Source organism: Enterobacter sp. ECC-219 (assembly GCF_043966805.1).
Taxonomy (GTDB): Bacteria; Pseudomonadota; Gammaproteobacteria; order Enterobacterales; family Enterobacteriaceae; genus Enterobacter; species Enterobacter cloacae_N.
In genome coordinates this window covers 2,464,353-2,577,212 of sequence record NZ_CP143680.1, presented here as the reverse complement: position 1 = coordinate 2,577,212, position 112,860 = coordinate 2,464,353, and the positions used below count along the sequence as shown (strand labels likewise).

The window sequence follows — 112,860 nt, the reverse complement described above, 5'->3', positions numbered from 1 at the left end:
TCCCTTCGGCTTGCCAGTAAGCGATGAAACTGCTCAGCTCGGCTTCGATATTTATGCCTGCCTTGAGCGGCATGCCCCACAGGTTTGCCTGTCGTGCAAAGTCGGCTGTTGGCTTCCAGTCTTCAAACATCCGGAATTTGCCGAATGGCTGCTGTTGCCCAATTCCGATACCTGGCTGATCCGGATAATCAGGAATAACAGGTTCGACCAGTTCTGTATGTGTGGGGTTTAGATCTTTATGGTTCCTTGGTAGATTCCGTGTCCCGTTTTTGGGACTGTTTAAAGGGAAAAACGGTACTCTTTGGTTAAAATATGACCTGTTAACAATCCCGTTTTTGGTACCCTTATTACCTGAAACAGTCCCGTTAATGGCACTGTTTGTATTAACAGTTCCGTTTTCGGTACGGTTCAAATCAACCGTACCGTTTTTGGGATCCTTTAAAGAGTTCCGGTTTTGGGTCTGTTCGGCATCGGGGATGCTTTCCTCAACACCGACCAGCTTGTACACAGGAATTTGCTTGGTCCTGCCGCGCCGTTCACCTGTGTCGACAACCAGGCCGATTTCCTGCAGATGCTGCAAGCCTGCAAGCACCGTCTTTCTGTCCATCTCAGTAGCCTCTGCAAGCGCAGCGACGGATGGGTAAGCGCACAAGTCAGCGCCGCACATATCAGCCAGCCAGGTCAGGAGCGCCTTACTGGAGGATTTTCCGGTCTTAACTTTCTTGGCCCACCGCATTGCATCAATGCTCATGAAGCCTCCGGGTTGAATTCATTGGTCAAAACTCGATTAAAAAAATTGCGGCGCTACGGCGCTAATACTCGCCAGTAGTGGTCCCGCCGCGTCAGCAGGTAACATGTTGAATAATGCGATTGCCGCCTCGCGGATTTCTTTTTCAAGCTTTTGCAGCGGTGCGCCCAGCAACTTCGCCTGATGCGCCTCACTGCATTCTTTGATAGCGCTCGCCACCAGCTCGGCTTCCGTTCTGGCGTTACTGAGTCCATGCTTTCTGGCGATCTCAATGGGCATAGCGGCGACGATTGCCCCCGACAGTTGCATGATGTATGCGGTGTATTTTTCCGAACCACCTTCGTTTTTCAGATACCGGAATAAATTCTGCTTGTTGACCGCGATACCGCGGCCCCCTTCCTTCGCCCACTGCTCAGCCACCATCTGAGCGATTTTCTCCTGCGCCTGGCCGGGCAAAGTGGATTCCCACTCCCGAACGGCAACCTGTATTGAACGGTGCTTAAAGCTATCTCGCCGATGCGCCATAAATTGATTTTGAGTTTTCAGCGGTCCGGCCAGGCGTTGGTTATGATGTTGATATGTAGCTGACTGCATGATTAAGCCTCCTTCTGAGGTAATCCATCTGTTGCGTTGGGATAGAGGTCTGGACGTAATTCATGCGGGGTGACTTCCCAATCCAAAGCTCTGCATGCGTTTAAAACTTCTGTGCTTGCTACCTGAGTACGGAACCAGACAGATACAGTCTGCGAGTTTTTACCTAAGCGGCGAGCCAGTTCTGTTTGGCTGCCACACAGTGAAATAATTTTTTGTTGAATGTGTTCTTTCATGCTTCCTCCCAATTTATGAATCACATGATTGATAAATAATTTATCAATGTCAAGAAACTTAATCAATCACATCTGATAAGAAAGTTTGTATGCTTGCTTATGGGTTTGATTTGGATACGAACATGAACTTCGAAGAAAGACTGTTACGAGCTCTTGATGAAGCCGGGATATCTCAATCTGAGCTGGGCCGCAGAGTGGGGGTAAACTCACAAACGGTTAGTAACTGGTGCAATACAGGTAATTTTCCTCGCAAGGAAAAGTTGGCTTTATTCCCGGAAGCATTAGGTAAACCACTGTATTGGTTCTTTTTATCTGATGAAGAAGAGGCGCATCTTAAGGCAACCAGCGAAAGCAAAACGGTACTGAACGAGAAACAAGCTGCGTTGTTGGAAGTTTTTGATCAGTTACCTGAAGTTGAACAAACCAGGTTCATACAGCTGGCCAGCGACCGCCTCGAAGAGCTCGATAAATTTATGGCTGAATTTCTCAGCAAAAGGAAGATTGAGCCCGCTCCAACCAAAGACTGATAAAGAACACTCTAAGGGCCGCATTTAGCGGCCTTTTTTTGACCCTGGCATCTCCTCTACCCCCTTCAAAAATCATCATTGCAATTATATATATCAATCCAATGTTGACCTTTGACATATTTATTTGTAGTCTGAATTTAGAAAATCAGTCATCAAGGCAGGACGCCCATGAAGTAGCTGCCGGCGGCATACGAAACACCGGATGAGATGGCAAGACAATCGCGCAGCAGGTTTAACGTTCCGCTAGCCGGCGATAAGGCGAAATTAGTGAGCCCCCTTGGGACAAACGACACAGGGGTTAAATATCAAGGTAGGAAATAATGCATATCGAAATTTTCAGAATTGAAGGGCGAGCTTGTTTACTCATATCCCCCATCAGAATCTCTGTAGCGGAGCGACTGGCTTCCGCCATGGAAAACAGCGAAGTCGTTGCAGCTCTTGGTGCTTATTTCACACCCGTTGGCGAGGCACCAGTTGGTGAACTCGTTGGGCTCTATTTCTACTTTGATAACCTCGATACCGCTGCGTTCATAACGATCAATCATCTGATTGAAACGGATAAGCCAATCCCGGTAATCGTCAGGTAGAACCCACGAATCTGTCAGTAACTCTATGCAGGAATCATATTGGTCGCGGTTTTTGAACCAATAAACACTTATTGGACGGGTTGCCATTTTTATGTCCTTGCAGGCTGATTTCAGATTTCAGGATAGCACTGAGACTGAGGTGGTTAAAAGGCAGGCATTAACAGGAGAAGATCAACTATGACCGATTTCGCTAGAAAACCAGCACGGTGCCAGGCCGTACATCTACCCTATTTTTGGGTGGTAGTCCGCCGCATTTGCTACGCCCTCGCTCAAAAAGGCGATCCCAGCGCTTCATAAAGCACAAAACCCGCGCAAGGCGGGTTAAGTACCCGGTCAGCCGACCAAAGCTTTCCGGAATCGAGTTTTGACCAATGACCACTACCCAAGGCGGCAATCACTAGCTGCGGGTATCTTACAACCAAAATTAAGGCCCCGATATGGAATTCTTTCATTTAATCAAGGCAACACAGAAATCCGGCAAAGAAGATGCCGTTATCTGGTTCACTGCTAAATCAGAAGCGCGAGCCAATTTGCAGCTGGATGTTGAGCTGGAAGATGCTGGTATTGAAACTGGCCGGGGCAAGGATTATAGCAAGCCTGTCCGTACCGATTTTCCTGTTTACGACGACCTGCCGGAAGAAAGCACAGTAGATTACACCTGGTGCAAACGCTACGAACTGCAGGACGATGGACGCACTTGGCTGCCAAAGGCTGGAGCTGAGTCTACTGGAGCCGTGGACAACAACACTGCCGCTCAGGAAGCGACCACTACAGTTGAAACCACCGTCGAGAGTGTCCCACTTGAAAACCGCACTTCAGCAGTACGTTTTGCCGTTCACCTGACCAGCGACAAGTATCAATCACACATCACAAAAGAGCAGCAGCTGGCTGCCAGCGAAATGTCACTGGATGAAGGCAACACCTATCTTCAGAACCTGCTGCTGGCGAAGAGCAACATCCCTGAAGTTGCCGAACTTAGCCTGAACGCTGAGTGGAAACTCGTTCAGGCGATTAAGCAGGTATTCGCGCCAGATGAAGTCCACGAAACTGAAAATATCGCTGCATTCATGGCTGACTGGGCTACAGCAGATGACAGCGATCGCAACCAATTAGTGGAAGCCTGGCGCAGCGGCAAATTAACCCATGTGAAATCTGAAAGCACCAGCGACACCGGAGTTATAGCAGGTCAGGGTCTTGAACCTGATAACGGTATCCAGATTGACGAGAATGATGACGAGACCACACGTTATCCAGTCGTTAGCATGCCCTTTCGCAAGCAGCTACTCGCCCAGTTCACCTCCGACGAACTGCGCCACCACATTACACGCGATGAATACGAAGGTATCAGCGCGCTGGAGATGGACACTGACAATAGCTATGTCCAGAACCTGCTGCTGGCGGCAGAAAACTGCGAACAGGTTAAGGGTTACGACACCAAAGACCTGTGGCGCTATACCGACGCCATTCGCAAAGTGTTCAGCCAGGAAAAGCGTCACGAACTCGCTTTGGTTCTCCGATTCACCAGAATCTGGGCGGCGACTGATTACATAGACCGCGGCCTGCTGGTAAAAGAATGGGCCAAAGGCAATCGCATTGCAGAAATACAGCGTACTGAAAGCGGTACGAATGCTGGCGGAGGCAACAAGACCGACAGAAACCCTGACCTTAAACATGATCTCGACACTCTCGATTTAGAGATTGCGCTGGCCACGTTACCAATGGATTTCAACATTTATGATATCCCTGGTGGTGTTTTCCGTCGGGCAAAAGAGATCGTTAGTAAAAAAGAAAGTCCATTCAAAGAATGGTCTAGAGCTCTTCGCGCAACTCCGGGGATTTTGGACTACTCGCGTGCAGCTATCTTTGCACTTATCCGCAGCGCTCACCCAGAGCATTACCTGTATCCGGCACTTCTCAGCGGATTCATTAACGCGAACCTGACTGAAAGCGATCATTCTGCTCAATCAGACGAAACTCTTGCGGCTGCGCGACATAACCCTGAGGTGAGCTGGACAAACGAGATAGTGACTGATTCTGCTTTTGAAACTCGCGGCCAGAATGAAGGGGCACAAGTCGACGGCGGCACGCTGCCGGTTTTCGAAAAAGTTGGTAATGGTCTTTTTTCTATTGAAGGGCTGGCCACCAGCAAAGCTGTAATCGACCAACAAAATACCGCGGCGGAGTACGTTGATAATGTGCAGATGGAAGAAACTGGCAATGATGAAACACCGGACGGTGCTGCGTTATCAGAAGGCACTGAAGAAACTATCTCAAGCGCAAGCGCTACGGAAACTTATAGCAGCACAACTGCCATAAATAATGATTCCGGTCATCATAATCATATCGAGCCTGAAATGCTCTATAAACACCTTATGATCGACATTGAAGCTTTTGGTAAAAAAGCTGATTCACCAGTCGTATCTATCGGGGCCGTGTTCTTTGATCCATCAACAGGTAATACCGGTTCGGATTTTTACAAAGTGATTAGCCTGGAATCTGCCATGGCCAGCGGCGGAGTTCCGGATGCATCTACCATAATCTTCTGGCTCAAAGCTTCACCTGAAGCTCGTTCAGAGTTAGTGATGGATGATGCTATTCCGCTCGATGATGCATTACTGCAGCTAAATGAGTTTATAGGCGAGAATGCGGTTAACGGCCCTGATTCTGTTCAGGTCTGGGGTAATGGTGCCACTTATGACAATGTCCTGCTTGAGGCATCTTATGACCGGACGGGGATCCCCTGCCCATGGAAGTTCTGGAATAACCGGGATGTAAGAACTGTTGTCGAGTTGGGTAAAGCCGTTGGCTGCGAGCCTCGCTATGAGATCCCATTTGAGGGTGAACCTCACAAGGCTATTTCGGATGCTCTTCACCAGGTCAAATACGTGTCAGCAATCTGGCAGCGTCTGACAGAACACTGATTTTTTAATTTCAGAAAATGGCCCTGATATGGGCCATTATGAGGTAAATCACATGCTTCAAATGCTGACTTTAGAAGAATGGGCTGCGGAAAAATACCGGAGTAATCCTCCAAGTCTGAATACTTTACGTCGATATGCTAAAGAGAGCATGTTCACTCCCCCGGCCACCAAAGAAGGAAGATATTGGCGGGTAAGAGAAGATGCCGAGATTACAGGTAATTTAACCCAACCCGTTATTAAAAAATCTGATTCTCCTATGCTTCAAAGGATACTGTCTGATGGCTGCCCGACCACGTAAAAACAACGTTAAGATACCTAATCTTTATCCGCTCTACAGTCGTAAGGTAAATAAAATCTACTGGCGTTATAAGCATCCTGTTACTGGTAAATTTCACAGCCTCGGAACTAACGAGGCTGAAGCAACAGCAATAGCAATCGAAGCTAATGAGCGACTAGCTGAACAGCGCACCAGGCAGGTTTTGGCTCTCAGTGACAAGATCGCCACCAGCAAAGGAAAGGCGATAACAACAAATACGTGGTTAGATCGTTATTGGAAAATTCAGGATGAAAGACTGGAGAATGGTGATATCAAGCCGAACACTCATAAGCAAAAGGCTAAACCCGTCGCCCTACTTCGCGAGAGCGTAGGAATGAAATTGATATCAGCCGTCGATGTTCGGGATGTTGCCCAGATACTGGAGTCCTATGTTGCAGAGGGCCAGCCGCGAATGGCTCAGGTCATACGCTCAGTGTTAATAGATGTGTTCAAAGAAGCACAGCATTATGGCGAGGTACCGCCGGGTTATAACCCGGCTCTTGCTACAAAACAACCACGCCGGCGGATTACCCGACAACGTCTTAACCTCGACGAATGGCAAAAGATTTTCGAGATAGCTGATGCCCGCCATCAATACATGGGTAATGCAATGCTATTAGCCCTCGTTACTGGTCAGCGCCTCGGAGATATTTCTAACATGAAGTTTAGCGACATTTGGGATGACCATCTTCATGTCGTTCAGGAGAAGACGGGAAGTAAGCTAGCGATCCCTCTATCCCTGAGACTTAATGCGATTGACTGGAGTTTGAGGGATGTAGTTGCGCGTTGTCGTGACTATGCCGTGAGTCCATACCTTATACATTTCTTCCGGGCGACCTCAATGGCCGAACGAGGTGCACAGGTGAAGTCGAACACTATAACAATGAATTTCAGTAAGGCCCGTGATAAAGCGGAAATAAATTGGGGGGACGGTACGCCAGCAACGTTCCACGAACAACGATCTTTAGCAGAGCGCCTTTATGAAGCCCAGGGCATCGATACCCAAAAACTACTGGGACATAAATCGCCCAATCAGACAGCTAGGTATCATGATGACCGAGGTAAAGATTGGGTAAAGATATTATGACAAAGAATACAATATCAATGTAACTTACTCCCAGTTAAAAGGATGTAAGTTACATTTAGATAAACATAAATTACTATTATCGTTTCGACCTTGGTGGATAAAAGTCATGATTATTGTCTAAGAACACCACATAAAAGGTATTTTTATCATATAACATTCCTGTTGATTCATGCTTAACTCCATGATATTCGTCTGGCACCACAAACCCTACAAGTCTTTTGTTCTGGTCTAATCTGAAACGTCCCCAACGAGCTTGATGGGGGACGCTCTTAGGCATTGTAAATAGACTATGAGGAGGAAATGCATCATAAAAAGATAACAAGCCGTTTCTATTTTTTCCAATCCCAATTTGTTGCAACTGACCTAAAGAGCGCGAAGAATAATCAATAAGTTTATCAATGAACTCGCAAATATTCTCTAAAGACCAATCCGAGAATCGCCCAGAATGCTCTTGGTTGCTGTCGAAATAGGAGAAATTAAACTTACACCTTAATGAAAGATTACATTCACCAGAATCAAGGCTTGCAATATCTATGAAAGACTTTAAAAAGCGCTCTGCCCGAGCATTACCAAATTTCTTGGTCATATTTTCGGTACTCCGCCAATTTTACCCTGATTGTAAGCTGGTGAAATCAGTCTATCATTCCTAAGTATATCGCTTGGGATCTCATCGAGTCTATAGCAATAACTTTCTGTGTTTTCCTTGTTCACCAAATAGGTTCTATGTTTTCCTAAAAAATCAAGAATCTCAGTATTATGTGTGGTGAATATTAATTGTGCATTTTCTGCATTTGTATCTTCGTTTAAGAAAAACTCTAACAAGTGAGGTAGAATATGAGGGTGTAGATTTATATCAAACTCATCTAAAACTAAAAAACCACCCAAAACAAGTACAGCTTTATAACTTCCAAGTTGTTTGTAAAGCGACTTTGTGCCACTTGATTGCTGATTCAAGCTAAGAATATCTTTTTCATTATCAAATTCAAACAAGAACCAGGGCCGATATACGTCCTTTCCTTCTTCATCTGTCTTTTTAGTTATATAAATATCTTTAATAGAAGGATCAAACCTCTTAATTATTTCTTTAGCAAAAGAGAAAGCTTCGTCATTTTCGTAGTAGAATTTATTTACAAACTCTAACTCATGAGTATGAGGAAGCAAACCAGTATAAGACACATTAGAAATAACATTATTAAATTTTGCGTGAATATTCTTGATGCTTTTTACATCATATTGCATTGCCATGCTGAATAATGAAACATTTTTCCTCATTTTTATAGTTTTAAGTTCATCGAACTCTTTAATTGCATATGTCACAACATCATTAATTCTTTCAATCGCTTTTACTTCTCTCTTATTTTTTTTAAAAAGCGTTTCGCGCTTAACCTCCGTTTCCGTCAAATCAGCTTCGTAGCGATAAATAGTACCACCTAAAATAAAAGTCACATAAAACTCAGTAACTTCTTTGCTTGTAAAATAGGGATCAAACATTAAATAACCATCGACCTTGTTATTAAAAGATGAGCTAACAAAGTTAGATATGAAATTGATGGCTTTCAATATATTTGTCTTACCAGAACCATTTGCTCCTTTGACACACAGGATATTAGATACACTTTTCCCTTTGGATATTTTGGAGGGACAAGTTTTGCCTAATTCGAATGAAATATCAAACCCTTCTTTAAAACTAAAAAAATTTTTTGCTCCAAAATTTATAATCATAAACCCACCTCATTTTTTCTAGATTACAAGATACCACACAATCCTTACAATGGGAAGATAATGCCAGAATTGACATAATATTGAGCTAAGCGATCAGAGATGGGAAGGGTGTGCGAAACAGGTATCTTTAATTTCAGTACTTTTACGTAACCAATTGGCTGAGAATCACCGGAATTTTGATAATTTTTTTTGATAAACTTTTGATAAATGTTCGAAAACTAATAATAAAAACGGGAACCAAGTGGTTCCCGTTCTTTACTAACCCAGCGAGTGGATTACATGTTCGCGATAATCGCGTCGCCAAACTCTGAGCATTTCAACAGCTTAGCGCCTTCCATCAGACGTTCGAAGTCATAGGTGACGGTTTTCGCGTTGATCGCGCCTTCCATACCTTTAACGATCAGGTCTGCGGCTTCGAACCATTCCATATGACGCAGCATCATCTCTGCGGACAGGATGATAGAGCCTGGGTTCACTTTGTCCTGCCCGGCATATTTAGGCGCAGTACCGTGGGTCGCTTCGAACAGGGCGCACTCGTCACCGATGTTCGCACCAGGGGCGATACCGATACCGCCAACCTGCGCTGCCAGGGCGTCAGAAATGTAGTCACCGTTCAGGTTCATACAGGCAATGACGTCGTATTCTGCAGGACGCAGCAGGATCTGCTGCAGGAACGCATCGGCGATCACATCTTTAATGATGATCTCTTTGCCGGTGTTCGGGTTCTTAATCTTCTGCCACGGGCCGCCGTCGATCAACTCACCGCCGAACTCTTCGGTCGCCAGCTGGTAGCCCCAGTCTTTGAACGCGCCTTCGGTGAACTTCATGATGTTGCCCTTGTGAACCAGGGTCACAGAGTCACGGTCGTTGGTGATCGCATATTCGATGGCCGCACGCACCAGACGTTTGGTCCCTTCTTCGGAGCACGGCTTGATGCCGATACCGCAATGCTCAGGGAAGCGAATTTTCTTCACGCCCATCTCTTCGCGCAGGAATTTAATCACTTTTTCTGCGTCAGCAGAGTCCGCTTTCCATTCGATACCCGCGTAGATGTCTTCTGAGTTTTCGCGGAAGATAACCATGTCGGTCAGTTCAGGGTGCTTAACCGGGCTTGGGGTGCCCTGATAGTAACGAACCGGACGCAGACACACGTACAGGTCAAGCTCCTGACGCAGTGCCACGTTCAGGGAACGGATGCCGCCACCAACTGGGGTAGTCAGTGGGCCTTTAATAGCAACGCGGTATTCGCGGATCAGGTCCAGCGTTTCCGCTGGCAGCCAGACGTCCTGGCCATAAACTTGAGTCGATTTCTCACCGGTGTAAATTTCCATCCAGGAAATTTTACGCTCGCCTTTGTAGGCTTTCTCAACAGCGGCATCAACCACTTTCAGCATTGCCGGGGTAACGTCTACGCCGATACCATCACCTTCGATGAACGGGATAATCGGATTGTCAGGAACGTTAATCTTGCCGTTTTGCAGGGTGATCTTTTTACCTTCCGCCGGAACAACTACTTTGCTTTCCATTAACCTCTCCTTCGAGCGCTTCTGGTTGTTACTGATCTTATGTTAATAAATTGTAATGAGCCCTTCGATAGTACCTGATTGTCCTGCGCCATGAAAGGTCTTCGTTATTAGGCTATAATGCGGCAATTGATAACGCCTGAAAATACCATGAAGAAAACTTCTTTTACAAAACACCGGGTTGAGCGATTCAGCTCGCGACAAGCCACCAGACGACCCCAGCAAACCCAGCCGAAGCGGGTGATTTTGTTCAATAAACCCTACGATGTTTTGCCGCAGTTCACCGATGAGGCCGGGCGCAGCACGTTGAAGGATTACATCCCTGTTCAGGGTGTTTACGCCGCCGGGCGTCTGGACCGGGACAGCGAAGGACTTTTGGTCTTAACCAATGACGGCGCTCTGCAGGCGAAGCTCACGCAGCCGGGCAAACGCACCGGAAAAATTTACTTCGTGCAGGTCGAGGGCGAGCCGGACGAAGAGACGCTGGCGAAATTACGCAGCGGCGTGACGCTGAACGACGGCCCCACCCTGCCCGCCGGTATTGAACGCGTGAATGAGCCGGAGTGGCTGTGGCCGCGTAACCCACCCATTCGCGAGCGCAAATCCATCCCGACAAGCTGGCTCAAAATCACCCTGTATGAAGGCCGCAACCGTCAGGTGAGGCGCATGACCGCACACGTCGGCTTCCCTACCCTGCGTCTGATTCGCTACGCCATGGGCAGCTATACGCTGGATACGCTGGCAAACGGCGAATGGCGCGACGTTGCCCCTTAAGGAGAAACGATGTTTAAACCTCATGTTACGGTCGCCTGCGTGGTGCATGCGCAGGGAAAATTCCTCGTTGTGGAAGAGAGCATCAACGGCAAGGCGCTGTGGAATCAGCCTGCCGGGCATCTTGAAGCCAATGAAACGTTGCTGCAGGCCGCGAAGCGCGAGCTCTGGGAAGAGACGGGCATTCACGCTGAACCGCAGCACTTCATCCGCATGCACCAGTGGATTGCTCCCGACAGCACCCCATTCCTGCGCTTTTTATTTGCCGTTGAGCTTAGCGAAACGTGCGCCACTGAACCGCACGATGACGATATCGATCGCTGCCTGTGGGTCACCGCCGAGGAGATCCTGAACGCGCCAAACCTGCGCTCACCGCTGGTTGCGGAAAGCATCCGCTGCTGGCAGTCAGATGCGCGCTTGCCGCTGGGTGTCATCGGAGAATTTAACTGGCCGTTTACAGAGGGTGTCAACGGTGGGGGGGCGTGATAGAATACGCCGCCTTGAAGTTCAATGTCGTGAGTATTCCATGTCAGATAACAGCCAGAAAAAAGTGATCGTCGGCATGTCCGGCGGTGTCGATTCCTCCGTTTCCGCCTACCTGTTACAGCAACAGGGCTATAAGGTGGAGGGCCTGTTCATGAAGAACTGGGAGGAAGACGATGGCGAGGAATACTGCACTGCCGCTGCGGATCTCGCCGATGCGCAGGCCGTATGCGATAAGCTCGGCATTGAACTGCACACCGTTAACTTTGCCGCAGAATACTGGGATAACGTCTTTGAACTGTTCCTTGAAGAGTACAAAGCGGGCCGTACGCCGAACCCGGATATTCTGTGCAACAAAGAGATCAAATTTAAAGCCTTCCTGGAATTCGCCGCGGAAGATCTGGGCGCTGACTACATTGCGACCGGTCACTACGTGCGTCGTGCAGACGTGAATGGCAAAAGCCAGCTGCTGCGCGGCCTGGACGGCAACAAAGATCAGAGCTACTTCCTTTATACGCTGAGCCACGAACAGATTGCGCAAAGCCTGTTCCCGGTTGGCGAACTGGAAAAACCGGAAGTGCGTAAAATCGCTGAAGAGCTGGACCTGATCACCGCCAAGAAAAAAGACTCTACCGGTATCTGCTTTATCGGCGAGCGAAAGTTCCGTGATTTCCTTGGCCGCTACCTCCCTGCGCAGCCGGGTAAAATTGTCACCGTTGATGGCGACGAGATTGGTCAGCATCAGGGGCTGATGTACCACACGTTAGGCCAGCGTAAAGGTCTGGGTATTGGCGGGACCAAAGAAGGCAGCGAAGATCCGTGGTACGTGGTCGATAAAGACGTCGAAAATAATATTCTGGTTGTCGCCCAGGGCCATGACCATCCTCGTCTGATGTCCGTTGGCCTTATCGCGCAGCAACTGCACTGGGTCGATCGCGAGCCGCTGAAAGGCACGCTGCGCTGCACGGTGAAAACGCGCTACCGTCAGACCGATATTCCTTGCACCATTACCGCGCTAGATGACGACCGCATTGACGTGCGTTTCGACGAGCCGGTCGCCGCCGTTACTCCAGGTCAGTCCGCTGTCTTCTACAGCGGTGAGATCTGCCTGGGCGGCGGGATCATTGAACAGCGCCTGCCGCTGCCCGCTGTTTAACCGATTGCACACATAAAGGAGACCGTGTGGCGAAGAATTACTATGACATCACCCTGGCGCTGGCGGGAATTTGCCAGTCAGCTCGTCTGGTGCAACAGCTGGCGCATCAGGGTCACTGCGACGCTGACGCCCTGCACGTTTCGCTCAACAGCGTTATCGACCTCAACCCCGGTTCAACCCTAGGTGTGTTCGGCGGCAGTGAAACCAATCTTCGTCTCGGTCTTGAAACCCTGCTTGGCGTACTTAACGCCAGCAGCCGTCAGGGGTTAAACGCGGAGCTGACCCGCTACACCTTAAGCCTGATGGTGCTGGAGCGTAAGCTGAGCGCCGCGAAAGGCGCGCTTAATACCCTGGGCGATCGCATCGCCGGGTTACAGCGTCAGCTCGACCATTTCGACCTGCAGTCCGAAACGCTGCTGAGCGCCATGGCGGGCATTTACGTTGACGTCATCAGCCCGCTGGGCCCGCGTATTCAGGTCACCGGATCCCCTGCCGTGCTGCAAAGCCCGCAGGTACAGGCAAAAGTGCGCGCGTCCCTGCTGGCAGGGATCCGCGCTGCCGTGCTGTGGCACCAGGTTGGCGGTGGCCGCCTGCAGTTAATGTTTTCTCGTAATCGCCTGACCACTCAGGCAAAACAAATTCTTGCTCATTGTTAACCTTCCGGAGTTGCGAATTATGGAATTATCCTCACTGACCGCCGTATCCCCTGTCGATGGACGCTACGGCGATAAAGTCAGCGCGCTGCGCGGGATCTTCAGCGAATATGGTTTGCTGAAGTTCCGTGTTCAGGTTGAAGTACGCTGGCTGCAGAAGCTGGCCGCCCAGGCAGCAATCAAGGAAGTTCCTGCTTTTGATGAAAAGGCAAACGATTACCTTGATAAAATCGTTGCTGAATTTAGCGAAGAAGACGCCGCGCGCATTAAGACCATTGAACGCACCACCAACCACGACGTGAAAGCGGTTGAGTACTTTCTGAAAGAGAAAGTGGAAAGCGTCCCTGCCCTGCACGCGGTATCCGAATTCATTCACTTCGCCTGTACTTCCGAAGATATCAACAACCTGTCTCACGCGCTGATGCTCTCCACCGCGCGTAAAGAGGTTGTGCTGCCTTACTGGCGTAAAATCATCGACGCGGTTAAAGCACTCTCCGTGGAATACCGCGATATTCCACTGCTTTCCCGTACCCACGGCCAGCCGGCCACCCCATCCACCATGGGTAAAGAGATGGCGAACGTGGCGTACCGCATGGAGCGCCAGTATCGTCAGCTGGAACAGGTTGAAATTCTGGGCAAAATCAACGGCGCGGTCGGTAACTATAACGCCCACATCGCCGCTTACCCGGAAGTGGACTGGCATCAGTTCAGCGAAGAGTTCGTGACCTCTCTGGGCATTCAGTGGAACCCGTACACCACCCAGATTGAGCCGCACGACTACATCGCCGAGCTGTTTGACTGCATCGCGCGCTTCAACACCATCCTGATCGACTTCGATCGTGACGTTTGGGGCTACATCGCGCTGAACCACTTCAAGCAGAAAACCATCGCCGGTGAAATCGGCTCCTCCACCATGCCGCACAAAGTGAACCCCATCGACTTCGAAAACTCTGAAGGCAACCTGGGCCTGGCGAATGCCGTGCTGCAGCATATGGCGAGCAAACTGCCGGTTTCCCGCTGGCAGCGCGACCTGACCGACTCCACCGTACTGCGTAACCTGGGCGTGGGCATCGGCTACGCGCTGATCGCGTATCAGTCCACCCTGAAAGGCGTGAGCAAACTGGAAGTGAACCGCGATCGTCTGCTGGACGAACTGGATCACAACTGGGAAGTGCTGGCAGAGCCGATTCAGACCGTGATGCGCCGTTACGGTATCGAAAAGCCGTACGAGAAGCTGAAAGAGCTGACCCGCGGTAAACGCGTTGACGCCGAAGGCATGAAGCAGTTTATCGACGGTCTGGCACTGCCGGAAGAAGAGAAAACCCGCCTGAAAGCCATGACCCCGGCGAATTACATTGGCCGCGCCATCACCATGGTTGACGAGCTGAAATAACGTCCTTCCTCCCCTTTCCGCCCGGAAAGGGGGTTGCTTTTCCCCGGTTTACTGAATGTTTATCCCCACAGCAACATAATCAGCGTTAAACTATTCATACTATTTATTCCCGGAGAAAAGATGATGCGCGTACTGGTTGTTGAGGATAACGCATTGCTACGCCACCACCTGAAGGTTCAGCTTCAGGAGATGGGACATCAGGTGGACGATGCTGAAGATGCAAAAGAAGCCGATTATTATCTCAATGAACACCTGCCGGACATCGCCATTGTCGATTTAGGCCTGCCTGATGAAGACGGCCTGTCGTTAATTCGTCGCTGGCGCAGCCATGATGTTTCTCTGCCGGTTCTGGTTCTGACGGCACGCGAAGGCTGGCAGGACAAAGTTGAAGTGCTCAGCGCCGGTGCGGATGATTACGTCACCAAACCGTTCCATATTGAAGAAGTGGCGGCGCGCATGCAGGCGCTGTTACGCCGCAACAGCGGGCTGGCTTCACAGGTTATCTCCATTCCGCCTTTCCAGGTGGATCTCTCCCGGCGCGAGCTCTCAATTAACGATGAAGCGATCAAGCTGACCGCATTCGAATACACCATTATGGAAACGCTGATCCGTAACAGCGGCAAGGTAGTGAGCAAAGACTCCTTAATGCTCCAGCTCTACCCTGACGCTGAGCTGCGCGAGAGTCACACCATCGACGTGCTGATGGGGCGTTTGCGTAAGAAAATTCAGGCGCAGTATCCGCAGGATGTGATTACCACCGTCCGCGGTCAGGGCTACCTGTTTGAATTACGCTAAATGAGACGGATTTTGCGCCATATTCTGCCCCTCTCGCTGCGGGTTCGCTTTTTACTGGCTACGGCCGCGGTGGTGTTGGTGCTGTCGCTCTCCTACGGTATGGTCGCCCTCGTAGGGTACAGCGTCAGCTTCGATAAAACGACCTTTCGTCTGTTACGCGGCGAAAGCAATCTGTTTTATACCCTGGCGAAATGGGAAGACAACCACATCACTGTTGAAATGCCGGAAAATCTGAATCAGCAGAGCCCAACCCTGGCAATGATTTATAACGAAAAGGGAAAGTTGCTTTGGGCGCAGCGCGATATTCCGTGGCTGGTGAATAGCATTCGTCCTGAATGGCTCAAAACCAACGGATTTCATGAGATTGAAGCCGATCTCAACACCACCAGCACCCTGATCCGCGAAGATCGCTCAATGCAGCAAAAGCTCAATGAAATCCGCGCTGACGATGCCGAGACGGAGATGACGCACTCGGTGGCGATCAATATCTACCCGGCGACCATGAACATGCCGCAGTTGACCATTGTGGTGATTGACACCATCCCGGTTGAGCTAAAACGTTCCTATAAGGTCTGGGGCTGGTTCGTTTATGTTCTCGCCGCAAACCTGCTGCTGGTGATCCCGCTGCTTTGGGTGGCGGCGTGGTGGAGCTTGCGTCCTATTGAGTCCCTGGCGCGAGAGGTGCGCGAGCTTGAGGAACATCATCGTGAAAAGCTCAACCCGGAAACCACCCGTGAGCTGACCAGCCTGGTGCGTAACCTCAATCGCCTGCTGAAAAGCGAGCGTGAACGCTATGATAAGTACCGTACGACCCTGACCGACCTCACGCACAGCCTGAAAACACCGCTGGCCGTGATGCAAAGCACCCTGCGTTCAATGCGCAGCTCAAAGCTGAGCGTCGACGATGCCGAGCCGGTGATGCTGGAACAGATCAGCCGAATCTCGCAGCAAATTGGCTATTATCTGCACCGCGCCAGCATGCGTTCCGGCAGCGCGCTCCTGAGCCGCGAGCTGCACCCGGTAGCCCCGCTGCTGGATAATCTCACGTCCGCACTCAACAAGGTGTATCAGCGTAAAGGGGTGAATATCAGCCTCGATATTTCGCCTGAGATTAGCTTTGTCGGCGAAAAAAATGACTTTATGGAAGTGATGGGCAACCTGTTGGATAACGCCTGCAAGTACTGCCTGGAGTTTGTGGAAGTGTCGGCGCGCCAGACGGATAACGAATTACATATTATCGTCGAGGATGATGGCCCGGGGATCCCGCGCAATAAACGTGATGTGGTGTTCGATCGCGGTCAGCGAGCGGATACGCTGCGTCCCGGTCAGGGGGTGGGATTAGCCGTGGCCCGCGAGATTGTCGACCAGTACGATGGCAAAATCGAAACCAGCGAAAGCTTGCTGGGTGGGGCCAGAATGGAAGTGATTTTTGGTCGACAGCAGCCCACTTCGGATGATAGTTAACCCGTTATGTGAAAAATGCGAGGATCTCGCAGCCGGGGGCCTGAGCTTCCGTTATAATCCGAGTCAGTAAGAGCCTGCGGAATAAAAAAATATGGATTATCACTTAACACTTAACTGGCCCGAGTTTATCGAACGTTACTGGCAAAAGCGCCCGGTGGTTCTGAAACGCGGGTTCAGCAACTTTGTCGACCCTATCTCGCCTGACGAGCTGGCCGGTCTGGCCATGGAAAACGAAGTCGACAGTCGCCTGGTCAGCCACCAGGACGGGAAATGGCAGGTCAGCCACGGTCCTTTCGAAAGCTACGATCACCTCGGCGAAAGCAACTGGTCGCTGCTGGTACAGGCGGTCAACCACTGGCACGAGCCAACTGCCGCGCTAATGCGCCCGTTCCGCGCCCTGCCCGACTGGCGAATGGACGATCTGATGATCTCCTTCTCTGTACCGGGCGGCGGCGTGGGTCCGCATCTGGACCAGTACGACGTGTTTATCATTCAGGGTACGGGCCGCCGCCGCTGGCGCGTGGGCGAAAAAGTGCCAATGAAACAGCACTGCCCGCACCCGGATCTGCTTCAGGTGGATCCGTTCGAAGGAATTATCGACGAAGAGCTGGAGCCGGGCGATATCCTCTACATTCCGCCGGGATTCCCTCACGAAGGTTACTCCCTGGAGAACTCGCTGAACTACTCCGTTGGATTCCGCGCGCCGAGCGGCCGCGAGATGATCAGCGGCTTTGCCGACTATGTTCTGCAGCGCGAGCTGGGCAGCTATCGCTACAGCGATCCGGATGTACCTGCGCGAGAGCATCCGGCAGATATCGTGCCAGAAGAGCTGGATAAACTGCGCGGCATGATGCTGGATCTGATCAACGAGCCGGAACACTTTAAACAATGGTTTGGCGAGTTTATCAGCCAGTCCCGCCACGAGCTGGACGTTGCGCCACCGGAGCCGCCGTATCAGGCGGACGAGATTTACGATGCGCTCCAGCAAGGCGACAAGCTGGTACGTCTGGGCGGATTGCGCGTGCTGCGCATTGGTGAAGAGGTGTTCGTCAACGGCGAGAAGCTGGACTCTCCGCACCGACCGGCGCTGGAAGCCATTGCCAGCCATCTGGTGTTGACTGCCGACACCTTTGGCGATGCGCTGGAAGACCCGTCCTTCCTCGCGATGCTGGCCGCGCTGGTCAACAGCGGGTACTGGTTCTTTGAGGACTGAGTTATGATATGTGCCGGGTGGCGGCTACGCCACCGGGCTTTTTCTTAACGCTTCGCGGTCAACTCCGCTATCCGCACTATCACCTTCACTGCTTTTTCCATCCCTTCCAGCGTCACAAACTCATGCTTGCCGTGGTAGTTATAACCACCGGTAAACAAGTTCGGGCACGGCAGTCCCATAAACGACAGTTGAGAACCGTCGGTGCCGCCGCGAATCGGCTTCAGCTGCGGTTCAATATCACAGTCGCGCATCGCCTGCTGGGCGATATCAAGAATGTGCGGATGGGCCATCACCTTCTCGCGCATATTGTAATAGCTATCTTCGATAATGAGCTCAATATAGCAATCAGGGTGTAATCCTTTACCAACCTTCTTAGCGATCTCCATCATCTTGCGCTTGCGGGCCTCAAAGGCTTTGCGGTCGAAATCGCGGATGATGTAGTGCATCTGCGCGCTGTCCACGGTGCCTTTGATGCTGGTGAGGTGATAAAAGCCCTCGTAACCTTCGGTCTGTTCAGGGCTCTCTTCCGCCGGGACTTCCGCATGAATACGCGACGCCAGCGACAAGGCGTTCACCATGACGCCTTTCGCCGAACCGGGGTGAACGTTGTTACCGACAATTTTGATCGTGACGGACGCGGCATTGAAGTTTTCATACTCCAGTTCACCGACGCCGCCGCCGTCAACGGTATAGGCCCACTGCGCGTTAAAGGCTTCCACGTCGAAGTGCTTCGCGCCTTTGCCGACCTCTTCGTCCGGCGTAAAGGCCACGCGGATATCTCCGTGCGGGATATTTTTCTCTTTCAGCACCGCCAGCGCGGTCATGATCTCCGCGATGCCCGCCTTGTCATCCGCCCCCAGCAGCGTTTTACCGTCGGTGGTGATCAGCGTCTGGCCGAGCAACTGGTGCAGCACCGGGAACATCACCGGAGACAGCACTTCGTCGCCAATACCCAGCGCAATATCGCCGCCGCGGTAGTTTTCCACGATCTGCGGGTTAACATGCTTACCGCTAAAATCCGGAGAGGTGTCGACATGGGAGATAAAGCCAATCGCCGGAATATCACCCGGCACATTCGCCGGCAGCGTTCCCATCACAGTGCCTTTTTCGCTTAACGTGACGTTGACCAGCCCCATGGCGTCAAGCTGCTCTTTAAGCAGGTTTAACAACTTCCACTGGCCTTCGGTGCTTGGCACCTGGCGGACACCCGGCTTAGATTGGGTATCCAGCGAAACATACTGTAAAAAACGCTCAAGTAATTTATCCATGCAGTCACCCTCACTTTTCGTGACAACATTATCAGTAAGCATCAAAACGCAAATATTGCGTCAGGTCACTTTTATCCCGCAAACGAGAACTTTTTACGTTTATATCTTTATGCGTTAATAAATGTAGCTTATGAATCAGTGACAAGGATTGGCGATTACGGGGGATTGCCGTAGAATGTCCGCCCTCATTACGAGTCACCAAGGTGGTTACACACAAACCCCGCTTCAGTCTGCTGCCTGAGGCGTCTATATGGGACAGCGCAAAAATTGAATACACAATCCCGTTCTCGTTCACCGCTGGTGCAACTGGAACGAATTCGTAAAAGCTTTGATGGCAAAGACGTCATTTCCGACCTCAACCTGACCATCAATGATGGTGAGTTTCTTACGCTGCTTGGTCCTTCCGGCTGCGGCAAAACCACCGTACTGCGCCTTATCGCCGGGCTGGAAAGCGTTGATAATGGCCGCATCCATCTTGAGAACCAGGACATAACCCAGGTTCCTGCCGAAGATCGCCACGTCAATACCGTCTTTCAGAGCTATGCCCTGTTCCCGCACATGACCGTGTTTGAGAACGTGGCGTTTGGCCTGCGGATGCAAAAGACCCCGGCTAATGAGATTGAACCGCGCGTCACCGACGCCCTGCGCATGGTACAGCTGGAAGCGTTTGCCCAGCGTAAGCCTCACCAGCTCTCCGGCGGTCAGCAGCAGCGCGTGGCGATTGCCCGCGCCGTGGTCAATAAACCGCGCCTGCTTCTGCTGGATGAATCCCTCTCCGCGCTGGACTACAAGCTGCGCAAGCAGATGCAGAACGAGCTGAAAGCGCTACAGCGCAAGCTTGGCATCACCTTTGTCTTCGTCACCCACGACCAGGAAGAGGCACTGACCATGTCAGACCGTATCGTGGTGATGCGCGACGGCAAGATTGAGCAGGACGGTACGCCGCGCGAAATCTACGAAGAGCCGAAAAACCTGTTTGTCGCCAGCTTCATTGGCGAAATCAATATCTTTAACGCCACGGTGATTGAGCGTCTGGACGACCAGCGCGTGCGCGCCAGCGTTGAAGGACGCGAGTGCAATATCACGGTGAATTTCCCCGTCGAAAAGGGGCAAAAGCTCAACGTTCTGCTGCGCCCGGAAGATCTGCGCGTCGATGAAATTCACGGCAATACCGAGGCCGAAGGGTTAATCGGCTATATCCGCGAGCGCAACTACAAAGGGATGACGCTGGAATCTGTCGTCGAGCTGGAGAACGGCAAAATGGTAATGGTCAGCGAATTCTTTAACGAGGACGATCCTGACTTCGACCACTCTCTCGACCAGAAAATGGTTATCAACTGGGTAGAAAGCTGGGAGGTTGTGCTGGCTGATGAAGAACACAAGTAAGTTCCAGAAGGTGGTGATTGCCACTATCGTCGGTTGGCTTGTGCTGTTTGTCTTTTTACCCAACCTGATGATCGTTGCCACCAGCTTCCTGACCCGGGACGATACAAACTTCGTTTCGCTGGTCTTTACGCTGGACAACTACGCGCGCCTGCTCGACCCGCTCTATTTCGACGTGCTACTGCACTCGCTTAATATGGCGCTGATGGCTACCGTGGCCTGCCTGCTACTAGGGTACCCTTTCGCATGGTTCCTGGCCAGGCTGCCACAGAAGGTGCGCCCGCTGCTGCTGTTTCTGCTGATTGTGCCGTTCTGGACTAACTCGCTGATTCGCATCTACGGGCTGAAAATCTTCCTCAGCACCAAAGGCTACCTCAATGAATTTCTGCTGTGGCTGGGGGTAGTCGATACGCCGATACGCATCATGTTTACCCCGAGCGCGGTGATCGTTGGTCTGGTTTATATCCTGCTGCCGTTTATGGTGATGCCGCTCTACTCCAGTATTGAGAAGCTTGATAAACCGCTACTGGAGGCGGCAAAAGACCTGGGGGCTGACAAGCTTCAGACCTTCATCCGCATTATTATTCCGCTGACCATGCCCGGCATTATTGCCGGCTGTCTGCTGGTGATGCTTCCGGCGATGGGCCTGTTCTACGTGTCCGACCTGATGGGCGGAGCGAAAAACCTGCTGATCGGTAACGTGATCAAGAGTCAGTTCCTGAACATCCGCGACTGGCCGTTCGGTTCCGCGACAAGCATTACGCTGACGGTAGTGATGGGGCTGATGCTGCTGGTCTACTGGCGCGCGTCGCGCCTGCTGAATAAAAGGGTGGAACTCGAATGATCGGTCGACTGCTTCGCGGCGGTTTTATGACCGCCATCTACGCCTATCTTTATATCCCGATTATCATTTTAATCGTGAACTCTTTTAACAGCTCGCGGTTCGGGATTAACTGGCAAGGATTTACCACCAGCTGGTACAGCCTGCTGATGAACAACGACAGCCTGCTGCAGGCAGCCCAGCACTCGCTGACGATGGCGATCGTCTCCGCCACCTTCGCCACGCTGATTGGCTCCCTCACCGCCGTGGCGCTGTACCGCTATCGCTTTCGCGGCAAGCCGTTCGTCAGCGGCATGCTGTTTGTGGTGATGATGTCGCCGGACATCGTGATGGCGATTTCGCTGCTGGTGCTGTTTATGCTGCTGGGCGTACAGCTTGGCTTCTGGTCGCTGCTGTTTTCCCATATCACCTTCTGCCTGCCGTTTGTGGTGGTGACCGTCTACGCCCGTCTGAAAGGGTTCGACGTGCGCATGCTGGAGGCGGCGAAGGATCTGGGCGCCAGCGAAATGACCATCCTGCGTAAAATCATCCTGCCGCTGGCGATGCCCGCCGTGGCGGCCGGATGGCTGCTCAGCTTTACGCTGTCGATGGATGACGTGGTGGTCTCCTCCTTCGTGACCGGGCCGAGCTACGAAATTCTGCCGTTGAAGATCTATTCGATGGTCAAAGTCGGCGTGTCGCCAGAGGTGAACGCGCTGGCGACCATTCTGCTGGTGTTTTCGCTGGTTCTGGTGATCGCCAGCCAGGTTATTGCTCGTGATAAAACAAAATCTCAGGGGACAATGAAATGAAAAAAATGCTCGCCGCTGCGGCGCTGGTGCTTGGCATGGGTGCCGCGCACGCTGATGACAGCAAAACGCTCTACTTCTACAACTGGACCGAGTATGTGCCGCCGGGCCTGCTGGAGCAGTTCACCAAAGAGACTGGCATTAAGGTTATCTACTCGACCTACGAGTCGAATGAAACCATGTACGCCAAGCTGAAAACCTATAAAGACGGTGCATACGATCTGGTCGTTCCCTCCACTTACTTTGTCGACAAAATGCGCAAAGAGGGGATGATCCAGAAGATCGATAAAACGAAGCTAACCCATTTTTCAAACCTCGATCCTGAGATGCTCAACAAGCCGTTCGACCCGAATAATGACTACTCCATTCCTTACATCTGGGGGGCAACGGCGATTGGCGTTAACAGCGAGGCCATCGATCCGAAAACGGTCACCGGCTGGGCCGACCTGTGGAAACCGGAATACAAAGGCAGCCTGCTGTTAACCGACGATGCGCGCGAAGTATTCCAGATCGCGCTGCGTAAACTCGGCTTTTCCGGTAATACCACCGATCCGAAAGAGATCGATGCGGCTTACAACGAGCTGAAAAAGCTGATGCCTAACGTGGCGGCATTCAACTCAGATAACCCGGCAAACCCGTATATGGAAGGAGAAGTAAACCTGGGGATGGTGTGGAACGGCTCTGCGTATGTTGCCCGCCAGGCCGGTACGCCGCTGGAGGTGGTCTGGCCGAAGGAAGGCGGCATCTTCTGGATGGATAGCCTTGCGATCCCGGCCAACGCGAAGAACGTGGACGGCGCGCTGAAGCTGATCAACTTCCTGTTGCGCCCGGACGTGGCGAAACAGGTTGCCGAGACGATTGGCTACCCGACGCCAAACCTGGCCGCCCGCAAGCTGCTGAAGCCTGACGTGGCTAACGATAAGTCACTCTATCCGGACGCCGACACCATCAGCAAAGGTGAATGGCAGAACGACGTTGGTGACGCGAGTCGCCTTTACGAAGAGTATTATCAGAAGTTAAAAGCAGGTCGTTAATGCAATACATAACGGGCGACACAGCGTCGCCCGTTACTCTTACAGCCCCTTCAGAAGCTTATCCACAAAGGCCGGCACGACTTCACTCGCCAGGCCGTATTGCTTCTCTTCAAACTCGCTGCCCACCTGGCTTGGCTCCAGATTGAGCTCGACCGTATGCGCCCCGTGCAGTCGCGCTTCGTGAACAAACCCCGCCGCCGGGTAAACGTGACCCGATGTGCCAATAGCAATAAACACGTCCGCCATCGCCAGCGCGCTGTAGATCTCATCCATCCCCAGCGGCATTTCGCCAAACCAGACCACGTGCGGACGCAGGCGCGACGGGAACTGGCAGCAGTGGCATTTGTCTTCCGGCAGCACGTCCTCTTTCCAGTCCAGCACCTGACCGCTCCAGGCGCAGCGAACCTTGAGCAGCTCACCGTGCATGTGGATGATGTTCTTGTTTCCGGCCCGCTCGTGCAGGTTATCGATATTCTGCGTCACCAGCAGAAAACGATCCCCCAGCGCCTCTTCCAGCTTCGCCAGCGCCAGATGCGCCGCATTCGGCGCAATCTCAGGCTGCTGAAGCTGCCGGCGGCGAGCGTTGTAAAACGCCTGCACGAGATCCGGATCGCGGGCAAAGCCTTCCGGCGTCGCCACGTCCTCGACACGGTGCTCTTCCCACAGCCCGTCCGCTGCACGGAAGGTCTGAATTCCTGACTCGGCGGAGATCCCCGCGCCGGTCAGCACCACCACTCTGGGTTTATCCATCGCTTCTGGCATTATTCTGTCTCTGAAAAAGATCCGCTGGCGCAAGCGCTCTCGTAAGCGGCGTTTGTTTTTGCGAAAACGGCTGAGTCGACCCTGGCGACGCGACAGCATAAAGACCTCGTAAACTAATCGGTGAGATGAAGGAATGCGGCTCCGCGCATGCCTCCTGCGTCCCCGTGGCGCGCACGTTCAATACGCGGCACGCGGGCGACCGGCAATAAATGTCGGGGCAGACGCCCGGACAACCTTTCCGTAATCGCGGTAAAGTTTGATAGCCCTCCCCCGATCACCAGCAGATCCGGGTCGACGATGGTGAGAATATTTCCCAGACACACCGCCAGCAGATCCAGATAGCGCTCGACGTGTTCACGCGCCTGCGCATCCCCCTGCTCCCACAGGGTAATGATTTGAGGGGCCTCAAGTTTCTGATGATAGAAGTGTTCGTAAAGCCATGCAAACCCGCGGCCGGAGAGGTAGTTCTCAATACAGCCGTGCTGGCCGCAGCCGCAGCGGGTCAGCGGAAAATCGCGCCCCACCACCTCCAGCGCATCCACCGGCAGGCGGATATGACCAAATTCCCCGGTGATGTAGCTGCGCCCGGTAATCGGCTTACCGTTGATGACAATCCCCCCGCCGACGCCGGTACCGAGGATCAGCCCCATCACCAGCGGATATTGACGGAACTCATCGTCCCAGGCTTCAGAGAGGGCAAAGCAGTTGGCATCGTTGTCTAAACGCACGTCGCGTTCAAGGAGGGCTGAAAGATCGGCGCGCAGCGGTTTACCGCTGGCGGCAGGCACGTTGGCGGCATACAGCGTGCCGTCATCGGTTTCGGGCATCCCCGGGATCCCGATACCGACGCTACCTTTCACACCAAAGCGTTCATCCGCCTGCGCAACCAGCGCGGCAATGGCGGTTAAAAATTCATCGTAGCTTTCGCGCGGGGTGGGAACGCGGGTTTCCCACTGCAGTTTGAGGTTTTTATCAAACACGCCGAGCGCAATCTTGGTGCCGCCAATATCAAATCCATAATACATAGTGCATTCCTCTTTCTGACATAGCGGCCTCAGGACCGCTACACCATGACGTAATTACTGGCCACTTAATACCCTCGCCGGATCGATTCGGCTTGCGCGACGCGCCGGATACCAGCTTGCCAGCAGACTCAGTAAAAGTGCTGTAAGCAGCACATAAAAAACGTCCAGCCAGTGCAGTTCAGACGGCAGGAAGTCAATAAAATAGATGTCACCGGACAGGAACTGGTGGCCGATTAGCTTTTCAATTCCGTTGATAATCGGCGTCAGCTGCAGGGAAACCACCACGCCAATCACCACGCCGCACAGGCTGCCGAACAGCCCCGCCAGCAAACCATACCAGACGAAGATGGCGCGAATAAGACCGTCTTTTGCCCCGAGGGTACGCAGCACGGCGATGTCGCCGCTCTTGTCCTTAACCGCCATCACCAGCGTCGAGACGATATTAAAGCACGCCACGCCAATCACCAGCACCATCGCCAGATACATAATCGCGCGGATCATCTGGATATCACGGTACATGTACCCGTAAGTACCGATCCAGCTTTTGATATAGACATAGTTATTGGTGACGCTGCCGGCATCGCGCACCAGTTTGTTGGCGTTAAAGACGTCGTTCACCTTAATGGCAATGCCCGTCACGCTGTCGCCCATGTCGAGATACTGGCGCGCATCTTCCAGCGGTACCATCGCAAAGCTATGGTCAAGCTGGCCGCTCAGCTGGAGAATACCGGTGACGTGCAGGCGCACGCGCTTGGGCTGCTGCAGTTTGTGGTCAGCGCTGGCGTTGGGGATCATGATTGACACCCAGTCGCCCTGCTTCACCTTCAGGGCATCGGCAACGCCTTTGCCCATGATGATCTGCTGCTCGCCGGCCTTAAAGTTCGCCCACGCGCCGTTCTGCACATAGTTCGGCAGCGCGCTCAGTCGCGCTTCCTGGGCGGGGTTGACCCCTTTCACCTGGATGGCGCGCAGGTTTACCCCGCTCTCTACCAGCCCGGTAAAGTTAATGTAGGGCGCGGCCGCCGCAATGCCGGGCACTTTTTCCACTTTAGTCAGGGCGTCGCTCCAGTTGGCCCACGGCTGGTTAACCGGCTCGATTTCCCCGTGCGGCACCACCGCCAGAATGCGGTTATTCAGCTCCCGCTCAAAGCCGTTCATGGCGCTTAAGCCCACAATCAGCACCGCCACGCCCAGCGCAATACCGATGGTCGAGATCACGGAGATGAGCGACACCATGCCGCCGCGACGGCGGCCGCGGCTAAAGCGTAACCCGATGAGTAACGATAACGGTGACGCCATTACTCCGCCCCCATCAGGGTTAGTTCCGCGTTCAGATGACCGTCGCGCATCTCAAGCTGGCGCCCCATGCGTTTTGCCAGCTGCAGATCGTGGGTCACCACCAGAAACGCGGTCCCCTGCGAGGCGTTCAGCTCGCCGAGAAGCTGGAAAATACTGTCCGCATTGCGCGCGTCCAGGTTACCGGTCGGTTCATCCGCAAGTACCAGGCGCGGATTATTGACCAGCGCGCGGGCAATCGCCACGCGCTGGCGCTCGCCGCCGGAAAGCTCTGACGGACGATGGTTACCGCGATGCCCCAGCCCTACCGCTTTCAGCATGTCGCTGGCGCGGGCATTAATTTCTGCCGGTTTCTTTTTGCCAATCAGCAGCGGCATCGCCACGTTTTCCAGCGCCGTGAAATCCGGCAGCAGGTGGTGGAACTGGTAGATGAAGCCCAGCTCGCGGTTACGCAGCTCGGCCTTCGCCGCCGAGGACATTTTGCTCATCGGCTGGCCGGAGAAGATCACGTCGCCGCTGGTTGGCGTATCGAGCCCGCCCAGCAGGTGCAGCAGCGTACTTTTGCCCGAGCCGGAGCTGCCGACAATCGCCATCATCTCGCCCTCGCCCACGCTAAAGCTCACATTGTGCAGCACGTCGGTCTGCACAGTGCCTTCCTGATAGCGTTTGGACAGGTTGTCGCATTGCAACAGGATCTTATTCATAACGTAAAGCCTCAGCGGGTTGGGTGGCGGCAGCGCGCCAGGAAGGATAAAGCGTAGAAAGCAGCGCAATGGCCATCGCGGCCAGCGCAATCCCGACCACCTGCAGCGGCTCGATAGCCACCGGCAGCGCCGCGCCGTCAAGCAGCGCGCCGATGATCGGCATTAAATTATTAAGCTGGCTGGCAAGCAGTGCCCCCAGCACGGCGCCGAGCAGCGCGCCGATGATACCGGCACTGGCCCCCTGCACCATAAACACCGCCATGATCTGGCGCGGCGTGAGCCCCTGAGTTTGCAGAATGGCGACTTCGCCCTGCTTCTCCATCACCATCAGGCCCAGCGAGGTGATAATGTTAAATGCAGCCACGGCGACGATCAGGCTCAGCAGCAGCCCCATCATGTTTTTTTCCATTCGCACGGCCTGGAACAGTTCACCTTTACGCTCGCGCCAGTCCTGCCATTTGGTGCCGTCCGGCAGTTTTTGCTGGCTGAGGGTATCGACCTTCAGCGGCTGATCGAGCCACAGGCGCCAGCCGGTGATGTTTCCCGCCGGGTAACGCATCAGGCGTGACGCGTCCTGGATGTTCACCAGCATCTGATAGCCGTCAACTTCGCTGTTGGCGGCAAAGGTGCCGACCACGTTAAACAGGCGCTGGCTTGGCAAACGTCCCATCGGCGTAAACTGGCTTGCGGACGGCACCATCACGCGCAGCTGGTCGCCACGGTTGACGCCAAGCTGGCCGGCAAGCTGCTCACCCAGAATCACGTTGTACTTTCCGGCTTCCAGATCGGTCTGCTTGACGTTAACCAGGAACGGCGTCAGCGGGTCTTTTTGCGCCGGGTCAATTCCCAGCATCACGCCGACCGCCACGCTGCGGGCACTTTGCAGCACCACGTCGCCCGTTGTGAGCGGCGCAACGCGCGTGACGCCCTGTAGCTTCGCCGCGCTTTCCGGCAGCTGTTGCGGGTTCACCGAACCGTTGGTTGAGGAGAGAACGGCCTGCGGCATCAGCCCCAGAATGTTGTTTTGCAGCTCGCGCTCGAAGCCATTCATAACGGAAAGTACCGTCACCAGTGCCATCACGCCAAGCGTAATGCCAATAGTCGAAAGCCAGGAGACAAAGCGACCGAAGCGGTCCGCGGCGCGCCCACGCATGTAACGTAAGCCTATGAAGAGTGCGACAGGTTGATACATGAAGTCCGTCTGTTTGCTGATAGCAGACCCACGAGTATATAAGCGAATCCGTTAAGGGTAAATGACTGAAACCGTAAGCTTTGGTAATCATTTTTCTGAAAAATTCAGATAAATCAGAGTGCTATTGTCTGAATCGTCACCATACAGCCTCCACCTTTTCCGAAAAACCTCCTGATACAGACTGTTACCCGTTACATCCCGGCTTCGTTTAACAACAATTGCTCGTTCGTTTATGGCAATAAGGTAGTCGCGAACAATGAAGCAAAAAGCATTATGGATTAACCAGATAAAAGGGCTCTGTATCTGCCTGGTGGTTATCTATCATTCGGTCATCACCTTTTACCCGCATCTGAGCGGGCTGCAACACCCGCTCTCCGGTCTTCTCGCCAAATGCTGGGTCTATTTTAACCTCTATCTCGCCCCGTTCCGGATGCCGGTCTTCTTCTTTATCTCCGGCTATCTGATCCGTCGCTATATTGATGAGGTAGACTGGCGCACCAGCCTCGACAAGCGGATCTGGAGCATTGTCTGGGTTCTGGCGCTGTGGGGCGTCCTGCAATGGCAGGCGCTGACCCACCTGAATGCCTGGCTGGCGCCCGACCGCGAGCTTGCCACCTCGTCGAATGCGGCCTACGCCGACTCGTTCTCAGGCTTTGTGCTGGGGATGGTCACCGCCAGCACCAGCCTGTGGTATCTGTATGCTCTGGTGGTCTACTTCACGCTGTGTAAACTGCTGAGCCGCTGGAAGCTGCCGGTACTCGGACTGCTGGCGCTGGCGAGCATCGCGATCAACTTCCTGCCTCTGCCGTGGTGGGGAATGAACAGCGTGGTACGCAACATGATCTACTACAGCATGGGGGCGTGGTATGGCGCGGAGCTGATGGCGTGGATGAAAAGCTTCAACCTGCGCCGCACCTGGCTGGCAACTGGCGCTTTCGCGGCCGTTTCCGTGGTGCTGTGGTTTGCAAACGTTCCTCTCCTGCTTTCCCTGCTGTCGATTGTGTTGATCATGAAGCTGTTCTATAGCTTCGAGCAGCGCTATGCCGTGCATCCTAACAACCTGCTGAACGTGATTGGCTCAAACACCATTGCGATCTATACCACCCACCGCATATTAATTGAGGCCTTCAGCCTGATTCTGATTGGCGAGATGAATGCCGCCCTGTGGCCGATCTGGGCAGAACTGTGCTTAATACTGGTCTACCCGTTTGCCAGCCTGCTTATCTGTACCCTTGCCGGGCTCGGGGTGCGTAAAATCTCCACCGCACTGTTCGGAGACCTTTTCTTCTCTCCTCCGTCTACGCGGAGCCTGTCACCTGCCACCCGTTAATGCCCCTCCGCCCCCGTTTTGGGGGCGTTTAGCCCTGCCGTGCGGTTACGATTTGCTTATGTAAAACGATCGAGGATAATAAAGACATTGCGTATCAGTGATATGCCCCAATACTGTTGGTATATCCATAAGAGACTCTGACATAGCCATGCCTGAACACTATCGTTATTCCTTGCCCGTCAAAGCGGGCGACCAGCGTCAGCTGGGTGAACTCACGGGCGCGGCGTGCGCCACGCTGGTGGCAGAAATCGCCGAGCGGCACCCTGGCCCGGTGGTACTGGTTGCCCCGGATATGCAAAACGCCCTGCGCCTGCACGACGAAATCCGCCAGTTCACCGATAGCCTGGTGTTCAGCCTGGCCGACTGGGAAACGCTGCCTTATGACAGCTTCTCTCCGCATCAGGAGATCATCTCCTCGCGCCTGTCGACCTTGTATCAACTCCCGACCATGCAGCGCGGCGTGCTGATTGTGCCGGTCAATACCCTGATGCAGCGCGTCTGCCCGCACAGCTATCTGCACGGTCACGCGCTGGTGATGAAAAAAGGCCAGCGCCTGTCTCGCGACACCCTGCGCGACCAGCTTGACGGTGCCGGCTATCGCCATGTCGATCAGGTCATGGAACACGGGGAATACGCGACCCGCGGCGCGTTGCTCGACCTTTACCCGATGGGCAGCGACCAGCCGTATCGTCTGGATTTCTTTGATGATGAAATCGACAGCCTGCGCGTGTTCGATGCCGACACCCAGCGCACGCTGGAGGAAGTGGAGTCTATCAATTTACTGCCCGCGCATGAGTTCCCGACGGACAAAACCGCCATCGAACTGTTCCGCAGCCAGTGGCGCGACAGGTTCGACGTGAAGCGTGATGCAGAACATATCTATCAGCAGGTCAGCAAAGGCACGCTCCCGGCCGGGATCGAATACTGGCAGCCGCTGTTCTTCAACGAGCCGCTGCCTGCCCTGTTCAGCTATTTCCCGGCGAATACGCTGATTGTAAACACCGGCGATATCGACGCCAGCGCCAGCCGCTTTGAAAGCGAAACCCGCGCGCGCTTCGAAAACCGGGGCGTTGACCCGATGCGTCCGCTCCTGCCGCCGGAAGCGCTGTGGCTGCGCACCGACGAGCTTAACGCCGAGCTGAAGCGCTGGCCGCGCATGCAGCTCAAAACCGACTCGCTTGCCGATAAAGCCGCCAATACGAACCTCGCCTTCCGGACGCTGCCGGACCTGGCCGTTCAGGCGCAGCAGAAATCGCCGCTGGATAATTTGCGCAAGTTCCTGGAGTCCTTTACCGGCCCGGTCGTGTTTTCCGTTGAGAGTGAAGGCCGCCGCGAAGCGCTCGGTGAGCTGCTGGGACGCATCAAAGTTGCGCCGAAGCGCATTCTGCGGTTAAGCGAAGCGACCGGGAATGGTCGTTACCTGATGATTGGCGCCGCCGAGCACGGGTTCATTGACACGCTCAATAACCTGGCGCTGATTTGCGAAAGCGACCTGCTGGGCGAGCGCGTCGCGCGCCGTCGGCAGGACAGCCGTCGGACCATCAACCCGGACACCTTGATCCGTAACCTGGCCGAGCTGCATCCGGGCCAGCCGATTGTTCACCTGGAGCACGGCGTCGGACGATATCAGGGGATGACCACGCTGGAAGCGGGCGGTATCAAAGGTGAGTACCTGATGCTGACCTACGCCAACGATGCCAAACTCTATGTGCCTGTTTCGTCCCTGCACCTTATCAGCCGCTACGCGGGAGGTGCGGAGGAGAACGCGCCGCTGCACAAGCTGGGCGGCGATGCCTGGGCGCGTGCGCGCCAGAAGGCAGCGGAAAAAGTGCGCGACGTGGCGGCCGAGCTGCTGGATATCTACGCCCAGCGCGCGGCCAAAGAGGGCTTCGCCTTTAAGCACGACAAAGAACAGTACCAGCTGTTCTGCGACAGCTTCCCGTTTGAAACCACGCCGGATCAGGCCCAGGCCATTAATGCCGTGCTGAGCGACATGTGCCAGCCGCTGGCAATGGACCGCTTAGTCTGCGGCGACGTCGGCTTCGGCAAAACCGAAGTGGCGATGCGCGCCGCCTTCCTTGCGGTGGAAAACAACAAGCAGGTGGCAGTGCTGGTGCCGACCACCCTGCTCGCCCAGCAGCACTTCGACAACTTCCGGGACCGTTTCGCCAACTGGCCGGTACGTATAGAGATGCTGTCGCGTTTTCGCAGCACTAAAGAGCAAACGCAGATCCTTGAGCAGGCAAGCGAAGGCAAAATCGACATTCTGATCGGCACCCACAAGCTGCTGCAAAGCGACGTGAAGTGGAAAGATCTGGGGCTGCTGATCGTCGACGAAGAGCACCGCTTCGGGGTGCGTCATAAAGAGCGCATCAAAGCGATGCGCGCGGACGTCGACATCCTGACCCTGACCGCAACGCCGATCCCGCGCACGCTGAACATGGCGATGAGCGGCATGCGCGATCTGTCGATTATCGCCACGCCGCCGGCGCGCCGTCTGGCGGTAAAAACCTTTGTCCGCGAGTATGACAATCTGGTGGTGCGTGAGGCGATCCTGCGTGAGGTGCTGCGCGGCGGCCAGGTGTATTACCTGTATAACGACGTCGAAAATATCCAGAAAGCCGCCGACAGGCTGGCTGAACTGGTACCGGAGGCACGCGTTGCCATCGGGCACGGGCAGATGCGCGAACGCGAGCTAGAACGGGTGATGAACGACTTCCACCACCAGCGCTTTAACGTGCTGGTGTGTACCACCATCATTGAGACCGGGATCGACATTCCGACCGCGAACACGATTATTATCGAACGCGCGGATCACTTTGGTCTGGCCCAGCTTCACCAGCTGCGCGGCCGCGTCGGGCGTTCGCACCATCAGGCCTACGCGTGGCTGCTAACGCCGCATCCGAAAGCGATGACCACCGACGCGCAAAAGCGCCTGGAAGCCATCGCCTCGCTGGAAGATCTCGGCGCAGGCTTCGCGCTGGCCACGCACGATCTTGAGATCCGCGGTGCCGGCGAACTGCTGGGTGAAGATCAGAGCGGCTCCATGGAGACCATCGGCTTCTCGCTCTATATGGAGCTGCTGGAAAACGCGGTCGATGCCCTGAAGGCCGGACGTGAACCGTCTCTGGAAGATTTGACCAGCCAGCAGACCGAGGTTGAACTCCGCATGCCTTCCCTGCTGCCAGACGATTTCATTCCGGATGTGAATACCCGTCTGTCGTTCTACAAGCGTATCGCCAGTGCGAAAAATGAGAACGAGCTGGAAGAGATTAAGGTGGAGCTGATTGACCGCTTCGGCCTGCTGCCAGATGCGGCGAGAAACCTGCTGGATATCGCGCGTCTGCGCCAGCAGGCGCAGAAGCTGGGCATTCGCAAACTTGAAGGCAACGAAAAAGGCGGCGTAATTGAGTTTGCCGAGAAGAATCACGTCAACCCGATGTGGCTGATCGGTCTGCTGCAAAAACAGCCGCAGCATTTCCGTCTGGATGGTCCAACCCGTCTGAAATTTACCCAGGAGCTGACGGAGCGCAAAACCCGCATGGACTGGGTGCGTAACTTTATGCGTCAGCTGGAAGAGAACGCCGTCGCATAACTCGCCCTTCCCCCCTTCAGTGCAGTGCTGCCGGGGGGACAATTTACAAATTCTTTGCACTTCATCCGATCTTCCCGACACACCCATTCGCCATAATTATCTTTAACGTCTTATAAAACAATAACCTTATCATTTATATGGACTATGGTGATGATGACCTCTTCGCGTTTTACCCGCTGGATAACCCTTTTTGCGCTGGCGGCCACCGTCGCGGTTGCGCTTCCTGCGCGCGCAAACACCTGGCCCCTTCCCCCGCCCGGCAGCAAGGTGGTGGGCGAGAACCGCTTTCATGTGGTAGAAAACAATGGCGGTTCACTGGAAGCGATAGCCAAAAAATATAACGTCGGTTTTCTGGCCCTGCTGCAGGCGAACCCCGGCGTCGACCCGTACGTCCCGCGCGCGGGCAGCGTGCTGACCATCCCGTTACAGACTATCCTGCCGGATGCCCCGCGCGAGGGGATCGTGATCAACCTGGCGGAGCTGCGTCTGTACTATTACCCGCCGGGTAAAAATGAGGTTACCGTCTACCCTATCGGTATTGGTCAGTTGGGCGGCGATACGCTGACACCGACGATGGTCACGACCGTCTCGGATAAACGCGCCAACCCAACCTGGACGCCGACGGCCAACATTCGCGCCCGTTATAAGGCCCAGGGCATCGATCTTCCTGCCGTGGTGCCGGCAGGCCCGGATAACCCGATGGGTCACCACGCGATCCGCCTTGCCGCGTACGGTGGCGTTTACCTGCTGCACGGGACGAACGCGGATTTTGGCATCGGCATGCGCGTCAGCTCCGGCTGTATTCGTCTGCGCGATAACGATATCAAAACGCTTTTTAACGTCGTTACGCCGGGAACGAAGGTGAATATTATCAATACGCCGATTAAGGTCTCTGAAGAGCCAGGCGGCGTGCGGCTGGTTGAGATTCACCAGCCGCTGTCAAAAAATATCGGCGACGATCCGCAGACGTTACCCATTAAGCTGAATGCCGCGATGGTGAGCTTCAAAACGAATGCGAATACCGATAGCCTGGTGATGGAGCGCGCGATGGAGGCACGGTCAGGGATGCCGACCGATGTCACCCGGCATCACGATGTCGTCCCGCAGCCGATGTAAATCAGAAATAAAAAACGCCCTGCTGAGCAGGGCGTTTTTTATTGCAGTGGCATAAATGAGGGTTTATGCCCGGCTTATTTGTAGATTACAGCGGTGCCGTGCAGGGTGTTAGGACCGGTCACAGAAGTGATGCGGTAAGATTTTGCACCCATTGCTTCCGCTTTTTGCGCCAGCTGATCTTCCAGTGAGCCCAGGTTAGTCCCGGCAGACGCAGAGATCGTCCCGACTTTATGCTGATCGGCTGGAGTGGATTGTACCTGTACAGCAGCAAAGCTTGCGAAAGAGAGTGAACTCAGGACAGCAGCAGCGATGAGGGTTTTTACGTTTTTCATAATGTTTACCTATGGCAGATGAATTTGGAGGTCGTTATCTATTTAGTTAACGATCGATAGGTAAATCATAAGTGTGATCCAGCTCACGCGTCAACATATTTTTATAACGAGCATTAATTAAATTTTAAAGTCGTTATTTTTCATACATATATGATTAATTTATTTTTAAGCATTCTGCACTGGTGGTGGGTAGCGTTTATTTTTATAATGGTCATTCAACAAACCAACAGAGGACCAACGGCAAATGACAACCGACGTCACGAGTTGTGCGAAGAAAAGCCGTGGCCGACCAAAAGTGTTTGACAGGGATGCAGCGCTTGATAAGGCCATGACTCTCTTCTGGCAACATGGGTATGAAGCGACCTCGCTTTCCGATCTGGTAGAAGCCACCGGAGCCAAAGCGCCGACGCTTTATGCTGAATTTACCAATAAAGAGGGGCTGTTCAGGGCGGTGCTGGACAGGTACATTTCGCGCTTTGCGGCGAAACACGAAGCGCAGCTATTTTGTGAAGAGAAAAGCGTTGAACAGGCACTACGGGATTACTTCACCGCCGTTGCCACCTGTTTCACCAGTAAAGAGACGCCCGCGGGCTGCTTTATGATTAACACCTCTGCCACCCTGGCGGCGGCGTCGAAAGAGATCGCCAATACGGTGAAATCGCGTCATGCAATGCAGGAAGAGACGCTCAGCGCATTTCTGGCTCAGCGCCAGCAGCGCGGTGAAATCCCTGCGCAATGCAATCCTCAGCTGTTGGCGCAATACCTGAGCTGTATTTTGCAGGGGATGTCGATCAGCGCCCGTGAAGGGGCGACGCTGGAAAAGCTGCAGAATATTAGCGACACCACGCTGCGGCTGTGGCCTGAGCTACTGAAAATCTGAAAAAAAAAGCTCCTCAGCCTGAGCGCATGAGGAGCTAAATTCAGAGAACATCTTTTTTACGCTTTGTTGTTCAGTACCAGCTGACCATTTCCATCAAGTGGAATTTGGGTACCCGGGTCTTTATCCATGCGGATTTTGCCCTGCTGATCGCCAATTTTATACGTCACGTCATAACCCAGCATTTTCTCCGACTTGTCATAGACGGTTTTGCAGCGCTGCTGAGTCGTAGTGTAGGTATCATTATCCTGCATCGCGCCCTGCACCTGGTTACCGGCATAGCCGCCACCCAGCGCGCCGACCACGGTCGCCACATCTTTGCCCCGGCCGCCGCCGAACTGGTGACCAATCACCCCACCCGCTACCGCACCGAGAACAGAGCCGGCAATACGGTTTTCATCCTGTACCGGACGACGATGGGTTACGGAGACGTTACGACACTCCTGACGAGGGGTTTTTACGGTTTCTTTAATAGGCGTTGCGGAAACCACCTGCGCGTACTGCGGGCCGCGATCTAAAACGTTGAGACTGGCAACAGCTGCCACACCTAACGCAGCTGCGACACCAATCCCTATACCCGCCAACATTGATTTATTCACGGGACTTCCTCCTTTGTTGCTATTGGTAACAATTCTGCAATGGAGGCGCGGCTTCGCCAATAAGACAAAGGCTCAAAAAGGGGACATCGGGGAGAGATATATCGTGTTTAGGAGAACTCTTAAGTCCCTAATCCACGACGAGCAGCATGATATGCTAAAAACTCCCCCCGGAGGGCCCGGAGGGAGTGAAAGATTAGTGCAGCTTCAGACGCGGACGAATGACGCGGTTGATTCTGCCCACCAGCATCATCAGGCCCGTTTTAAAGTAGCCGTGCAGCGCGATCTGGTGCATACGGTACAGGGAGATATACACGAAGCGTGCAATGCGCCCTTCCACCATCATCGAGCCACGCATCAGGTTACCCATCAGGCTACCGACGGTAGAGAAGTTTGACAGCGATACCAGGGAACCGTGGTCTTTATAGATATACGCCTTCATTGGCTTACCTTTGTACTGCGCCAGAATATTGTGCAGCACCAGGCTTGCCATCTGGTGAGCGGCCTGAGCACGCGGCGGCACGAAGCCCCCTTCAGGACGCGCGCAGGAGGCACAGTCACCAATAGCAAAAATATCAGGGTCACGCGTGGTTTGCAGCGTTGGCTCCGTAACCAGCTGGTTAATGCGGTTCGTCTCCAGACCGCCGATCTCTTTCATAAAGTCAGGCGCTTTGATACCTGCCGCCCAGACCATCAGATCCGCTTTGATGTACTCGCCGTCTTTGGTGTGCAGGCCGCCTTCGTCGGCGCTGGTTACCATGGTCTGTGTCAGCACCCGCACGCCCAGTTTCGTCAGTTCATTGTGCGCCGCGCCGGAAATGCGCGGAGGCAGCGCAGGCAGAATACGCTCACCCGCTTCAACCAGCGTCACGTTCAGCGCTTCGTTAGTTAACCCTTTGTAACCGTAGCTGTGCAGCTGTTTCACCGCATTGTGCAGCTCCGCGGACAGCTCTACGCCCGTCGCGCCGCCGCCGACAATGGCAATGTTAACCTTGCCGTTCGCACCCATGTTACTGGTGTACTTCAGGAACAGGTTCAGCATTTCCTGATGGAAACGACGCGCCTGGTGCGGGTTATCGAGGAAGATACAGTGCTCTTTCACGCCCGGCGTGTTGAAGTCGTTGGAGGTACTGCCGAGCGCCATCACCAGCGTGTCATACGGCAGTTTACGCTCAGGAACCAGCAGCTCGCCTTTATCATCACGCAGCTCTGCCAGGGTGATGGTTTTGCTTTCGCGGTTGATATCCACCACCGAGCCCAGCTGGAACTGGAAATGATGGTTGCGCGCGTGCGCCAGATAGCTCAGCGCGTCCACGCCCTCATCCAGAGAACCGGTCGCCACTTCATGCAGCAGCGGTTTCCACAGGTGGCTGTGGTTACGATCCACCAGCGTAATTTTGGCTTTTTTACCGCGCCCCAGCTTCTTGCCTAACTGTGTGGCCAGCTCCAGCCCGCCAGCACCACCGCCTACAATCACTATCTTTTTCAATGGCGTAGTCAACGTGACCCCCTCAAATTATTAACCAATTGTTAATTAAAAGTTATGAAAATAACCCTTAATTAACAACAGGTTACAGCACTGAAACCATTCAGGTGCATTGAGAATAACACGTCAGGCGCATTGGTCATACCAAAATTGATATGCATCAAGTTTTGATGGCTTAAAAGTATACAATTCTGGACAAAAAGAAACCCGGTGCGCGTTCGCGACCGGGTTTCTGAAGCGGCAGGCTGTGGTTTAGCCCAGTGTTTTAAAGGCTTTGATGCGCTGGAGGTGCGGGGAGATGTTTTTGAACTTGTGGGTCTGCTCTTCGTCCCAGACTATCTCATAGTAATGATGCAGGAGTTCTGCAGCCCGGTGGCTGTTGAGAGCCTCATCATTACGCGACAGGATCACCAGGCAGCGGTCACGGTTCTTCTCCCGAAAATTGCTGACGCATTTGGTCGCAATATCGACATACTCTTCCGGGCGGTCGATCTTGCCTTCCATGTTCTCGTTCGGGAAAAGGTTAGGATTGAAGACCACCTGGCGGATGTCGCACAGGAAACCAATCCGCTCCGCCCAGTAGCCACCCAGCCCCACGCCGCAAATCAACGGGCGGTCGTCAACGTTGAGCTGCAGCATTTTGTCCACCTCTTTGAGCAGATGCTGCATATCATGCTTTGGATGGCGCGTGCTGTAGCTGATCAACCGTACATCAGGATCGATAAACTGCAGCTGCAGCACTTTCTCATGATTACCAGGACTGTTTGAGTCAAAACCGTGTAAATAGATGATCATTGTCTTCTCACCACGCTACGCCTTCCGGGAGGGTTTACAGGCTGGCTTTATGTGCCTGCCAGCGCTCGTTCAGGTCTTCAAGCCGGGCGTTGACCGTCTTCCAGCGCGCCGAATCCATCAGCTCCTGACGGCTAAATGAACCTTTATGATACAATTGTGTAACACGCTCGGCATTGATCGGCGACAGGTTATCCAGCACGCTAACGGCACCTTTACGATTATTGCAGACCAGGATCATATCGCAACCTGCATCCAGCGACGCCTGACCGCGTTCAGCGTAACTGCCCATGATCGCCGCCCCTTCCATCGATAAATCGTCAGAGAAAATCACGCCGTTGAAACCCAGCTCCTGACGCAGAACGGTCTTCAGCCAGTGCGGAGAGCCGCTGGCCGGACGCGGGTCGACGTCGCTGTAAATGACGTGCGCGGGCATGATGGCGTCCAGCTTGTTATCGGTGATAAGCGACTGAAAAACCGACATATCTTTCGCGCGGATCTCCGCTTCCGGGCGCGGATCGCGAGGGGTCTCTTTATGCGAGTCCGCCGTTACCGCCCCGTGGCCCGGGAAGTGTTTCCCGGTAGTTTTCATCCCGGCATCGTGCATGCCGTCAATGAAGCGGGTCGCCATGGCCAGCGCAATACGCGGATCTTCATGGTAGGAGCGCTCGCCAATCGCGGCGCTGATATGTCCCACGTCCAGCACCGGTGCAAAGCTGATGTCGATATCCATGGAAATCATTTCACTGGCCATCAGCCAGCCGGCTTCCTGAGCCAGATTTGCCCCCTCTTCCATGCCGAGCAGCGCGGCAAAAGACTGGGCTGCAGGCAGGCGGGTAAAACCGTCGCGAAAACGCTGCACGCGACCGCCTTCCTGATCGACGGCCACCACCAGATGATTGCGCGACGCGGCGCGGATCTGGCGCACCAGTTCACGCAGCTGCGCCGGATCGTGATAGTTGCGGGTAAACAGGATCAGGCCACCCACCAGCGGATGCGCCAGAATTTCACGCTCCTCCGCATCCAGCTCAAACCCTTCAACATCCAACATGACTGGACCCACACTCACCTCTCTTATCCTTTCGTTTGTAACCGGCGCCAGGCATCGTCTGCCAGCGCAATAAATTGTTTATCTTCAGACTGCTGTAAACGCATCTCAAACCAGCCCGCCATCAGCATGATGACCCATGGCCGCCAGCGTCTTACCTGGCGCGCCAGCGCATCGGCGTCAAAGTGCGCCACTCTGGCATACTCTGTGATGAGTTTCTGCCGCGCGGCTTCACTTTCCGTCCAGACCGCGGCCAGCTCCAGCGCCACATCGCCGTCTCCGGCATATTCCCAGTCGATAAGCCTGGCTCCCTGTGGCGTATGCACGATGTTCCCGGCATGCACATCCATATGCAACGGGGAGAGCCGAATCGGTTGCGGCTCGCCCGTTTTACGCAGCCGTTTGAGATGCGCAAGCCACACTGGGTTACGTCTTGCTGGAGAGGCTTGCTGCCAGTAGTTTTCCAGCAGCGGAAGTAAGGTGATTCGCCATCCCAGACGCTGTTGCTGGTGCAGATGATACAGCATCGCCGCAAGCGCCTGCGTGTCCGGCAGCGCGCTTTTTACCTCCCCCTCCAGGTAGTCGACGGCCATCCAGCCCTGCCTGAAAAAACGGGGTTCCGGCACGAGATCCGACGGAAGACGCCTGAGGGCGCGAAACTGACGGCGAAAATGGAAAGCGGGCGCGAAAGGATCGTGATTCTGCCGCAAGACCAGGCGGTGCTCGCCCTGCGCTATAATGCAACTCGCGCCGCCAAGCCCGGAGTGGGCCTGCGGCGCGATAAGGCGGTACTGCGGAAAAAAGCGCGTCAGAATGTCTTCACGCGTGCTGTCATTGTTGCGTAACCGCACCTTTACCTGACCAGATAATTTCGCCTGTCTGAACCAGCATCAGCTGCATTTGCAGGGCTGGGGTATTCACGTTGCCGGTCGCGTTAGAGTACAGCACATACTGTGCGCCAACGTTGCGGGCAATGCCAATCGCCTTGCTGCGGGTGCCGAGACTATCCTGCGGCGACAACCCCAGCTGCTGTTTGGCTACCGCGAGCTGCTGAGCAGAGACCAGCGTAAACTTACCGTTGTTTGCCAGAGCGTTGCGCAGCGTTTCTGTCGCTTCGCCCGCGTTCAGCGAACCGTTGGTACGGTTGTTCACGCTATCGACCAGCAGCACGCTGCCTGCCGTCACGCCCTGAGCCTGCAGCATTTTGCCGACCATCGGCTGCATCGCACCGTTCCAGTCATAGTGGCGCACGCGCGGCGCAGGCTGTGACGTCTGGTCCGGATGTTCAATCGGGCCAGGCTGGGACGGAATCGACGGTACCGACGGCACGGTTGGCTGCGGCTGCGTTGGCGTCGTCGGCTGTTTAGTACCCGGTTTAGCCTCTTCCACGGGCGCAGGCTGTTCAGTACGGGTCACACACCCTGCAAGGAACAGAGCGAAAGCTGTCACGAGCGCATAACGGCTCAAATTTTTAATCAAGGTTCACCCCTTACAGATAAAGATAAAGTCTCACCTTATGCGCACCCAGATAGCTGGCGCTGTCATAGAGCGTTACCGACGACCTTGCCGGAAGGGTGACGCTGCGCGGCGCCTCCAGCGGATGCATCTCAAGACCTCTTACGTCATACCAGAAAAAACGGTAGTGGACCGTTACAGGTTCATTTCTTTCGTTAAAGAGCGCAGAGGAAGCAGAAGACTTAATTTCACTGATCGTTAACGCGGGCTGTTGCGCCGTAATGCCCGCGGCCAGCACGGAGGATTCCATCACCAGCGTCTGTTCATCGCTCACGGGGATCGCCGGACGCGTGCTGCATCCTACAATCATCATCGTCATTACCAGCGCTGCAATACGCCCTTTAAACATGTTACAGACCTTTGTGAGCCAGCATCGGTCCCAGCGGACGTCCACCCAGCAGATGCATGTGAATATGATAAACTTCCTGGCCGCCGTGACGATTACAGTTCATGATCAGTCGATAGCCGTCTTCCGCTATGCCTTCCTGCTCGGCAATTTTCGCAGCCACCGTCAGCATACGACCTAATGCCACTTCATGCTCGGTTTTTACGTCGTTTACGGTCGGAATCAGAATATTGGGAATGATAAGGATGTGTGTCGGTGCCTGAGGGGAAATGTCCCGGAAAGCCGTTACCAGTTCATCCTGATAGACGATATCCGACGGGATTTCGCGGCGAATAATTTTACTGAAAATCGTTTCTTCGGCCATGACCTTTTCCTTTTTTGTTAAATCTGGCGTGGTGCGTCCGCTGTTAACACACTCTCTGAATGAGTGCGCGACACAATTCATGAGTATGAGCGAGTTTCTCCTGTCCTTTCAACCTCCTCCCCCGAATTCTTTGTTGAATATTCATCAGCTGACTGAAGAGTGACCGCTCGCGCGTCTAAACGAGCTGAAACATTATTTCAGTTCCGCTCGACACATCTGTTTACATCATTAATAGCAATGCGTATATTTCGCATTTGCATTTTCATGCGCATTTTTAACATAGAAAACGACGTCAGACCGTGTCTTCGGGACTGACGCAGCTAACCTTCACCGTTCATTAAGGGTTTGATAATGTCTTTCAATCATCACACCAGGGATGGGCAACGTCAGTCTGTCGCAACGCCTTCGTTGCTGGCAGCCTGTATTGCCATGGCATTGATGCCAGCCGTGAGTTTTGCCGCCTCCACAGGCGAAGATACCGTTGTGGTTGATGGCGGTTTCGATAGCGTCCCGGATGCCTCCAGCGGGCAGGATCGGGATTACAGCGTAAAGACCACTACCACGGGGACCAAACTGCTCCTCGTGCCCCGCGATATTCCGCAGTCCGTTAGCGTCATTAGCCAACAGCGCATGGCGGATCAGAACCTGCAGTCTATCGGCCAGGTGTTAAACAACACGACTGGCGTAACGGCGCAGGTCCAGGACAGCGACCGTACCGTATTTTATTCACGCGGATTTTTCGTCAGCAACTACGCCTTTGACGACCTGCCAACCTCCATCAGCGAAGTGTGGAACTTCGGCGACACTGCCGCCGATACCGCGATTTACAACCGTATCGAAGTGGTCCGCGGCGCAACCGGGCTGATGTCCGGTACCGGCAACCCGGCGGCGTACGTCAATATGGTGCGCAAACATGCAGACAGCAATGAATTCAAAGGCAATGTCTCCGCCAGCTACGGCAGTTGGGACAAACAGCGCTACGTGCTGGATCTGCAGGCACCGCTGGTAGAGTCCGGGAAGGTGCGGGGACGCCTGATTACGGGCTATCAGGACAACGACAGCTTCGTGGACAACTATCACTACCGGAAGAAGTTCCTTTACGGCGTGATGGATGCTGACGTTACCGACAGCACGACCCTCTCAGTGGGGTATGAGTATCAGGAAAGCCACACCGCCGATCCGACCTGGGGCGGGCTGCCGACCTGGTACAGCGACGGCAGTAAAACCGATTACAGCCGTAGCCAGACCGTCGCGCCTGACTGGGCCTACTCGGACAAGGACAGCACCCGCATCTTCGCTAACCTGACACAGCGTTTCGATAACGGCTGGGAAGCGCACGTCAACGGCATGCACGCGGAGACCAACTTCGACAGCAAGCTGATGTATATGTCCGGCTATCCCGATAAACAGACCGGTGCGGGCATGGTGGGCTACGGCGGCTGGAACAAAGGTGAACGCAAACAGGATGCGGTTGATGCCTTCCTGCGCGGCGGCTTCGATCTTTTCGGCCGTCAGCACGAGATGATGTTTGGCGGCAGCTTCAGCCGACAGCGCAACCATTATGACAACAGAATGCCGGATGCGCTGTACGGCATGGTTGACGTGGGGAATTTCAAAAACTGGAACGGGAATATCGCCGATCCGCAGTGGACGCCGTGGAAGCTCTACAGCCAGGACGACATCCGCCAGTCATCGGCCTATACTTCCGCCCGCTTCTCGCTGGCCGACCCGCTGCACCTGATCCTTGGGGCGCGCTACACCAACTACAACATTCGCTATAACCCGGCGGGCTCTCCTGACACCCGTCTTGAAAGCACCAAAGATGACGTAACGCCTTACGCGGGCCTGGTCTACGATATCAACGAAGACTGGTCGACCTACGTCAGCTATACCTCCATCTTCCAGCCACAGGACAAGCGTGACGCCAGCGGACGCTATCTCGATCCAACGACGGGCAAAAGCTATGAAGCCGGCGTAAAAGCGGATTGGTTCAATACCCGCCTCACCACCTCGCTGGCGATTTTCCGCATTGAACAGAATAACGTGGCGAGCAACACCTATACCTACATGCCGAGCGGTGAGTCGATTTATGAATCGCTGGACGGCGTGGTCAGCAAAGGGATTGAGTTCGAGCTAAACGGCGCCCTGACCGATAACTGGCAGCTGACGTTCGGCGCAACCCGCTACATTGCGGAAGATAAGAACGGCAACGCTGTCAGTTCCGATCAGCCGCGCACGACAATGAAGCTGTTTACCCGTTATCAACTGCCAATGCTGCCAGCGCTGACAGTAGGCGGTGGCGTAAACTGGCAGAACAAAGTGTGGACAGATGTGGACGGTGGCCCGGCGGGACAATCCCGCGCAGAGCAAGGCAGCTACGGGCTGGTTAACCTGTTCAGCCGTTATCAGGTGACCAAAGATTTTGCTGTTCAGGCGAACGTTAACAACCTGTTTGACAAAGAGTATTACGACTATGTCGGCTCTTACGTGGTTTATGGCGCGCCGCTGAACGTCTCGTTGAGCGCGAGCTACGACTTCTGAGCGTTAAGCCGCCACCTGGCACAACAAACTACAGCAATAAAAAAGGCAGCCATTCGGCTGCCTTAGTCTCCCCAGGTCACAGCTTAGCTGTTGCGGATGTACTCATCCATTTCGGTTTTCAGGTTATCGGATTTGGTCCCGAAGATTGCCTGAACGCCCGAACCTGCAACAACCACGCCTGCTGCGCCCAGTTTTTTCAGACCCGGCTGGTCTACTTTCGCAACGTCAGCAACGCTCACACGCAGACGAGTGATGCACGCGTCCAGGTTAGTGATGTTCTCTTTACCGCCGAACGCGGCAACCAGTGCCGGAGCCATTTCGCTGGTCGCACCTGCTTTGCTGTCTTCTGTTGCATCTTCACGACCCGGAGTTTTCAGGTCCAGTGCTTTGATCAGCACGCGGAAGATGGTGTAGTAAACAACGGCATAGCACGCACCCACGATTGGGAACAGCCACAGCTTGCTGCTGTTACCGGACAGAACGATGAAGTCGATCAGGCCGTGAGAGAAGGACGTACCGTCACGCATACCCAGCAGGATACAGATTGGGAACGCCAGGCCAGCCAGTACAGCGTGGATGATGTACAGGATCGGCGCAACGAACATGAAGGAGAACTCGATCGGCTCGGTGATACCGGTCAGGAACGAGGTCAGCGCTGCGGAGATCATGATACCGCCCACTTTTGCACGGTTTTCTGGCTTAGCAGAGTGCCAGATAGCAATCGCAGCAGCCGGCAGGCCGTACATTTTGAACAGGAAGCCACCAGACAGTTTGCCTGCAGTTGGGTCACCCGCCATGTAACGTGGGATATCGCCGTGGAACACCTGACCCGCTGCGTTGGTGAATTCACCAATCTGCATCTGGAATGGAACGTTCCAGATGTGGTGCAGACCGAATGGCACCAGGCAACGCTCGATGAAGCCGTAGATACCGAACGCGACAACCGGGTTCTGGTAAGCAGCCCACTGAGAGAAGGTCTGGATCGCGGAACCGATTGGTGGCCAGATGAAGGACAGGATCACGCCAGTGAAAATCGCTGCCAGACCAGAGATGATCGGAACAAAACGCTTGCCCGCGAAGAAGCCCAGATACTCAGGCAGCTTGATGCGATAGAAGCGGTTGAACATATACGCTGCAATCGCACCGGAGATGATACCGCCCAGAACACCAGTATCTGCCAGGTGTTTCGCGGCAATCTCTTCTGCCGGTAAATGCAGAACCAGTGGCGCAACCACGGCCATGGTTTTCACCATAATGCCGTAAGCAACCACTGCAGCCAGCGCAGAAACGCCGTCGTTATTGGTGAAGCCCAGCGCAACACCGATAGCGAAGATCAGAGGCATATTAGCAAAGACGGAACCGCCTGCTTCAGCCATCACATGGGAAACTACGGCTGGCAGCCAGCTGAAGTTAGCAGAACCGACACCCAGCAGGATACCTGCGATAGGCAGTACGGATACTGGCAGCATCAGCGATTTACCGACCTTTTGCAGGTTAGCAAATGCATTCTTAAACATAATTGAGAGTGCTCCTGAGTATTTGTGCTTTTTTTACGCTTTCACGCATTGGCCCGGGGGGAGTACCGTGCCGTGGACAGGACATCTAAGCGCCCTTTATTTATTACACAGAGTAAAATAATTCCCTCTGAGTTTGTTTGACGGCTATCACGTTTCAGCTTAAGGCGGTCGAAAAACTTTCAGTAATTTACAAAAAGCATGTCTGGATGTTTCTAAGAAGACCGTTACCGCCCCAAATGAGGCGGTGAACTTTACTCGTTTTATTTATTAATTACGAGCCTAAAAAAAACAGGCTTATCAGACGGATTGCAGGCGGGCGGGGTCAATATGGAACAGCGCAGAGAAGTTTTGCGTCGTGACGCGGGCCAGTTCTTCGATACTGACGCCTTTAAGCACGGCCATGTACTCCGCTACGTCTCGCGTCATGGCCGGCTGGTTCTCTTTACCGCGATGTGGTACCGGCGCCAGATACGGAGAGTCTGTTTCCACCAGAATGCGATCGAGCGGAACATAACGCGCAGCATCACGGAGTTGCTCAGCGTTACGGAACGTCACGATCCCGGAAAACGAAATATAAAACCCCAAATCAAGCAGTTTACCCGCCGTTTCTCTGTCTTCTGTGAAACAGTGTAGTACGCCACCGCAATCCGTCACGTTTTCTTCCCGGAGGATCGCCAGCGTATCGGCGCGCGCGTCGCGGGTATGCACGATGACGGGCTTGTTCAGTTCGCGGCCAATGCGGATATGGTTGCGGAAGGACGCCTGCTGACGCGGTTTCGTTTCCGGCGTGTAAAAATAATCCAGCCCGGTTTCACCCATCGCCACGACGCCCTCTTCTGCTGCCAGTCGGCGCAGATCTTCTACGTCATACTCTTCATCCTGGTTCAGCGGATGAACGCCGCAGGAGAACACCACGTTATCGCGAACGCCCACCAGCTCACGCATTGAGCGATACCCCGGCAGCGTCGTCGCCACCGCAAGACAAAATTTCACATCGCGGGCAGCGGCTTTCGCCAGCACGTCATCCACGTCGTTGTGCAGGGATTGATAATCCAGGCCATCAAGATGGCAGTGTGAGTCGACTAAAAACATAATGTCTCTCTCAGAGATGGGAAACAGGCGGCGTAACGCCTGGTTGCAGGTAATGTTCGATACGCAACAGCTGGTCTGTCAGCAAAAGCTCGCGATTAAGACCCGTCACGGTTAAAAGCTGTTCGCGGCTCTCGCAAACATCATGAAGGATAGCGTGCAGAGACGCGCCTGTAAGGCGGCTCGCCAGCATGTTCACCAGGTGCCACGCGTCCGGGTTAGTCAGAAGCGTTGCCCCTTGCTGGATTTTTAGCGCATCCAGAAGCAGGGAGGCCAGCCAGTGCAGACGCTCAACGGCCCGATCGCTATTCAGTGCAGGCAGTAAACCCAGCCAGTCCTGGGTGTTAAGTGAAGCCTCAAGGGCCCGGCAGAGCGCTTCTCGCTGCGACCAGACGTCAGGCTGCAGTAACGCCAGCGCCGCCGCGGGTGCGCCGCTGCTGAGGCGCAGCGCAGACAGCGCGCTCTCCTGTGACGTTGTCACCTCTCGTTCCAGCCAGCTCAGCGCCCACGATTCCTGGGGCACCGTCAGGTGATGAAGGCGGCAACGGCTGCGCAGCGTCGCCAGCAATCGTCCCGGATCCCGGCATGAGAGGAAGAACCACGTTTTTTCCGGCGGCTCTTCCAGGGTTTTAAGCAGAGCGTTCGCCGCCGCCTCGGTGAGCAGCGCAGCGTCGTTGAGCCAGACAACCTTCGCCCCGCCCAGTCGCGCATGTTCATACAGTTTCTCGCTGACTTCACGCACGGCATCAATACCGAGCGCGCTTTTGCCCTTCTCAGGCTCAAGCGTATAGTAGTCAGGATGCGTGCCCGCCTGCATCAGCTGGCAGCCGCGGCATTTACCGCAGCTTTTGTGCCCTTCCGGCTGCTGGCACATCAGGAAGCGGGTGATGGCGTAGATCAATGCATCATCCCCCATTCCCGGCAACGCCTGAATCAGTAGCGCATGATGCCCCCGCCCGGCCTGATAGCTGCCGATGAGCTGTTCAAAGTGCGGGCGCAACCATGGATACCATTTCATGCCTGCTGCTCCTGTAGCCACTGCGTAACGGTCTGCCGAATATCTCGCGTCACGTTTTCCAGAGATTGCGTTGCATCAATGGTACGAATTGCGCTGTCCTGTGCGGCCAGTTCAAGATAACGTGCGCGCGTGCGGTTAAAGAAGTCAAAAGACTCCTGTTCAATGCGATCCAGTTCGCCGCGCGCGCGGGCGCGTTTGAGGCCCACTTCCGGGGTCACATCCAGATAGAGCGTCAGGTCCGGGCGAAAATCCCCCAGTACGGCATCACGCAGGGTTGCCAGCATCGTCTGGTCAATACCGCGCCCACCGCCCTGATAGGCCTGAGTCGACAGATCGTGACGGTCGCCAATCACCCACTTGCCTTCGGCCAGAGCAGGTTTAATAACGGTCTCAACCAGCTGGACGCGGGCCGCGTAAAACATCAGCACTTCGGCTTTGTCAGTGATAACTTCGTCGCCAACGGATTTAATGTCCAGCACCAGGCTACGCAGTTTCTCCGCCAGCTGAGTACCGCCCGGCTCGCGGGTGAAAACCATGTCGGAAATGCCGAGCGATTTCAGCGTATCGACCACCACGTTGCGGGCTGTGGTTTTACCCGCCCCTTCGAGTCCCTCAATGACAATGTATTTACTGCGCATTTTTTTCCTTAAGTGCCTTCAGATAGTCCTGAACAGAGCGATTATGGCTGGCAAGGTTGGTGTTAAAGGTGTGCCCCCCTTTTCCATCAGCCACAAAATAGAGGTACGGAGTTTTGGCCGGGTGCGCGGCGGCTTTGAGCGAAGCCTCGCTCGGCGTGGCTATCGGGCCCGGCGGTAAACCGTTAATCACGTAGGTATTATACGCCGTTGGCGTTTCCAGATCTTTTCTGGAGATCTTGCCGGCGTAGCTCTCGCCCATGCCGTAGATGACGGTCGGGTCGGTTTGCAGACGCATGCCGATTCGCAGACGGTTGATGAATACCGAAGCGACACGATCGCGCTCGGCAGCAACGGCAGTCTCTTTCTCGATGATCGAGGCCATTGTCACAAACTGGTTTTGATCTTGATAAGGCAGCCCGTCCATGCGCCCTTCCCAGGCGGAATCAACCGCCGCAACCATCTTTTTGTGTGCCCGTTTAAGAATCGCCACATCGGTCGTGCCTGCCGTATACATCCAGGTGTCAGGCCAGAACCAGCCTTCTACCCACTCAGGATGTTCAAATTTCAGCACCTCGGCGACCGTCTCGTAACGGTCATCTTTGAGCGTATGCTTGATGTAAGGCGCATCACGTAATTGTTTAAGGTAATCGCTCAGGCGCATCCCTTCGACAAAACGCAGCGGGAACTGTGCCTCTTTACCACTTTCCAGCAGCTGTAGCATCTCTCTGACGGTCATGCCGGGCGTAAAGCGATAGGTGCCAGCCTTGAAGTGAGACAGTTCAGGCTCAATACGCAATAACCACTGGAACACGCGTGGACGGTTGATGATTTTATCCCCGTAAAGCTGCTCGCCCAGCGCCATCCGCCCGGTACCTGCTTTCAGGGTAAAAATCGTCTCGTCTTTAATCAGGATTTTACTGTCCGCCAGCTGGCGAACCTTCCATACTCCCGCTCCGCCGGCGATACCCAGCGCAACGATCAGGAGAAGGACAAAGCGCAACATTTTCTTCATGACTATCTGATTTGCTCACATATCGGGGCTAAAAACGTAAACAGCTCGCGCGAAGACCAGCGTTGTTGCCCATACGCCCGGACGGGTATAACAGGCATCAACGCATTGCAGATAACGACCTCATCGGCGGTCAGCAGCGCCTCTTCCTTTGCGTATACTTCGACACCGTTAAAGCCCGCACGTGCCAGCTGTTGCAAACAAAACTGGCGCATTATGCCGTTAACCCCAGCCTGTTCCAGCGAAGGCGTGAATACGTCGCGGCCCTTCCGCCAGAATAAATTAGCCGCACAGCATTCCGTAATGAACCCTTCGCTGTCAAGAACTAGCGCCTCATCGGCGTCCGTCTGTTCAAGATGAGTACGAATAAGTACCTGTTCAAGGCGATTAAGATGTTTTATTCCGGCGAGCATCGGGTTTCGCCCCAGGCGTACCGGGCTCAGCGTCAGCGTCACCCCCTCCTCACGCCAGCGCGCATAGTGAGCGGGATAAGCTGAAACAGAAAGAATACGCGTGGGATGCTGACAGGCGGACCCGCTGTACCCTCGCCCGCCACTGCCGCGGCTGATGATAACTTTTAAGACGCCGCTTGTTTTGCCTGACGCCAGCCGACGCATCTCGCGTTCGAGAATGTCCCACTGGATGAAGGGAATCAGCAATTTCTCGCAGGCTTTTTGTAAACGACGAATGTGGGCGTCAGACAGACATACCTCACCGTCAAGAATACGCGCAGTGGTGAAACAGCCATCGCCAAACTGAATTGCCCTGTCGCTTGCCGGCAGCGTTTCTTGCTCAAGGCCATTAATTAAAAACATGGTGGCTCCTTATGCGTGGAGGCTCAGTCTGGCAGTATGTTATAAGCCGGACAAGGGGATTTTCCCTAATAAAAAAGGCCCGGCAAGCGGACCTTTTTTTATAGCTTTCGGGCAGTCAGGCTCAGACCTTTTTGAAGATCAGAGAACCATTCGTGCCGCCAAAGCCGAAGGAGTTACACAGGGTGTACTCCATACCGCTAACCTGGCGCGCTTCGTGCGGAACGAAGTCCAGATCGCAACCTTCATCCGGGTTATCCAGGTTGATGGTTGGCGGAACAGCCTGATCGCGCAGCGCAAGGATAGAGTAAATAGACTCTACTGCACCCGCCGCACCCAACAGGTGACCGGTCATGGATTTCGTGGAGCTGACCATTACGCGGCTGGCAGCCTCGCCGAAGATAGACTTAACCGCCTGAGCTTCTGCTTTGTCGCCTGCCGGCGTAGAAGTGCCGTGCGCGTTAACGTAGCCAATCTGCGCCGGGGTAATACCCGCATCACGGATCGCGTTTTCCATCGCCAGCGCAGCGCCCGCGCCGTTCTCCGGAGGAGACGTCATGTGGTAAGCATCGCTGCTCATACCGAAGCCAACGACTTCAGCATAAATTTTTGCGCCACGTTTTTTCGCATGTTCGTACTCTTCCAGCACGAGCATACCTGCGCCGTCACCCAGCACGAAACCATCGCGGTCTTTATCCCACGGACGGCTCGCCGCCTGAGGGTTATCGTTACGGGTAGAGAGCGCACGCGCCGCGCCGAAACCACCGACACCCAATGGGGTACTGGCTTTTTCAGCACCGCCCGCAACCATAGCATCTGCATCGCCGTACGCAATAATACGCGCGGCCTGGCCGATGTTATGCACGCCAGACGTACACGCGGTAGCGATAGAAATGCTTGGCCCACGCAGGCCGAACATAATGGTCAGGTGACCTGCCACCATGTTAACAATCGTGGACGGAACGAAGAACGGGCTGATCTTACGCGGTCCGCCATTCATCAGTGATGTATGGTTTTCCTCAATCAGGCCAAGACCGCCAATCCCGGAGCCGATAGCAGCGCCGATACGGGTTGCGTTCTCTTCCGTAATCTCAAGGCCAGAATCCTGCATGGCCTGAACGCCAGCGACAATTCCATATTGAATGAAGGCATCCATCTTGCGCTGTTCTTTGCGCGAGATGATCTCTTCACAGTTAAAATCCTTTACTAAGCCAGCAAATTTCGTTGCATAGGCGCTAGTATCGAAATGGTCGATTAGGCTGATGCCGCTCTGACCGGCAAGGAGAGCTTTCCAGGTGGACTCTACGGTATTGCCGACAGGAGACAACATGCCAAGTCCGGTCACAACTACACGACGCTTAGACACGTTTGTCCTCCAGGGAGGGATAAAAAAAGAGATTCGTGGGACTAAAAAAGATAAAACTCAGGCGGTCGAATGACCGCCTGGAGATGTTCACTTACGCCTGGTGGCCGTTGATGTAATCAATGGCAGCCTGAACGGTGGTGATTTTCTCAGCTTCTTCGTCCGGAATCTCAGTATCAAACTCTTCTTCCAGAGCCATTACCAGCTCAACGGTGTCAAGAGAATCTGCGCCCAGGTCTTCAACGAAGGAAGCGGAGTTCACAACTTCTTCCTGCTTAACGCCCAGCTGTTCGCCGATAATTTTCTTAACGCGTTCTTCGATAGTGCTCATACTCTTAAATTTCCTATCAAAACTCGCTTTCGCGATGGTTTTCGTAGTGTATAAAATGTTGAAAAATTTGCAACTAAATCCCGGCAGGTCTTACCACGATTTTACGTTATTTTGAGGCCATTTGCCCTAATAACGCAAATATTTTCGATCGTGATTAAACCATGTACATCCCGCCGTTGACGTGGAGGGTCTCACCAGTGATGTAACCCGCTTCGTCAGAGGCTAAAAATGCAACCGCACTGGCGATTTCTTTAGGGTCGCCAAGACGACCCGCCGGAACTGCCGCCAGCGTACCCGCACGCTGATCATCAGTCAGCGCACGCGTCATGTCCGTTTCAATAAAGCCCGGAGCAACAACGTTTACAGTAATACCGCGGGACGCGACTTCACGCGCCAGCGACTTACTGAAACCAATCAGACCCGCTTTCGCCGCAGCGTAGTTAGCCTGACCAGCATTTCCCATGGTACCAACCACAGAACCAACAGTGATAATACGACCATGACGCTTTTTCATCATAGCGCGCATTACCGCTTTTGACAGACGGAATACAGATGACAGGTTGGTTTCGATAATATCGTTCCACTCATCATCTTTCATTCGCATCAGAAGGTTGTCGCGTGTGATCCCGGCATTATTGACCAGAATATCCACTTCGCCAAACTCTGCGCGAATATTTTCCAGAACAGATTCGATAGATGCAGGTTCGGTCACATTCAGTACCAGACCTTTACCGTTCGCACCCAGATACTCGCTTATGGCCTGAGCGCCCTTCTCGCTGGTTGCTGTACCAATCACCTTGGCGCCGCGCGCAACCAGTGTTTCAGCAATTGCGCGCCCGATACCGCGGCTTGCGCCAGTCACCAGGGCGATTTTTCCTTCAAAACTCATGGTATTCCTCTTTTTATTGCGAGAGTGCCGCTGACATCGCTTCCGGCTCGTTAATCGCCGAGGCAGTCAGGGTGTCAACAATACGTTTTGTCAGACCGGTGAGGACTTTACCAGGGCCGACTTCATACAGGTGCTCAACGCCCTGAGAGGCCATAAACTCAACGGTTTTGGTCCACTGTACAGGGCTGTAGAGCTGGCGAACCAGTGCGTCACGGATAGCCTCCGGCGCGGTTTCGCATTTCACATCGACGTTGTTCACAACGGAAATCGTCGGTGCGTTAAAGGTAATTTTTTCCAGCTCAGCCGCCAGTTTCTCAGCGGCGGGCTTCATCAGCGCACAGTGAGACGGTACGCTGACCGGCAGAGGTAGCGCGCGTTTCGCGCCAGCGGCTTTACAGGCAGCGCCGGCACGTTCAACCGCTTCTTTATGACCAGCGATAACGACCTGGCCCGGCGAGTTGAAGTTAACCGGAGAAACCACCTGACCTTCAGCGGATTCTTCACACGCTTTTGCAATCGCGGCATCATCCAGACCAATAATGGCAGACATTCCGCCGGTACCCTCTGGCACCGCTTCCTGCATGAACTTACCACGCAGTTCTACCAGGCGCACCGCGTCAGCAAACGCGATCACACCGGCGCACACCAGCGCAGAGTATTCACCCAGGCTGTGACCCGCAAGCAGCGCTGGCGCTTTACCACCCTGCTGCTGCCATACTCGCCACAGCGCAACGGACGCGGTCAGCAGCGCTGGCTGAGTCTGCCAGGTTTTGTTCAGCTCTTCGGCCGGCCCCTGTTGGGTCAGTGCCCACAGATCATAACCCAGCGCATCAGAAGCTTCACGAAAAGTCTCTTCAATGACCGGGTAGTTTGCTGCCATTTCAGACAACATCCCAACGGTTTGAGAACCCTGGCCCGGGAACACAAAAGCAAATTGCGTCATTTTTTATTCCTTATCCTAGAAACGAACCAGCGCGGAACCCCAGGTGAACCCGCCACCGAAGGCTTCAAGCAAGACCAGCTGGCCCCGTTTGATTCGTCCGTCGCGTACCGCTTCATCAAATGCGCACGGTACCGACGCCGCAGAGGTGTTGCCGTGACGATCCAGCGTCACCACAACGTTATCCATCGACATGCCCAGCTTTTTGGCGGTCGCACTGATGATACGCAGGTTCGCCTGATGCGGTACCAGCCAGTCAAGCGCGGAACGCTCAAGGTTATTCGCTTCCAGCGTTTCATCAACGATGTGTGCAAGCTCTGTCACCGCAACCTTGAACACCTCGTTCCCTGCCATGGTCAGGTAAATCGAGTTGTCCGGATTAACGCGATCGGCGTTAGGCAGGGTCAGCAGTTCGCCATAGCTGCCATCGGCATGCAGATGCGTTGAGATGATACCCGGCTCTTCGGACTGCCCCAGCAGCACCGCACCGGCACCATCACCGAAAATAATGATCGTTCCACGATCGGTTGGATCGCAGGTGCGCGCCAGCACGTCAGCACCGATTACCAACGCATATTTAACGGCACCGGATTTCACGTACTGATCGGCAACGCTCAGGGCATAGGTGAAGCCAGCGCACGCGGCAGCGACGTCAAATGCCGGACAGCCTTTAATGCCGAGCATGTTCTGCACCTGACACGCCGCGCTTGGGAAAGCATGCGTGGCAGACGTCGTGGCAACCACGATCAAGCCAATCTCTTCTTTATCGATACCCGCCATTTCGATAGCGCGCTGTGCGGCTTCGTAACCCATAGTGGATACGGTTTCGTCTGGCGCGGCGATACGACGTTCGCGGATACCTGTGCGCGTGACAATCCACTCGTCAGACGTATCTACCATTTTTTCCAGATCGGCGTTGGTACGCACTTGTTTTGGCAGGTAGCTGCCGGTACCTAAAATCTTCGTATACATGTACGCTCAGTCACTTTTAGCTAATACAGATTCCAGGCGAGCGGCAATCCGCTGAGGGACTTGTCGCTGCACCGCCTGCACTGCCTGTTCAATGGCGACAGAAAATGCTCGCTGATTGGCGGCGCCATGACTCTTAATCACGATGCCGCGCAATCCTAACAGACAGGCGCCATTATACTGGTCGGGGTTGAGGTGACTGAATCGCCGCGTCAGGCTCTTTTGTAACCAACGCTTCAATAAAATCAACCACCAGGCGCTTTTTTTGCCTTCTCCCTGAGATTTCAGCAGAGAAAGGAACATGCGCACGACCCCTTCCATGGTCTTCAACGTTACGTTTCCGGTGAAGCCATCGCACACCAGAACATCCGTTTTTCCCGTCAGCAACTCATTGGCTTCGAGATATCCAATATAGTTGATGGAGGGAACCTGTTTGAGCATTTCAGCAGCTTCGCGAATGCTGTCCAGGCCTTTGGTCTCTTCTTCACCAATATTCAATAACGCAACGCGGGGATTGCTAATCCCGACCACGTCTTCTGCCAGCACCGACCCCATCACGGCGAACTGAGCCAGCATGGTACTATCACAATCCACGTTAGCGCCCAAATCGAGCACCACCGTCTTTCCCTTCTGCTGATGCGGTAACACCGTCACCAGCGCCGGTCGCTCAATGCCCTCAATCGGCTTGAGCAGTAATTTCGACAGCCCCATCAGCGCGCCGGTATTGCCGGCACTGACGCAAGCCTGCGCTCGCCCTTCTTTTACCAGTTCCAGCGCGGTGCGCATAGAACTGCCGCGGCTATTGCGAATCGCCTGCGAGGGCCGGGCATCACTGGCAATAACTGACTGCGCAGGAATAATCTGCAGACGCGAACGTTGTTCAAAGTCAGCTTTTGCAAGTAATGGCGTGATTGTGTCGGGATTGCCGACTAAAAGAAGTGTGAGTTGCGAATTAGAATTCAGTGCCTGCAATGCTGCAGGCACTGTCACGGAAGGGCCGAAATCTCCCCCCATGACATCTAACGCCAGGGTTAGACGTGTCAAGGTATCGTCGCAGCCTGGTTCGGTAACTTCCCCGTTTGCACGGGGAAATCCTCACTAAGCCTAATCACGCTGACGCGTGATTACTTAGTGATAACCTTGCGGCCGCGGTAGAAACCGTCAGCGGTGATGTGGTGACGCAGGTGTTTCTCACCAGAAGTCTTGTCTACAGACAGGCTGGTAACTGCGGTCAGCGCGTCATGGGAACGACGCATGCCACGTTTGGAACGGGTTGGTTTATTCTGTTGTACGGCCATGGACCTTACTCCTCAATTACTTACGCTTTAAGCTGGCTAATACGGCAAATGGGTTTGGTTTTTGCGCTTCATCAGGCAGTTCCCCAAAGACCATGTCCGCCTCGGACACTTCACAGTGTTCAGAATCATGCACCGGAACTACTGGCAAGGAGAGGATGATTTCATCTTCAACCAGAGCCAGAAGATCGATTTCACCGAATTCGTTAACCTCAATCGGCTCGTACGCTTCCGGGAGTGCTTCAGCCTGTTCGTCAGAACGAACCGGACTGAAACAATACGTTGTGTGAACATGCTGTACAAACGGTTTCCCGCAACGCTGACACTCGAGCGTTACCGTTACCTTCGCATCACCGGTTAAAACGGCGAGACGCTGGTTGTCGATAGCGAACGACATGGAGCATTCTACATCACTGTCCACACTGACTACAGATTCGGCAATACGCTCGGCCTGATCGGAAGTATAGATACCTTCGTAATCGAGGCGTTTTTGAGCCGTACGAACCGGATCAAGAGTCAGGGGTAATTTTACCTTTTGCATAGGGCGCGCATATTAACTTTGTAACGTCATAGAGTCAAAGAAAAAGGCAACCAGAGCTGCCTTTTGCCAATTATTCGCACACATTGCGGCCTGTAGTTTAAAATGGCTGGCATCGATACGCTATATCTGGTGATAAAAATATGCCAAATCTCGTACTTGCTTCCACGTCCCCCTACCGTCGAATGCTGCTGGAAAAGCTCGGGTTCCCGTTTGAATGCGCCGCGCCGGACGTTGATGAGACGCCGCAGCCGGGCGAGTCGCCGCGTCATCTGGTGACGCGTCTTGCGAAGGAGAAAGCACAATCGCTGGCCGCACGTTATCCTGCACATCTGATTATAGGCTCCGATCAGGTTTGCGTGCTGGATGGCGAAATCACCGGCAAGCCCCATACGGAAGAGAACGCCTGCCAGCAACTTCTGCGCGCGCGTGGCAGTATCGTGACCTTTTATACGGGCCTGGCGCTCTATAACTCCGCCTCCGGCCATCTGCAAACCGAATGCGAGCCGTTCGACGTGCACTTCCGCCATTTAAGCGAGCAGGAGATTACGGATTACGTGCGCCGGGAACGTCCACTGAACTGTGCGGGAAGCTTTAAAAGTGAAGGACTGGGGATTGCGCTGTTCGACAAACTGGACGGTCGGGATCCGAACACACTGGTGGGATTGCCGCTGATTGCCTTGTGCCAGATGTTAAGGCGTGAAGAGTGTAATCCGCTGACAATATGACTGGGACGCTGCGGCCTGATGCCCTCACCCCGGCCCTCTCCCACAGGGAGAGGGAGGAAGGCATAATCAGCCGCGCAGAACCTTCAGGCAGCGTTTCAACTGCTCATCCAGCGGCGCTTCAATACGGATAATTTCACCGGTATTAGGATGGGTAAACTTTAGCGCGGCCGCATGCAGGAACAGACGCGACAGCCCCGTGCCCGCCAGCTGTTTATCAAATTCGCGGTCGCCGTAGCGGTCATCAAACGCAATCGGATGGCCCGCAAACTGCGTATGGACGCGAATCTGGTGAGTACGTCCCGTCACCGGACTGCAGCGCACCAGCGTGGCAAACTCATAGCGCTCTTCAACCTTAAAGCGCGTCTCAGACGGTTTCCCTTCCTGGCTCACGCGGACAATGCGCTCGCCGCTTTGCAGAATGTTCTTCAGCAGCGGCGCCTGCACCACCTTCACGTGGGACTGCCACTGACCACGCACCAGCGCCAGATAATCTTTCTGCATTCCCTTCTCGCGCAGCTGCTCGTGCAGGGAACGCAGCGCAGAACGCTTTTTCGCTACCAGCAGCACGCCTGAGGTATCACGGTCCAGACGGTGAACCAGTTCAAGGAAACGGGCTTCCGGACGCAGCGCACGTAACCCTTCAATCACGCCGAAGCTCAGTCCGCTACCACCGTGGACGGCGGTACCCGATGGCTTATTGAGCACCAGAATATGATCGTCCTCATAAAGGATAACATCGCTCAGGGCCGCGACTTTTTGCAGCTTCGGAGAAACCACCTCTTCTTCGCGTTCTGCCACGCGCACCGGTGGAATACGCACTTCATCGCCCGCTTCGAGCTTATACTCAGGCTTCACGCGTTTTTTGTTCACCCGCACCTCGCCCTTACGCAGGATGCGGTAAATCATACTCTTTGGCACACCCTTCAGTTGGGTGCGCAAGAAGTTATCGATACGTTGCCCCGCGTAGTCATCCGCGATAGCAACCATTTTTACGGCTGGAGTCTCTGTTTTCATGGTTGGCGATTCTAAATATCGTCAGCCATTAGCGCCACTCATTTTTCTATGCTTATATTTACTTTTATCCGGCCTGCGCCCTGTTTCACGCAATCGATTTGGTGGTTATTAAACCAATCACCACCTTGAGGTGAAGAAACTGTGAGTAACCGGGTGATAATTGGTAAAAGTCATCTTGCTATAACCTGGCGAGCAGTGGAATAATGAGGCTGTTTTCCGCGTTAAATCCGGGTTTTGTAAGGATGTCGACGGAATGACCAATTTTGTCTGACCGATCATCAACGCAGCAATGGCGTAAGACGTATTGATCTTTCAGGCAGTTAGCGGGCTGCGGGTTGCAGTACTTCCCGGTATAAGGATTGTTCTCTGGAGAGTTCTACCCAGGCAATTCCCCTGATAATTGCGCTGTGTTTCCGTATGAAACACAGGCAACCGACACTCTGCGCCTCTTAAGCGAGCGACAACCGTGAGGTTGGCGACGTGAACAGACACGAGGCCATCGGTTCATACCCCGGAAAGCGTCACCTTGCCCGCAGCTTTGTCGTCAATGTAAGAATAACGAGTAAGTTACGATGAAAAGAATGTTAATCAACGCAACTCAGCAAGAAGAGTTGCGTGTCGCCCTTGTGGATGGGCAGCGCCTGTACGATCTGGATATCGAAAGTCCTGGACACGAACAGAAAAAAGCGAACATTTACAAAGGTAAAATCACCCGCATTGAACCAAGCCTTGAAGCTGCATTTGTCGATTACGGTGCTGAGCGTCATGGTTTCCTCCCTCTGAAAGAAATCGCTCGCGAATATTTCCCTGCAAACTACAACGCCCATGGCCGCCCAAACATCAAAGATGTTCTGCGTGAAGGTCAGGAAGTTATCGTACAGATTGATAAAGAAGAGCGTGGCAACAAAGGTGCCGCACTGACCACCTTTATCAGCCTGGCGGGGAGCTATCTGGTGCTGATGCCAAACAACCCGCGTGCGGGTGGCATCTCTCGCCGTATCGAAGGTGATGACCGTACCGAGCTGAAAGAAGCCCTGGCAAGTCTCGAACTGCCGGACGGCATGGGACTTATCGTACGCACCGCAGGCGTCGGCAAATCAGCCGAAGCGCTGCAGTGGGACCTGAGCTTCCGTCTGAAGCACTGGGAAGCGATCCAGAAAGCCGCTGAAAGCCGCCCTGCTCCGTTCCTGATTCACCAGGAAAGCAACGTTATCGTGCGTGCCTTCCGTGACTACCTGCGTCAGGACATCGGTGAGATTCTGATCGATAACCCGAAAGTGCTTGAGCTGGCTCGCCAGCACATCGCCGCGCTGGGTCGTCCGGATTTCACCAGCAAAATTAAACTGTACACCGGTGAAATCCCGCTGTTCAGCCACTATCAGATCGAATCCCAGATCGAGTCCGCCTTCCAGCGTGAAGTGCGCCTGCCGTCCGGCGGTTCTATCGTCATCGATACCACGGAAGCGCTGACTGCTATCGACATCAACTCCGCGCGTGCAACCCGCGGCGGCGACATCGAAGAGACGGCCTTCAACACCAACCTTGAAGCCGCTGATGAAATCGCCCGCCAGCTTCGCCTGCGCGACCTGGGCGGTCTGATTGTTATCGACTTCATCGACATGACCCCTGTTCGCCACCAGCGTGCGGTTGAAAACCGCCTGCGTGAAGCGGTGCGTCAGGATCGCGCGCGTATCCAGATTAGCCATATCTCGCGCTTTGGCCTGCTGGAGATGTCCCGCCAGCGTCTGAGCCCGTCGCTGGGTGAGTCCAGCCATCACGTCTGCCCGCGCTGTTCCGGCACCGGTACCGTGCGTGACAATGAATCGCTGTCTCTCTCTATCCTGCGTCTGATTGAAGAAGAAGCGCTGAAAGAGAATACCAAAGAGGTTCACGCCATTGTGCCTGTGCCAATCGCCTCCTACCTGCTGAACGAAAAACGTGCAGCGGTCAGTGCGATTGAAGCGCGTCAGGGCGGCGTTCGCTGCATCATCGTGCCGAACGATCAGATGGAAACCCCGCACTATCACGTGCTGCGTGTCCGTAAAGGCGAAGAGACCAGCACCCTCAGCTACCTGCTGCCGAAGCTGCATGAAGAAGAGATGGCGCTGCCTTCCGATGAAGAACCCGCAGAGCGCAAACTGCCAGAGCAGCCAGCGTTAGCGACCTTCATCATGCCTGAAGCACCACCGGAAGCAGCCCTGGAAAAACCGGCGGCCAAGCCTGCAGCGCAGAAACAAGAAGCCGCGGCCGCGAAGGCCCAGCCGGCGCAACCGGGTCTGCTGAGCCGCTTCTTCGGCGCGCTGAAGAAGATGTTTGCGGGTGAAGACGTTCAGCCAGAGCAGCCGAAGGAAGAACCAAAAGCAGCCAAACCTGAGCGTCAGCAGGACCGTCGCAAGCGTCAGAACAACCGCCGCGATCGTAACGACCGCAGCGACCGTAACGAGCGTCGCGACAGCCGTTCAGATAACAACGAAGGCCGTGAGCCGCGCGAAGACAACCGTCGCAACCGTCGCGAGAAACAGCAGCAGAATGTTGAAGATCGTGAAATTCGCCAGCAGGCGGGCGATGAGTCCGAGAAGAGCAAACAGCGCGACGAGCAGCAGCCACGCCGCGAACGCAACCGTCGTCGTAACGACGAGAAGCGTCAGGCGCAGCAGGAAGTTAAAAACCTGAACCGCGAAGAGCCTGCTGAGCAGCAGGACGGCGAGCAGGAAGAACGTACTCAGGTTATGCCACGTCGTAAGCAGCGCCAGCTGGCGCAGAAAGTGCGCATCGGTGCGGCTCCGGCAGAAGAAACTGCAGTTGTGGCGGCTGAAGCGGCAGAAACCGCAACAGGTACTCAGGTTGCAAAAGTTGACCTGCCAGCCGTCGTGGACAATAACGTTGAGCAGGATGAAAACGGTGAAAACCGTGACAACGCAGGTATGCCGCGTCGCTCCCGCCGTTCTCCACGTCATCTGCGCGTCAGCGGCCAGCGTCGTCGTCGTTACCGTGACGAGCGTTACCCGACTCAGTCTCCAATGCCGTTGACCGTGGCGTGCGCGTCGCCAGAAATGGCATCCGGCAAAGTCTGGATCCGTTACCCGGTCGCTCGCCTTGAGCAGGCTGTTGAAGAACAGGCTGTTACCGAAGAGGTGATTGCCCCTGTAGCAGCGGTTGAAGACGCGGTGACCGAAGCAGCAACCGTGGTTGAACCTCAGGTTGTTGAAGCGGCAGAACCACACGCTGTGGACGTCGAAACCACCCACCCTGAAGTGATTGCCGCGCCGGTTGATGCCGCTCCGCAGATTATCGCTGAAGAGGATGTCGTGGTGGCTGAGGAAGTCGCTGAAGAGGCTGAACCTGTAGCCGCGGTAGAAGAAGCCGCTGAAACCCTCGTCGAAACCACCACTGAAGAAGTCGTTCAGGACGTTGAGATTCAGGTTGAGCCGGTTGTCGAAGAAGTGAAAGCGCCTGAAGTGAAGCCTGAGCCGGTTAAGGTTGTTGCCGCGCCTGCGCCAGCTCGCGTTGCGACAGCGCCAATGACGCGTGCTCCGGCACCGGAGTATGTGCCTGAAGCCCCGCGTCACAGCGACTGGGTTCGCCCGGCGTTCAGCTTCGACGGTAAAGGCGCTGCAGGCGGCCACAGTGCAACGCATCAGGCAACTGCACCGGCGACGCGTCCGCAGTCTGTCGAATAACGACACAGAAAGTAAAAAGCCGACCTTCGGGTCGGCTTTTTTATGCCTGCTGCACGGGCTTTCTCATCCCGGTGACCTCCGGCATGATCTGCCGCATCAGTTCCAGAAATCGCCGCAAGCGCGCCGGATAATACCGGGACCAGGGATAAACCAGATGCACCGGTAACGCCGCCGGCTGCCACTCTGGCAGTAAATGCACCAGCCGCCCTTCCCGAATATCGTCCTGAACCGTCCAGCTGGATACGACCGCCACGCCAAGCCCGGTGAGTGCCGTATTGCGTGCGACATACAGGCTGTCGGTACTGAGGCGTGGGGTAATATTCACTCGCGCGGTAGCGGATGATGCCTCGTGAAAGAGCTCCACATGGCGCTGGTAGAAAGAGCTGATAGCAATCCAGGGCAGCTGCTGCAGATCCTCCGGCGTATTAACCGTCGGAAAACGGTCCAGCAGTGCCGGAGAAGCCACCACCGAACGCGGCACTTCGGCCAGCAGCACGGATACGGTCGCCGGATCGACTTCCATTCCCACCCGAATAGCACAGTCAAGGTTGTCGCCCAGGAAATCAGCCGACCGATCGTTGAGCATCCACTCAATCGAAAGTTGCGGGTAACGCTGCAAAAACTCGGTTAGCGGTTTCAGGAGCTGATCCTGACCAAACGCGTGCGGTGCCCGCACCCGCAGCACGCCTACAGGTTCATCTTCCGTCTGTCCCACCTCATCTTCCAGCGCCAGCCAGCTATCAATCACCCGACGGGCGTGCTGATAGCAGCGCTCGCCGTCATCCGTGAGCCGCGTCGTGTGGGTCGTTCGCAACATCAGGCGCACGCCCAGCATTGTCTCAAGCGACTGCAGCCGCCTGCTCACCGTGGCCTGGGTTGTGTCCAGCTGCCGTGCCGCCGCAGAGAGTGACCCTGCCTCCACAATGCGGACAAACGTCCGCATTAGCTCCACCCTGTCTATACGCTCAGTTCTTTTCATCTTAATTTCATTTATACGTTCAACGTATAAGCGTTTTACCACCGCACCCGCTACCGTCGCAAGGCGTACTGATAAAAAATAGCCTCACACGATGAATGAGGAACGTCTTATGAACACAACAACTGCCGCCCATGCCGTAAGCCGCTGGGTCATCTTAATGCTGGCGCTCGGCGCAGGCTTCAGCGTGGCTTCCATCTATTATGCCCAGCCGCTGCTGCCCCTGATGGGCGCTGACCTTCACCTGAGTATCGAAGGAATGGGCCTGGTCCCGACGCTCACCCAGGCGGGATACGCCTTAGGGATCCTGTTCCTGCTGCCGCTCGGCGATCGCCACGACCGCAGAACGTTAATCCTGATAAAGAGTGCGGCGCTGGCGTTGTTTCTCCTGGGCTGTAGCCTGACCGGACAGATCCACTCCCTGCTGCTGGCAAGTCTGCTCATCGGCATGGCCGCCACCATGGCGCAGGATATTGTCCCGGCAGCGGCGATTCTTGCGCCGGAAGGTAAACAGGGAAAAACCGTCGGTACGGTGATGACCGGTCTGCTGCTGGGCATTTTGCTCTCCAGAACCGTCAGCGGCGTGGTGGGCGAAGCGTTTGGCTGGCGCGTGATGTACCAGCTGGCTGCGGCAAGTATTGCGTTTATCGGGGTGGTGATGTGGGCCGTGCTCCCTCGTTTCGCTATTCACTCCACGCTGAGCTATCCCGCACTGATGCGCTCGATGGAACATCTGTGGCGTCGTTATCCCGCTCTGCGCCGTGCGGCGCTGGCCCAGGGTTTTCTGTCGATTGCCTTTAGCGCCTTCTGGTCAACGCTTGCGGTCATGCTGCTGGAACGCTATCACCTCGGCAGTGCCGTCGCCGGTGGTTTTGGTATTGCAGGTGCTGCCGGTGCATTAGCCGCACCGCTGGCAGGCGGCCTGGCGGATAAACTGGGTGCCGGGAAAGTGACGCAGCTTGGCGCAATCATTGTGACCGTCTCGTTTGCCCTGATGTTCCTGATGCCTGCTGTGGGGGTTCACGGACAGCTGATTCTGATTGCCGTCTCTGCCATCGGGTTCGATCTGGGCCTGCAGTCCAGCCTGGTCGCGCACCAGAACCTGGTCTACAGCCTTGAGCCGCAGGCTCGTGGCCGCCTGAACGCCCTGCTCTTTACCGTGATCTTTATCGGCATGGCGTTGGGTTCCGCGTTAGGCAGCAATATTTACACGCTGGCTGGCTGGACGGGTGTGGTCGCGCTGGCAACGGTCTGCGGCATCATTGCGCTGGCAATCCGCCTGATTGAAAGCGCGCGCGTCGCCTCAGCACCAGCAGAAATGGCATAAAAAAAATGCCCAATCCAGACGGATTGGGCAGTAAAACATGCCCAGTTTCAAGACATGTTCCAAGAGGTCAAGATGTTATTTGTTCAGCTGGAACAGAGACATGCCCTGCATATCGCTAAACGCTTTATAAGAGGCCTGCAGGGCCGCCTGCTGCATGGTGTAAGAGGAAATTGCTTCGTTCCAGTCCACGTCCACCAGGTCACTCATCTGCTTAGTCTGGCCCAGCGCGCGGTCGTCACCCAGGGTATCGAGTTTTTCCAGTTCGTTCATCTTGGTGCCGACATCCGCAACGACCGTCAGGACGTTGTTCTGCGCGTTTTTAATACCGATCTGTGCGTTGGAAATTGTCTGGCTTTGTGCGGCAGCCGCGGCCGGATCGTTCTCAATCGGCGTCTTCAGCGAAGCAATGGCGGAATCAAGGATTTTAAACATGTTTGTTTCGCCATAGCCTCCGCCCGGCAGCTCTTGCGCATTGCTGGTAATGCTTTCGAAAATCTGCTGGCCGGTATGGCTGATTGCCATATTTCGCGCCGTATCAACCTGCTGGGTGATCGCCTCAGTGCCGCCATTGTAGGTGCCGGTTGCGGCATCAAACGGTGCGCTCTCGGTTTTGTAACCCGCAAAGATAAAGCGACCATTGCCATCCGTCGTGTTAGCCAGGTTCATGAGCTGGTCGCGGATCCCCTGGATATCGGTCGCCAGAGAGAGACGGTCGTCATCGCTTAAGGTGCCGTTTGACGCGTAGACCAGCTTCTCACGCACGCTTGATAACGCAGTGTTCACCTGGGTCAGCACGTTGTCTTCCAGCGACACTTTTTGCGTGGCAAAGGTGCGCGCTAACGCGAACTGGCTGTTTTGTGACTGAGATTGCGACAGAACAATAGACTGCGAAGCCGCGATAGGATCGTCCGACGGACGATTAACGCGTTTGCCGGTGGACATCTGCTCACCGTAGCTCAGCCATCTGCTCTGGGAATCGGTGATCCCGCGCATGTTCTGTTCGTACATCATCTGGGTGCTAATACGCATTTTTCACCTCAACCTTAACGAATGTTGATAATTGCATCGAAGAGCGTACTGGCAGTCTGAAGCACCTGCGCGTTGGCGAGGTAATACTGCTGATAACGCTGCAGGTTGCCATACTCTTCGTCAAGGTTTACCCCAGAGATGGTCTGCTGCTGCTTGATTAACTGCGTTTCCACGTTGGCTTTCGTCTGGCTGCTTACCTTCAGTGAAGCGGTGGTGCTACCCACGGTACTGACCAGTGAGGCATAGGCATCGTTGAAGGTTTTGTTTCCGCCAACCACTTTGCTGTTTTGCAGATCGAGCATTTTCTGCCCGTTGCGGTTGTCGCTCTCACCGCCGTTCTGCACCGCGGCCATGGCCAGTTTGGACTCGTCGCTGATGGACAGTTCCATGTTCATGATGACGTCGGACACAGGCTTCACGGTAAAGCTGTCTTTAGCGTTTGCCGAACCGCTGACGTTCACGTTGAGACCATCAAACGACAGATTGCCGCTGGCATCCGGGCTCATTGTAAAACTGGTCTTGTCCGAGGTACGGGTAATGGTCCAGTCGGTACCGTTAAACTGCAGCTTATAGTCCGTTGCCTGAACTTTGGTGCTGTCCGCAACGGTGGCATTGACAACCGCCGAGCCGCTATTTTTGCTGTTAGAAAGCACAGCCGGAGAACCAAAGCCGAACAGCTTGCCGCCCGCATCGCCGTTGGCATCAAAGCCGGCCTCATGCTGTTTGTTCATCGCGTCAGCAAATGCCAGCGCCATCTGGTTCAGGGTGTTACGGGCCTTATCCAGATCTTCAGCGCGGAACGTCAGCAAGCCGCCTAACGAGCCGGTGGTAACCATCTTTTCCGGGATCTCGACATTGCCCGCAACCTCATCGACGTAGGCGATAGTGGTACGGGAAGGATCGGCGCTGGACTTCACGGCCGCCAGCTGGTTAGCTTTGCTGCCCTGCACCAGGCTATAGCCGTTGCCGAAAGAGATGTTAAACGTGCCGCTATCCTGAACAGAGACTTCCACGCCCACGATTTTGTTCAGCTCATTGACAAGCTGATCGCGCTGGTCGAGCAGATCGTTAGGCGATGCGCCCGCGCCGACGCCTGTGAGGCGGGAAATCTGATCGTTCAGATTGGCAATCTGTTTGGCGTAGTTGTTGATCTGCGAAACGCTGGTCGCAATTGCGGTATTGACTTGCGTATCCTGATCGCGGAGATACTGATCGTTAGTTTTGAACTGATTGACCAGGCCGCCCGCTTTTCCCAGCACCGTCTGACGCGCAGCCGGGTCTTCCGCGTTGCTCACCAGCGTTTGCAGGCTTTTAAAGAAATCCTGCAGGGTGGTGGAAAGCGAGTTGGTAGTATCGGAGAGCACATCGTCAATTTTTGACATCTGCTGATAGCGTGTGGTCAGGCCGCTGCTCTGCGTCTGCGCGGCGCGTAGCTGGTTGGTGATAAAAGCGTCATATTCACGCTGGACACCGGAGACATACACCCCGTTACCCACCCAGCCACCGCCGGTCAGCGTGCTGTTAGATGCACCCAGCACCGTCGTCTGGCGGGTGTAACCTGCCACGTTGTAGCTTGAAATATTATTACTGACGGTATTGAGTGCCGACTGCGCGGCACTGAGGCCACTCATGGCGCTGTTAATCAAACTGGACATGGGGGTTCCTTTTATACGTTCAGACACGAGTCCTGATGAAGGTTATCGGCAACCTCCACCGGGACTTGAGAACTTTCAGAACAGATTTTCAATATCTGCGCTATAGGCTTTGCTGACCTTCTCGCCCATGGATTTCAGCTGCTGGATCATGCTGGTAAGCTTGCGCGCGTAGTTCGGGTCGGTCGCGTAGCCCGCGTTTTGCAGGGCCTGAGCGCCCTGCTCCGCCGTCGCCGCCTGCGTAACGGCGGTGTAACGCGGATTTCGACTCAGCAGCCCGACATAATCGGACAGTGCTTCCAGATAAGAGCTGTAAACTCGGAATTTCGCTTTCACCTTCACCGCCGCACCGTTCTCGTATTCGGTGGTGGTGATCTCCGTGGTCGGCCCTTTCCAGCTGGAGGTGGCCTTCACGCCGAAGATGTTAAAGCTCGGGTCGCCGTTTTCCTTGCGGATCTGGCGCTGGCCCCAGCCCGACTCCAGCGCGGCCTGGGCGAGAATCAGATGGTGAGGCACGCCGCTCTGTTCACTGGCCAGTCGCGCAGGCAGAGATAGCTGCGCCAGGAAGTCTTTGCTGTCACCGGAGAGCGCCTCGTCGCCGCTGCCCGTTGCCTTCGGTATCGCTTTACGCACCATCTGCGTCAGCGCCTGGTTCTGATAACTGGTCACCGTTTCCAGATCGAACTTCATCGGCACCTGCTGCGGCTGCTCTTCTGGCTGAACACCCTGTGCGGCGGCGGTCTGTTTGACAATCATGTCAGCCAGACCGAGGCCTTTACCGGCGGTCATCTGCTGCGCAATCTGCTGGTCATACATGCTGGTGTAAAGACGCGTTGAATCGCTGCTGAACATCCCGTCTTTCGGCAGGGTTTCGCGCATGCTTTTCAGCATCATCTGGACAAACATCCCCTCTACCTGGCGGGCGACCGGACGGATATTCGCCGCCGGGTCTTTACCTGCTTTGGTTTTCAGTTCGTTGAGCGACTGGGCGTCCCAGGCGGCACTGGTCAACAGTTTGCTATCGGTCAGCATCAGATGATTTCCAGTTTGGCGCGCAGGCAGCCCGCGCTTTGCATGGATTGCAGAATGGACATCAGATCCATCGGCGTCGCGCCCAGCGCGTTCAGGGCACGCACCACGCTGTTCAGGTTGGCGCTGGAGCGCACGCTCTGCAGAGAGCCGCCGCTCTGGCGTAAATCAATCTGCGTTTGTGGCGTCACCACCGTCTGGCCGCCACCAAATGGTGTATCCGGCTGGCTGACGTTGGCAGAACGGTTAACCGTCACCGACAGGTTACCCTGCGCCACGGCGCAGCTATCCAGCGACACTTCCCGGTTCATCACCACGGACCCCGTACGGGAGTTGATGATCACTTTGGCATCCTGCACCGGCACGTTCACTTCCAGATTCTGGATATCCGCCAGCATGCGCACCTGGTTGCTGCTGCCGGTAGAGGTGCGTATCTGCACGGTACGCGCATCCAGCGCCGTGGCATTGCCATAGCTGCGGTTGATGGTGTCGGCAATCTGCTGCGCCATCGTGAAGTCTTCATTATTCAGCTGCAGGTTGATGGTGTTGCCTGCGCCAAACTGGGTCGGCAGCTCACGCTCGATGATCGCGCCGTTGGTAATACGTCCGCCGTTCAACTGGTTCACCTGCACGCTGCTTCCGCCTGCCGATGCACCCGCACCGCCAACCAGAATGTTACCCTGCGCCAGAGCATAGACCTGGCTGTCGACGCCTTTCAGCGGGGTCATCAGCAGCGTACCGCCGCGCAGGCTTTTGGCATTACCCATTGAGGAGACCACCACGTCAATGGTCTGCCCCTGGCGCGCAAACGCCGGGTAAGAGGCAGTGACCATTACCGCGGCCACGTTTTTCAGCTGCATGTTGGTTCCCGCCGGCACGGTAATACCGAGCTGGGAAAGCATGTTGTTCAAGCTTTGGGTGGTAAAAGGCGTCTGGGTCGTCTGGTCACCGGTACCGTCCAGCCCCACCACCAGGCCATAGCCAATCAGCGAGTTCTGGCGGACGCCCTGAACGCTGGTGAGATCGCGGATGCGGTCAGCCTGGGCAAACGTTGCTACAAGAACCAGCGCCACGGCGAAGATCGATTTAAACATGGGTCACCTCGCTTACATCGGCGATAAATTAAGGAAGAAGCGCTGCAGCCAACCCATATTCTGCGCTTCATTAATGTAGCCGTTACCGACGTACTCAATGCGCGCATCCGCCACCTGGGTGGACGGAACGGTGTTGGTGCCGCTGATGGTGCGTGGATTCACCACGCCCGAGAAGCGAATGAATTCAGTGCCCTGGTTGATGGCGATCTGTTTTTCACCCACGACGTGTAAATTGCCGTTAACCAGCACCTGGTCAACCGTAACCGTCAGCGTACCGCTGAAGGTGTTGCTGGCGTTTGCGCCACCTTTACCGTTAAAGGTGTTGCCGCCGGAAGCCTCAACATCCGCACGGGCATTGCCGAACAGGCCCTGCAGATAGCGTGGAACGGTGTCGAAGCCAAAATTGGTTTTGCCATCGCGGCTGGCGTTCGCCGACGAGCTCTTGCTCGCGCTGACGTTTTCCTGCAGCACAATGGTCAATGTATCGCCAACATTGCGCGGGCGGCGATCTTCAAACAGCGGCTGATAGCCGTAGTTAATCGGCTGCGCGGTCTGGAAAATGGAGCCGTTTACCACTGGCGCAGGGCCAGGAACGGGTTGGGCAGTCGTCGCACCCTGGACCAATGGTTTAGACGGGATCAAAGCGCACCCGCTGAGGGTGACAGCCAGAACAGTCAGTATCGGATAACGAAACGCCGCGTTTTTTTGCATTGCCTTCATCTTCGAAAACAGGGAGCCGGTGCGGGGTTTACCGCACCGGGCTACGCCTTAGAGTTGCGTCAGTTTCTGCAGCATCTGATCGGTCGTCGAGACTGCTTTACTGTTAATTTCATACGCGCGCTGGACCTGGATCATATTTACCAGCTCTTCCGCCACGTTCACGTTGGAGGTTTCTACATACCCCTGATACAGCAGACCGGCACCGTTCAGGCCCGGCGTACTTTCATTTGGCGTACCGGAGGATTGCGTTTCGGTGTAGAGGTTCTCACCAATGCTTTCCAGGCCGGTATCGTTCATGAAGGTGGTCAGGTTGAGCTGTCCGACCTGGACCGGCGCGGCCTGCCCCTGCTGGGTCACGCTCACGATGCCGTCACGGCCGATGGTAATGCTCAGGGCGTTCGCCGGAATGGTGATCGCAGGTTGAACCTGGAAACCGCCCGCCGTCACCAGCTGACCGTTCTGATCGACCTGGAAGGAACCGTCACGGGTATAGGCAGAGGTTCCGTCAGGCAGCTGCACCTGGAAGAAACCCTGACCTTTGATTGCCACGTCTTTGCTGTTGTTGGTCTGAGACAGGTTGCCCTGGCTGTGCAGACGCTCGGTCGCCACCGGGCGAACGCCGGTACCGATCTGCAGACCTGACGGCAGCGTCGTCTGTTCAGAAGACTGCGCGCCCGGCTGGCGGATGGTTTGATAAAGCAAATCTTCGAAAACGGCGCGCTGACGCTTGAAACCATTGGTGCTGACGTTTGCCAGGTTGTTGGCAATCACATCCATGTTGGTTTGCTGCGCGTCCAGGCCAGTTTTCGCGATCCATAAGGAGCTGATCATAAAGAGTCCTGTTAACTCATAGACAGAAGTTGGTTAGCCTTGCCCGCGTTTTCATCCACGCTGCTGATAATTTTCATCTGCATTTCAAAACGACGGGCGCTGGCGATCATGTCGGTCATCGCTTCGACCGGCTTGACGTTGCTGCCTTCCAGAACGCCGGACATCACGCGGATGCTCGGATCGGCCTGTAACGTGGCGCCACGAGTAGCCTGGGCCGCCTGGGTCAGACGGAACATGCCGTCGTCGCCGCGCTGCACCTCTTTGCCTTCCGCTTTGACCAGCTTCAGACGACCAACAGGGGCAACGGTATTGGCCGGGTCGCCCGGGTTCAGCGCCGAGATGGTGCCGTCCGCGGCGATGGTCAGCTCAGAGCCTTCCGGCACGGTCAGCGGGCCCGCTTCACCCATCACCGGATGCCCCTGAATCGTCAGCTGGCCGGTCGCGCTGACCTGGATATTCCCGTTACGGGTATAGCCTTCACCGCCGTCCGCCGTTTGCACCGCCAGCCAGCCGTCCTGCTGCAGGGCAACGTCCAGCGGGCGTGAGGTGTAATCCATCTGCCCTGGCGTCATGTCTGCGCCCGGGGTCGATGCCGCCACCAGCGTACGGGTCGGCAGGGAGAGCCCTTCCACCGGCACCGCGCGCAGCGCATTCAGCTGCGCGCGAAAGCCCGGCGTCGAGGCGTTTGCCAGGTTGCTGGCAGTAACGGCCTGCTGGCTGAGCGTCTGACTTGCCGCGCCCATCGCGGTATATATTGCGTGATCCATTGCGCTTTCCTGTTAGCCGCTTAACGCAGGTTAACCAGCGTGTTGAGGATCTGATCCTGGGTCTTGATGGTCTGCGCGTTCGATTGATAGTTACGCTGCGCGACAATCATGTTCACCAGTTCTTTACTCAGGTCCACGTTAGAGGCTTCCAGCGCGCCGTTGGTCAGCGTGCCGAAGTTACCGGTTCCCGCCGTACCCAGCAGCGCCACGCCGGAGGACTGGGTAGCCGACCAGACGTTATCGCCTTCAGATTTCAGGCCTTCGTTGTTGGCAAAGTTCGCCAGCACGATCTGCCCCAGCACCTGAGTCTGCTCGTTGGAGTAGTTCCCGACGACGGTGCCGTCATCGTTGATCTGATAGCTCACCAGGTCGCCCGGCTTGAAGCCGTTCTGGTTGGTCGCCACGATATTGTTCGCACCGGTGTTCTGCTGCATGGAGTTAGCAAAACTCATGGCGAAGGTCGCCGGGTCCGCACCTGGGATAGTCGCGGTAGTGATGTTGATGTTTCCACCACCAATCAACGTACCGTTATTATCGAAGGTCAACGTCGTGGCCACTGCCGCCGTGCTGCCTGCTACGCTGCCGTCCTGGGCGTACACTTTCCAGGAGTTAGCCGGGGTCGCATCTTTGACGTAAAACAGGTTCATGTTGTGCGCATTACCCTGGCTATCAAAGACGGTTACCGTACCTTTTTTGTTGTAGGTATCCGGGTTAGCCGGATCGAAGGCGGCGGTCGGTGCGGCATCGGTGGAGTTGAGGTTAATCTGCTGGGAAGCCGTGGTGGTGGATTTCGCGGCCATCAGTGTGGTCGGGATATTAATCGCCTGTGGATTCGCACCGGTCTGAACCGTTGATGGCGTTCCGGCAACCGGATAACCCGTTAATTGCATGCCCTGCATGTTCACCAGGTTACGGTTTTCGTCCAGCTTGAACTGGCCGTTACGGCTGTAGAACACCGAGCCGTTTGCATCGACCATACGGAAGAAACCGTTCTGGCTGATGGCAACGTCCAGGCCACGACCGGTGTTGGTGGTGGTACCGTCGGTAAAGTCCTGAGTGATGCCCGCAACTTTTACGCCCAGACCCACTTTGGAACCGGCAAACATGTCTGCAAAGGAAGCAGAACCGGATTTAAAACCATAGGTCGCGGAGTTGGCGATGTTGTTGCCAATGACGTCCAGGTTGGTGGCCGCAGCATTCAGGCCGCTGACCGCTTGAGAAAAGGCCATGACTTACTCCTGATAAGTGTTAAGGCTTAGATAATCTGCCGAACTTCGTCGAGTGTGGTGGTACCGGAGGTACCCAAATCCAGTTTGTTGCCGTCGCCCCCTTTAATCACGCCCTGAACCAGCGCGAACTGCAGCGGCTGCGCCACCAGCTGGGTTGTCCCGTTGCTGGCGCTAATCGCGACTTTGTAGGAGCCATTTGGTGCTTTCGTGCCGTCGGTCAGGCTGCCGTCCCAGGTAAAGGTGTGAACGCCCGCCTTCAGCTCGCCAATGTCGATGGTGCGAACCACGGCGCCGGTTGAGTCGGTGATCGTCGCGGTCACTTTGTCAGCCGCCTGCTGCAATTCCACGCCGAACGGCGTAGTGGTGGTGGTCGATGTACCCTCGGTGGTGCTGGTACCCGCAAGAATAGTGGTACCCGGGATCATCACGCCGTGACCGATCAGGCTTGCAGCCTGCAGGGACTGGGCGCTGTTAATCTGACCGGAGACGGAACCCAGGGTGGTGTTCAGTTTCTCAATGCCGCTCACGGTGCTGATCTGCGCAAGCTGCGTGGTCAGTTCGTTGTTCTGCATTGGGTTAGTCGGATCCTGGTTCTTAAGCTGCGCCACCAGCAGCGTCAGGAAGCTGCTCTGCAAATCGGAGGCATTGCTTCCCGTCAGGGAGCTGGAGCTTGTCGAACTTTTGGTGTTGTTAACACCTGTGTTCGTAGGATCATTCACATTTACGGCGATGGACATGCATGTCTCCTTTACTGGCCGAGAGTCAGTGTTTTGAGCATCATGCTCTTCACGGTATTAAGCACTTCGACGTTCGCCTGGTAGCTACGGGACGCCGACATGGAGTTAACCATCTCGCCCACCACGTCCACGTTAGGCATCTTCACGTATCCGTTAGCGTCCGCGAGCGGGTTACCGGGCTCGTACACCAGCTTGTCCGGCGCCTGGCTCTCTACCACGTCAGACACCTTCACGCCGCCCGTTGCCGCACCTGGCGCAGCGTCGACCTGAAACACAACCTGTTTAGCACGATAAGGCTGACCGTCAGGTCCGGTCACGCTGTCGGCGTTCGCCAGGTTACTGGCTGCCACGTTCAGCCGTTTTGACTGAGCGGTTAACGCCGAGCCGGCGATATCAAAAATATTCAGCAAGGCCATTTATCAGTTGCCCCCCTGGAGGACGTTCATCATGCCTTTGATTTGTCCGCCGAGTACGGTCAGGCCCGTCTGGTATTTCAGGCTGTTATCGGCAAACTGCGTACGCTCCCGGTCCATATCCACGGTGTTACCGTCGAGTGAAGGCTGGTCGGGGATGCGATAAAGTAAATCGGTCGCTGGCGCGGTCATCGCCTGAGCAGGAATATGGCGAGAGGATGTCATGGCGAGTGCAACACCCGTTCCTTCGGCACGTCCACGCTCCATCACCTTTTTGAGTTCACTGGAAAAATCAATATCGCGCGCCTGATACCCGGGCGTATCGGCGTTAGCGATGTTGGCGGCTAAAATCTCCTGCCGCTGGGCGCGTAAATTGAGCGCTTCCTGCTGAAAACGTAACGCGGCGTCGAGTTTATCGAGCATGTCTCCTCCGCTGATGGCAAAATTTCAGTTCACAGCTTAAATCTCACCCGGTCTCCCCTATCGACGGAATAAGCGCAAAATGCGTCGCTATTTATTCCGTTGATGCAAAACCACTGCAGGTAGAATTCACCCAACTCTGGAAACGGTGGAACTTGCGATGCAAACGTTAAAACGTGGCCTGATGGCAACCGTCTTGCTGTTTAGCCCTCTGGTGCAGGCCGGGGATTTACAGAATGCGCTGACGAATTTTTTTGCCCAGAAGCTGGCGGGCTTTAGCGACGAAGTTAACGTGACCATCCGTACGCCGCCGAATCTGTATCCGACCTGCGAGCAACCGTCATTCAGCGTGACGGGGACCACGAAGCTGTGGGGCAATGTGAACGTGCTGGCACGCTGCGCCAACGAAAAACGCTATTTACAGGTTGCAGTTCAGGCGACGGGCAATTATGTTGTCGCCGCCGTACCCATCGCGCGTGGCAGCACGCTCCAGGCAAACAGCGTGACGCTGAAGCGCGGGCGTCTGGACCAGCTTCCGCCACGGACAATGCTGGAAATGAACCAGGCACAGGACGCCGTCAGCCTGCGCGACGTGGCCCCGGGCCAGCCGATTCAGCTCTCCATGCTTCGCCAGGCGTGGCGTGTTAAAGCAGGACAGCAGGTGATGGTGGTCGCCAACGGAGATGGCTTTAGCATCAACAGTGAAGGGAAAGCGTTAAACAATGCTGCGGTGGCGCAAAACGCCCGTGTCAGAATGTCCTCGGGCCAGGTGGTTAGCGGAACCGTCGATTCTGATGGGAATATTCTGATTAACCTATAATCTTTTTAAAGATTCCGCGGCGCGTGCCGATAAATATTCAACTAATGATGATGTCAGGCGCAAACGCCGCGAACCCTCGATGAGGACAACACTATGAGCATTGATCGTACATCAGCCCTGAAGCCGGTAAGCGCTGTACAGCCTCGCGAAACGAACGACGCTACCCCTCAGAAAACGCGTCTGGAAAAACCGTCAACGTCTAACAGCACCAGCGTGACCCTGAGCGATGCCCAGGCAAAACTGATGCAGCCAGGCAGCAACGATATCAATATGGAACGTGTTGAAGCGCTGAAAACGGCTATTCGCAACGGTGAGCTGAAAATGGACACCAGCAAAATCGCTGACGCCCTGATTCAGGAAGCACAGAGTTTCTTACAGAGTAACTAACCGTATGAGTCGACTGTCAGAAATACTGGATCAAATGACGGTTGTCCTGAACGACCTGAAAACGGTAATGGACGCTGAACAGCAGCATCTCTCTTCCGGCCACATCAACGGCAGCGCGCTGCAGCGTATTACTGAAGATAAGAGTTCGCTGCTGGCGACGCTGGATTATCTGGAGCAGCAGCGCCGCGCCGAGCAGGATCCGAAGCGCAGCGCCAATGACGATATTGTTGAGCGCTGGCAGACCATTACCGAAAAAACCCAGCATCTGCGCGATCTCAACCAGCATAACGGCTGGCTGCTTGAAGGGCAGATTGAGCGCAATCAGCAGGCGCTTGAGGTGCTGAAGCCGCATAAAGAAACCGGACTGTACGGCGCGGATGGTCAGACGGCGACTGCGCGTATTGCGGGTGTAAAAAAGATTTCGATTTGACGCATCAGCGACAAATCATGCAGTGGGGAGCACCCTGAGGTGAACTCCCCTTTTGGCGTTTATGCCGTACGGCGGGTAAACTCTTTCACTTTGAAGCCCAGCACGGCGAGCGTGGCGAAATACGCTACCACCCCGACGCCCACCACGGCCATCAGCCGCATCAGACGATAGGGCATCGTGCCCAGGGACCACTCCGGCATGACGTACATCATCCCGATGAGTGCCGCAGACATCACCAGCACCGCCACAACCAAACGCACGAGGAAACTTGCCCAGCCCGGCTGCGGCGTAAAGATATCCTGCTTGCGCAGCTGCCAGTAAAGCAGCCCGGCATTCAGGCAGGCCGCCAGACCAATAGACAGCGACAGTCCGGCATGCTTCAGCGGGCCGATAAATGCCAGGTTCATCAGCTGGGTCATAATCAGCGTCACGATGGCAATTTTCACCGGCGTTTTAATGTCCTGACGCGAATAGAACCCCGGCGCCAGCACTTTGACGACAATCAGCCCCATCAATCCCACCGAGTAGGCTATCAGCGCGCGCTGGGTCATCGCGGCGTCAAACGCGGTGAATTTCCCGTACTGGAACAGCGACACCGTCAGCGGCTTGGCGAGGATCCCCAGCGCCACCGCGCTGGGCAGGGCCAGCAGGAAGCAGAGACGCAGGCCCCAGTCCATCAGGCGGCAGTACTCATCATGGTTGCCGCTGGCAAAGCTTTTCGACAGCGACGGCAGCAGGATGGTCCCCAGCGCCACGCCCAGCACGCCGGACGGGAACTCCATCAGACGGTCAGCGTAGTACATCCACGAAACGGAACCGGACACCAGGAAAGAGGCAAAGATGGTGTTGATGATAAGCGAGATCTGGCTGACGGAGACGCCAAGAATGGCAGGCCCCATCTGCTTAATTACGCGCATCGCCCCGGCATCTTTAAGATTGATGCGCGGCAGCACCAGCATGCCGATTTTCTTCAGATGCGGCAGCTGATACGCCAGCTGCAGCACGCCGCCCACGGTGACCGCCCAGGCCAGCGCCAGCACCGGCGGGTTGAAGTGCGGCGCGGCGAACAGCGCAAAACCGATCATGCTGACGTTGAGAAACGTCGGCGCAAACGCCGGAACGGAGAAGCGGTTCCAGGTGTTCAGGATCGCCCCCACCAGCGAGGCCAGCGAGATCAGCAGAATATAGGGGAAGGTAATGCGCAGCAGCTGCGAAGTCAGGGCAAATTTATCTGCCGTGTCGGCAAAACCAGGTGCGGTCACCATAATCACCCAGGGCGCGGCCAGCATACCGACGACGGTCACCACGGCCAGCGCCAGGGTCAGCAACCCGGAGACATAAGAGACAAATACGCGCGTCGCATCTTCACCCTGCTTGCTTTTATATTCCGCCAGAATGGGAACGAACGCCTGGGAGAACGCCCCTTCAGCAAAAATGCGACGCAGCAGGTTAGGCAGCTTGAACGCAACGAAAAAGGCGTCCGTTGCCATCCCTGCACCAAAGACCCTTGCCACAATGGCATCGCGCGCAAAACCGAGTACGCGAGAGAACATGGTCATCGAGCTGACGGCCGCCAGCGATTTTAATAAGTTCATTAACGTGAATTTCCAGAACCATACGGATTTCCAGGACGGGTAAGCGTAAGCGCCACCCGGCAAAGCCAACAGGCGGCGCTTAGTCTAACCGGATTTCAACGAATTACTATCTGCAGATGTTACAGCGAGTTATTCGCTCATGGCATCGCGCCAGAGTCTTTCCACAATGCGCTGCGCCAGAATGGCCTGCTCGCCGGACGTTTCAGGAACCGTCTGATTTTGCACGCAGGTGATAAAGTGGCGGGCACATCCCGCGAAACCGCGCTGCTCGAGGGTGCTTTGCCAGCCTGGCGCCGGGAGCGTCACCACGCCGCTGCCCTTCTCTTCCCGCCACTCCCGCATGTCGGTAACGTCGTACAGCGCGCCGTCGGTTACCGCCTGCACGGATTCCCGCTGGCTGCCTGCGCGGCGGTGCATGCTGGTGGTGACCTGAAGGTGCTCAACGGCAAAATGGTGTTCCGCATACACCATCTGCCCCTGTTCGTTAGTGACCAGAGTGCCGCTTTTCAGCAGCGCTTCGCCGTTGGTCAGCCACAGCGCGGTATCCACCACGTGAAGGTAGTCATCAAGAAGGGTAAAGCGCAGATCGTTCGGACCCACGCTGTCGGTACGGTGCTTATCCATCCGCAGCGAGGCGAGCGTGCCCGACTGCGCCTTCAGCTGCTGATAAAGCGGCGCGAAGCGGCGGTTGAAACCGACCATCAGCGTCAGGTTTTTACGTGCCGCCCGCTCAATCAGCCGCTCCGCGTCCTGAACGTTTTCCGCCAGCGGTTTATCCACGCAGACGTGAACACCCGCATTGAGCAGCTCGCTCACCACCTGATAGTGGGTTGCCGTTGAGGTATGCACGAATACCGCATCGCACTCGCGGGCCAGATCCTGCAGGGAGGCGGCATACGGGATGCGCCAGGTTTCGCAGATACGCTCTGCCTTCTCGCGCGTGGGTGACCAGGCCCCTTGCAGGGTCCAGTCTGTCGCCGCACCTAAAACAGGCAGCCAGGCTTTTTGCGCAATACCGCCCAGCCCCACCACGCCAATACGTAATTTTTTCACCGTCAGTCTCCCAGATGTGCGAGCAACGCGTCCAGCCGCTGCTTCAGCCCGGCTACCTCTTCTTCCAGCGCCTCTACGCGTGCTGAAAGGTCGTCGCTGATTGCGGGGCCCGATTCCGTCGCCACGCTTGCGGCGTCAACGTCACCGCTGAAAAGGTGCATATAGCGGCTTTCACGTTTGCCCGGCTCGCGCGCCAGACGCACCACAAAGGGGCCATCCTCACGCGCGGCCAGCCCTTCCAGCGTCTGCTCGACCTCCTGCATGTCGCTGAACTCATGCATGCGGGAAGCGCGCGTTCGCAGTTCCCCCGGCGTCTGCGCCCCGCGCAGCAGCAGCGTGGTGATAATCGCCACTTCCGCACTGCTCAGCTTCAGGTCGCCAAATTCAGAGTTACAGAAGCGCTGCTCGTATTTGGTCACGCGGTTGCCAAAGCCGCTGACGGTGCGCAAATAGTGGCGCTTTACCAGCGCGTCCAGCACGTCCTGAACGTCATGCTCGCTGAGGTTCATCACCGGCTCGCGGTTGGTCTTCTGGTTGCAGGCCATGGTCACGGCGTTAACTGAGAGCGGATACTGCTCCGGCGTGGTGACCTGTTTTTCGAGTAAGCACCCAATCACGCGCGCTTCCGTAACGTTTAGCTGATACTTCATCTTTTCTCCTTAACGACCTGCGGTCCAGTCTCGGGTGGTTAACGCCGTCAGAACGTGGTCGCGCCACTCTCCGTCTATCAGCAGATAATCTTTGGCATAACCCTCTTTCTCGAACCCTAAACGCGCCAGCAAATTGCCGCTGCGCTGATTATGCGGCATGTAGTTCGCCATAATGCGATGGATATGCTGCGTGCGCTGCATATAGCGAATGGCCACCGTTAACGCCTCGTACATCATCCCCTGCCCCTGCCATTTCTGGCCGATAGAGTAGCCAAGGTAGCAAGCGTGGAACGAACCCCGCACCACGTTTGAAAAATTGGCAATTCCGATAATCTCTTTCTCTTCCGGATCGAGCAGCGCGAAATAAAACGCGCTGCCCTGCTTATGAAATTCAGCGATCATGCTGAGGCGCGCCTGCCAGCCGGAGGGGTAACAATGGCTCTCATCCCGAACGGGTTCCCAGGGTTTTAAAAACTGGCGATTCTCGGCGTAATAATCCGCCAGACGCCAGGCATCACGCTCATGCACAAGACGAACGACCAGCCTGTCCGTTGTCAGACGCACTTTTGGCACATTACTGCGATAGCCAAACATCAATACCACTCCTTCCCGTCGCTTCAGCTTACCCATTAGCTTTACTATACCTGCGCCTGTGCCGTCTGTGAAAACAGTGACATACCATTTTGACCTCTTTTCACATTTTTCGATGAGAACTCTCTATCAAAGCACCGTTTTGATAAAAAAATATTGTCGCGCGCAGGGGTGGGAAAAAGCGCGGCGACACCGCAGAATGTTAGCGTGCTCACCTTCTTATTTTCCCTGGAGGGAAAATGTCCCGCGTATCACAGGCCAGGAGCCTGGGTAAATATTTCCTGCTCGTCGATAACATGCTGGTCGTGCTCGGCTTTTTTGTCGTGTTCCCCCTCATCTCGATCCGCTTTGTCGATCAAATGGGCTGGGCGGCGTTGATGGTCGGCATTGCGCTGGGGCTACGCCAGTTTGTCCAGCAGGGTCTTGGCGTCTTTGGCGGCGCGATCGCTGACCGCTTTGGCGCTAAACCGATGATCGTTACCGGTATGCTGCTCCGCGCGGCAGGCTTTGCCACGATGGCGGTTGCCCACGAGCCCTGGCTGCTGTGGTTCTCCTGCTTCCTCTCCGGTATCGGGGGCACCCTGTTTGACCCGCCGCGTACCGCGCTGGTGGTAAAGCTTATTCGTCCGCAGCACCGCGGCCGCTTCTTCTCCATTCTGATGATGCAGGACAGCGCCGGGGCGGTTGTTGGCGCCCTGCTGGGCAGCTGGCTGCTGCAGTACGATTTCCGTCTGGTCTGCGCGGCCGGGGCGGTGCTGTTTATTCTGTGCGCACTGTTTAACGGTCTCTATCTCCCGGCCTGGAAGCTGTCTACGGTAAAAGCGCCGGTACGCGAGGGGCTCGGAAGGGTGCTTCGCGACAGGCGTTTTGTCACCTACGTGTTGACCCTGACCGGCTATTACATGCTGGCCGTACAGGTGATGCTGATGCTGCCAATCATAGTGAACGATATTGCGGGCACGCCTGCAGCCGTGAAATGGATGTACGCCATCGAAGCCTGCCTGTCGCTGACGCTGCTTTACCCCATCGCCCGCTGGAGTGAACGGCGTTTTCGCCTGGAGCATCGCCTGATGGCCGGTCTGTTTCTGATGACGCTGAGCATGATGCCTATCGGTCTGGTAAACACGCTCCAGCAGCTTTTTATGCTGATCTGCACCTTCTACATCGGCTCTATCATCGCCGAGCCCGCCCGGGAAACGCTGAGCGCCTCGCTTGCGGATGCGCGTGCGCGCGGCAGCTATATGGGCTTCAGCCGCCTCGGACTGGCCTTTGGCGGTGCGCTGGGTTACGCCGGCGGCGGCTGGCTGTTCGATGCCGGCAAAGCGCTGAACCAGCCGGAGCTCCCCTGGATGATGCTCGGCGTGGTGGGCGTCATGACACTTCTCGCCCTGTGGTGGCAGTTCAGCCAGAAGCGCAGCGCGAGCGGCATGCTCGAACCCGGCGCGTAGCCCTTCCCTCCGGCGGGAGAATGCTCCCGCCACACTTCTCAGTATTTTCTGCTGGTTTCTGCCATTTCACACTGACATACTGACGAAACAGGACAGTAGCGCCGATTTTTCGTTGAGGAACACTATGAAGAAAATTGTCATTGCCGCCGCACTTATCATCAGCGGTCTGCTGGTGGGCTGTAACCAGCTTACGCAATATACCGTCAGTGAGCAGGAAATTAATCAGGCGCTGGAAAAACATAACAATTTCTCTAAAGACATTGGCGTGCCGGGGCTGGCCGATGCCCACATCGTTCTTACCAATCTCACCAGCCAGATTGGTCGTGAAGAGCCGAATAAAGTCACGCTGGCAGGCGATGCCGCGCTTGATATGACGTCTCTATTTGGCAATCAGAAAGCCAACATCAAGCTCAAGCTGAAGGCGCTCCCCGTTTTCAATAAAGAGAAAGGGGCGATTTTCCTGCAGGAGATGGAAGTGGTCGATGCGCAGGTTTCGCCGGACAAGATGGCACCGGTTCTGCAAACCCTGATGCCCTATCTGAACCAGTCGCTGCGTAACTACTTTAATCAGCAGCCGGCGTACGTCTTAAGCGAAGACAAAAGCAAGGGTGAAGCCCTCGCGAAGAAATACGCAAAAGGGATAGAGGTGAAGCCGGGAGAGATCATCATTCCTTTCACCGATTAACCTGAAGGGCGCTGCGGCGCCCTTTTTTTTACGGAAAAGTGTGCAAACGAAAACGTTTCCGCTTATGATTTGTGTCCGGCAAAAACAGCCATCCTTATGACTGATTCCTGACAAGCCGGAGCTTCCATGACTGCACAACCCCAGGTTCTTCAAATCCGCCGCCCTGACGACTGGCATATCCATCTGCGTGATGGCGATATGCTGAAAACCGTCGTGCCCTATACCAGTGAAATTTATGGCCGCGCGATTGTCATGCCAAACCTGGTTCCGCCAGTCACCACCGTCGATGCCGCGATAGCCTACCGCCAGCGCATCCTGGATGCCGTTCCGGCAGGACATGATTTCACCCCGTTGATGACCTGCTACCTGACCGATTCGCTGGACCCGAACGAGGTGGAACGCGGATTTAACGAAGGCGTATTTACGGCGGCGAAACTCTACCCGGCGAACGCCACCACCAACTCCAGCCACGGCGTCACCAGCATTGATGCCATCATGCCGGTGCTGGAGCGTATGCAGAAGCTGGGCATGCCACTGCTGGTACACGGCGAAGTAACGCATGCGGAGATTGACATCTTTGACCGTGAAGCCCGTTTCATCGAGACCGTGATGGAGCCTCTGCGCCAGCGTCTGCCGGCGCTTAAGGTCGTCTTTGAGCATATCACCACCAAAGACGCGGCAGAGTATGTTCGCGACGGCAACGAGCTGATCGCCGCGACCATCACCCCACAGCATCTGATGTTTAACCGTAACCATATGCTGGTGGGCGGGGTGCGCCCTCACCTGTACTGCCTGCCGATCCTCAAGCGCAATGTTCACCAGCAGGCGCTGCGCGAGCTGGTCGCCAGCGGATTCACGCGTGCGTTCCTTGGCACAGACTCCGCGCCTCACGCCCGCCATCGCAAAGAGGCAAGCTGCGGCTGCGCGGGCTGTTTCAACGCTCCAACCGCCCTTGCCAGCTACGCAACCGTATTTGAAGAGATGAACGCGCTGGAGCATTTCGAAGCGTTCTGCTCCCTCAACGGCCCGCGCTTCTACGGCCTGCCGGTCAATGAGACCTTCATTGAGCTGGAGCGTAAAGCGAGCCAGGTTGAGGAGTCCATTGCGCTGACGGATGACGCGCTGATCCCCTTCCTGGCAGGTGAAACCGTAAACTGGACGGTAAAACGCTAAAAAATCAACGCCCCTTGTTGTCAAACCGATAATATGCCTGTATAAATAAACAGTATATTACACAGGGGGCATTTATGCGTATTGAAGTCACCATAGCCAAAACTACCGTTCTGCCTGCCGGCGCGCTTGATGCACTGGCAGGCGAATTATCCCGTCGTATTAACAACACTTTTCCCGATAACGCGGGCGCCGTAACGGTTCGTTACGCCGCAGCGAACAACCTCTCCGTCATGGGTGCCGCAAAAGAAGATAAAGATCGCATAAGCGAAATCCTGCAGGAAACGTGGGAAAGCGCAGACGACTGGTTCATTACCGATTAACACTGCTCCCTCATTGTGTTTTTTTGCCGGGTCGCCCCGGCTTTTTTTTGCCTGTCATTCCTGACGTTCAAATTAATTCAGCATCTTCTTAGAAAATCGTGAACGATATGGTGTTTTATTGTTCGAACAATCCTAAAAAGCAGAAAAATGTGTTGCTACCTGTTTATTTTTCCCGTTGGAACCCTTATTACTTGGTATACTGAAGAAGCTTTCAGAAAAACATGCATTGAACCTCAGAGCCGTTGTCTTCTAACACGCATTTAGGGGGTTATAATGGAAAAGAATAACGAAGTCATCCAGACCCATCCGCTTGTAGGCTGGGATATCAGTACCGTAGATAGCTACGATGCGCTGATGCTGCGTTTGCACTACCAGACCCCAAATCAACTCAACCGTGACGAAGCGGAAGTTGGACAGACGCTGTGGCTAACAACAGACGTCGCCCGTCAGTTTATTTCTATTTTAGAGGCAGGCATTGCAAAAATAGAATCTGGCGACTATCAGGAAAATGAGTATAAACGGCACTAACCGTATGCCCACTTTTCACTCAACAGGCACCCTCGCGGTGCCTTATTTATTTCCCGCTTGTTTGCGCCCGCGTTGTTAATTACTCTGCTAACAAACCGTAAGTTTACGAGATGCATATGAGATACGACTTAATCATTATTGGTAGCGGCTCCGTTGGATCGGCCGCCGGTTATTACGCAACGCAGGCAGGGCTAAACGTCCTGATGATTGACGCCCACCTGCCGCCGCACAGCGAAGGCAGCCATCATGGCGACACACGCCTCATTCGCCACGCCTATGGCGAGGGCGAGCGCTACGTTCCGCTGGTGCTTCGCGCCCAGACGCTGTGGGACGAGCTGGCAAAACAGACTGAAGAGCGTGTTTTCGAGCGGACGGGGGTCATCAACCTTGGTCCGGCTCGTTCGGAATTTCTCGCCAATGTCGAACGCAGCGCGAAGGCGTTTAATCTTGACGTTGAGAAGCTGGATGCGTCGGCTATCACAGCACGCTGGCCAGAAATTACCGTCCCGGAGGATTATATCGGCCTCTTTGAAGCCAACTCCGGCGTGCTGCACTGTGAAACGGCGATCAAAACCTGGATCGATCTTGCCGCCAAAGCGGGCTGCGCGCAGCTGTTCAACTGCCCCGTTGAGGCCATCACGCATGATGCAAACGGCGTTACGGTGAAAACCGTAGACGGAGAGTATTCGGCTTCCCGCCTGCTTATCAGCGCAGGAACCTGGGTTACCCGCCTGCTCCCGGACCTGCCGATCCAGCCAGTGCGCAAGGTCTTCTCCTGGTTCCAGTCGGACGGGCGTTACAGCGCGCAAAACAAATTCCCGGCGTTTACCGGCGAGTTACCCAACGGCGATCAGTTCTACGGTTTCCCTTCCGAGAAGGACGCCCTCAAGATTGGTAAACACAACGGCGGGCAGGTCATCTCCTCACCGGAGGAGCGCAAACCCTTTGGCGCGTGTCCGCAGGACGGCTCAGAAGCCTTCTCGTTCCTGCGCAATATTCTCCCGGGCGTCGGTGGACTGCTTTATGGCGCGGCCTGCACCTACGACAACACCCCGGATGAAGACTTTATCATTGATACGCTGCCGGGCCATGACAACACCCTGCTGATTACCGGGCTGAGCGGCCATGGCTTTAAGTTCGCTTCGGTGTTGGGTGAAATCGCCGCGCAGTTTGCCCAGGGTATCACGCCGCAGTTTGATCTGACGCCGTTCTCACTCTCGCGTTTTAACGGATAATCGGCCACGGGCTCCGGCGGTACCGGGGCCCGTTTTTTCGTACTCAACTGTGGGGCGATATGCGCAGGATCGTGGGTTTTCTCGTCAATAACATTCGCGAGCACTTTATGCTCTATATCTTATTGTGGGCGCTGCTCGCTATCGTCGATGTTATTTACATTGTGTTTTATTGAAAGCGATAACTGACATTAGCTGACGTTACTTTATGTTTATTTAAGCTTTTTTCTTCTGCTAAATACGTCTTGCACGAAGCCACTGAATTAAATTTGCGGTTCCTTTTCAAAATCGCTGAAATAAATAAAATAAAAATCAATAGTCAATTATTTTAGTTGCAATATCGCGCCTTCCCGTTCATTTTTATCTTTCGGTTAATTTGAAAATGGACATTCTGATGCAATTGCGTAACTCCTCCCGGCGCTACGGAATAATATCCATAAGCTTGCACTGGATATTTGCCATTGCCGTCTATGGTATGTTCGGACTTGGACTCTGGATGGTCACGCTCAGCTATTACGATGGATGGTATCATCAGGCACCCGAGCTGCATAAAAGCATTGGCGTCCTCCTGATGCTGGGGCTGGTATTTCGCGTAATCTGGCGACATGTTTCTCCACCGCCCGCGCCACTAAAGACATACGGTAAAATAACCCGCGTTAGCGCTGTCGCCGCGCATATTGCGCTGTATGCACTGCTCTTCGCCATTCTGATCAGCGGCTATCTCATTTCAACGGCAGACGGTAAGCCGATTAGCGTTTTTGGCCTGTTCGAGGTTCCGGCAACGCTCAGCGATGCCGGGGCTCAGGCCGACACGGCGGGCGTCGTTCACCTCTGGCTTGCCTGGAGCGTGGTGATCCTGTCCGTACTGCACGGGCTCGCAGCCCTTAAACACCATTTTATTGATAAAGACGATACGCTTAAGCGCATGCTTGGCCGCTCGTCAGTTGACTCTGGAGCATAAAATGAAAAAACACCTGCTGGGTATCGCCCTGGGTTCTCTGTTATTCACCGCCGGTTCTGCCGTGGCGGCTGACTATAAAATTGATAAAGAGGGCCAGCACGCTTTCGTCAATTTCCGCATTCAGCATCTGGGATACAGCTGGCTTTACGGTACCTTTAAAGATTTCGACGGCACATTCACTTTTGACGAGAAAAACCCTGCGGCAGATAAAGTCAATGTGACCATTAATACGAACAGCGTCGACACAAACCATGCTGAGCGCGATAAACACCTGCGCAGCGCAGAGTTCCTGAACGTCACAAAATTCCCGCAGGCCACCTTCACCTCAACGGAAGTGAAGAAAGAGGGTGATAAGTTGGCTATTACCGGTAATCTGACGCTGAATGGCGTAACCAAACCCGTCACTCTGGACGCAAAATTGATCGGTCAGGGTGACGATCCGTGGGGCGGTAAACGCGCAGGTTTTGAAGCGGCGGGTAAAATTCACCTGAAAGATTTTAATATCACAACGGATTTAGGCCCCGCGTCTCAGGACGTTGAGCTGGTTATTTCCGTTGAAGGTGTGCAGCAGAAGTCGTAATAGATTCGCCCGGCAGGCTCTCGCCGTGCCGGGCGTTATTATTATTCCGGGTCAGGAATGCCCAGTTTAGTATTCAGACGGCCGCGTGATTTATTAAAAATCTTATTGCCGTTTTCACGTCCTGCGCGACGACGACGCTGCTCTTCTTCCGGCAGGATACTCTCCTCGCTGCACAGCTCGCTACAGCAGCCGTTAAACTTCTCGGCACAGGCCGGACACTGGATAAACAGCAGGTGGCAACCGTCGTTTTTGCAGTTGGTGTGGGTATCGCACGGCGCGCCGCACTGGTGGCACTGGGCAATCACATCTTCTGAAATACGCTCGCCCATGCGCTCGTCAAAGACGAAGTTTTTACCGATAAAGCGTACCGGTAAGCCCTGCTCGCGGGCGCGGCGGGCGTACTCGATAATACCGCCTTCAATGTGCCAGACCTTGTTGAACCCATTGTGCTTCATCCACGCGCTGGCCTTCTCGCAGCGGATACCGCCGGTGCAGTACATAACGATTTTTTTATCCTTATGCTCCTGCATCATCTCCACCGCTTTCGGCAGCTGCTCGCGGAAGGTATCGGCCGGAATTTCCATCGCGTTTTCAAAATGCCCCACTTCGTACTCATAGTGGTTACGCATATCAATGAACACCGCATCCGGATCGTCCAGCATCGCATTCACTTCCGCGGCCTTCAGATATTCACCGACATCCGCAGGATTAAACTCAGGATCGTCGATACCGTCCGCCACGATGCGTTCACGCACCTTCATGCGCAGCACCCAGAACGATTTCCCGTCGTCATCCAGGGCAATGTTCAGGCGCAGGCCGTCGAGGGCCGGATCGAAGCTGTAAAGTACGTCGCGGAATGCGTTCACCTTGCTTTCCGGTACGCTAATCTGTGCGTTAATGCCTTCGCGGGCAAGATAGACGCGTCCGAAGACGTTCAGCGCCGTGAAGGCCTGATAAAGCGCATCGCGGGTCGCCTGCGGATCGTCGATCGTGAAATATTTGTAGAAAGAGATGGTTGTGCGCGGTTCGGTTTCAGCCAACATACGCGCCTTTAACATCTCATTCGAAACGCGGTTGTGTAACACTGGCATGGTGTACAAGTCCTGCAATCGTCAGAGAGAATGAAAAATCGGTCGGCATCATATAGCAAACAAAACCAATTTACATCCACACAATTTACGCTACATTTCACACACCCTGATGAATCAGGCTTAACAATTGCCGTCGTCGCGCAGGTTTCGGCGGCAGATATTTTGGCTACGTCTCAAAAAATGCGACAATAGCGAAACAGGACGTTTGAACACAGGAAAGACATGACCCAGTTACCAAAATTTACCGTCGCCCTTTTGCACCCCCGCTATTGGATGACCTGGCTTGGCATTGGCTTTTTATGGCTACTGGTACAGCTTCCCTACCCTGTTATCTTCCGGTTAGGTAAATCATTAGGCCGACTCGCGCAAATCTTTATGAAACGCCGCGCCCGCATCGCGTATCGTAATCTTGAGCTGTGCTTTCCGCAGATGAGCGAGGCAGAACGTCATGATATGGTCTCGAAGAATTTCGAATCCGTCGGCATGGGGCTCATGGAAACCGGCATGGCGTGGTTCTGGCCGGACAAACGCATGGCGCGCTGGAGCAAGGTGACCGGAACCGGCATGGAGCCGGTGCATACTCTTCAGGCCAATCAGACCGGCGTGCTGCTGATCGGCGTCCATTTCCTGACGCTGGAAATCGGGGCGCGCATGTTCGGCATGCAGGCGCCCGGCATCGGGGTTTATCGTCCTAACGACAACCCGGTTATCGATCTCATTCAGACCAACGGCCGCATGCGCTCCAATAAAAGCATGATCGACCGTAAGGATCTGAAGGGCATGATCCGCGCGCTAAAGTCCGGTGAAGTAGTCTGGTATGCCCCCGATCACGACTATGGCCCACAGGCCAGCGTCTTTGTCCCCTTCTTCGCCGTCGACGAGGCCGCCACCACGACCGGCACCTGGATGCTGGCGCGGATGTCCAAAGCCGCCATTGTTCCCTTTGTTCCCCGCCGTATGCCGGATGGCTCAGGCTACGAGCTGATGATGCTTGAGCCGGAACTCACGCCGCCGCTGGAAGATGCGGAAACCACCGCGCGCTGGATGAACGGCGTTGTGGAGAAGTGCATCATGCTGGCGCCAGAACAGTACATGTGGCTGCATCGCCGCTTTAAAACGCGGCCAGAAGGCACGCCGTCCCGCTATTAATCCTTATGCGGCCTTCAGGGCCGCATGCTGTTTTAGCTTTAAAAGCTCCCCCTCATTGCGGCAATCATAACCCAGGCGCATAATTAGCAGGCTTATTACTTCATGCTTCAGGTGCTCTGCACCTCACTATGCGGATTGTTATGTCACCCTCAGATGCCCCCATAAACTGGAAGCGTAACCTCACGGTTGCGTGGCTTGGCTGTTTTCTTACCGGCGCGGCGTTTAGCCTGGTCATGCCTTTCCTGCCGCTCTACGTCGAGCAGCTGGGCGTGACGGGCCACGGCGCGCTCAACATGTGGTCTGGCCTGGTATTCAGCATCACGTTTCTCTTTTCCGCCATTGCCTCGCCCTTCTGGGGCGGCCTTGCTGACCGCAAGGGACGTAAAATCATGCTGCTGCGTTCGGCACTGGGGATGGCCATTATCATGGCGCTGATGGGCGTGGCGCAGAACGTCTGGCAGTTTCTGATATTGCGCGCATTGCTGGGCTTATTGGGCGGATTTATTCCCAACGCGAACGCCCTGATCGCCACGCAAATGCCTCGCCATAAGAGCGGCTGGGCGCTTGGAACGCTCTCAACCGGTGGCGTGAGCGGTGCTCTGCTGGGACCGCTGGCGGGGGGGTTACTGGCGGATAACTACGGCCTGCGCCCGGTTTTTTTCATCACCGCGAGCGTTTTGTTTCTGTGCTTTATTGTCACCCTGCTCTGCATCCGTGAAAAATTTACGCCCGTCGCTAAAAAAGAGATGCTTCACGCCAGAGACGTGCTGACCTCGCTTAAAAATCCCAGGCTGGTGCTGAGCCTGTTCGTAACGACAATGATCATTCAGGTAGCAACCGGATCGATTGCCCCTATTCTGACGCTGTACGTTCGCGACCTGGCGGGTAATGTTAGCAATATTGCCTTTATCAGCGGGCTAATTGCCTCCGTGCCCGGCGTGGCGGCGCTGCTTAGTGCGCCGCGGCTGGGGAAGCTCGGGGACCGCGTGGGTCCTGAGAAGATCCTGATTTGTGCGCTGGTTATCTCCGTCCTGCTGCTCATCCCCATGTCGATGGTGCACTCTCCGTGGCAGCTGGGCGTGCTTCGCTTTTTGCTGGGCGCCGCCGACGGGGCGTTGCTGCCCGCCGTACAGACCCTGCTGGTCTACAACTCCACGAACCAGATTGCCGGGCGAATCTTTAGCTATAACCAGTCATTTCGCGATATCGGTAACGTCACCGGGCCGCTTCTCGGCGCGGGTATTTCCGCCAGCTTCGGTTTTCGCGCCGTCTTTATCGTGACGGCTGGCGTGGTGCTGTTCAACGCGATTTATTCGTGGTTCAGTTTATCCCGCGCGTTACGGCCGGTGATGGAATAAGACGAACGCCTGACGGCTTATTTTCGCATTCATACTTGCAGAATCTGATATTCAGCTATTCTTTCCCTGAAACCTTCTGGAAAACAGGGAGACACCAATGACCATGTACGCCACGCTGGAAGAAGCTATTGATGCCGCTCGTGAAGAGTTCCTTGCCGATAATCCCGGTGTTGAGGAAGAAGATGCTGACGTGCAACAACTTAATATCCAAAAATACGTTCTGCAGGATGGGGATATTATGTGGCAGGCCGAATTCTTTGCCGATGAAGGCGAAGAAGGGGAATGTTTGCCGGTCCTGAGCGGTGAAGGTGCGCAGGCCGTTTTTGATGGCGACTATGACGAAATCGAACTTCGGCAGGAATGGCTGGAGGAGAATACGCTGCACGAGTGGGATGAGGGCGAGTTTCAGCTCGAGCCACCGCTGGATACGGAAGAAGGTCAAACCGCAGCCGATGAGTGGGACGAGCGTTAATTTACGCTACTCGTACGGGCCGTGGCTGGCATCAATCGGCAGCAACAGCGTGTCGAAAATCAGCGAAAACGGCAGATCGAGCACCGTCAGATAGCGCCATGCGGAATCGCGTACATCCCATTTCACGCCCGGATAGTACTGGTTGCCATGGCCCTGCCCTGGAATGGTGCGGCTGATGATACTGCCGCAGCCGCTTAGCAGGCATGTCATCATAACGACGATGATTATTTTCATCAGTAACCTCTAAAAAAATACCGGCCTCGCAGCCGGTATTTTATCTGGAGGGTGGCGCTATGCTTACCCACCCTGCTTAACCACTTACTTGGCCTTCAGCGCCAGCGGGTTCAGCTTCAGCTCTTTGTAGTAGTTCACCCACGAAGAATACTTCTCCGGAGCGGACCATACGCGATAGTGAAGCCTTGCCATCGTGACCGGATCGCTCAGCAGCACCAGACGACGGTCGCGATTGAGTTTTTCCGGGGTCTCGTTAAGCGCCTGCTCAACGTGACGATCGCGGGCAATCTCCAGCACCTGGCTTGCGCGGTGGCGCGCAGTGGCCATCGCCGTCGCCAGGGCGTTGAATGACGGGTTAAACACAGCGTGCATAAAGCCATCATCCAGCGTGCGGCTGCGGTTCTGCTCCAGGTAGGTATCGGTATCCACCAGCACCTGCGGCGGGGAATACTCTTCCGGGATCAGGAACAGTTTCCAGCGCTTGGTACGCAGCCCCACCGTTGACCGACTGGAGATCACAGACACAAACGGCGACAGGATCAGCGAGAAGACAATCGGTGCCAGCCAGAACAGGAAGCGCAGATCCAGCCAGGCCATTCCGGCCGCCCACACCAGCCCCAGCAGCAGCTGAGAACCGTGGCGCATAAAGGCTTCACTCCATGGCGTGGAGTCGTCATCACGCTGCGGTGAGTTCCAGACCACTTCCCAGCCCAGGAACGCACTGACCACAAACACGGTGTGGAACAGCATACGCACCGGCGCCAGCAGCACGGAGAACAGCACTTCCAGCAGCAGAGAAAGGGTCACGCGGAAGAAACCGCCGTACTCTTTCGAGCCTTTGCACCAGATCAGGATGATACTGAGCAGTTTAGGCAGGAACAGCAGCACCATGGTGGAAGCAAACAGCGCAATCGCCAGCTCAGGACGCCACTGCGGCCACACCGGGAACAGCTGGCGCGGTTGCAGGAAGTATTGCGGCTCCGTCAGGGCATGGACGACCTGCAGCGCAGTGGAGAGCGCGAGGAACATAAACCACAGCGGTGCGGAGAGATAAGACATCACGCCCGTCAGGAACACCGCACGGTGAACCGGGTGCATCCCTTTAACGAGGAACAGGCGGAAGTTCATCAGGTTACCGTGACACCAGCGGCGGTCTCGCTTGAGCTCGTCCAGCAGGTTCGGCGGCAGCTCTTCGTACGATCCCGGCAGGTCGTAGGCAATCCAGACGCCCCAGCCAGCACGACGCATCAGCGCCGCTTCCACGAAGTCATGCGACAGAATCGAACCGGCAAACGAACCCTCGCCCGGCAGCGGCGCCAGCGCACAGTGCTCAATGAACGGCTTCACGCGGATAATAGCGTTGTGGCCCCAGTAGTGCGATTCACCCAGCTGCCAGAAGTGCAGACCGGCGGTAAACAGCGGCCCGTAAACACGGGTGGCGAACTGCTGGCAGCGCGCGTACAGGGTGTCCATACCGGACGCTTTTGGCGAAGACTGAATGATGCCCGCGTTCGGGTTGGCTTCCATCAGGCGCACCAGACCGCTCAGGCAGTCACCGCTCATGACGGAGTCAGCATCCAGCACAACCATGTAGCTATACTGGTTACCCCAGCGACGGCAGAAGTCATCGATGTTGCCGCTTTTACGCTTCACGCGACGGCGGCGGCGGCGATAGAAGATCTGCCCTTCGCCCTGCACTTCCGCAATCAACTCCATCCAGGCTTTTTGCTCTGCCACGCAGATATCCGGGTTGTAGCTGTCGCTCAGGATGTAAACGTCGAAATGCTCCGCGTTACCGGTCGCCTTTACGGACTCCCAGGTCGCACGCAGGCCCGCAAATACGCGGTCAACGTCTTCGTTACAGATAGGCATAATCAGCGCGGTACGGTGCTCAGGATTGAGGGGTTCATCCCCGACCGTTGACGCCGAAATGCTGTATTTGTCCCGTCCCATCAGCAGCTGCAGGAAGCCCATCAGCGCGGTCCAGAAACCGGCCGATACCCAGCAGAAGAGAACCGCGAACAGCAGGAGAATGCCGCTTTGCAGAATGTACGGCAGCAGCTGCATGAAGGAGACCCAGAGATCCTGGCCCATCATGTCAGTCGGGTTGATAAACGCCCAGCCCTGGTAAGGCAGAATGGTTTTCATGTACCAGGTCGCGACAACCGTCTGCGCCAGCGTCAGAAGCAGCAGGATATAACGGCGGATTGTGCCCACGGTACGCCATTTCTGTTCAGAGGCCTGCTCTTCTTTCGTCAGGCGCGACAGATAGCGCGGCGTGACGTCACGCCCGCGCAGGCGATCCCAGAAGCGGCCAACCGGGTTGGTGCGCCATGGATCGGGGAACATTGAGGAACGCGTCGCCTTCGGCATGGCCTGAAGCTGATCGCGTCCTTCGTCGTCTTTAATCAACTGCCCTTCTGCCAGCGAGTCCGGCCAGGCCTGCTCCAGACGCGCCTTGACTGACCCCAGCGGCGTATCATCATCACGGGAAAACTGACGATGTTCGCCATCCAGCGCGGTATGAACCGCGCGGATGTCGCTCTTAGGCAGCGCCGCTTTTTCGATATCCGTCAGCGGCATGGCATCAATATATTCAGATGTATTATTCATTGGCAGGTAGCTGGTAGCTCCAGGTTTCACTCAGCGGCTGATCTTCACTGACCAGCGCAGCACGCATTTCAGTGGTCTGTTTCGGATCTTTCACTTTCACGCGCAGGGTCAGACGCCAGCCTTTGGTTACCGGGTTGTAACGCACGGTGTTCTCTACGATTTCACCGTTGTCACCGATGCTGGCCTGGGCCGACACCGCAGTATCCGGAGCCAGTTTCTTCATATCCTGGCCGGTGAAGTCCACGACAAACGCCACCGTACCGTCAGGCTGACGGATAAGGTTAGACTGCTTCACGTCACCCGTAGAGCGGCGAGTCTGCGTCACATACGCGTTATCCGGCGCATGCAGCTTATCTTCGTCGCGGCTGAAGGTAATGGTGTACTTGAAGTTCATCTCTTTACCGGCTTCCGGCAGTTGATCCGGCGTCCAGTATGCAACGATGTTGTCGTTGGTTTCGTCGTTGGTTGGAATTTCAACCAGCTCTACCTTGCCTTTACCCCAGTCGCCTTTCGGCGTAACCCAGGCGCTTGGACGCAGGTCATAGCGGTCGTCAAGATCTTCAAAGCGAGAGAACTGACGGCCACGTTGCAGCAGGCCAAAGCCCTGCGGGTTTTCCATCGCAAAGCTGCTGACCGCCAGATGTTTCGGGTTATTCAGCGGACGCCAGATCCACTCACCGTTGCCGGCATGAATAGACAGACCGTTGGAGTCATGCAGTTCCGGGCGGAAGTTGGTGGCTGGTGACGGCTGGTTCGGCCCAAACAGGAACATACTGGTCAGCGGTGCAACGCCCAGTTTGCCCACTTTGTCACGCAGGTAAACCTTAGACTGCACGTCAACGACCGTGTCACGACCCGGCATAATCACAAAGCGATAGGCACCGGTTGCACGCGGAGAGTCGAGCAGCGCATAAATAGTCAGACGTTTGTCCGTTGGTTTTGGACGTTCAATCCAGAACTCACGGAAACGCGGGAACTCTTCACCTGATGGCAGCGCGGTATCAATAGCCAGACCGCGCGCAGAAAGCCCGTACACCTGACCCGCGCCAATCACGCGGAAGTAGCTGGCGCCAAGCATGCTGACGATTTCGTCGTTTTTATCTTTGCTGTTGATCGGGTAAAGGACTTTGAAGCCTGCGAAGCCCAGGTCTTTCACCGTATCTTTGTCGTGTTGCACATTGCCAAAATTGAAGTAATCCGGGCTGTACTTGATCTTGCGTACCGCGGTTGCCGTCACTTCATTGATGGCAACAGGCGTGTCGAAGTACATACCCTGATGATAAAATTCAAGCTTGAACGGGGTTTTAATGTTGTTCCAGTACGCTTTATCGTGGTTGAACTGGATCTGCTGATAGTCCGCATACTTCATGTCGCGGAAAACGGAGGGCAAGTTACTTTTCGGCGCTTCGTAGCTCTTGCCTGCCATCGATTTTGCCTGTTTTGCGACATCGTCGATGTTAAAGGCCAGTGCCGATGAGGTATACAGTGATAACACCACTGCAGCACCCAACCAACGCATTTTCATCATCTGTGGTTTATGTTTCATAATAAGTAAGCACTTCCCCCTTTGTGTGCTTATATCGATCCGATCCATTTTAATGGAAACTCAGGCAATCCGACAACATAATCACTGCTTTGTTCAGCTGCTGGCTCATGGATTAAGCAAATGAAAGAACCCGCTATTCACTTTGCGTGCTTATCCTGGAGACAGTGTGTCGGTCTTGGTGTAGGGTTGGCTTCGAATGTAACCATTATGAGTCTTAGGGATAAGGCGAAAAGTCTGAGAATGCACAACGTTATATGAGCACAACACCGATACAACGGGAATATTTCCTCGACTCGATCCGGGCATGGCTGATGCTATTGGGGATCCCCTTTCATATTTCACTGATTTACTCCAGCCACACGTGGCATGTTAATAGCCAGATGCCCTCCTGGTGGCTGACGCTGTTTAATGACTTTATTCATGCTTTCCGCATGCAGGTGTTTTTTGTCATATCCGGCTATTTTTCGTACATGCTTTTTTTACGCTACCCGCTTAAGCGCTGGTGGAAAGTGCGCGTGGAGCGCGTCGGTATTCCCATGTTAACCGCCATCCCGCTGCTGACGTTGCCGCAGTTCATTATGCTGCAGTACGTTAAAGGCAAGGCGGAAAACTGGCCGAATCTCTCGCTGTACGAAAAGTACAACACGCTGGTCTGGGAACTGGTGTCTCACCTCTGGTTCCTGCTGGTTCTGGTGGTGCTGACCACGGTCAGTCTGGTGATTTTCAGCCGCCTGCGCCGCCATCTCAGCACGACGGCCGACTCTTTCTTCACCAACATCACGCTGGGCAGACTGTCGGTGCTCTTCTTACTGCTGGGGATCGCTTATGCCGCGGTGAGACGCACGCTGTTTATCGTCTATCCACCGATACTGAGCGACGGCCTGTTCAATTTTGTGGTGATGCAGTCGCTGTTCTACATTCCGTTCTTTTTAATCGGCGCGCTGGCCTTTATTCATCCGAAGCTTAAAGCGCTGTTTACTACCCCGTCACCGTGGTGCGCGGTAGGTGCGGCCATCGCCTTCGTGGCCTATCTGCTGAACCAGCGATACGGGAGCGGCGATGCCTGGATGTATGAAACAGAAAGCGTGATCACTATGCTGTTGGGCCTGTGGATGGTGAATGTGGTGTTCGCCCTCGGCCACCGTTTGCTGAACTTCAAGTCCAGCCGCGTGACCTACTTCGTCAACGCTTCACTGTTTATCTATCTGGTGCATCATCCTCTGACGCTGTTCTTCGGGGCATACATCACGCCGCATATCGCATCCAACACGCTGGGCTTCTTTACCGGGCTGGTGTTTGTGGTGGGGATTGCCGTCGTACTCTATGAGATCCATCTGCGGATCCCTCTCCTGCGCTTCCTGTTTTCAGGAAAACCACAGCCGAAAGCCGCCTGAGCAGCGCGGCGCACGGAGTGCGCCGCCCTTGCTTCAGCTTTCCAGCTCTTGCCTGCGCTGAGTCAAAAGACGCTGATACAGATGCGTGGTGTCTTCATCGAAGCAGACAAAAATCACCTTCTCTGGCAGCGGCTTGAGTGAAAGATAACGGTAGACGGTATCTACGGCGATGGCCGCCGCAGCCGCCTTTGGATAACCATACACGCCGGTGCTGATGGCCGGAAACGCCATCGTTTTGAAGCCGTTGTCGGCGGCAAGCCGTAGACAGTTCCGGTATGCCTCTTCCAGAAGACTCGCTTCATGCCGATCGCCGCCATGCCACACGGGCCCGACAGCATGAATCACCGCGTTGGCGGGAAGGTTGCCCGCAAGCGTAATCACCGCATGTCCCGGAGGGCATTCACCCTGTTGCTGACGCACGATTTTACAGGCTTCCAGTAACTGCGGTCCGGCAGCCCGATGAATAGCGCCGTCTACTCCTCCTCCCCCCATCAGGGAAGGATTGGCCGCATTGACGATGACGTCGACATGGACGGTCGTAATATCGCCATGAATAACTTCAATTTGCGGTTTCATAAAGCCCCTCTGCTGCCCGCCTTTTTTATAAGTGTATCGCAGAGGGATTATTGAGAAAACGACAGGCCTAAAACCGCGCCCACCAGCGGGCGCGCACGGGTACTAACGGTACTGGATCTGAACAACCGCGAGCGTTTTTTCAGGATTCAGGTACGTCATATTCACTGTCGCCAGGCTGGAAGCCGTCGACTTGCCGTTCAGCGCATCGTCATAGCTGATCGTACGCGTTTGCATACGGTTTTTTTCCGGGCATGACAGCGCAAGCTGCCGCTGTTGCGGTGTGACTTCACAAGGGTCAGCAACGATTGCACCGCGAAAGTGAATAACACCACCTTCCGCAATAGTGGCTGAATAAGCTGGAGCGATTAAAGCAGAAACGAGCAGGCCCAGACCTGAAATAAGACGAGCAAAATAGTGGGTCACGATATGTACTCCTCAATGAAAATCGTCCATGAGGGGCAAACGCGCTTCATTATGCAAACGAAGGCTGACGTTACGGAACCAAACAACGCAGTTCCTGATAACAGCTTAGTTCAACGGCAAATATTCGCAATACATTGATTTCATGAATATTTACAGCGTACCCCCGGCTGGCGACCACTGCTGTGATAAATGAAGCGCTTTTCCATCCGTGACGGTGACGACGATTTTTACCGTGTCTCCCGCAGAAATAGTTAAACTCAACCGCGTTAAATCAATCGCCTGATTAGCGGGGATAAAAAGGGTATTTTGCTGCCGTGAAGCACTTTGCCCACTCTGCCCTTCTTTCAGTGAGAGGATCTGAACCTGACAATCACACGGTTCCGACAAAATGACCTGCGGAATAATGGTTGTCATATTTCCCTGCTGTGACGTTTTAAAAGCGATCTGCCCGGAAAGCGCGGCAAGGAGAATGAAGGTATTCATGAGGAACTCCCGAAAAAAAACAGGGCATCGGCCCTGTTTTTTTGTATTCCAGATTTCAGTATCAGTACTGATGCGCTGTCGCGTGGTTACCAAAGCCAATCTGGGTCACGTTGACAGTGGAGTTAGACGCCGTCTGGTCTACGAGCGCACCGTTAAGGCCGCCGTACTGGCTAACATTCATAACGGATTTTTTGCTGTTCCACTGATCGAGTGTCGCACTGTTGCCGAAACCGTTCTGGGTCAGGTTGATTTTACTGTCGTCAGAACCCTGACCGACATCAGCCCCGTTACCACCACCGGTCTGGCTAATATTCAGAACGGAATTTCTGGCATCCGTCTGCAGGGCCAGCGCTGAGTTACCGCCACCGTTCTGGTAAATATTCAGAGTTGAATTTGGACCACTGTATCCGCCCTGACCATGACCGTGTCCATGACCCCATCCGCCCTGATTAATCATACCAGCCATAGCACTACCAGAAACTACGATTGCTGCAAGTGCTGCCACTTTGATAAATTTCATGGTAAACCCCCATCGGATTGATTAACATCGTCGCGAAATAACTAGCGCTGAATAACGCGAATTGCCATCTGCGACTGTTTCTGCACTACAACTGCGGTTTTCTGCGTACCGTACTGCGTAATATTTGCTCTATTACCCGACCCTTTCTGGATAATTTTCGCACTATTACCATATCCATCCTGCGTAATGCCTGCATCGTTCCCGTTACCGCTCTGATCGATCCAGGCAATATTATAAGTCCCTGATTGATCAACTCTCGCTCTGTTGCCTGCCCCATCCTGGGAAATGACGGACAAGAGTTTCGATCCTTCCTGGCGAAGCTGAGCGTCATTAAACACGCCCTGTTGACCAATAATGGCTGCCTGATTTAATGATGAATGACTTAATTCATTAACCGCAAAATTATATTCAGCGTTTGCCAAATCTGAATTCGATGCGGTTACAAATCCAGGCGCACCCAGTAATGTAAACATCAAAAATAACGCTGTGTTTTTCATGTTGTCACCCTGGACCCGGCTACCTGAAAACACCTTGATCGTATTTCGTATTAAACGACTCGTTTTTTTGTTAACGCGTCGTTACGGTGAAGAGTATGTCCGCTGAAACATTTTAAATATCTCACCCGCGCGGCTTATTTTTATTTTTCAGCTCACCACAAAGTTGTAATTTGCACCATAAAAGGCATTAATCAGGCCGGTTTTATTTTTTATGAAATATTTATGCGTGGCATGCTGTACAACGGCGAGAAAGCCGCCCATGCCCCTTCCCGCGTTGTTTAAGCGTAACGCCAGGATGACATTTTCTTTAGTGCGTGACACAAGGCGAGTTTTCTTAAGCCAGAAAAACCAGAACGGTATGACTTAGAAAGTATCAGTTACTCATACCTTGACACATACCAAATAAAATAATAAATACTTTAAATATCAATTGATTGATAATATTTGTATGATTTTTAAAATCTATGCACAACTATTTACATGTACAACTTTCATATCAAATAACAACATTAAAAATCTGCAATTTACACAAATTAATATTGATTTTTACATCTTGTTACATGATTAACACTTGCTTTAAAACTCGTAAAAGCTAGATTGAAATTAGATGTACGAAATTGGTTTTATATTTACCTCCCTGTGGAGGTTATGTTCTGTTTCTACACACAGCAGTGCAACATCTGTCAGTACTTCTGGTGCCCTCTTGTTTACAGAGAGGGCGGCTGTCAGGTGCCAAAAATAAGTGGGGTTTCATCATGTATAATGAAGTCCATAGTTTACATGGTCATACATTACTGTTGATCACAAAACCTTCTCTGCAAGCGACAGCTTTATTACAACATTTAAAGCAATCTTTATCACTGAACGGGAAATTGCATAATATTCAACGTTCTTTTGATGATATTGCGCCTGGCAGCATCATTCTGTTTGATATGATGGAGGCCGATAAAAAGCTTATCCATTACTGGCAAGATAACTTAAGCAGGAAAAACAATAATATCCGCGTGTTATTATTGAATACGCCTGATGAATATCCTTTCAGAGATATTGAAAGCTGGCCGCATATCAATGGCGTGTTCTACGTCACTGAAGAAGAGGTTCGGGTGGTAGATGGTCTGCAAGGCATATTGCGCGGCGAATGCTATTTCTCGCAAAAGCTGGCCAGCTACCTCATCACGCACTCCGGAAATTACCGCTATAACAGTTCGGAATCAGCGCTGCTCACCCACCGTGAGAAAGAGATCCTGAACAAATTACGCATTGGTGCTTCAAATATTGAAATCGCCCGTTCGTTATTTATCAGCGAAAATACGGTGAAGACGCACCTTTATAATCTTTTCAAGAAGATAGCTGTTAAAAACCGAACTCAGGCTGTTTCATGGGCAAACGATAACCTCAGGCGTTAATGACATGAAGCGCACGTTGAGTTGGATCGCCGCAGCGAGTCTCCTGCTCGCTGCTGGGAACCTACAGGCCGTTGAGGTCGAAGTTCCCGGATTGTTAACTGACCACACGGTCTCATCGATCGGGCACAGCTTTTACCGGGCCTTCAGCGATAAATGGGACAGTCCCTACACGGGTAATTTAACAATCAACGAGCGGCCCAGTGCACGTTGGGGAAGCTGGATAACCATAACGGCCAATCAGGACGTTATTTATCAAACGTTTTTATTCCCCTCGAAAACAGACTTCGATAAAAACGTAGCCTTAGCACTGGCTCAAACTGAAGACGCTATTAATCGCCTGCAAATAGATAAAGCCCTATTAAGCACCAGCGATTTAGCAAAAGATGAGTTCTAGCGAACCGATATGCGGAGGCTGTCATGCGTATTGCATATGCAGTTGTTTCGATCATGCTTATTGCTCCCCTGAGCTGGGCCGGAAATATGACCTTCCAGTTCCGTAACCCTAACTTTGGCGGCAACCCCAACAACGGTGCCTTTCTGCTGAATCAAGCCCAGGCACAAAACTCCTATAAAGATCCGAGCTATCAGGATTTTACCGTTGATACCCCTTCCGCACTGGATAACTTCACCCAGGCTATCCAGTCGCAGATTTTAGGGGGATTGCTGACCAACATTAATACCGGCAAACCCGGCCGAATGATGACCAACGACTTTATTGTCGACATCGCCAACAGGGACGGACAGCTCCAGTTGAATGTGACCGATCGTAAAACCGGAAAAACCTCCACCATAGAGGTTTCCGGCCTGCAAAATAATTCAACTGACTTTTAAACAATAGCTAAATAAGGACAACGATCATGCAGCGCTTCCTGATATTTGTTGCAGTGTGCTTATTGAGCGGTTGTTTAACTGCTCCACCTAAAGAAGCTGCAAAACCAACATTAATGCCCCGGGCCCAGAGTTATCGTGATTTAACCCATTTGCCTTCACCTACGGGCAAGATATTTGTCTCGGTATACAACATTCAGGATGAAACCGGGCAATTTAAGCCTTACCCGGCAAGTAACTTCTCCACCGCGGTGCCGCAAAGCGCCACCGCCATGCTGGTGACCGCACTGAAGGATTCGCACTGGTTTATACCGCTGGAACGCCAGGGGCTTCAGAACCTGTTAAATGAACGCAAAATCATTCGCGCCGCGCAGGAGAATGGCACCGTCGCGGACAATAACCGGATGCCTCTGCAGTCGCTGGCCGCCGCAAACGTGATGATTGAGGGTTCGATTATCGGTTACGAGAGTAACGTAAAATCGGGCGGCGTTGGGGCGCGCTACTTCGGTATCGGCGCGGATACCCAGTACCAGCTCGACCAAATTGCGGTTAACCTGCGCGTCGTTAACGTCAGTACCGGTGAAGTGCTCTCCTCGGTCAACACCAGCAAAACGATACTGTCTTATGAAGTTCAGGCTGGGGTATTCCGCTTCATCGACTACCAGCGTCTGCTGGAGGGTGAAATTGGCTACACCTCTAACGAACCGGTCATGATGTGTCTGATGTCAGCCATTGAAACCGGCGTGATCTTCTTAATTAACGATGGTATCGATCGCGGGCTGTGGGATCTGCAAAACAAAGCGGACGTGCAGAACCCGATCCTGGTGAAATACCGTGATATGTCGGTGCCTCCGGAATCCTGACAGGCAGCGCATAAAAAAGGCGAGATGATTATCTCGCCTTTTTTTATTCACTCACCGCGGTGATGTTTTGCGTTTTTTCCCGTCGCGCCGCCAGCCAAAGGCCGCTGTTCTTCATGGCGTAGCCAAACAGCAGTCCCAGCGCCAGGGAAGGAACCACCAGCTTCCAGTCCCCCTGCCCGGCGAAGGTCGCGCAGGCCCCCATAAAGGTGCCCGGCACGAACGACAGCAGCAGATGCTTCGCCTGGATGCACATCAGGAAGGCGACAACCCCCGTCATGACGTACCCCAGCATCTCCAGATGCGGCGCCAGCGCGCTGCCCTTCATGATGACCAGCGCCCAGATCACGCCGCTCATCAGCGTGCAGCCTGAGATAAAGAGCCCTTTCAGCCCGCCCTGAGGACAGGCGAAATAGGCCGTGCAGCCCAGGAAGCCGGCCCAGCTTAATAAACCGAGAGACACCGCTACCCATCCCCAAACACCGGAGAGAATGCCTGTCGTGATCGCAATACAAAGTAATATGTTCATGGCGCGCATCTTAGCAGATGCGCGCCATAGAAATGAGATCGAAAGCACAGTACGTGCATGTGGAAATGTATCGTTGCAGAATTTTTGTGATGAAAATCACTCTTCAGCTTCTTCTTCCAGCTCGTCCCACATTGCTGCGATGGCGTCACGCGTCAGCGGGGCCAGCGTTCTCCAGAACGGAGAGGTGGCATGGGCCTCCACTTTACCCAGAAAGGTTCCGACCCACGGCAGCAGATACGTCTCGAAGAGGATCCCGATGGCTTCATTTTCATCGTCGCCTGCGTTGTCTTCGATCCAGGAGGCTGCCAGCAGCAGCGTACCGATATGATCGGCTGGCGTATCGCTCAGCGGCATCCCGCGTTCGGAGAGAAATGCCCGCACTTCCGCTTCGGTCGCCCCTTCCTGCCAGGCAGAACGATACGGCGACACGCGGCACTCTTCGCCTACGAACAGCGCGTTGTAGTCCGTTGAGATCTGCTGCATATCGCAGCTTTTCTGCAGGCGTTCCAGTAACTCATCCTGTTCCAGCGGCCAGTTCTGCGCCAGCTTACCTTCGCGAATCAGCGTAAACAGCGGAACCAGCAGCGGATCCTGCGGCTGGCGATAATAGAGGGAGCCCAGCACGCGGCAAAGGATGGAGAATTCATTCATTATTTTATTCCGTTATTCAATTAAAGATCGGCAAATTCATCAATCGGCGCCATGCCGCGCGACTCAAGGAAATCGAGCATACGACGCGGCGTGACGTTCAGGATGCGTTCTTCCGGGAAATCCACATCCTGCAATATTTTCAGGCACTCGCTGAAATCCCCCAGCGTGAAGGCCGTGTGCGAATCAGAGCCCAGCGCCACCATGCCACCCGCATTACGCACGGCGGCAGCCACTTCGCGACAGTTGGCTTCACTGCCCTTACGCGAGTGCACGAACGAGGAGTTATTAATCTCCAGCGCCACGCGGTGTTTCGCCGCGGCCTGCGCCACGGCCTGAATATCAATCGGGTACTTCGGGTTGCCCGGGTGGCTAATGATATGCACATTGCCGCTGGCAATGGTGGCAATCATCGCCGCGGTATTAGTCTCTTTATCCTGCGGCGGGAAAACCGGCTCATGGAAACCGGCGAGGATCAGATCTAAGGAGGTCAGCATCGGGCCGGTGCAGTCAATTTCACCGTCGGTGTTTTTGATGTTCGCCTCAATGCCGCGCAGTATCCCGATGCCGTCCACCAGACGCGGCCAGATACGCATATTCACAAAATGCCAGTAGTGCGGCGCATCCGCCATATCCGGGCCGTGATCGGTTATCGCAAATAGCTTGATGCCTTTAAGCTTCGCCTGAGCGATATAATCATGGAGGTTGCTATACGCGTGGGTACTGGCGACGGTGTGCATATGCAGGTCAACGGGATACATCTTTCTCTCCTCTGCGTTTTTTCCAAAGGATAGCAGTTATCAGCGGCGAATATTAGCAAAAACCCGGCGAACGCCGGGTTTCTCTCAGTAGCCGCGCTGTCTGTCGACCTGCCCGGTAACCGGGTTACCCTTCTCTATTTCACCGATCGTGTGCGAGATATAGGCCACCGCCTCGGCCGGTCGCGTGACGGCGGCCACGTGCGGCGTCATGGCCACGCGCGGATGTCGCCACAGCGGGCTTTCCTCCGGCAGCGGTTCACGGCTGTAAACATCCAGCATGGCGCCTTTAAGCTTCCCGCTGTCCAGCGCCTTCAGCAGATCCGGCTCGACCAGATGCACCCCGCGCGCCAGGTTCATCAGGTAGCTCTGATCGACCAGCTGATTGAGCAAGGCTTCATTGATGATCCCTACCGTTTCCGCCGTATTGGGCAGCAGGTTGATCAGCACGCGCGTGCCGCTCAGGAAGGCCGGAAGCTCATCCGTTCCGGCAAAACTCTCAACGCCCGGATAATCCTTACGGCTGCGGCTCCAGCAGCGCAGCGGGAAGCCCCACGGGGCAAGCGCTTCAGCCACTTTTGAGCCCAGCACGCCGGCGCCGAGGATGCCGATTGTAAAATCTTCGCGACGGTAATCCGGCAGCGGCTCCCAGTGGGCCTGCTGTTTAAAGGCTTGATAATCGTCGAAGCGGCGGAACCAGTGCAGCACCTGGCTCACGGCATATTCCTGCATTTGCTGCCCCATTCCGGTATCTTCCAGGCGGAACAGAGGGATCTCTTCCGGCAGCATTTCAGGGTGTGCCTTCAGTTTGCTCAGAATGGAATCCACGCCAGCCCCGAGTGCAAACACGGCCTTCAGCTTACGGCCCTGAAGCATTTCCACCGGAGGATGCCAGACCAGCGCGTAGTCGGCATGTTCGTTATCGCCCCGCTTCCATTCACGAACGCGAGCGCCCGGCAGCGCCGCAGAAAGCGCTTCAATCCAGTAAGCCGTATCAAAAGTGGGGTGATAGAAGAGTATATCCATAGTCATTCCTGCCTTTTATTGCGCTGATTTAGTTTGCTTTTTAACTGGACGGTCAGCATAGCAAATTTATTGCGCGACTGTGTTGTTGATAAAAAAGACGCTTTCAGCACATTTAAGAATCATGTTGCCTGAAGTTTGTCTAAACGCGCTAAATTACTGAAAAAGTGAGTTGACGGCAGTTCGGCTTTTCCTTACATTAGCGCCCGTCCCGACAACAACGGGATGACAATATGGTGAGGTGTCCGAGTGGCTGAAGGAGCACGCCTGGAAAGTGTGTATACGGCAACGTATCGGGGGTTCGAATCCCCCCCTCACCGCCATATTTGAGATGAGAGCTCGTACGAAAGTACGGGCTTTTTTCTTTTATATTCTCCATAAGGGGGGGATGAGAACCCCCGACCGGGGTTCGACAACTGGCGCAGCCAGTTGGACAGACTGAGAGCGTAGCGAACAGGCTGCCCGCAGGGCGAGCGAAGCGAGTCAATCCCCCCCTCACCGCCATATTTGAGATGAGAGCTCGTACGAAAGTACGGGCTTTTTTCTTTTATATTCTCCGTAAGGGGGGGATGAGAATCCCCGACCGGGGTTCGACAACTGGCGACAGCCAGTTGGACAGACTGAGAGCGTAGCGAACAGGCTGCCCGCAGGGCGAGCGAAGCGAGTCAATCCCCCCCTCACCGCCATATTTGAGATGAGAGCTCGTACGAAAGTACGGGCTTTTTTCTTTTATATTCTCCATAAGGGGGGGATGAGAATCCCCGACCGGGGTTCGACAACTGGCGCAGCCAGTTGGACAGACTGAGAGCGTAGCGAACAGGCTGCCCGAAGGGCGAGCGAAGCGAGTCAATCCCCCCCAGTGCTATAAGCAGCTCGGTGCGGTCTGAGCCCCTCACCCTAACCCTCTCCCCAAAGGGGCGAGGGAATTGTTTACTGCTCGCATTAGTTTCTGGGGATTCCTCAGCCCGCAAGGCAAGGGGATTGTTACTCTTCCACCATCCGGGCATATTCTTCGGTAAGAAAATCCACCAGCGTTCTGACCGACGGCAGCAGACCGCGCCGGGAAGGATAAACCGCGTGAATCACTTCCCGTCTGGGTTCCCATGCGTCCAGCACCCGCACCAGTTCCCCTGATGCCAGCTGATCCTTGACCATCAAAATCGGCAGCTGCACGACCCCTACCCCCGCCATTGCCGCCTCACGCAGCGCCAGCATGTCGGTGGTAATCAAGCGCGGCGTAAAGTGAATCTCCGCTTTTGCCCCGTCCGGCCCGCCCAGTTCCCATTTATGCAGCTGCTTTCCCGCCCCCATGCTCAACCCCGGCCATTCGCTCAGCTCAGAGGGCACGGCAGGGTTGCCCATCTGCTCAATCAGCGCAGGGCTCGCCACCAGGCAGTGCCCCCTGTCTGCCAGCACTCTTAACACCAGATCGCTGTCGTCAAAGGGACGTGGACGAACGCGGATCGCCACGTCAATGCCCTCGCCCACCAGATCGACCCGCCGGTTGGTGGCCTCAAGCTGAAGATTGATCCCCGGATAGCGCGCCATAAACCGCGCCAGCATCGGCCCCACGTGAACGTGCAGCAAGGTTACCGGGCAGGTGATCCTGACCACACCGCGCGGCTCGGCCTGTAAAGCCGCCACCGCCTCTTGCGCAGCTTCGGCCTCCACCATCATCGCTTTACAGTGCTGATAGAAGGTCTGCCCGACTTCGGTCACCGTAAACTGCCGCGTAGTGCGCTGTATCAACCGCACGCCAAGCCGCTCTTCCAGCTGAGCAATCCGGCGGCTCAGTTTCGACTTGGGCTGATCGAGCGCCCGACCCGCCGCCGCAAACCCACCATGGTCCACCACCTTCACAAACCACGCGAAATCATTGAGATCCTGCATACGCCCTCATCGTTCCATTTTCAGAACAGTGAATGTCAATTTCACTATCTACCGGGATATTAACCCTGAATATAAGCTAATTACATCAACAGAACATCAGGAGCTCATCATGAAAAACGTAACAGGCGTTTATACCGCACCTCGTCCGCACTGGGTCGGTGACGGTTTCCCGGTTCGTTCAATGTTTTCTTACCAGACGCACGGCGAGCCGCTGAGCCCGTTCCTGCTGTTGGACTACGCCGGACCGTACACCTTCCCGGCGGACGGCGCGAAACGCGGCGTGGGCGAGCATCCTCATCGCGGCTTTGAAACGGTCACTATCGTCTACTCCGGGGAAGTGGAGCACCGCGACTCAACCGGCAGAGGTGGCGTTATTGGCCCGGGCGACGTGCAGTGGATGACGGCAGGCGCAGGCATCCTGCACGAGGAGTTCCACTCCAGCGCCTTCGCGCTGAAAGGTGGCGAGCTGAAAATGATGCAGCTGTGGGTCAACCTGCCGGCGAAAGACAAATTGGCGGCACCGGGCTACCAGAGCATCACCAAAAGCGATATCCCGGTTGTGACGCTACCGGATAACAGCGGCACCCTGCGGGTGATTGCCGGTCGCTACGACGAGGTTACCGGCCCTGCGCACACTTTCTCACCGCTGAACGTCTGGGACATCGCGCTGAACCAGGGAAGCCATCTGACGCTCAATCAGCCCGAAGGCTGGAGCACCGCGCTGGTCGTGCTTGAAGGCAACATAACGGTGAACGGTACAACGCAGGCAGGTGAAGCCCAGCTGGTCGTATTGAGTCAGGAAGGCAACAAGCTGCACCTGGAGGCGAACAGCGATGCCAAAGTGCTGCTGATGGCCGGCGAGCCGCTGAATGAACCCATCGTGGGCTATGGCCCATTTGTGATGAACAGTAAAACCGAGATCGCGGAAGCCATTCGTGATTTCAATTCCGGCCGCTTCGGCCAGATCTGAACGTAATAAAGGAGCGCAATATGTCTACCCCTGCAAACTTCAACGGTGCACGTCCGGTCATTGACGTAAATGATGCCGTCATGCTGCTTATCGACCACCAGAGCGGGCTGTTCCAGACCGTCGGCGACATGCCCATGCCGGAGCTGCGCGCCCGTGCGGCGGCGCTGGCAAAAATTGCCACGCTGGCGAAGATCCCGGTGATCACCACGGCCTCCGTTCCACAGGGACCGAACGGCCCGCTTATCCCGGAGATCCACGCCAACGCGCCTCATGCCCAGTATGTGGCACGCAAAGGTGAGATCAACGCCTGGGATAATCCGGAGTTCGTGGCGGCGGTAAAAGCCACCGGTCGCAAGACGTTAATTATTGCCGGCACGATCACCAGCGTCTGCATGGCCTTCCCGTCCATCAGCGCGGTGGCGGATGGCTATAAAGTATTTGCGGTGATTGATGCTTCCGGCACCTACAGCAAAATGGCGCAGGAGATCACCCTGGCACGTGTGGTCCAGGCAGGCGTTGTGCCGATGGATACCGCCGCGGTGGCCTCTGAGATCCAGCGTACCTGGAACCGTGAGGACGCGGCTGAATGGGCTGAGGTGTATACCCACATCTTCCCGGCTTACCAGCTGTTGATCGAAAGCTACGGCAAAGCACAGGAAGTGGTTAAAAACAGCGAAGTGCTCGATTCACAGCGTTAATCCCCTGCTCCACGGCGTAAAAACCGTGGAGCTGATTAATGCTTAACCGAACAGGCACTAAAGCTGAAAATCTGCTTGACCGTGTTAGCGCAACTCCCTATAGTAGCGCCCCGTTGCCCCCCAAGCGGTCAGGCAACAAAACAATATGGTGAGGTGTCCGAGTGGCTGAAGGAGCACGCCTGGAAAGTGTGTATACGGCAACGTATCGGGGGTTCGAATCCCCCCCTCACCGCCATATTTAAAGAAGAGCTCGCATGAAAATGCGAGCTTTTTTTTCGCATGTAGCTCACCTGCAGGGGGGGATGAGAACCCCCGACCGGGGTTCGACAACTGGCGGCAGCCAGTTGGACAGACTGAGAGCGAAGCGAACAGGCTGCCCGCACAAAAACGCCGGGAGCGTTTTTGAACAACGCCTGCGTTGGCCCCGAAGGGGCGAGGCCCATGGATGGGCCGAGTAACGGCGAGCGAAGCGAGTCAATCCCCCCCGGTGCGGACTGAGCCGCCTAAGCGACAAAAAAAAGCCCGAACTAATGCACGGGCTTTTTTTATTCTATTCCTTAGCTATTCAACTTCCCTGCCGGCTGATTTCTTTCAAGAGACGATATCTGCTCAGGCTGAACATCATCCTCATCCTTACGCCCATCAAGCCAGTAATCCGCATTTTTAATCCCCAGACGCACCGGATCAAACTGTGGATCCAGCCCCTGCGCATTCTGAATTTCATAATCCTTCAGACTAACAAACGCTTTTTTATGCAGCAGAACAATGGCAATAATGTTGAGCCATGCCATCAGCCCTACGCCAATATCCCCCAGTCCCCAGGCCAGATCCGCGGTACGAACCGTCCCATAGACCGTAGAGGCCATCAGACAGAGCTTGAGCAGAAACGTCAGCCACGGGCGGTGAATTTTACGGTTGATGTAGGCGATATTGGTTTCGGCAATATAGTAGTAGGCAATAATCGTGGTGAAGGCAAAGAAGAACAGCGCAATGGCAACAAAGTAATTACCAAAGCCCGGCATCATACTTTCCATCGCCGTCTGCACGTAGCCAGGACCTGCGGCCACGCCTGCAATTCCCGTATAAAGCGCGGCGCCGTCGACGCCCTGGACGTTATACAGCCCGGTAATCAGCAGCATAAACCCGGTCGCAGAGCAGACAAACAGCGTGTCGATATAGACCGAGAATGCCTGTACCAGCCCCTGCTTCACCGGATGGCTCACCGCCGCCGCGGATGACGCATGCGGCCCGGTCCCCTGCGCCGCTTCGTTAGAATAGACGCCGCGCTTAACACCCCACATAATCGCCTGACCGAGGATGGCGCCAAAGCCTGCTTCCAGGCCGAACGCGCTTTTCCAGATCAACAGAATAACCGAAGGGAGCTGGTTAATATTAATGGCAATAATCACGCAGGCGACAATAATATAGCCCAGCGCCATAAATGGAACGACCATACTGCTAAAGCTGGCGATCCTTTTCACGCCGCCGAAAATAATAAAGCTTAACAGCACAGCAAGTAATGCCGCGGTCACGTTCGGACTCAGACCAAAGGCAATATCCAGGCTCGCACCAATTGAGTTTGCCTGCACGCCCGGAAGTAATAACCCGCAGGAGAAAATAGTCACAATGGCAAATAACCATGCGTACCACTTAACGCCTAAACCTTTTTCAATATAAAAGGCAGGACCACCACGATATTCGCCGTTAATTTTTTCTTTATAAACCTGACCCAGGGTGGATTCGACAAATGCTGAACTGGCGCCTAAAAAAGCGACAATCCACATCCAGAAAAGCGCGCCCGGACCGCCAAAAGTAATTGCCGTGGCCACACCAGCGATATTCCCTGTCCCCACGCGGCCTGCCAGCGTCATCGTCAGCGCCTGAAACGACGACACGCCTGCATCCGTAGGACGCCCCTGAAACATCAGGGTAATCATGTGTTTCATATGGCGTAACTGCAGAAAGCGGCTACGAAGAGAGAAATAGAGGCCAACACCCAGACATAAAAATATTAACGCAGGGCTCCAGATTACACCATTAATAGCACCAACCAGTTCGTTCATGTATGACCCTCAGCGTGATGTTGCGGGGGAACGGATCCCCAGTTGTGTTTCTTCTTAGAATTTTGTTCGAACAAGTACGAAACATAGATAACTCCCCTGAAGACACAACTTAATTTTTACTCCGTAGTAATGTTCTGTGACAACATTCACGTTTGATTTTCAATTAACGATTAGCGCGATCATTATCTTCATAGATATTTTGTGGGTATTATAAACATATGTCACACTTCTACCGCTCAAATAAAAAGCAGCCATAAAAAATTAATAATCGAAATGGTTAATTATCAATAACAGGTGAATTCTGCAAAGAATAAAAGACGCTTCCCGGCATGACGCCGGGAAGAAATTACAGGAAAGCGGCAAAACGATAATGCTTTACCTTTAGTCGGAATAGACCTGCAGCGTGCGCTGACACAGCGCTGAACGCACGCAGTCCTCTTTGGTGAAGCGTACCACCCCAATCATCTCATCTTCCTCAAAACGTGACATAGCGTCGCTCAGCCCGGATTTTACGCCGGACGGCAGGTCACACTGGGTAATATCGCCGTTAACGATAACCGTCACGTTCTCCCCGAGGCGCGTTAAGAACATCTTCATTTGCGCAGCGGTCACGTTCTGAGCCTCGTCAAGAATGACGACCGCATTTTCAAATGTACGTCCGCGCATATAGGCGAACGGCGCGATTTCCACCTTGCCAATCTCTGGCCGCAGGCAGTACTGCATAAAGGATGCACCCAGTCGCTTCACCAGCACGTCATAAACGGGCCTGAAGTAAGGGGCAAACTTCTCCGAAATGTCTCCGGGCAGGAAGCCGAGATCTTCATCCGCCTGCAGTACCGGACGGGTAACAATAATGCGCTCCACGTCCTTATGAATCAGCGCTTCCGCCGCTTTGGCCGCACTGATCCACGTTTTCCCGCATCCGGCTTCACCGGTTGCAAAGATGAGCTGTTTACTCTCGATAGCATTCAGGTAGTGCGCCTGAGCCTCATTGCGCGCCACAATTGGAGAATTATCACGGCTGTCTCGGGCCATGCCAATTGCTTCTACGCCACTCATCTGCACAAGCGAGGTGACCGATTCTTCTTCACGCTGTTTATGGCTACGTGAGTCCCGTCTCAGCACACGTTTTGCTTCGCGACGAGCTTTGATCACTGCTTTTTGTCTTCCCATGGATAGCACCTTGAGTTGTTGGTATTCATCACACGCGCCAGCTTCGGCACGATTATGCGCACGAACATCAGAGGGTTGGCTTCCTTGTAAGCCATTGCTTGCTTTATCAGATGACGATACGGAACAGCTACGCGCACCGTTCTGCACGTCGGTCGAATCAGATTCTTGAGGAAGGGGGGAGAATTTAGTGGTGAGGAAATCGCTGCCGGAGTCTGAGCCTCCGCGCCGGGTGCTGCGGTTGTTATGTTTACCTTGTCCAGTACAGGACGCAACCATTCGCGATCTCCATAGTGATTCAGCATCACTGCCGGGAACTACCGCTGTCTTATCTTAAGTACATCAGGAGTTATCATAAATGCAACATTTATTTTACCTGAATGCAACTTTTCAGACTGCTCCTGCAGCGGATTCAGTCTTATATAGAAATATTACAGAAATATAACAATATGTTAGTCATATGAAAAAATAATGTCCCTGCGAACTATCGCAGGGACAATTATCAGGCTTCGAGCAGCCCTTGAGCGAGATACGCACCAGCATCGCGCGCGCCGGGCAGGGCAAAGAAATAGCCGCCGCCGATGGGCTTAATGTACTCTTCCAGCGCTTCACCGTTTAACCGCTTCTGCACCGTCAGGAAACCTTTCTCCAGATCGTGCTGATAGCAGACGAACAGCAGCCCCATATCAAGCTGCCCGGAGTTGGTTACGCCCAGCGAATAGCTGTAACCACGGCGC

At 54.6% G+C, this 112,860-nt stretch carries 117 protein-coding genes, 2 tRNA genes and 3 other RNA genes (2 of these 122 running past the window's edge); 52 read left to right on the top strand and 70 right to left on the bottom strand.

Annotated features, from left to right (window positions below; translation table 11 throughout):
- The 3 genes in view from V1603_RS12140 to V1603_RS12130 are tightly spaced (at most 36 nt apart) and all read right to left on the bottom strand, a layout consistent with a single transcriptional unit that may run on beyond the window.
- On the bottom strand, window positions 1-751 hold the 5' portion of the coding sequence (locus V1603_RS12140) for a DnaT-like ssDNA-binding domain-containing protein (protein ID WP_395312689.1). The gene continues 308 nt to the left of window position 1, outside the view; the window shows 751 of its 1,059 coding nt (coding positions 1-751); its start codon is at window positions 749-751; its stop codon lies off the left edge, out of view.
- Between the two features lie 36 nt (window positions 752-787).
- The gene (locus V1603_RS12135; RefSeq protein WP_182278777.1) at window positions 788-1,342 is read right to left on the bottom strand and encodes a toxin YdaT family protein; all 555 of its coding nucleotides are present in this window, start codon (window positions 1,340-1,342) and stop codon (window positions 788-790) included.
- Between the two features lie 2 nt (window positions 1,343-1,344).
- Window positions 1,345-1,575, bottom strand: coding sequence for a YdaS family helix-turn-helix protein (locus V1603_RS12130; protein WP_023292755.1), 231 nt, complete (start codon window positions 1,573-1,575; stop codon window positions 1,345-1,347).
- 122 nt (window positions 1,576-1,697) lie between these two features.
- Between V1603_RS12130 and V1603_RS12125 the strand changes: the two genes are divergently transcribed.
- The 5 genes from V1603_RS12125 to V1603_RS12105 all read left to right on the top strand — a co-directional run bounded on the left by V1603_RS12125 (window position 1,698) and on the right by V1603_RS12105 (window position 7,013).
- Complete coding sequence (locus V1603_RS12125) at window positions 1,698-2,102, top strand: helix-turn-helix domain-containing protein (protein ID WP_023292756.1); 405 nt, start codon at window positions 1,698-1,700, stop codon at window positions 2,100-2,102.
- A 320-nt stretch (window positions 2,103-2,422) separates the two neighbouring features.
- Complete coding sequence (locus V1603_RS12120; RefSeq protein WP_157986882.1) at window positions 2,423-2,689, top strand: hypothetical protein; 267 nt, start codon at window positions 2,423-2,425, stop codon at window positions 2,687-2,689.
- A gap of 437 nt (window positions 2,690-3,126) precedes the next feature.
- Complete coding sequence (locus V1603_RS12115) at window positions 3,127-5,610, top strand: 3'-5' exoribonuclease domain-containing protein (RefSeq protein WP_322407974.1); 2,484 nt, start codon at window positions 3,127-3,129, stop codon at window positions 5,608-5,610.
- 52 nt (window positions 5,611-5,662) lie between these two features.
- Window positions 5,663-5,908 carry an excisionase gene (locus V1603_RS12110; RefSeq protein ID WP_071785721.1) on the top strand — a complete coding sequence of 82 codons (246 nt, stop codon included), beginning with the start codon at window positions 5,663-5,665 and terminating at the stop codon, window positions 5,906-5,908.
- Entirely contained in the window at window positions 5,889-7,013 is a 1,125-nt protein-coding gene (locus V1603_RS12105) for a phage integrase Arm DNA-binding domain-containing protein (RefSeq protein WP_322407973.1), read from the top strand. Before V1603_RS12110 ends, V1603_RS12105 begins: the two co-directional genes overlap by 20 nt.
- A gap of 76 nt (window positions 7,014-7,089) precedes the next feature.
- Here V1603_RS12105 and V1603_RS12100 read toward each other — a convergent pair whose 3' ends face one another.
- The 3 genes from V1603_RS12100 to icd all read right to left on the bottom strand — a co-directional run bounded on the left by V1603_RS12100 (window position 7,090) and on the right by icd (window position 10,261).
- Window positions 7,090-7,599 carry a hypothetical protein gene (locus V1603_RS12100; protein ID WP_322407972.1) on the bottom strand — a complete coding sequence of 170 codons (510 nt, stop codon included), beginning with the start codon at window positions 7,597-7,599 and terminating at the stop codon, window positions 7,090-7,092.
- On the bottom strand, window positions 7,596-8,735 hold the full coding sequence (locus V1603_RS12095; protein WP_322407971.1) for an AAA family ATPase: 1,140 nt from the start codon (window positions 8,733-8,735) through the stop codon (window positions 7,596-7,598). Before V1603_RS12095 ends, V1603_RS12100 begins: the two co-directional genes overlap by 4 nt.
- 275 nt (window positions 8,736-9,010) lie before the next feature.
- On the bottom strand, window positions 9,011-10,261 hold the full coding sequence (gene icd, locus V1603_RS12090) for an NADP-dependent isocitrate dehydrogenase (protein ID WP_192981663.1): 1,251 nt from the start codon (window positions 10,259-10,261) through the stop codon (window positions 9,011-9,013).
- Window positions 10,262-10,378: 117 nt separating this feature from the next.
- On the opposite strand from icd, the gene rluE reads away from it, so the two are divergent.
- The 8 genes from rluE to V1603_RS12050 all read left to right on the top strand — a co-directional run bounded on the left by rluE (window position 10,379) and on the right by V1603_RS12050 (window position 18,186).
- Window positions 10,379-11,032: a 23S rRNA pseudouridine(2457) synthase RluE gene (rluE, locus tag V1603_RS12085; RefSeq protein ID WP_163328871.1), complete on the top strand. Its 654-nt coding sequence runs from the start codon at window positions 10,379-10,381 to the stop codon at window positions 11,030-11,032.
- A 9-nt stretch (window positions 11,033-11,041) separates the two neighbouring features.
- Entirely contained in the window at window positions 11,042-11,515 is a 474-nt protein-coding gene (locus V1603_RS12080) for an NUDIX hydrolase (RefSeq protein ID WP_395312688.1), read from the top strand.
- A 40-nt stretch (window positions 11,516-11,555) separates the two neighbouring features.
- Entirely contained in the window at window positions 11,556-12,668 is a 1,113-nt protein-coding gene (gene mnmA / locus V1603_RS12075; protein WP_028012751.1) for a tRNA 2-thiouridine(34) synthase MnmA, read from the top strand.
- Window positions 12,669-12,694: 26 nt separating this feature from the next.
- Complete coding sequence (gene hflD / locus V1603_RS12070; protein WP_013097081.1) at window positions 12,695-13,324, top strand: high frequency lysogenization protein HflD; 630 nt, start codon at window positions 12,695-12,697, stop codon at window positions 13,322-13,324.
- Window positions 13,325-13,343: 19 nt separating this feature from the next.
- Window positions 13,344-14,714: an adenylosuccinate lyase gene (purB, locus tag V1603_RS12065; protein WP_014883421.1), complete on the top strand. Its 1,371-nt coding sequence runs from the start codon at window positions 13,344-13,346 to the stop codon at window positions 14,712-14,714.
- Window positions 14,715-14,837: 123 nt separating this feature from the next.
- Window positions 14,838-15,509, top strand: coding sequence for a two-component system response regulator PhoP (phoP, locus tag V1603_RS12060; protein ID WP_116341160.1), 672 nt, complete (start codon window positions 14,838-14,840; stop codon window positions 15,507-15,509).
- Window positions 15,510-16,973, top strand: coding sequence for a two-component system sensor histidine kinase PhoQ (gene phoQ / locus V1603_RS12055; RefSeq protein ID WP_116340611.1), 1,464 nt, complete (start codon window positions 15,510-15,512; stop codon window positions 16,971-16,973). It begins immediately after the preceding gene.
- A 91-nt stretch (window positions 16,974-17,064) separates the two neighbouring features.
- Window positions 17,065-18,186 carry a cupin domain-containing protein gene (locus V1603_RS12050; protein WP_116340613.1) on the top strand — a complete coding sequence of 374 codons (1,122 nt, stop codon included), beginning with the start codon at window positions 17,065-17,067 and terminating at the stop codon, window positions 18,184-18,186.
- Between the two features lie 44 nt (window positions 18,187-18,230).
- Here V1603_RS12050 and pepT read toward each other — a convergent pair whose 3' ends face one another.
- A complete protein-coding gene (gene pepT / locus V1603_RS12045; protein WP_395312687.1) occupies window positions 18,231-19,454 on the bottom strand; it encodes a peptidase T in 1,224 nt (407 codons plus the stop codon).
- Window positions 19,455-19,691: 237 nt separating this feature from the next.
- On the opposite strand from pepT, the gene potA reads away from it, so the two are divergent.
- The 4 genes from potA to potD are packed head-to-tail and all read left to right on the top strand — an operon-like array spanning window position 19,692 to window position 23,500.
- Window positions 19,692-20,840: a spermidine/putrescine ABC transporter ATP-binding protein PotA gene (gene potA, locus V1603_RS12040; protein WP_166712684.1), complete on the top strand. Its 1,149-nt coding sequence runs from the start codon at window positions 19,692-19,694 to the stop codon at window positions 20,838-20,840.
- Complete coding sequence (potB, locus tag V1603_RS12035; RefSeq protein ID WP_395312686.1) at window positions 20,824-21,681, top strand: spermidine/putrescine ABC transporter permease PotB; 858 nt, start codon at window positions 20,824-20,826, stop codon at window positions 21,679-21,681. The genes potA and potB overlap by 17 nt, the downstream gene beginning before the upstream one ends.
- Entirely contained in the window at window positions 21,678-22,469 is a 792-nt protein-coding gene (gene potC / locus V1603_RS12030) for a spermidine/putrescine ABC transporter permease PotC (protein ID WP_395312685.1), read from the top strand. The genes potB and potC overlap by 4 nt, the downstream gene beginning before the upstream one ends.
- Window positions 22,466-23,500, top strand: a complete 1,035-nt coding sequence (potD, locus tag V1603_RS12025; protein ID WP_163328775.1) for a spermidine/putrescine ABC transporter substrate-binding protein PotD — start codon at window positions 22,466-22,468, stop codon at window positions 23,498-23,500. Before potC ends, potD begins: the two co-directional genes overlap by 4 nt.
- A 39-nt stretch (window positions 23,501-23,539) precedes the next feature.
- Here the strand turns inward: potD and cobB are convergent, their stop codons facing one another.
- Genes cobB through lolC form a run of 5 tightly spaced genes read right to left on the bottom strand, consistent with a single transcriptional unit; the run spans window position 23,540 to window position 28,479 of the window.
- A complete protein-coding gene (cobB, locus tag V1603_RS12020) occupies window positions 23,540-24,361 on the bottom strand; it encodes a Sir2 family NAD+-dependent deacetylase (RefSeq protein WP_041910499.1) in 822 nt (273 codons plus the stop codon).
- Between the two features lie 14 nt (window positions 24,362-24,375).
- Window positions 24,376-25,287 (bottom strand): N-acetylglucosamine kinase, encoded by a 912-nt coding sequence (gene nagK, locus V1603_RS12015; protein ID WP_116340627.1) that lies wholly within the window; start codon window positions 25,285-25,287, stop codon window positions 24,376-24,378.
- Between the two features lie 54 nt (window positions 25,288-25,341).
- Window positions 25,342-26,586, bottom strand: coding sequence for a lipoprotein-releasing ABC transporter permease subunit LolE (gene lolE, locus V1603_RS12010; RefSeq protein ID WP_116340629.1), 1,245 nt, complete (start codon window positions 26,584-26,586; stop codon window positions 25,342-25,344).
- Window positions 26,586-27,287 (bottom strand): lipoprotein-releasing ABC transporter ATP-binding protein LolD, encoded by a 702-nt coding sequence (gene lolD, locus V1603_RS12005; protein WP_112781858.1) that lies wholly within the window; start codon window positions 27,285-27,287, stop codon window positions 26,586-26,588. The genes lolE and lolD overlap by 1 nt, the downstream gene beginning before the upstream one ends.
- Window positions 27,280-28,479, bottom strand: coding sequence for a lipoprotein-releasing ABC transporter permease subunit LolC (gene lolC / locus V1603_RS12000; protein ID WP_116340631.1), 1,200 nt, complete (start codon window positions 28,477-28,479; stop codon window positions 27,280-27,282). The genes lolD and lolC overlap by 8 nt, the downstream gene beginning before the upstream one ends.
- A gap of 256 nt (window positions 28,480-28,735) precedes the next feature.
- On the opposite strand from lolC, the gene V1603_RS11995 reads away from it, so the two are divergent.
- The 3 genes from V1603_RS11995 to V1603_RS11985 all read left to right on the top strand — a co-directional run bounded on the left by V1603_RS11995 (window position 28,736) and on the right by V1603_RS11985 (window position 34,520).
- Window positions 28,736-29,809, top strand: a complete 1,074-nt coding sequence (locus V1603_RS11995; RefSeq protein WP_163328773.1) for an acyltransferase family protein — start codon at window positions 28,736-28,738, stop codon at window positions 29,807-29,809.
- A gap of 148 nt (window positions 29,810-29,957) precedes the next feature.
- A complete protein-coding gene (gene mfd / locus V1603_RS11990) occupies window positions 29,958-33,404 on the top strand; it encodes a transcription-repair coupling factor (protein ID WP_163328771.1) in 3,447 nt (1,148 codons plus the stop codon).
- Between the two features lie 150 nt (window positions 33,405-33,554).
- Window positions 33,555-34,520 (top strand): L,D-transpeptidase family protein, encoded by a 966-nt coding sequence (locus V1603_RS11985; RefSeq protein ID WP_116340637.1) that lies wholly within the window; start codon window positions 33,555-33,557, stop codon window positions 34,518-34,520.
- A 74-nt stretch (window positions 34,521-34,594) separates the two neighbouring features.
- On the opposite strand, the gene bhsA is transcribed toward V1603_RS11985, so the two are convergent.
- Complete coding sequence (gene bhsA / locus V1603_RS11980) at window positions 34,595-34,852, bottom strand: multiple stress resistance protein BhsA (RefSeq protein WP_023332711.1); 258 nt, start codon at window positions 34,850-34,852, stop codon at window positions 34,595-34,597.
- Window positions 34,853-35,096: 244 nt separating this feature from the next.
- On the opposite strand from bhsA, the gene V1603_RS11975 reads away from it, so the two are divergent.
- Entirely contained in the window at window positions 35,097-35,732 is a 636-nt protein-coding gene (locus V1603_RS11975) for a TetR/AcrR family transcriptional regulator (protein ID WP_116340641.1), read from the top strand.
- Window positions 35,733-35,788: 56 nt separating this feature from the next.
- Here V1603_RS11975 and V1603_RS11970 read toward each other — a convergent pair whose 3' ends face one another.
- The 8 genes from V1603_RS11970 to hinT form a co-directional block, all read right to left on the bottom strand.
- Window positions 35,789-36,328 (bottom strand): glycine zipper 2TM domain-containing protein, encoded by a 540-nt coding sequence (locus tag V1603_RS11970; RefSeq protein ID WP_028012731.1) that lies wholly within the window; start codon window positions 36,326-36,328, stop codon window positions 35,789-35,791.
- A gap of 193 nt (window positions 36,329-36,521) precedes the next feature.
- Entirely contained in the window at window positions 36,522-37,826 is a 1,305-nt protein-coding gene (locus V1603_RS11965; protein WP_233002362.1) for an NAD(P)/FAD-dependent oxidoreductase, read from the bottom strand.
- Window positions 37,827-38,063: 237 nt separating this feature from the next.
- Window positions 38,064-38,606 (bottom strand): alpha/beta hydrolase YcfP, encoded by a 543-nt coding sequence (gene ycfP / locus V1603_RS11960; RefSeq protein ID WP_008500781.1) that lies wholly within the window; start codon window positions 38,604-38,606, stop codon window positions 38,064-38,066.
- A 34-nt stretch (window positions 38,607-38,640) separates the two neighbouring features.
- The gene (gene nagZ / locus V1603_RS11955; protein WP_163329602.1) at window positions 38,641-39,666 is read right to left on the bottom strand and encodes a beta-N-acetylhexosaminidase; all 1,026 of its coding nucleotides are present in this window, start codon (window positions 39,664-39,666) and stop codon (window positions 38,641-38,643) included.
- Window positions 39,667-39,677: 11 nt separating this feature from the next.
- The gene (gene thiK / locus V1603_RS11950; RefSeq protein ID WP_116340647.1) at window positions 39,678-40,502 is read right to left on the bottom strand and encodes a thiamine kinase; all 825 of its coding nucleotides are present in this window, start codon (window positions 40,500-40,502) and stop codon (window positions 39,678-39,680) included.
- A complete protein-coding gene (gene lpoB / locus V1603_RS11945) occupies window positions 40,483-41,127 on the bottom strand; it encodes a penicillin-binding protein activator LpoB (RefSeq protein WP_166712682.1) in 645 nt (214 codons plus the stop codon). The genes thiK and lpoB overlap by 20 nt, the downstream gene beginning before the upstream one ends.
- Before the next feature lie 13 nt (window positions 41,128-41,140).
- Complete coding sequence (locus tag V1603_RS11940) at window positions 41,141-41,515, bottom strand: YcfL family protein (protein ID WP_163328765.1); 375 nt, start codon at window positions 41,513-41,515, stop codon at window positions 41,141-41,143.
- A gap of 1 nt (window position 41,516) precedes the next feature.
- Window positions 41,517-41,876 (bottom strand): purine nucleoside phosphoramidase, encoded by a 360-nt coding sequence (gene hinT / locus V1603_RS11935; protein ID WP_006809243.1) that lies wholly within the window; start codon window positions 41,874-41,876, stop codon window positions 41,517-41,519.
- 351 nt (window positions 41,877-42,227) lie between these two features.
- Here hinT and fhuE point away from each other — a divergent pair, with 351 nt between their 5' ends.
- On the top strand, window positions 42,228-44,417 hold the full coding sequence (fhuE, locus tag V1603_RS11930; RefSeq protein ID WP_395312684.1) for a ferric-rhodotorulic acid/ferric-coprogen receptor FhuE: 2,190 nt from the start codon (window positions 42,228-42,230) through the stop codon (window positions 44,415-44,417).
- A gap of 83 nt (window positions 44,418-44,500) precedes the next feature.
- Here the strand turns inward: fhuE and ptsG are convergent, their stop codons facing one another.
- The 14 genes from ptsG to yceD all read right to left on the bottom strand — a co-directional run bounded on the left by ptsG (window position 44,501) and on the right by yceD (window position 56,828).
- The gene (ptsG, locus tag V1603_RS11925; RefSeq protein WP_028012724.1) at window positions 44,501-45,934 is read right to left on the bottom strand and encodes a PTS glucose transporter subunit IIBC; all 1,434 of its coding nucleotides are present in this window, start codon (window positions 45,932-45,934) and stop codon (window positions 44,501-44,503) included.
- Between the two features lie 297 nt (window positions 45,935-46,231).
- The gene (locus V1603_RS11920) at window positions 46,232-47,026 is read right to left on the bottom strand and encodes a metal-dependent hydrolase (RefSeq protein ID WP_116340654.1); all 795 of its coding nucleotides are present in this window, start codon (window positions 47,024-47,026) and stop codon (window positions 46,232-46,234) included.
- A 10-nt stretch (window positions 47,027-47,036) separates the two neighbouring features.
- Entirely contained in the window at window positions 47,037-48,041 is a 1,005-nt protein-coding gene (gene holB, locus V1603_RS11915) for a DNA polymerase III subunit delta' (protein WP_395312683.1), read from the bottom strand.
- Complete coding sequence (tmk, locus tag V1603_RS11910; RefSeq protein ID WP_116340658.1) at window positions 48,038-48,679, bottom strand: dTMP kinase; 642 nt, start codon at window positions 48,677-48,679, stop codon at window positions 48,038-48,040. The genes holB and tmk overlap by 4 nt, the downstream gene beginning before the upstream one ends.
- Window positions 48,669-49,691, bottom strand: a complete 1,023-nt coding sequence (gene yceG, locus V1603_RS11905; RefSeq protein ID WP_116340660.1) for a cell division protein YceG — start codon at window positions 49,689-49,691, stop codon at window positions 48,669-48,671. Before yceG ends, tmk begins: the two co-directional genes overlap by 11 nt.
- A gap of 2 nt (window positions 49,692-49,693) precedes the next feature.
- Complete coding sequence (gene pabC, locus V1603_RS11900; RefSeq protein ID WP_116340662.1) at window positions 49,694-50,503, bottom strand: aminodeoxychorismate lyase; 810 nt, start codon at window positions 50,501-50,503, stop codon at window positions 49,694-49,696.
- Window positions 50,504-50,624: 121 nt separating this feature from the next.
- Window positions 50,625-51,866: a beta-ketoacyl-ACP synthase II gene (gene fabF / locus V1603_RS11895; RefSeq protein ID WP_045630098.1), complete on the bottom strand. Its 1,242-nt coding sequence runs from the start codon at window positions 51,864-51,866 to the stop codon at window positions 50,625-50,627.
- Between the two features lie 91 nt (window positions 51,867-51,957).
- The gene (acpP, locus tag V1603_RS11890) at window positions 51,958-52,194 is read right to left on the bottom strand and encodes an acyl carrier protein (protein ID WP_003857954.1); all 237 of its coding nucleotides are present in this window, start codon (window positions 52,192-52,194) and stop codon (window positions 51,958-51,960) included.
- A gap of 154 nt (window positions 52,195-52,348) precedes the next feature.
- Window positions 52,349-53,083 carry a 3-oxoacyl-ACP reductase FabG gene (fabG, locus tag V1603_RS11885; RefSeq protein ID WP_080327518.1) on the bottom strand — a complete coding sequence of 245 codons (735 nt, stop codon included), beginning with the start codon at window positions 53,081-53,083 and terminating at the stop codon, window positions 52,349-52,351.
- 13 nt (window positions 53,084-53,096) lie between these two features.
- On the bottom strand, window positions 53,097-54,026 hold the full coding sequence (gene fabD, locus V1603_RS11880) for an ACP S-malonyltransferase (RefSeq protein ID WP_028012717.1): 930 nt from the start codon (window positions 54,024-54,026) through the stop codon (window positions 53,097-53,099).
- A gap of 15 nt (window positions 54,027-54,041) precedes the next feature.
- On the bottom strand, window positions 54,042-54,995 hold the full coding sequence (locus tag V1603_RS11875; RefSeq protein WP_116340666.1) for a beta-ketoacyl-ACP synthase III: 954 nt from the start codon (window positions 54,993-54,995) through the stop codon (window positions 54,042-54,044).
- A 6-nt stretch (window positions 54,996-55,001) separates the two neighbouring features.
- Window positions 55,002-56,036, bottom strand: coding sequence for a phosphate acyltransferase PlsX (gene plsX, locus V1603_RS11870; RefSeq protein ID WP_116340668.1), 1,035 nt, complete (start codon window positions 56,034-56,036; stop codon window positions 55,002-55,004).
- Between the two features lie 80 nt (window positions 56,037-56,116).
- Window positions 56,117-56,290: a 50S ribosomal protein L32 gene (gene rpmF / locus V1603_RS11865; RefSeq protein WP_003857964.1), complete on the bottom strand. Its 174-nt coding sequence runs from the start codon at window positions 56,288-56,290 to the stop codon at window positions 56,117-56,119.
- Between the two features lie 16 nt (window positions 56,291-56,306).
- Window positions 56,307-56,828 (bottom strand): 23S rRNA accumulation protein YceD, encoded by a 522-nt coding sequence (gene yceD, locus V1603_RS11860; protein WP_021240759.1) that lies wholly within the window; start codon window positions 56,826-56,828, stop codon window positions 56,307-56,309.
- 140 nt (window positions 56,829-56,968) lie between these two features.
- On the opposite strand from yceD, the gene V1603_RS11855 reads away from it, so the two are divergent.
- Window positions 56,969-57,553 (top strand): nucleoside triphosphate pyrophosphatase, encoded by a 585-nt coding sequence (locus tag V1603_RS11855; RefSeq protein ID WP_116340670.1) that lies wholly within the window; start codon window positions 56,969-56,971, stop codon window positions 57,551-57,553.
- A 66-nt stretch (window positions 57,554-57,619) separates the two neighbouring features.
- Here V1603_RS11855 and rluC read toward each other — a convergent pair whose 3' ends face one another.
- A complete protein-coding gene (gene rluC / locus V1603_RS11850; protein WP_048999989.1) occupies window positions 57,620-58,567 on the bottom strand; it encodes a 23S rRNA pseudouridine(955/2504/2580) synthase RluC in 948 nt (315 codons plus the stop codon).
- Window positions 58,568-59,139: 572 nt separating this feature from the next.
- On the opposite strand from rluC, the gene rne reads away from it, so the two are divergent.
- Complete coding sequence (gene rne, locus V1603_RS11845; protein WP_233002356.1) at window positions 59,140-62,247, top strand: ribonuclease E; 3,108 nt, start codon at window positions 59,140-59,142, stop codon at window positions 62,245-62,247.
- Between the two features lie 40 nt (window positions 62,248-62,287).
- On the opposite strand, the gene V1603_RS11840 is transcribed toward rne, so the two are convergent.
- Entirely contained in the window at window positions 62,288-63,190 is a 903-nt protein-coding gene (locus V1603_RS11840; RefSeq protein ID WP_395312682.1) for a LysR family transcriptional regulator, read from the bottom strand.
- A 145-nt stretch (window positions 63,191-63,335) separates the two neighbouring features.
- Between V1603_RS11840 and V1603_RS11835 the strand changes: the two genes are divergently transcribed.
- Window positions 63,336-64,550 (top strand): MFS transporter, encoded by a 1,215-nt coding sequence (locus V1603_RS11835; protein ID WP_233002355.1) that lies wholly within the window; start codon window positions 63,336-63,338, stop codon window positions 64,548-64,550.
- A gap of 75 nt (window positions 64,551-64,625) precedes the next feature.
- Here V1603_RS11835 and flgL read toward each other — a convergent pair whose 3' ends face one another.
- The 11 genes from flgL to flgB form a co-directional block, all read right to left on the bottom strand.
- Entirely contained in the window at window positions 64,626-65,579 is a 954-nt protein-coding gene (gene flgL, locus V1603_RS11830) for a flagellar hook-associated protein FlgL (RefSeq protein ID WP_116340678.1), read from the bottom strand.
- Between the two features lie 14 nt (window positions 65,580-65,593).
- Complete coding sequence (flgK, locus tag V1603_RS11825) at window positions 65,594-67,234, bottom strand: flagellar hook-associated protein FlgK (protein ID WP_116340680.1); 1,641 nt, start codon at window positions 67,232-67,234, stop codon at window positions 65,594-65,596.
- Between the two features lie 75 nt (window positions 67,235-67,309).
- Window positions 67,310-68,263, bottom strand: a complete 954-nt coding sequence (gene flgJ / locus V1603_RS11820) for a flagellar assembly peptidoglycan hydrolase FlgJ (protein ID WP_045406628.1) — start codon at window positions 68,261-68,263, stop codon at window positions 67,310-67,312.
- Window positions 68,263-69,354, bottom strand: coding sequence for a flagellar basal body P-ring protein FlgI (locus V1603_RS11815; protein WP_045406630.1), 1,092 nt, complete (start codon window positions 69,352-69,354; stop codon window positions 68,263-68,265). Before V1603_RS11815 ends, flgJ begins: the two co-directional genes overlap by 1 nt.
- A 12-nt stretch (window positions 69,355-69,366) precedes the next feature.
- A complete protein-coding gene (flgH, locus tag V1603_RS11810; RefSeq protein ID WP_023311139.1) occupies window positions 69,367-70,065 on the bottom strand; it encodes a flagellar basal body L-ring protein FlgH in 699 nt (232 codons plus the stop codon).
- Window positions 70,066-70,122: 57 nt separating this feature from the next.
- Window positions 70,123-70,905: a flagellar basal-body rod protein FlgG gene (flgG, locus tag V1603_RS11805; protein ID WP_000625853.1), complete on the bottom strand. Its 783-nt coding sequence runs from the start codon at window positions 70,903-70,905 to the stop codon at window positions 70,123-70,125.
- An 11-nt stretch (window positions 70,906-70,916) separates the two neighbouring features.
- Window positions 70,917-71,672 (bottom strand): flagellar basal body rod protein FlgF, encoded by a 756-nt coding sequence (locus V1603_RS11800; protein WP_116340682.1) that lies wholly within the window; start codon window positions 71,670-71,672, stop codon window positions 70,917-70,919.
- Window positions 71,673-71,692: 20 nt separating this feature from the next.
- Window positions 71,693-72,901: a flagellar hook protein FlgE gene (gene flgE / locus V1603_RS11795; RefSeq protein WP_061098580.1), complete on the bottom strand. Its 1,209-nt coding sequence runs from the start codon at window positions 72,899-72,901 to the stop codon at window positions 71,693-71,695.
- Between the two features lie 26 nt (window positions 72,902-72,927).
- Window positions 72,928-73,638 (bottom strand): flagellar hook assembly protein FlgD, encoded by a 711-nt coding sequence (gene flgD / locus V1603_RS11790; protein ID WP_045406631.1) that lies wholly within the window; start codon window positions 73,636-73,638, stop codon window positions 72,928-72,930.
- An 11-nt stretch (window positions 73,639-73,649) separates the two neighbouring features.
- Complete coding sequence (gene flgC, locus V1603_RS11785; RefSeq protein WP_013097138.1) at window positions 73,650-74,054, bottom strand: flagellar basal body rod protein FlgC; 405 nt, start codon at window positions 74,052-74,054, stop codon at window positions 73,650-73,652.
- Between the two features lie 3 nt (window positions 74,055-74,057).
- Entirely contained in the window at window positions 74,058-74,474 is a 417-nt protein-coding gene (flgB, locus tag V1603_RS11780; protein WP_008500815.1) for a flagellar basal body rod protein FlgB, read from the bottom strand.
- 157 nt (window positions 74,475-74,631) lie between these two features.
- Here flgB and flgA point away from each other — a divergent pair, with 157 nt between their 5' ends.
- The 3 genes from flgA (at window position 74,632) to flgN (ending at window position 76,108) form a co-directional block, all read left to right on the top strand.
- Entirely contained in the window at window positions 74,632-75,291 is a 660-nt protein-coding gene (gene flgA, locus V1603_RS11775) for a flagellar basal body P-ring formation chaperone FlgA (RefSeq protein ID WP_116340684.1), read from the top strand.
- A gap of 93 nt (window positions 75,292-75,384) precedes the next feature.
- The gene (flgM, locus tag V1603_RS11770; protein WP_014883360.1) at window positions 75,385-75,678 is read left to right on the top strand and encodes a flagellar biosynthesis anti-sigma factor FlgM; all 294 of its coding nucleotides are present in this window, start codon (window positions 75,385-75,387) and stop codon (window positions 75,676-75,678) included.
- Between the two features lie 4 nt (window positions 75,679-75,682).
- Entirely contained in the window at window positions 75,683-76,108 is a 426-nt protein-coding gene (gene flgN, locus V1603_RS11765) for a flagella biosynthesis chaperone FlgN (RefSeq protein WP_025755834.1), read from the top strand.
- A 59-nt stretch (window positions 76,109-76,167) separates the two neighbouring features.
- Here the strand turns inward: flgN and murJ are convergent, their stop codons facing one another.
- From murJ to rimJ, 4 genes are all read right to left on the bottom strand, one after another.
- Window positions 76,168-77,703, bottom strand: coding sequence for a murein biosynthesis integral membrane protein MurJ (gene murJ, locus V1603_RS11760; RefSeq protein WP_116340686.1), 1,536 nt, complete (start codon window positions 77,701-77,703; stop codon window positions 76,168-76,170).
- 129 nt (window positions 77,704-77,832) lie between these two features.
- On the bottom strand, window positions 77,833-78,756 hold the full coding sequence (locus tag V1603_RS11755) for a Gfo/Idh/MocA family protein (protein ID WP_166710759.1): 924 nt from the start codon (window positions 78,754-78,756) through the stop codon (window positions 77,833-77,835).
- Window positions 78,757-78,758: 2 nt separating this feature from the next.
- Window positions 78,759-79,406, bottom strand: coding sequence for a YceH family protein (locus V1603_RS11750; RefSeq protein ID WP_395313960.1), 648 nt, complete (start codon window positions 79,404-79,406; stop codon window positions 78,759-78,761).
- A gap of 9 nt (window positions 79,407-79,415) precedes the next feature.
- Complete coding sequence (gene rimJ, locus V1603_RS11745; protein WP_163328734.1) at window positions 79,416-80,000, bottom strand: ribosomal protein S5-alanine N-acetyltransferase; 585 nt, start codon at window positions 79,998-80,000, stop codon at window positions 79,416-79,418.
- 236 nt (window positions 80,001-80,236) lie between these two features.
- Here rimJ and mdtH point away from each other — a divergent pair, with 236 nt between their 5' ends.
- From mdtH to V1603_RS11700, 9 genes are all read left to right on the top strand, one after another.
- The gene (gene mdtH / locus V1603_RS11740; RefSeq protein ID WP_395313959.1) at window positions 80,237-81,445 is read left to right on the top strand and encodes a multidrug efflux MFS transporter MdtH; all 1,209 of its coding nucleotides are present in this window, start codon (window positions 80,237-80,239) and stop codon (window positions 81,443-81,445) included.
- A gap of 124 nt (window positions 81,446-81,569) precedes the next feature.
- Complete coding sequence (locus tag V1603_RS11735; RefSeq protein WP_320720520.1) at window positions 81,570-82,130, top strand: lipoprotein; 561 nt, start codon at window positions 81,570-81,572, stop codon at window positions 82,128-82,130.
- Window positions 82,131-82,256: 126 nt separating this feature from the next.
- Window positions 82,257-83,303, top strand: a complete 1,047-nt coding sequence (gene pyrC, locus V1603_RS11730) for a dihydroorotase (RefSeq protein WP_395313958.1) — start codon at window positions 82,257-82,259, stop codon at window positions 83,301-83,303.
- Between the two features lie 74 nt (window positions 83,304-83,377).
- Complete coding sequence (gene dinI / locus V1603_RS11725) at window positions 83,378-83,623, top strand: DNA damage-inducible protein I (protein ID WP_028012694.1); 246 nt, start codon at window positions 83,378-83,380, stop codon at window positions 83,621-83,623.
- Window positions 83,624-83,896: 273 nt separating this feature from the next.
- Complete coding sequence (gene bssS, locus V1603_RS11720) at window positions 83,897-84,151, top strand: biofilm formation regulator BssS (RefSeq protein WP_023299782.1); 255 nt, start codon at window positions 83,897-83,899, stop codon at window positions 84,149-84,151.
- A gap of 116 nt (window positions 84,152-84,267) precedes the next feature.
- Window positions 84,268-85,386 (top strand): N-methyl-L-tryptophan oxidase, encoded by a 1,119-nt coding sequence (gene solA / locus V1603_RS11715; RefSeq protein ID WP_116340699.1) that lies wholly within the window; start codon window positions 84,268-84,270, stop codon window positions 85,384-85,386.
- Between the two features lie 59 nt (window positions 85,387-85,445).
- The gene (locus V1603_RS11710) at window positions 85,446-85,559 is read left to right on the top strand and encodes a YceO family protein (RefSeq protein WP_116340701.1); all 114 of its coding nucleotides are present in this window, start codon (window positions 85,446-85,448) and stop codon (window positions 85,557-85,559) included.
- Between the two features lie 218 nt (window positions 85,560-85,777).
- Window positions 85,778-86,344, top strand: coding sequence for a cytochrome b (locus V1603_RS11705; protein WP_116340703.1), 567 nt, complete (start codon window positions 85,778-85,780; stop codon window positions 86,342-86,344).
- Between the two features lies 1 nt (window position 86,345).
- The gene (locus V1603_RS11700; protein WP_163328728.1) at window positions 86,346-86,924 is read left to right on the top strand and encodes a YceI family protein; all 579 of its coding nucleotides are present in this window, start codon (window positions 86,346-86,348) and stop codon (window positions 86,922-86,924) included.
- A 41-nt stretch (window positions 86,925-86,965) separates the two neighbouring features.
- On the opposite strand, the gene V1603_RS11695 is transcribed toward V1603_RS11700, so the two are convergent.
- A complete protein-coding gene (locus V1603_RS11695; protein WP_116340707.1) occupies window positions 86,966-88,015 on the bottom strand; it encodes a rhodanese-related sulfurtransferase in 1,050 nt (349 codons plus the stop codon).
- A 222-nt stretch (window positions 88,016-88,237) separates the two neighbouring features.
- On the opposite strand from V1603_RS11695, the gene V1603_RS11690 reads away from it, so the two are divergent.
- The 3 genes from V1603_RS11690 (at window position 88,238) to V1603_RS11680 (ending at window position 90,994) form a co-directional block, all read left to right on the top strand.
- The gene (locus V1603_RS11690; protein WP_395313957.1) at window positions 88,238-89,164 is read left to right on the top strand and encodes a Kdo(2)-lipid IV(A) acyltransferase; all 927 of its coding nucleotides are present in this window, start codon (window positions 88,238-88,240) and stop codon (window positions 89,162-89,164) included.
- A 140-nt stretch (window positions 89,165-89,304) separates the two neighbouring features.
- Window positions 89,305-90,522, top strand: a complete 1,218-nt coding sequence (mdtG, locus tag V1603_RS11685; RefSeq protein ID WP_395313956.1) for a multidrug efflux MFS transporter MdtG — start codon at window positions 89,305-89,307, stop codon at window positions 90,520-90,522.
- A 97-nt stretch (window positions 90,523-90,619) separates the two neighbouring features.
- A complete protein-coding gene (locus tag V1603_RS11680) occupies window positions 90,620-90,994 on the top strand; it encodes a MysB family protein (RefSeq protein ID WP_008500834.1) in 375 nt (124 codons plus the stop codon).
- A 6-nt stretch (window positions 90,995-91,000) separates the two neighbouring features.
- Here the strand turns inward: V1603_RS11680 and V1603_RS11675 are convergent, their stop codons facing one another.
- The 3 genes from V1603_RS11675 to mdoG form a co-directional block, all read right to left on the bottom strand.
- Window positions 91,001-91,228 carry a YceK/YidQ family lipoprotein gene (locus V1603_RS11675; protein ID WP_116340712.1) on the bottom strand — a complete coding sequence of 76 codons (228 nt, stop codon included), beginning with the start codon at window positions 91,226-91,228 and terminating at the stop codon, window positions 91,001-91,003.
- Between the two features lie 84 nt (window positions 91,229-91,312).
- Complete coding sequence (gene mdoH / locus V1603_RS11670) at window positions 91,313-93,841, bottom strand: glucans biosynthesis glucosyltransferase MdoH (RefSeq protein ID WP_116340714.1); 2,529 nt, start codon at window positions 93,839-93,841, stop codon at window positions 91,313-91,315.
- Window positions 93,834-95,387 (bottom strand): glucans biosynthesis protein MdoG, encoded by a 1,554-nt coding sequence (mdoG, locus tag V1603_RS11665; protein WP_116340716.1) that lies wholly within the window; start codon window positions 95,385-95,387, stop codon window positions 93,834-93,836. Before mdoG ends, mdoH begins: the two co-directional genes overlap by 8 nt.
- A 254-nt stretch (window positions 95,388-95,641) precedes the next feature.
- Between mdoG and mdoC the strand changes: the two genes are divergently transcribed.
- Complete coding sequence (mdoC, locus tag V1603_RS11660) at window positions 95,642-96,781, top strand: glucans biosynthesis protein MdoC (RefSeq protein ID WP_163328724.1); 1,140 nt, start codon at window positions 95,642-95,644, stop codon at window positions 96,779-96,781.
- Between the two features lie 33 nt (window positions 96,782-96,814).
- Here mdoC and ymdB read toward each other — a convergent pair whose 3' ends face one another.
- The 6 genes from ymdB to V1603_RS11630 form a co-directional block, all read right to left on the bottom strand.
- Window positions 96,815-97,357: an O-acetyl-ADP-ribose deacetylase gene (gene ymdB, locus V1603_RS11655; RefSeq protein WP_395313955.1), complete on the bottom strand. Its 543-nt coding sequence runs from the start codon at window positions 97,355-97,357 to the stop codon at window positions 96,815-96,817.
- Between the two features lie 102 nt (window positions 97,358-97,459).
- A complete protein-coding gene (locus tag V1603_RS11650) occupies window positions 97,460-97,780 on the bottom strand; it encodes a type 1 fimbrial protein (protein ID WP_320720524.1) in 321 nt (106 codons plus the stop codon).
- 150 nt (window positions 97,781-97,930) lie between these two features.
- Complete coding sequence (csgC, locus tag V1603_RS11645; protein ID WP_116340724.1) at window positions 97,931-98,263, bottom strand: curli assembly chaperone CsgC; 333 nt, start codon at window positions 98,261-98,263, stop codon at window positions 97,931-97,933.
- Between the two features lie 61 nt (window positions 98,264-98,324).
- Entirely contained in the window at window positions 98,325-98,783 is a 459-nt protein-coding gene (gene csgA / locus V1603_RS11640) for a curli major subunit CsgA (protein WP_080327570.1), read from the bottom strand.
- A gap of 41 nt (window positions 98,784-98,824) precedes the next feature.
- Complete coding sequence (gene csgB / locus V1603_RS11635) at window positions 98,825-99,280, bottom strand: curli minor subunit CsgB (RefSeq protein ID WP_116340726.1); 456 nt, start codon at window positions 99,278-99,280, stop codon at window positions 98,825-98,827.
- Window positions 99,281-99,427: 147 nt separating this feature from the next.
- On the bottom strand, window positions 99,428-99,601 hold the full coding sequence (locus tag V1603_RS11630) for a hypothetical protein (RefSeq protein ID WP_395313954.1): 174 nt from the start codon (window positions 99,599-99,601) through the stop codon (window positions 99,428-99,430).
- 434 nt (window positions 99,602-100,035) lie between these two features.
- Here V1603_RS11630 and csgD point away from each other — a divergent pair, with 434 nt between their 5' ends.
- The 4 genes from csgD to csgG are packed head-to-tail and all read left to right on the top strand — an operon-like array spanning window position 100,036 to window position 102,377.
- Window positions 100,036-100,686, top strand: a complete 651-nt coding sequence (gene csgD, locus V1603_RS11625; protein WP_028012677.1) for a biofilm master transcriptional regulator CsgD — start codon at window positions 100,036-100,038, stop codon at window positions 100,684-100,686.
- 4 nt (window positions 100,687-100,690) lie between these two features.
- The gene (gene csgE, locus V1603_RS11620; protein ID WP_048998812.1) at window positions 100,691-101,080 is read left to right on the top strand and encodes a curli production assembly/transport protein CsgE; all 390 of its coding nucleotides are present in this window, start codon (window positions 100,691-100,693) and stop codon (window positions 101,078-101,080) included.
- A gap of 23 nt (window positions 101,081-101,103) precedes the next feature.
- On the top strand, window positions 101,104-101,517 hold the full coding sequence (csgF, locus tag V1603_RS11615; RefSeq protein ID WP_116340728.1) for a curli production assembly/transport protein CsgF: 414 nt from the start codon (window positions 101,104-101,106) through the stop codon (window positions 101,515-101,517).
- A gap of 26 nt (window positions 101,518-101,543) precedes the next feature.
- Window positions 101,544-102,377 (top strand): curli production assembly/transport protein CsgG, encoded by an 834-nt coding sequence (gene csgG, locus V1603_RS11610; protein ID WP_028012674.1) that lies wholly within the window; start codon window positions 101,544-101,546, stop codon window positions 102,375-102,377.
- 43 nt (window positions 102,378-102,420) lie between these two features.
- On the opposite strand, the gene V1603_RS11605 is transcribed toward csgG, so the two are convergent.
- The 4 genes from V1603_RS11605 to ghrA form a co-directional block, all read right to left on the bottom strand.
- Window positions 102,421-102,903 carry a DUF1097 domain-containing protein gene (locus V1603_RS11605; RefSeq protein WP_162874951.1) on the bottom strand — a complete coding sequence of 161 codons (483 nt, stop codon included), beginning with the start codon at window positions 102,901-102,903 and terminating at the stop codon, window positions 102,421-102,423.
- 96 nt (window positions 102,904-102,999) lie between these two features.
- Complete coding sequence (locus V1603_RS11600) at window positions 103,000-103,554, bottom strand: molecular chaperone (RefSeq protein WP_116340732.1); 555 nt, start codon at window positions 103,552-103,554, stop codon at window positions 103,000-103,002.
- A gap of 20 nt (window positions 103,555-103,574) precedes the next feature.
- A complete protein-coding gene (locus tag V1603_RS11595) occupies window positions 103,575-104,312 on the bottom strand; it encodes a phosphatase (RefSeq protein ID WP_166710743.1) in 738 nt (245 codons plus the stop codon).
- Window positions 104,313-104,396: 84 nt separating this feature from the next.
- On the bottom strand, window positions 104,397-105,335 hold the full coding sequence (gene ghrA, locus V1603_RS11590; protein WP_116340734.1) for a glyoxylate/hydroxypyruvate reductase GhrA: 939 nt from the start codon (window positions 105,333-105,335) through the stop codon (window positions 104,397-104,399).
- Between the two features lie 232 nt (window positions 105,336-105,567).
- Here ghrA and V1603_RS11585 point away from each other — a divergent pair.
- From V1603_RS11585 to V1603_RS11570, 4 genes are all read left to right on the top strand, one after another.
- Window positions 105,568-105,655 (top strand) — tRNA-Ser (locus tag V1603_RS11585).
- A gap of 44 nt (window positions 105,656-105,699) precedes the next feature.
- A non-coding RNA gene (locus V1603_RS11580) (RtT sRNA) lies at window positions 105,700-105,836 on the top strand.
- 44 nt (window positions 105,837-105,880) lie between these two features.
- A non-coding RNA gene (locus tag V1603_RS11575) (RtT sRNA) lies at window positions 105,881-106,018 on the top strand.
- Between the two features lie 44 nt (window positions 106,019-106,062).
- Window positions 106,063-106,199, top strand: a non-coding RNA gene (locus V1603_RS11570) — RtT sRNA.
- Between the two features lie 117 nt (window positions 106,200-106,316).
- Here the strand turns inward: V1603_RS11570 and V1603_RS11565 are convergent.
- Entirely contained in the window at window positions 106,317-107,222 is a 906-nt protein-coding gene (locus V1603_RS11565) for a LysR family transcriptional regulator (protein WP_116340736.1), read from the bottom strand.
- Between the two features lie 109 nt (window positions 107,223-107,331).
- Between V1603_RS11565 and V1603_RS11560 the strand changes: the two genes are divergently transcribed.
- From V1603_RS11560 to V1603_RS11550, 3 genes are all read left to right on the top strand, one after another.
- On the top strand, window positions 107,332-108,192 hold the full coding sequence (locus V1603_RS11560) for a pirin family protein (protein ID WP_395313953.1): 861 nt from the start codon (window positions 107,332-107,334) through the stop codon (window positions 108,190-108,192).
- A gap of 20 nt (window positions 108,193-108,212) precedes the next feature.
- Entirely contained in the window at window positions 108,213-108,890 is a 678-nt protein-coding gene (locus V1603_RS11555) for an isochorismatase family protein (RefSeq protein WP_025755865.1), read from the top strand.
- 147 nt (window positions 108,891-109,037) lie between these two features.
- Window positions 109,038-109,125, top strand: a tRNA-Ser gene (locus V1603_RS11550).
- A 322-nt stretch (window positions 109,126-109,447) separates the two neighbouring features.
- Here the strand turns inward: V1603_RS11550 and V1603_RS11545 are convergent.
- The 3 genes from V1603_RS11545 to efeB form a co-directional block, all read right to left on the bottom strand.
- Complete coding sequence (locus tag V1603_RS11545; protein ID WP_116340740.1) at window positions 109,448-110,953, bottom strand: sodium:alanine symporter family protein; 1,506 nt, start codon at window positions 110,951-110,953, stop codon at window positions 109,448-109,450.
- 381 nt (window positions 110,954-111,334) lie between these two features.
- Complete coding sequence (phoH, locus tag V1603_RS11540) at window positions 111,335-112,126, bottom strand: phosphate starvation-inducible protein PhoH (protein ID WP_029740192.1); 792 nt, start codon at window positions 112,124-112,126, stop codon at window positions 111,335-111,337.
- 499 nt (window positions 112,127-112,625) lie between these two features.
- Window positions 112,626-112,860 carry the 3' portion of an iron uptake transporter deferrochelatase/peroxidase subunit gene (efeB, locus tag V1603_RS11535; protein ID WP_316378892.1) on the bottom strand. The gene runs 1,049 nt beyond the window's last position, so 235 of the gene's 1,284 nt are visible here — the last part of the coding sequence; its start codon lies beyond the right edge, outside the window; its stop codon occupies window positions 112,626-112,628.

What these genes read in the sequence shown, in the direction of transcription:
- V1603_RS12135 (WP_182278777.1), bottom strand. Translation starts at nt 1,342, where the DNA reads ATGCAGTCAGCTACATATCAACATCATAACCAACGCCTGGCCGGACCG.
- V1603_RS12130 (WP_023292755.1), bottom strand. Translation starts at nt 1,575, where the DNA reads ATGAAAGAACACATTCAACAAAAAATTATTTCACTGTGTGGCAGCCAA.
- V1603_RS12125 (WP_023292756.1), top strand. Translation starts at nt 1,698, where the DNA reads ATGAACTTCGAAGAAAGACTGTTACGAGCTCTTGATGAAGCCGGGATA.
- V1603_RS12120 (WP_157986882.1), top strand. Translation starts at nt 2,423, where the DNA reads ATGCATATCGAAATTTTCAGAATTGAAGGGCGAGCTTGTTTACTCATA.
- V1603_RS12115 (WP_322407974.1), top strand. Translation starts at nt 3,127, where the DNA reads ATGGAATTCTTTCATTTAATCAAGGCAACACAGAAATCCGGCAAAGAA.
- V1603_RS12110 (WP_071785721.1), top strand. Translation starts at nt 5,663, where the DNA reads ATGCTTCAAATGCTGACTTTAGAAGAATGGGCTGCGGAAAAATACCGG.
- V1603_RS12105 (WP_322407973.1), top strand. Translation starts at nt 5,889, where the DNA reads ATGGCTGCCCGACCACGTAAAAACAACGTTAAGATACCTAATCTTTAT.
- V1603_RS12100 (WP_322407972.1), bottom strand. Translation starts at nt 7,599, where the DNA reads ATGACCAAGAAATTTGGTAATGCTCGGGCAGAGCGCTTTTTAAAGTCT.
- V1603_RS12095 (WP_322407971.1), bottom strand. Translation starts at nt 8,735, where the DNA reads ATGATTATAAATTTTGGAGCAAAAAATTTTTTTAGTTTTAAAGAAGGG.
- icd (WP_192981663.1), bottom strand. Translation starts at nt 10,261, where the DNA reads ATGGAAAGCAAAGTAGTTGTTCCGGCGGAAGGTAAAAAGATCACCCTG.
- rluE (WP_163328871.1), top strand. Translation starts at nt 10,379, where the DNA reads ATGCGGCAATTGATAACGCCTGAAAATACCATGAAGAAAACTTCTTTT.
- V1603_RS12080 (WP_395312688.1), top strand. Translation starts at nt 11,042, where the DNA reads ATGTTTAAACCTCATGTTACGGTCGCCTGCGTGGTGCATGCGCAGGGA.
- mnmA (WP_028012751.1), top strand. Translation starts at nt 11,556, where the DNA reads ATGTCAGATAACAGCCAGAAAAAAGTGATCGTCGGCATGTCCGGCGGT.
- purB (WP_014883421.1), top strand. Translation starts at nt 13,344, where the DNA reads ATGGAATTATCCTCACTGACCGCCGTATCCCCTGTCGATGGACGCTAC.
- phoP (WP_116341160.1), top strand. Translation starts at nt 14,838, where the DNA reads ATGCGCGTACTGGTTGTTGAGGATAACGCATTGCTACGCCACCACCTG.
- phoQ (WP_116340611.1), top strand. Translation starts at nt 15,510, where the DNA reads ATGAGACGGATTTTGCGCCATATTCTGCCCCTCTCGCTGCGGGTTCGC.
- V1603_RS12050 (WP_116340613.1), top strand. Translation starts at nt 17,065, where the DNA reads ATGGATTATCACTTAACACTTAACTGGCCCGAGTTTATCGAACGTTAC.
- pepT (WP_395312687.1), bottom strand. Translation starts at nt 19,454, where the DNA reads ATGGATAAATTACTTGAGCGTTTTTTACAGTATGTTTCGCTGGATACC.
- potB (WP_395312686.1), top strand. Translation starts at nt 20,824, where the DNA reads ATGAAGAACACAAGTAAGTTCCAGAAGGTGGTGATTGCCACTATCGTC.
- potC (WP_395312685.1), top strand. Translation starts at nt 21,678, where the DNA reads ATGATCGGTCGACTGCTTCGCGGCGGTTTTATGACCGCCATCTACGCC.
- potD (WP_163328775.1), top strand. Translation starts at nt 22,466, where the DNA reads ATGAAAAAAATGCTCGCCGCTGCGGCGCTGGTGCTTGGCATGGGTGCC.
- cobB (WP_041910499.1), bottom strand. Translation starts at nt 24,361, where the DNA reads ATGCTGTCGCGTCGCCAGGGTCGACTCAGCCGTTTTCGCAAAAACAAA.
- nagK (WP_116340627.1), bottom strand. Translation starts at nt 25,287, where the DNA reads ATGTATTATGGATTTGATATTGGCGGCACCAAGATTGCGCTCGGCGTG.
- lolE (WP_116340629.1), bottom strand. Translation starts at nt 26,586, where the DNA reads ATGGCGTCACCGTTATCGTTACTCATCGGGTTACGCTTTAGCCGCGGC.
- lolD (WP_112781858.1), bottom strand. Translation starts at nt 27,287, where the DNA reads ATGAATAAGATCCTGTTGCAATGCGACAACCTGTCCAAACGCTATCAG.
- lolC (WP_116340631.1), bottom strand. Translation starts at nt 28,479, where the DNA reads ATGTATCAACCTGTCGCACTCTTCATAGGCTTACGTTACATGCGTGGG.
- V1603_RS11995 (WP_163328773.1), top strand. Translation starts at nt 28,736, where the DNA reads ATGAAGCAAAAAGCATTATGGATTAACCAGATAAAAGGGCTCTGTATC.
- mfd (WP_163328771.1), top strand. Translation starts at nt 29,958, where the DNA reads ATGCCTGAACACTATCGTTATTCCTTGCCCGTCAAAGCGGGCGACCAG.
- V1603_RS11985 (WP_116340637.1), top strand. Translation starts at nt 33,555, where the DNA reads ATGATGACCTCTTCGCGTTTTACCCGCTGGATAACCCTTTTTGCGCTG.
- bhsA (WP_023332711.1), bottom strand. Translation starts at nt 34,852, where the DNA reads ATGAAAAACGTAAAAACCCTCATCGCTGCTGCTGTCCTGAGTTCACTC.
- V1603_RS11975 (WP_116340641.1), top strand. Translation starts at nt 35,097, where the DNA reads ATGACAACCGACGTCACGAGTTGTGCGAAGAAAAGCCGTGGCCGACCA.
- ycfP (WP_008500781.1), bottom strand. Translation starts at nt 38,606, where the DNA reads ATGATCATCTATTTACACGGTTTTGACTCAAACAGTCCTGGTAATCAT.
- V1603_RS11940 (WP_163328765.1), bottom strand. Translation starts at nt 41,515, where the DNA reads ATGTTTAAAGGGCGTATTGCAGCGCTGGTAATGACGATGATGATTGTA.
- hinT (WP_006809243.1), bottom strand. Translation starts at nt 41,876, where the DNA reads ATGGCCGAAGAAACGATTTTCAGTAAAATTATTCGCCGCGAAATCCCG.
- fhuE (WP_395312684.1), top strand. Translation starts at nt 42,228, where the DNA reads ATGTCTTTCAATCATCACACCAGGGATGGGCAACGTCAGTCTGTCGCA.
- ptsG (WP_028012724.1), bottom strand. Translation starts at nt 45,934, where the DNA reads ATGTTTAAGAATGCATTTGCTAACCTGCAAAAGGTCGGTAAATCGCTG.
- V1603_RS11920 (WP_116340654.1), bottom strand. Translation starts at nt 47,026, where the DNA reads ATGTTTTTAGTCGACTCACACTGCCATCTTGATGGCCTGGATTATCAA.
- holB (WP_395312683.1), bottom strand. Translation starts at nt 48,041, where the DNA reads ATGAAATGGTATCCATGGTTGCGCCCGCACTTTGAACAGCTCATCGGC.
- tmk (WP_116340658.1), bottom strand. Translation starts at nt 48,679, where the DNA reads ATGCGCAGTAAATACATTGTCATTGAGGGACTCGAAGGGGCGGGTAAA.
- yceG (WP_116340660.1), bottom strand. Translation starts at nt 49,691, where the DNA reads ATGAAGAAAATGTTGCGCTTTGTCCTTCTCCTGATCGTTGCGCTGGGT.
- pabC (WP_116340662.1), bottom strand. Translation starts at nt 50,503, where the DNA reads ATGTTTTTAATTAATGGCCTTGAGCAAGAAACGCTGCCGGCAAGCGAC.
- acpP (WP_003857954.1), bottom strand. Translation starts at nt 52,194, where the DNA reads ATGAGCACTATCGAAGAACGCGTTAAGAAAATTATCGGCGAACAGCTG.
- fabG (WP_080327518.1), bottom strand. Translation starts at nt 53,083, where the DNA reads ATGAGTTTTGAAGGAAAAATCGCCCTGGTGACTGGCGCAAGCCGCGGT.
- fabD (WP_028012717.1), bottom strand. Translation starts at nt 54,026, where the DNA reads ATGACGCAATTTGCTTTTGTGTTCCCGGGCCAGGGTTCTCAAACCGTT.
- V1603_RS11875 (WP_116340666.1), bottom strand. Translation starts at nt 54,995, where the DNA reads ATGTATACGAAGATTTTAGGTACCGGCAGCTACCTGCCAAAACAAGTG.
- rpmF (WP_003857964.1), bottom strand. Translation starts at nt 56,290, where the DNA reads ATGGCCGTACAACAGAATAAACCAACCCGTTCCAAACGTGGCATGCGT.
- yceD (WP_021240759.1), bottom strand. Translation starts at nt 56,828, where the DNA reads ATGCAAAAGGTAAAATTACCCCTGACTCTTGATCCGGTTCGTACGGCT.
- V1603_RS11855 (WP_116340670.1), top strand. Translation starts at nt 56,969, where the DNA reads ATGCCAAATCTCGTACTTGCTTCCACGTCCCCCTACCGTCGAATGCTG.
- rluC (WP_048999989.1), bottom strand. Translation starts at nt 58,567, where the DNA reads ATGAAAACAGAGACTCCAGCCGTAAAAATGGTTGCTATCGCGGATGAC.
- rne (WP_233002356.1), top strand. Translation starts at nt 59,140, where the DNA reads ATGAAAAGAATGTTAATCAACGCAACTCAGCAAGAAGAGTTGCGTGTC.
- V1603_RS11840 (WP_395312682.1), bottom strand. Translation starts at nt 63,190, where the DNA reads ATGCGGACGTTTGTCCGCATTGTGGAGGCAGGGTCACTCTCTGCGGCG.
- V1603_RS11835 (WP_233002355.1), top strand. Translation starts at nt 63,336, where the DNA reads ATGAACACAACAACTGCCGCCCATGCCGTAAGCCGCTGGGTCATCTTA.
- flgL (WP_116340678.1), bottom strand. Translation starts at nt 65,579, where the DNA reads ATGCGTATTAGCACCCAGATGATGTACGAACAGAACATGCGCGGGATC.
- flgK (WP_116340680.1), bottom strand. Translation starts at nt 67,234, where the DNA reads ATGTCCAGTTTGATTAACAGCGCCATGAGTGGCCTCAGTGCCGCGCAG.
- flgJ (WP_045406628.1), bottom strand. Translation starts at nt 68,263, where the DNA reads ATGCTGACCGATAGCAAACTGTTGACCAGTGCCGCCTGGGACGCCCAG.
- V1603_RS11815 (WP_045406630.1), bottom strand. Translation starts at nt 69,354, where the DNA reads ATGTTTAAATCGATCTTCGCCGTGGCGCTGGTTCTTGTAGCAACGTTT.
- flgH (WP_023311139.1), bottom strand. Translation starts at nt 70,065, where the DNA reads ATGCAAAAAAACGCGGCGTTTCGTTATCCGATACTGACTGTTCTGGCT.
- flgG (WP_000625853.1), bottom strand. Translation starts at nt 70,905, where the DNA reads ATGATCAGCTCCTTATGGATCGCGAAAACTGGCCTGGACGCGCAGCAA.
- V1603_RS11800 (WP_116340682.1), bottom strand. Translation starts at nt 71,672, where the DNA reads ATGGATCACGCAATATATACCGCGATGGGCGCGGCAAGTCAGACGCTC.
- flgE (WP_061098580.1), bottom strand. Translation starts at nt 72,901, where the DNA reads ATGGCCTTTTCTCAAGCGGTCAGCGGCCTGAATGCTGCGGCCACCAAC.
- flgD (WP_045406631.1), bottom strand. Translation starts at nt 73,638, where the DNA reads ATGTCCATCGCCGTAAATGTGAATGATCCTACGAACACAGGTGTTAAC.
- flgC (WP_013097138.1), bottom strand. Translation starts at nt 74,054, where the DNA reads ATGGCCTTGCTGAATATTTTTGATATCGCCGGCTCGGCGTTAACCGCT.
- flgB (WP_008500815.1), bottom strand. Translation starts at nt 74,474, where the DNA reads ATGCTCGATAAACTCGACGCCGCGTTACGTTTTCAGCAGGAAGCGCTC.
- flgA (WP_116340684.1), top strand. Translation starts at nt 74,632, where the DNA reads ATGCAAACGTTAAAACGTGGCCTGATGGCAACCGTCTTGCTGTTTAGC.
- flgM (WP_014883360.1), top strand. Translation starts at nt 75,385, where the DNA reads ATGAGCATTGATCGTACATCAGCCCTGAAGCCGGTAAGCGCTGTACAG.
- flgN (WP_025755834.1), top strand. Translation starts at nt 75,683, where the DNA reads ATGAGTCGACTGTCAGAAATACTGGATCAAATGACGGTTGTCCTGAAC.
- murJ (WP_116340686.1), bottom strand. Translation starts at nt 77,703, where the DNA reads ATGAACTTATTAAAATCGCTGGCGGCCGTCAGCTCGATGACCATGTTC.
- V1603_RS11750 (WP_395313960.1), bottom strand. Translation starts at nt 79,406, where the DNA reads ATGAAGTATCAGCTAAACGTTACGGAAGCGCGCGTGATTGGGTGCTTA.
- rimJ (WP_163328734.1), bottom strand. Translation starts at nt 80,000, where the DNA reads ATGTTTGGCTATCGCAGTAATGTGCCAAAAGTGCGTCTGACAACGGAC.
- mdtH (WP_395313959.1), top strand. Translation starts at nt 80,237, where the DNA reads ATGTCCCGCGTATCACAGGCCAGGAGCCTGGGTAAATATTTCCTGCTC.
- V1603_RS11735 (WP_320720520.1), top strand. Translation starts at nt 81,570, where the DNA reads ATGAAGAAAATTGTCATTGCCGCCGCACTTATCATCAGCGGTCTGCTG.
- pyrC (WP_395313958.1), top strand. Translation starts at nt 82,257, where the DNA reads ATGACTGCACAACCCCAGGTTCTTCAAATCCGCCGCCCTGACGACTGG.
- dinI (WP_028012694.1), top strand. Translation starts at nt 83,378, where the DNA reads ATGCGTATTGAAGTCACCATAGCCAAAACTACCGTTCTGCCTGCCGGC.
- bssS (WP_023299782.1), top strand. Translation starts at nt 83,897, where the DNA reads ATGGAAAAGAATAACGAAGTCATCCAGACCCATCCGCTTGTAGGCTGG.
- solA (WP_116340699.1), top strand. Translation starts at nt 84,268, where the DNA reads ATGAGATACGACTTAATCATTATTGGTAGCGGCTCCGTTGGATCGGCC.
- V1603_RS11710 (WP_116340701.1), top strand. Translation starts at nt 85,446, where the DNA reads ATGCGCAGGATCGTGGGTTTTCTCGTCAATAACATTCGCGAGCACTTT.
- V1603_RS11705 (WP_116340703.1), top strand. Translation starts at nt 85,778, where the DNA reads ATGCAATTGCGTAACTCCTCCCGGCGCTACGGAATAATATCCATAAGC.
- V1603_RS11700 (WP_163328728.1), top strand. Translation starts at nt 86,346, where the DNA reads ATGAAAAAACACCTGCTGGGTATCGCCCTGGGTTCTCTGTTATTCACC.
- V1603_RS11695 (WP_116340707.1), bottom strand. Translation starts at nt 88,015, where the DNA reads ATGCCAGTGTTACACAACCGCGTTTCGAATGAGATGTTAAAGGCGCGT.
- V1603_RS11690 (WP_395313957.1), top strand. Translation starts at nt 88,238, where the DNA reads ATGACCCAGTTACCAAAATTTACCGTCGCCCTTTTGCACCCCCGCTAT.
- mdtG (WP_395313956.1), top strand. Translation starts at nt 89,305, where the DNA reads ATGTCACCCTCAGATGCCCCCATAAACTGGAAGCGTAACCTCACGGTT.
- V1603_RS11680 (WP_008500834.1), top strand. Translation starts at nt 90,620, where the DNA reads ATGACCATGTACGCCACGCTGGAAGAAGCTATTGATGCCGCTCGTGAA.
- V1603_RS11675 (WP_116340712.1), bottom strand. Translation starts at nt 91,228, where the DNA reads ATGAAAATAATCATCGTCGTTATGATGACATGCCTGCTAAGCGGCTGC.
- mdoH (WP_116340714.1), bottom strand. Translation starts at nt 93,841, where the DNA reads ATGAATAATACATCTGAATATATTGATGCCATGCCGCTGACGGATATC.
- mdoG (WP_116340716.1), bottom strand. Translation starts at nt 95,387, where the DNA reads ATGAAACATAAACCACAGATGATGAAAATGCGTTGGTTGGGTGCTGCA.
- mdoC (WP_163328724.1), top strand. Translation starts at nt 95,642, where the DNA reads ATGAGCACAACACCGATACAACGGGAATATTTCCTCGACTCGATCCGG.
- ymdB (WP_395313955.1), bottom strand. Translation starts at nt 97,357, where the DNA reads ATGAAACCGCAAATTGAAGTTATTCATGGCGATATTACGACCGTCCAT.
- csgC (WP_116340724.1), bottom strand. Translation starts at nt 98,263, where the DNA reads ATGAATACCTTCATTCTCCTTGCCGCGCTTTCCGGGCAGATCGCTTTT.
- csgA (WP_080327570.1), bottom strand. Translation starts at nt 98,783, where the DNA reads ATGAAATTTATCAAAGTGGCAGCACTTGCAGCAATCGTAGTTTCTGGT.
- csgB (WP_116340726.1), bottom strand. Translation starts at nt 99,280, where the DNA reads ATGAAAAACACAGCGTTATTTTTGATGTTTACATTACTGGGTGCGCCT.
- csgD (WP_028012677.1), top strand. Translation starts at nt 100,036, where the DNA reads ATGTATAATGAAGTCCATAGTTTACATGGTCATACATTACTGTTGATC.
- csgE (WP_048998812.1), top strand. Translation starts at nt 100,691, where the DNA reads ATGAAGCGCACGTTGAGTTGGATCGCCGCAGCGAGTCTCCTGCTCGCT.
- csgF (WP_116340728.1), top strand. Translation starts at nt 101,104, where the DNA reads ATGCGTATTGCATATGCAGTTGTTTCGATCATGCTTATTGCTCCCCTG.
- csgG (WP_028012674.1), top strand. Translation starts at nt 101,544, where the DNA reads ATGCAGCGCTTCCTGATATTTGTTGCAGTGTGCTTATTGAGCGGTTGT.
- V1603_RS11605 (WP_162874951.1), bottom strand. Translation starts at nt 102,903, where the DNA reads ATGAACATATTACTTTGTATTGCGATCACGACAGGCATTCTCTCCGGT.
- V1603_RS11600 (WP_116340732.1), bottom strand. Translation starts at nt 103,554, where the DNA reads ATGAATGAATTCTCCATCCTTTGCCGCGTGCTGGGCTCCCTCTATTAT.
- V1603_RS11595 (WP_166710743.1), bottom strand. Translation starts at nt 104,312, where the DNA reads ATGTATCCCGTTGACCTGCATATGCACACCGTCGCCAGTACCCACGCG.
- ghrA (WP_116340734.1), bottom strand. Translation starts at nt 105,335, where the DNA reads ATGGATATACTCTTCTATCACCCCACTTTTGATACGGCTTACTGGATT.
- V1603_RS11565 (WP_116340736.1), bottom strand. Translation starts at nt 107,222, where the DNA reads ATGCAGGATCTCAATGATTTCGCGTGGTTTGTGAAGGTGGTGGACCAT.
- V1603_RS11560 (WP_395313953.1), top strand. Translation starts at nt 107,332, where the DNA reads ATGAAAAACGTAACAGGCGTTTATACCGCACCTCGTCCGCACTGGGTC.
- V1603_RS11555 (WP_025755865.1), top strand. Translation starts at nt 108,213, where the DNA reads ATGTCTACCCCTGCAAACTTCAACGGTGCACGTCCGGTCATTGACGTA.
- V1603_RS11545 (WP_116340740.1), bottom strand. Translation starts at nt 110,953, where the DNA reads ATGAACGAACTGGTTGGTGCTATTAATGGTGTAATCTGGAGCCCTGCG.
- phoH (WP_029740192.1), bottom strand. Translation starts at nt 112,126, where the DNA reads ATGGGAAGACAAAAAGCAGTGATCAAAGCTCGTCGCGAAGCAAAACGT.